The sequence below is a fragment of the Plantactinospora veratri genome (genome assembly GCF_036421995.1).
Taxonomy (GTDB): Bacteria; Actinomycetota; Actinomycetes; order Mycobacteriales; family Micromonosporaceae; genus Plantactinospora; species Plantactinospora veratri.
On sequence record NZ_JAZGQL010000042.1, the window covers coordinates 1 to 100,252 of the forward strand.

Annotated in this window: 73 protein-coding genes, 3 tRNA genes and 3 pseudogenes; 36 read left to right on the forward strand and 43 right to left on the reverse strand. The window is 70.8% G+C overall.

From position 1 onward, the window contains the following. Window positions 1–122: 122 nt before the first annotated feature. Window positions 123–1,700: an aldehyde dehydrogenase family protein gene (locus V1634_RS34995; RefSeq protein ID WP_331211909.1), complete on the reverse strand. Its 1,578-nt coding sequence runs from the start codon at window positions 1,698–1,700 to the stop codon at window positions 123–125. 771 nt (window positions 1,701–2,471) lie between these two features. Between V1634_RS34995 and V1634_RS35000 the strand changes: the two genes are divergently transcribed. Further along, on the forward strand, window positions 2,472–5,324 hold the full coding sequence (locus V1634_RS35000; protein ID WP_407951912.1) for a glycoside hydrolase family 9 protein: 2,853 nt from the start codon (window positions 2,472–2,474) through the stop codon (window positions 5,322–5,324). Window positions 5,325–5,403: 79 nt separating this feature from the next. On the opposite strand, the gene V1634_RS35005 is transcribed toward V1634_RS35000, so the two are convergent. The 3 genes from V1634_RS35005 to V1634_RS35015 all read right to left on the reverse strand — a co-directional run bounded on the left by V1634_RS35005 (window position 5,404) and on the right by V1634_RS35015 (window position 8,665). Next, a complete protein-coding gene (locus V1634_RS35005; protein ID WP_331211910.1) occupies window positions 5,404–6,081 on the reverse strand; it encodes an SMI1/KNR4 family protein in 678 nt (225 codons plus the stop codon). A 106-nt stretch (window positions 6,082–6,187) separates the two neighbouring features. After that, window positions 6,188–6,493 carry a ribosomal protein L7/L12 gene (locus V1634_RS35010; RefSeq protein WP_331211911.1) on the reverse strand — a complete coding sequence of 102 codons (306 nt, stop codon included), beginning with the start codon at window positions 6,491–6,493 and terminating at the stop codon, window positions 6,188–6,190. Between the two features lie 174 nt (window positions 6,494–6,667). Then, window positions 6,668–8,665 carry a glycoside hydrolase family 3 protein gene (locus V1634_RS35015; RefSeq protein WP_407951914.1) on the reverse strand — a complete coding sequence of 666 codons (1,998 nt, stop codon included), beginning with the start codon at window positions 8,663–8,665 and terminating at the stop codon, window positions 6,668–6,670. A 366-nt stretch (window positions 8,666–9,031) separates the two neighbouring features. Here V1634_RS35015 and V1634_RS35020 point away from each other — a divergent pair, with 366 nt between their 5' ends. The 5 genes from V1634_RS35020 to V1634_RS35040 all read left to right on the forward strand — a co-directional run bounded on the left by V1634_RS35020 (window position 9,032) and on the right by V1634_RS35040 (window position 14,561). Beyond that, entirely contained in the window at window positions 9,032–9,643 is a 612-nt protein-coding gene (locus tag V1634_RS35020) for a hypothetical protein (protein ID WP_331211913.1), read from the forward strand. Window positions 9,644–10,057: 414 nt separating this feature from the next. Continuing rightward, window positions 10,058–12,514, forward strand: a complete 2,457-nt coding sequence (locus V1634_RS35025) for a M14 family zinc carboxypeptidase (RefSeq protein ID WP_331211914.1) — start codon at window positions 10,058–10,060, stop codon at window positions 12,512–12,514. 257 nt (window positions 12,515–12,771) lie between these two features. Beyond that, the gene (locus V1634_RS35030) at window positions 12,772–12,915 is read left to right on the forward strand and encodes a hypothetical protein (RefSeq protein WP_331211915.1); all 144 of its coding nucleotides are present in this window, start codon (window positions 12,772–12,774) and stop codon (window positions 12,913–12,915) included. Window positions 12,916–13,095: 180 nt separating this feature from the next. Next, the gene (locus tag V1634_RS35035; RefSeq protein ID WP_331211916.1) at window positions 13,096–14,160 is read left to right on the forward strand and encodes a cobalamin-independent methionine synthase II family protein; all 1,065 of its coding nucleotides are present in this window, start codon (window positions 13,096–13,098) and stop codon (window positions 14,158–14,160) included. Between the two features lie 239 nt (window positions 14,161–14,399). Continuing rightward, window positions 14,400–14,561 (forward strand): hypothetical protein, encoded by a 162-nt coding sequence (locus tag V1634_RS35040; RefSeq protein ID WP_331211917.1) that lies wholly within the window; start codon window positions 14,400–14,402, stop codon window positions 14,559–14,561. A 74-nt stretch (window positions 14,562–14,635) separates the two neighbouring features. Here the strand turns inward: V1634_RS35040 and V1634_RS35045 are convergent, their stop codons facing one another. The 4 genes from V1634_RS35045 to V1634_RS35060 form a co-directional block, all read right to left on the reverse strand. Next, window positions 14,636–16,123: a TIR domain-containing protein gene (locus tag V1634_RS35045; protein ID WP_331211918.1), complete on the reverse strand. Its 1,488-nt coding sequence runs from the start codon at window positions 16,121–16,123 to the stop codon at window positions 14,636–14,638. A 120-nt stretch (window positions 16,124–16,243) separates the two neighbouring features. Then, window positions 16,244–17,029 (reverse strand): methyltransferase domain-containing protein, encoded by a 786-nt coding sequence (locus V1634_RS35050; RefSeq protein ID WP_331211919.1) that lies wholly within the window; start codon window positions 17,027–17,029, stop codon window positions 16,244–16,246. Next, the gene (locus V1634_RS35055; RefSeq protein WP_331211920.1) at window positions 17,026–17,700 is read right to left on the reverse strand and encodes a hypothetical protein; all 675 of its coding nucleotides are present in this window, start codon (window positions 17,698–17,700) and stop codon (window positions 17,026–17,028) included. The genes V1634_RS35050 and V1634_RS35055 overlap by 4 nt, the downstream gene beginning before the upstream one ends. Window positions 17,701–17,784: 84 nt before the next feature. Further along, on the reverse strand, window positions 17,785–23,346 hold the full coding sequence (locus tag V1634_RS35060) for a pentapeptide repeat-containing protein (RefSeq protein ID WP_331211921.1): 5,562 nt from the start codon (window positions 23,344–23,346) through the stop codon (window positions 17,785–17,787). Window positions 23,347–23,586: 240 nt separating this feature from the next. Here V1634_RS35060 and V1634_RS35065 point away from each other — a divergent pair, with 240 nt between their 5' ends. Beyond that, entirely contained in the window at window positions 23,587–23,979 is a 393-nt protein-coding gene (locus tag V1634_RS35065) for a hypothetical protein (RefSeq protein WP_331211922.1), read from the forward strand. Window positions 23,980–24,109: 130 nt separating this feature from the next. Here V1634_RS35065 and V1634_RS35070 read toward each other — a convergent pair whose 3' ends face one another. From V1634_RS35070 to bioB, 3 genes are all read right to left on the reverse strand, one after another. Then, on the reverse strand, window positions 24,110–24,343 hold the full coding sequence (locus tag V1634_RS35070) for a hypothetical protein (protein ID WP_331211923.1): 234 nt from the start codon (window positions 24,341–24,343) through the stop codon (window positions 24,110–24,112). A 137-nt stretch (window positions 24,344–24,480) separates the two neighbouring features. Then, window positions 24,481–24,681 carry a biotin synthase auxiliary protein BsaP gene (gene bsaP / locus V1634_RS35075; protein ID WP_331211924.1) on the reverse strand — a complete coding sequence of 67 codons (201 nt, stop codon included), beginning with the start codon at window positions 24,679–24,681 and terminating at the stop codon, window positions 24,481–24,483. 2 nt (window positions 24,682–24,683) lie between these two features. Then, window positions 24,684–25,679: a biotin synthase BioB gene (gene bioB / locus V1634_RS35080; RefSeq protein WP_331211925.1), complete on the reverse strand. Its 996-nt coding sequence runs from the start codon at window positions 25,677–25,679 to the stop codon at window positions 24,684–24,686. A gap of 288 nt (window positions 25,680–25,967) precedes the next feature. Here bioB and V1634_RS35085 point away from each other — a divergent pair, with 288 nt between their 5' ends. The 4 genes from V1634_RS35085 to V1634_RS35100 all read left to right on the forward strand — a co-directional run bounded on the left by V1634_RS35085 (window position 25,968) and on the right by V1634_RS35100 (window position 30,392). Continuing rightward, window positions 25,968–27,104, forward strand: coding sequence for an 8-amino-7-oxononanoate synthase (locus tag V1634_RS35085; RefSeq protein WP_331211926.1), 1,137 nt, complete (start codon window positions 25,968–25,970; stop codon window positions 27,102–27,104). Window positions 27,105–27,150: 46 nt separating this feature from the next. Then, complete coding sequence (bioD, locus tag V1634_RS35090; protein ID WP_331211979.1) at window positions 27,151–27,855, forward strand: dethiobiotin synthase; 705 nt, start codon at window positions 27,151–27,153, stop codon at window positions 27,853–27,855. Between the two features lie 97 nt (window positions 27,856–27,952). Then, entirely contained in the window at window positions 27,953–29,674 is a 1,722-nt protein-coding gene (locus V1634_RS35095; RefSeq protein ID WP_331211980.1) for a sensor histidine kinase, read from the forward strand. A 103-nt stretch (window positions 29,675–29,777) separates the two neighbouring features. Further along, a complete protein-coding gene (locus V1634_RS35100) occupies window positions 29,778–30,392 on the forward strand; it encodes a response regulator (RefSeq protein ID WP_407951915.1) in 615 nt (204 codons plus the stop codon). A 46-nt stretch (window positions 30,393–30,438) separates the two neighbouring features. On the opposite strand, the gene V1634_RS35105 is transcribed toward V1634_RS35100, so the two are convergent. Continuing rightward, window positions 30,439–31,278 carry an ABC transporter permease gene (locus V1634_RS35105; protein WP_331211928.1) on the reverse strand — a complete coding sequence of 280 codons (840 nt, stop codon included), beginning with the start codon at window positions 31,276–31,278 and terminating at the stop codon, window positions 30,439–30,441. Beyond that, window positions 31,275–32,294, reverse strand: a complete 1,020-nt coding sequence (locus V1634_RS35110; protein ID WP_331211929.1) for an ABC transporter ATP-binding protein — start codon at window positions 32,292–32,294, stop codon at window positions 31,275–31,277. The genes V1634_RS35105 and V1634_RS35110 overlap by 4 nt, the downstream gene beginning before the upstream one ends. 221 nt (window positions 32,295–32,515) lie before the next feature. Between V1634_RS35110 and V1634_RS35115 the strand changes: the two genes are divergently transcribed. Beyond that, window positions 32,516–33,028: a signal peptidase II gene (locus V1634_RS35115; protein WP_331211930.1), complete on the forward strand. Its 513-nt coding sequence runs from the start codon at window positions 32,516–32,518 to the stop codon at window positions 33,026–33,028. On the opposite strand, the gene V1634_RS35120 is transcribed toward V1634_RS35115, so the two are convergent. The 4 genes from V1634_RS35120 to V1634_RS35135 form a co-directional block, all read right to left on the reverse strand. Continuing rightward, window positions 32,981–34,273 carry an MFS transporter gene (locus V1634_RS35120; RefSeq protein ID WP_331211931.1) on the reverse strand — a complete coding sequence of 431 codons (1,293 nt, stop codon included), beginning with the start codon at window positions 34,271–34,273 and terminating at the stop codon, window positions 32,981–32,983. The two genes, V1634_RS35115 and V1634_RS35120, sit on opposite strands and share 48 nt — an antisense overlap. Beyond that, complete coding sequence (locus V1634_RS35125) at window positions 34,270–35,031, reverse strand: DeoR/GlpR family DNA-binding transcription regulator (protein ID WP_331211932.1); 762 nt, start codon at window positions 35,029–35,031, stop codon at window positions 34,270–34,272. Before V1634_RS35125 ends, V1634_RS35120 begins: the two co-directional genes overlap by 4 nt. Before the next feature lie 70 nt (window positions 35,032–35,101). Next, a complete protein-coding gene (locus V1634_RS35130) occupies window positions 35,102–36,262 on the reverse strand; it encodes a cytochrome P450 (RefSeq protein WP_331211933.1) in 1,161 nt (386 codons plus the stop codon). A gap of 9 nt (window positions 36,263–36,271) precedes the next feature. Beyond that, entirely contained in the window at window positions 36,272–36,964 is a 693-nt protein-coding gene (locus V1634_RS35135) for a class I SAM-dependent methyltransferase (protein WP_331211934.1), read from the reverse strand. A 208-nt stretch (window positions 36,965–37,172) separates the two neighbouring features. Between V1634_RS35135 and V1634_RS35140 the strand changes: the two genes are divergently transcribed. Continuing rightward, the gene (locus V1634_RS35140) at window positions 37,173–38,123 is read left to right on the forward strand and encodes a hypothetical protein (protein ID WP_331211935.1); all 951 of its coding nucleotides are present in this window, start codon (window positions 37,173–37,175) and stop codon (window positions 38,121–38,123) included. A gap of 102 nt (window positions 38,124–38,225) precedes the next feature. Here V1634_RS35140 and V1634_RS35145 read toward each other — a convergent pair whose 3' ends face one another. Further along, a complete protein-coding gene (locus tag V1634_RS35145) occupies window positions 38,226–41,189 on the reverse strand; it encodes a M36 family metallopeptidase (protein WP_331211936.1) in 2,964 nt (987 codons plus the stop codon). Between the two features lie 458 nt (window positions 41,190–41,647). Here V1634_RS35145 and V1634_RS35150 point away from each other — a divergent pair, with 458 nt between their 5' ends. Then, window positions 41,648–42,946, forward strand: a complete 1,299-nt coding sequence (locus V1634_RS35150; RefSeq protein WP_331211937.1) for an ABC transporter substrate-binding protein — start codon at window positions 41,648–41,650, stop codon at window positions 42,944–42,946. 162 nt (window positions 42,947–43,108) lie between these two features. On the opposite strand, the gene V1634_RS35155 is transcribed toward V1634_RS35150, so the two are convergent. The 4 genes from V1634_RS35155 to V1634_RS35170 form a co-directional block, all read right to left on the reverse strand. Next, window positions 43,109–44,464 (reverse strand): alpha-L-fucosidase, encoded by a 1,356-nt coding sequence (locus V1634_RS35155; protein ID WP_331211938.1) that lies wholly within the window; start codon window positions 44,462–44,464, stop codon window positions 43,109–43,111. A 1-nt stretch (window position 44,465) separates the two neighbouring features. Next, window positions 44,466–46,379 (reverse strand): polysaccharide lyase family protein, encoded by a 1,914-nt coding sequence (locus V1634_RS35160; RefSeq protein WP_331211939.1) that lies wholly within the window; start codon window positions 46,377–46,379, stop codon window positions 44,466–44,468. 287 nt (window positions 46,380–46,666) lie between these two features. Continuing rightward, window positions 46,667–47,632, reverse strand: coding sequence for an IniB N-terminal domain-containing protein (locus tag V1634_RS35165; RefSeq protein WP_331211940.1), 966 nt, complete (start codon window positions 47,630–47,632; stop codon window positions 46,667–46,669). A 490-nt stretch (window positions 47,633–48,122) separates the two neighbouring features. After that, on the reverse strand, window positions 48,123–49,094 hold the full coding sequence (locus tag V1634_RS35170) for a helix-turn-helix transcriptional regulator (RefSeq protein WP_331211941.1): 972 nt from the start codon (window positions 49,092–49,094) through the stop codon (window positions 48,123–48,125). 62 nt (window positions 49,095–49,156) lie between these two features. Between V1634_RS35170 and V1634_RS35175 the strand changes: the two genes are divergently transcribed. Both V1634_RS35175 and V1634_RS35180 read left to right on the forward strand, forming a co-directional pair. Then, complete coding sequence (locus tag V1634_RS35175) at window positions 49,157–49,726, forward strand: DinB family protein (RefSeq protein ID WP_331211942.1); 570 nt, start codon at window positions 49,157–49,159, stop codon at window positions 49,724–49,726. Between the two features lie 5 nt (window positions 49,727–49,731). Further along, window positions 49,732–50,166 carry a VOC family protein gene (locus V1634_RS35180; RefSeq protein WP_331211943.1) on the forward strand — a complete coding sequence of 145 codons (435 nt, stop codon included), beginning with the start codon at window positions 49,732–49,734 and terminating at the stop codon, window positions 50,164–50,166. A gap of 59 nt (window positions 50,167–50,225) precedes the next feature. Here V1634_RS35180 and V1634_RS35185 read toward each other — a convergent pair whose 3' ends face one another. The 6 genes from V1634_RS35185 to V1634_RS35210 all read right to left on the reverse strand — a co-directional run bounded on the left by V1634_RS35185 (window position 50,226) and on the right by V1634_RS35210 (window position 58,894). Next, window positions 50,226–52,424 carry an acyltransferase family protein gene (locus V1634_RS35185; RefSeq protein ID WP_331211944.1) on the reverse strand — a complete coding sequence of 733 codons (2,199 nt, stop codon included), beginning with the start codon at window positions 52,422–52,424 and terminating at the stop codon, window positions 50,226–50,228. A 143-nt stretch (window positions 52,425–52,567) separates the two neighbouring features. Further along, on the reverse strand, window positions 52,568–54,049 hold the full coding sequence (locus tag V1634_RS35190) for a rhamnulokinase (protein WP_331211945.1): 1,482 nt from the start codon (window positions 54,047–54,049) through the stop codon (window positions 52,568–52,570). A 36-nt stretch (window positions 54,050–54,085) separates the two neighbouring features. Then, window positions 54,086–56,149, reverse strand: coding sequence for a bifunctional aldolase/short-chain dehydrogenase (locus V1634_RS35195; RefSeq protein WP_331211946.1), 2,064 nt, complete (start codon window positions 56,147–56,149; stop codon window positions 54,086–54,088). A 2-nt stretch (window positions 56,150–56,151) separates the two neighbouring features. Next, on the reverse strand, window positions 56,152–57,315 hold the full coding sequence (gene rhaI, locus V1634_RS35200) for an L-rhamnose isomerase (protein ID WP_331211947.1): 1,164 nt from the start codon (window positions 57,313–57,315) through the stop codon (window positions 56,152–56,154). Window position 57,316: 1 nt separating this feature from the next. Beyond that, entirely contained in the window at window positions 57,317–57,760 is a 444-nt protein-coding gene (locus V1634_RS35205; RefSeq protein ID WP_331211948.1) for an L-rhamnose mutarotase, read from the reverse strand. A 96-nt stretch (window positions 57,761–57,856) separates the two neighbouring features. Then, the gene (locus V1634_RS35210; RefSeq protein WP_331211949.1) at window positions 57,857–58,894 is read right to left on the reverse strand and encodes a LacI family DNA-binding transcriptional regulator; all 1,038 of its coding nucleotides are present in this window, start codon (window positions 58,892–58,894) and stop codon (window positions 57,857–57,859) included. Between the two features lie 291 nt (window positions 58,895–59,185). Between V1634_RS35210 and V1634_RS35215 the strand changes: the two genes are divergently transcribed. After that, window positions 59,186–60,130, forward strand: coding sequence for a DUF6807 domain-containing protein (locus tag V1634_RS35215; RefSeq protein ID WP_331211950.1), 945 nt, complete (start codon window positions 59,186–59,188; stop codon window positions 60,128–60,130). A gap of 36 nt (window positions 60,131–60,166) precedes the next feature. Here V1634_RS35215 and V1634_RS35220 read toward each other — a convergent pair whose 3' ends face one another. The 4 genes from V1634_RS35220 to V1634_RS35235 all read right to left on the reverse strand — a co-directional run bounded on the left by V1634_RS35220 (window position 60,167) and on the right by V1634_RS35235 (window position 63,591). After that, entirely contained in the window at window positions 60,167–61,063 is an 897-nt protein-coding gene (locus tag V1634_RS35220) for a carbohydrate ABC transporter permease (RefSeq protein WP_331211951.1), read from the reverse strand. Further along, on the reverse strand, window positions 61,060–62,025 hold the full coding sequence (locus V1634_RS35225; RefSeq protein WP_331211952.1) for a carbohydrate ABC transporter permease: 966 nt from the start codon (window positions 62,023–62,025) through the stop codon (window positions 61,060–61,062). Before V1634_RS35225 ends, V1634_RS35220 begins: the two co-directional genes overlap by 4 nt. A gap of 256 nt (window positions 62,026–62,281) precedes the next feature. After that, on the reverse strand, window positions 62,282–62,863 hold the full coding sequence (locus V1634_RS35230; RefSeq protein ID WP_331211953.1) for a TIGR03086 family metal-binding protein: 582 nt from the start codon (window positions 62,861–62,863) through the stop codon (window positions 62,282–62,284). Between the two features lie 125 nt (window positions 62,864–62,988). Then, window positions 62,989–63,591: a TetR/AcrR family transcriptional regulator gene (locus V1634_RS35235; RefSeq protein WP_331211954.1), complete on the reverse strand. Its 603-nt coding sequence runs from the start codon at window positions 63,589–63,591 to the stop codon at window positions 62,989–62,991. Between the two features lie 282 nt (window positions 63,592–63,873). Between V1634_RS35235 and V1634_RS35240 the strand changes: the two genes are divergently transcribed. The 5 genes from V1634_RS35240 to V1634_RS35260 all read left to right on the forward strand — a co-directional run bounded on the left by V1634_RS35240 (window position 63,874) and on the right by V1634_RS35260 (window position 67,913). Then, on the forward strand, window positions 63,874–66,393 hold the full coding sequence (locus tag V1634_RS35240; protein WP_407951913.1) for a TRAP transporter permease: 2,520 nt from the start codon (window positions 63,874–63,876) through the stop codon (window positions 66,391–66,393). Beyond that, window positions 66,390–67,409, forward strand: coding sequence for a TAXI family TRAP transporter solute-binding subunit (locus V1634_RS35245; protein ID WP_331211955.1), 1,020 nt, complete (start codon window positions 66,390–66,392; stop codon window positions 67,407–67,409). Before V1634_RS35240 ends, V1634_RS35245 begins: the two co-directional genes overlap by 4 nt. A gap of 240 nt (window positions 67,410–67,649) precedes the next feature. Then, a tRNA-Gly gene (locus tag V1634_RS35250) sits at window positions 67,650–67,722 on the forward strand. A 32-nt stretch (window positions 67,723–67,754) separates the two neighbouring features. Beyond that, window positions 67,755–67,825 (forward strand) — tRNA-Cys (locus tag V1634_RS35255). Window positions 67,826–67,838: 13 nt separating this feature from the next. Next, window positions 67,839–67,913 (forward strand) — tRNA-Val (locus tag V1634_RS35260). 364 nt (window positions 67,914–68,277) lie between these two features. On the opposite strand, the gene V1634_RS35265 is transcribed toward V1634_RS35260, so the two are convergent. Next, window positions 68,278–72,195 (reverse strand): hypothetical protein, encoded by a 3,918-nt coding sequence (locus V1634_RS35265; RefSeq protein ID WP_331211956.1) that lies wholly within the window; start codon window positions 72,193–72,195, stop codon window positions 68,278–68,280. Window positions 72,196–72,438: 243 nt separating this feature from the next. Further along, window positions 72,439–73,074 (reverse strand): transposase, encoded by a 636-nt coding sequence (locus V1634_RS35270; protein ID WP_331211957.1) that lies wholly within the window; start codon window positions 73,072–73,074, stop codon window positions 72,439–72,441. A gap of 302 nt (window positions 73,075–73,376) precedes the next feature. On the opposite strand from V1634_RS35270, the gene V1634_RS35275 reads away from it, so the two are divergent. After that, the gene (locus tag V1634_RS35275) at window positions 73,377–74,225 is read left to right on the forward strand and encodes an AfsR/SARP family transcriptional regulator (protein ID WP_331211958.1); all 849 of its coding nucleotides are present in this window, start codon (window positions 73,377–73,379) and stop codon (window positions 74,223–74,225) included. Further along, window positions 74,222–75,202 (forward strand): DUF2637 domain-containing protein, encoded by a 981-nt coding sequence (locus V1634_RS35280; RefSeq protein ID WP_331211959.1) that lies wholly within the window; start codon window positions 74,222–74,224, stop codon window positions 75,200–75,202. The genes V1634_RS35275 and V1634_RS35280 overlap by 4 nt, the downstream gene beginning before the upstream one ends. A gap of 807 nt (window positions 75,203–76,009) precedes the next feature. Here V1634_RS35280 and V1634_RS35285 read toward each other — a convergent pair. From V1634_RS35285 to V1634_RS35295, 4 genes and pseudogenes are all read right to left on the reverse strand, one after another. Further along, a complete protein-coding gene (locus V1634_RS35285) occupies window positions 76,010–76,165 on the reverse strand; it encodes a hypothetical protein (protein WP_331211960.1) in 156 nt (51 codons plus the stop codon). Next, window positions 76,150–76,743, reverse strand: a complete 594-nt coding sequence (locus V1634_RS35290) for a zinc-ribbon domain-containing protein (RefSeq protein ID WP_331211961.1) — start codon at window positions 76,741–76,743, stop codon at window positions 76,150–76,152. Before V1634_RS35290 ends, V1634_RS35285 begins: the two co-directional genes overlap by 16 nt. Before the next feature lie 63 nt (window positions 76,744–76,806). Then, window positions 76,807–77,424: pseudogene (locus V1634_RS35595) on the reverse strand (zinc-ribbon domain-containing protein); the annotation flags it as partial. A gap of 270 nt (window positions 77,425–77,694) precedes the next feature. Further along, window positions 77,695–79,935 (reverse strand): excinuclease ABC subunit UvrA, encoded by a 2,241-nt coding sequence (locus V1634_RS35295; protein ID WP_331211962.1) that lies wholly within the window; start codon window positions 79,933–79,935, stop codon window positions 77,695–77,697. Window positions 79,936–79,997: 62 nt separating this feature from the next. On the opposite strand from V1634_RS35295, the gene V1634_RS35300 reads away from it, so the two are divergent. Together V1634_RS35300 and V1634_RS35305 are read left to right on the forward strand one after the other, a co-directional pair. Next, window positions 79,998–80,948, forward strand: a complete 951-nt coding sequence (locus V1634_RS35300) for a helix-turn-helix transcriptional regulator (protein WP_331211963.1) — start codon at window positions 79,998–80,000, stop codon at window positions 80,946–80,948. Between the two features lie 274 nt (window positions 80,949–81,222). Beyond that, window positions 81,223–82,428 (forward strand): tetratricopeptide repeat protein, encoded by a 1,206-nt coding sequence (locus V1634_RS35305; RefSeq protein ID WP_331211964.1) that lies wholly within the window; start codon window positions 81,223–81,225, stop codon window positions 82,426–82,428. A 167-nt stretch (window positions 82,429–82,595) separates the two neighbouring features. Here V1634_RS35305 and V1634_RS35310 read toward each other — a convergent pair whose 3' ends face one another. Further along, the gene (locus V1634_RS35310; RefSeq protein ID WP_331211965.1) at window positions 82,596–82,928 is read right to left on the reverse strand and encodes a hypothetical protein; all 333 of its coding nucleotides are present in this window, start codon (window positions 82,926–82,928) and stop codon (window positions 82,596–82,598) included. 138 nt (window positions 82,929–83,066) lie between these two features. On the opposite strand from V1634_RS35310, the gene V1634_RS35315 reads away from it, so the two are divergent. The 4 genes from V1634_RS35315 (at window position 83,067) to V1634_RS35330 (ending at window position 86,078) form a co-directional block, all read left to right on the forward strand. Beyond that, a complete protein-coding gene (locus V1634_RS35315) occupies window positions 83,067–83,984 on the forward strand; it encodes a tyrosine-type recombinase/integrase (RefSeq protein WP_331211966.1) in 918 nt (305 codons plus the stop codon). Between the two features lie 66 nt (window positions 83,985–84,050). Continuing rightward, window positions 84,051–84,911 carry an alpha/beta fold hydrolase gene (locus V1634_RS35320; RefSeq protein WP_331211967.1) on the forward strand — a complete coding sequence of 287 codons (861 nt, stop codon included), beginning with the start codon at window positions 84,051–84,053 and terminating at the stop codon, window positions 84,909–84,911. A 199-nt stretch (window positions 84,912–85,110) separates the two neighbouring features. Then, the gene (locus V1634_RS35325; protein WP_331211968.1) at window positions 85,111–85,437 is read left to right on the forward strand and encodes a PadR family transcriptional regulator; all 327 of its coding nucleotides are present in this window, start codon (window positions 85,111–85,113) and stop codon (window positions 85,435–85,437) included. Then, the gene (locus tag V1634_RS35330; RefSeq protein WP_331211969.1) at window positions 85,434–86,078 is read left to right on the forward strand and encodes a permease prefix domain 1-containing protein; all 645 of its coding nucleotides are present in this window, start codon (window positions 85,434–85,436) and stop codon (window positions 86,076–86,078) included. The genes V1634_RS35325 and V1634_RS35330 overlap by 4 nt, the downstream gene beginning before the upstream one ends. On the opposite strand, the pseudogene V1634_RS35335 reads toward V1634_RS35330, so the two are convergent. Continuing rightward, window positions 86,069–87,305, reverse strand: a pseudogene (locus tag V1634_RS35335) (IS701 family transposase). The gene V1634_RS35330 and the pseudogene V1634_RS35335 sit on opposite strands and share 10 nt — an antisense overlap. A 1,127-nt stretch (window positions 87,306–88,432) precedes the next feature. Between V1634_RS35335 and V1634_RS35340 the strand changes: the two are divergent. The 5 genes from V1634_RS35340 (at window position 88,433) to V1634_RS35360 (ending at window position 96,160) form a co-directional block, all read left to right on the forward strand. After that, window positions 88,433–89,818 (forward strand): IS1380 family transposase, encoded by a 1,386-nt coding sequence (locus V1634_RS35340; RefSeq protein WP_331211970.1) that lies wholly within the window; start codon window positions 88,433–88,435, stop codon window positions 89,816–89,818. 1,060 nt (window positions 89,819–90,878) lie between these two features. After that, window positions 90,879–92,039, forward strand: coding sequence for a radical SAM protein (locus V1634_RS35345; RefSeq protein ID WP_331211971.1), 1,161 nt, complete (start codon window positions 90,879–90,881; stop codon window positions 92,037–92,039). Between the two features lie 24 nt (window positions 92,040–92,063). Beyond that, window positions 92,064–93,374, forward strand: coding sequence for an MFS transporter (locus V1634_RS35350; RefSeq protein ID WP_331211972.1), 1,311 nt, complete (start codon window positions 92,064–92,066; stop codon window positions 93,372–93,374). Next, window positions 93,374–94,630: a cupin domain-containing protein gene (locus V1634_RS35355; RefSeq protein WP_331211973.1), complete on the forward strand. Its 1,257-nt coding sequence runs from the start codon at window positions 93,374–93,376 to the stop codon at window positions 94,628–94,630. Before V1634_RS35350 ends, V1634_RS35355 begins: the two co-directional genes overlap by 1 nt. 1,041 nt (window positions 94,631–95,671) lie before the next feature. After that, window positions 95,672–96,160, forward strand: coding sequence for an integrase core domain-containing protein (locus V1634_RS35360; protein ID WP_331211974.1), 489 nt, complete (start codon window positions 95,672–95,674; stop codon window positions 96,158–96,160). A gap of 248 nt (window positions 96,161–96,408) precedes the next feature. Here the strand turns inward: V1634_RS35360 and V1634_RS35365 are convergent, their stop codons facing one another. From V1634_RS35365 to V1634_RS35610, 3 genes and pseudogenes are all read right to left on the reverse strand, one after another. Next, window positions 96,409–97,818, reverse strand: a complete 1,410-nt coding sequence (locus tag V1634_RS35365) for a caspase family protein (protein ID WP_331211975.1) — start codon at window positions 97,816–97,818, stop codon at window positions 96,409–96,411. Next, the gene (locus tag V1634_RS35370) at window positions 97,815–98,150 is read right to left on the reverse strand and encodes a hypothetical protein (protein WP_331211976.1); all 336 of its coding nucleotides are present in this window, start codon (window positions 98,148–98,150) and stop codon (window positions 97,815–97,817) included. The genes V1634_RS35365 and V1634_RS35370 overlap by 4 nt, the downstream gene beginning before the upstream one ends. 115 nt (window positions 98,151–98,265) lie before the next feature. Continuing rightward, window positions 98,266–98,424: pseudogene (locus tag V1634_RS35610) on the reverse strand (DUF2637 domain-containing protein); the annotation flags it as partial. Between the two features lie 575 nt (window positions 98,425–98,999). Here V1634_RS35610 and V1634_RS35380 point away from each other — a divergent pair. After that, window positions 99,000–100,019 carry an integrase core domain-containing protein gene (locus V1634_RS35380; RefSeq protein WP_331211977.1) on the forward strand — a complete coding sequence of 340 codons (1,020 nt, stop codon included), beginning with the start codon at window positions 99,000–99,002 and terminating at the stop codon, window positions 100,017–100,019. The last annotated feature ends 233 nt before the right edge of the window (window positions 100,020–100,252 follow it).

The following is a 100,252-nucleotide window of genomic DNA, read 5'->3' on the forward strand; positions in this document are numbered from 1 at the left end:
CGGTCCTGGTGCAGGACCGGACCGGCGGAACCGCCTTACTGGGGCGAGAGGGAAGGGGCCCCTCCGGTAGGACGGCCGGAGGGGCCCCTATTCCGGACCGGTCGGCCGGCCGACCCGGGTGCTCAGCTGGCCGGATAGCTGGTGTAGTCCGGGAAGTTGCCGTACAGCCGCTGCGCGGAGGAGTTGACGGTGACGGCCTGCACCAGCAGGTCGCCGCCGACGAAGGCGCCCTTCCAGGAGGCGCCCCGGCCGCCGAACGGCTCGTCCCGGTCACCCCGGGACCGGGGCCGGTTGATGCCGACCTTGAACGCCTGGAGGTCGACGGCGAGCTTCGCCGCCGTCTCCTCGTCGTCGCAGGCGAGACTGGCCACCAGGGCGCCGTTGCTGGCGTTCATCGCGGCCAGCAGTTCGTCGGGGGTGTCCACCACCACGATGGTGTCGACCGGGCCGAACGGCTCGGTGTGCATCAGCCGGGACCGGCCGGGCGGAGCCAGCAGCACCGACGGGGCCACGTACGCCGAGGTGTCCTGGCCGGCCAGGAACGGCGCCCCGGCCAGCCGCCCCCGGTACAGCGGCACGGCTCCGCCCCGTACCGCCTCGTCGACCTTGCGGCGCAACTCGTCGGCCTTGGCGGCGCTGATCAGCGGGCCGAAGTCGAGGTCGGGCAGCGGGTCGCCCTCGGCCCAGTCCTCGTCGACCGCCAGCGGGTGACCGAACCGGACGGAGCGGACCACCGGCAGGTACATGTCGAGGAACTGGTCGACGAGTTCCCGCTGCACCACGAAGCGCGGGTACGCGGTGCAGCGCTGCTTGCCGTACTCGAAGCCCTTCTTCAGGTGCTTGGCGAGATTGTCCCAGTCGGAGAACTCCCAGATGCCCCAGGCGTTCAGCCCCTCCTGCTCGATCATGTGCCGCTTGTCGGTGTCGAGCAGCGCGGCGGCGACCTTGCCACCGTTGGAGCGGCCGCCGACGAAGGCCACCGCGCCGATCTCGGGTGCCCGGACCAGCACCTCGGAGAGTTCCTCGCCGCCGCCGCTGAGCAGGGTGGCGGGCAGCCCGGCCCGGCGCATCAGCGCGTGCGCCACGGTGAGGCAGACGGCACCGCCCTGGGACGGCGTCTTGGCGATCACCGCGTTGCCGGCGAGCAACTGCACCAGTTCGGCGTGCACCAGCACGCTCATCGGGTAGTTCCAGCTCGCGATGTTGCTGACCGGACCGGCCAGCGGTTCCCGGCCGTCGGCCAGCATCCGGTCGATCTCCTCGACGTACCACCGCACGCCGTCCAGGGCCCGGTCCACGTCGGCGCAGGCCAGTCGCCACGGCTTGCCGATCTCCCAGACCAGCAGCAGGGCCAGCAGGTCCCGGTGCCCGGTCAGCGCGTCGAGGGCCTCGACGACCCGGGCCTTGCGGTCGGGCAGCGGGGTGGCGGCCCAGTCGCGGTGCTCGTCGGCGGCGAACGCGACGGCGGCCCGGGCCGACTCCGCGTCCAGCCGGGCGAGGTCGACCAGCACGGTGTTGTCCACCGGGGTACGCACCGGGCTCGGCGTACCGAGGGACTGCCAGGCACCTTCGACCAGGTTGCGCAGGGTGACGGTGCCGCCGGACCGGTCGGTGTCGTGGGTGAACGCTTCGGGGGTCGCGTGGACCGCCCGGGCCAGGGTCTCCGGCCAGGTGGTGCGGTCGGCAAGGCGCAGTGCCATCGCTGTCTCCTCGGAGTTGTCGGCCGGCTGACCCGTCGATGTGCAGGCTTGCCAGCGGCCGGAACGATCAGCGCGCGGCGGCGTCGATGGCACCGCTGATCTGGGGTTTTGTCTCCCTGATCTGGCCGTACCTTCTCCCGGGCCGCGCGGCGGCGGCAACCGTACGCTCGTATCCCAGGACGCGGGTTCCGCCAGTTGGCCCCGATCTCCGCCGGGCTGAGTCGTTACTCAGCACCCTGAGCTGGGAGAACGTCGCACTCCCATCGAGAGAGCTGGATGGTGTGAGTATCGTCAACGGGTAGGAAAGGGCTTTCCTATAGACTTCCCGGCGACCGGGTGCTCGGTGTGCCGTCGCCGGTGTCGCCGGTTTGGGTCCTTCACAAACCGGCAATGGCGCGGTTACATTGTTGGCTATCCATGGGAGCGCTCCCGGGGTTCCGATGGACCGAGATCCACCCCCTCGCACCGGCACCACCGCAGCACGGTTTTCCCAGGCCCAGCACCCGCGTCGTGCACCGCGCAGGGAGAGGGGCGGATGCGCCCACATCCGCCCCTCGTGTCCTCCGCTACGCGTCGCCGCGCGCGGCTCCACGGACAGGAGCAATTCTAGTGCGCGACCGCATCGCCCCGGCCCGGCCGAACGGGCAACGTCCCCGGCCTGGTCCCCGGCCCAAACCAGGCGCCCGGCAACGCCTCGACGGTCGGCAGCGACCAGACGGCCGGCAGCGGCCCGACCGCGGCCAGCGGCCGGGCCGCTGGTACCTCCGGGCGGTGACCGCCGGCGCCACGGCGCTGGCGGCCGCCGCCGCGCTGGTCCTGACCGGGGCCGCCCCGGCCGCCGCCATCCTGCCCGCCGGCACGACGACCGGGGCCGGACCGGCGCCGGCCGCCGCCCCAGCCGTCAACTACGCCGAGGCGCTCCAGAAGTCGCTCTACTTCTACGAGGCCCAGCAGTCCGGCGCGCTGCCCGACTGGAACCGGGTCTCCTGGCGCGGCGACTCGGCGCTGACCGACGGCTCCGACGTCCGGCTCGACCTCACCGGCGGCTGGTACGACGCCGGCGACCACGTCAAGTTCGGCTTCCCGATGGCCTTCAGCGCCACCATGCTGGCCTGGGGCGCCGTCGAGTACCGCAGCGGATACCAGGCCTCCGGGCAGCTCCCGCACCTGCTCAACAACCTGCGCTTCGTCAACGACTACTTCATCAAGGCGCACCCCTCGGCGAACGTCCTCTACGGACAGGTCGGCAAGGGCGACGACGACCACAAGTGGTGGGGACCGGCCGAGGTGCTGCCGATGGCGCGGCCGGCGTACAAAATCGACGCGAGCTGTGGCGGCTCGGACCTGGCCGGCGAGACGGCGGCGGCGATGGCCGCCTCCTCGATGGTCTTCCGGCCCACCGACCCGGCCTACGCGGACCGGCTGGTCACGCACGCCCGCCAGCTCTACAGCTTCGCCGACACCGTGCGCCGGGCCTACCACGAGTGCATCACCGACGTGACGAACTTCTACCGGTCCTGGAGCGGCTACCAGGACGAACTGGTCTGGGGGGCGATCTGGCTCTACCGGGCCACCGGGGACGCCAGCTACCTGACCAAGGCCGAGAGCGAGTACGACCGGCTCGGCACCGAGCCGCAGCAGAGCAACCGGCTCTACAAGTGGACGGTGGCCTGGGACAACAAGCAGTTCGGCGCGTACGTGCTGCTGGCCAACCTGACCGGGAAGCAGAAGTACGTCGACGACGCCAACCGCTGGCTCGACTACTGGACCGTCGGGGTGAACGGGGAGAAGGTGCGTACCTCGCCGGGCGGGATGGCGGTGCTGGACACCTGGGGCGCGCTGCGGTACGCCGCCAACACCGCGTTCGCGGCGCTCGTCTACAGCGACAAGACCACCGACGCGACCCGGAAGACCCGCTACCACGACTTCGCGGTCCGGCAGATCAACTACGCCCTCGGCGACAACCCGCGCAACTCCAGTTACATGATCGGCTTTGGTGCCAACCCGCCGAAGAACCCGCACCACCGCACCGCGCACGGCTCCTGGTGGGACAGCATGCAGGTGCCGGAGGCGACCCGGCACACCCTCTACGGGGCCCTGGTCGGCGGCCCCTCCGCGCCGAACGACGCGTACACCGACAGTCGCAGCGACTACGTGATGAACGAGGTCGCCACCGACTACAACGCCGGGCTCACCTCCGCGCTGGCCCGGCTCGTCTCCGAGTACGGCGGCTCGCCGCTGGCCGGCTTCCCGCCGACCGAGCGGCCGGACATCGACGAGATCACCGTGGAGACCACGGTGATGCAGGCCGAGCCGAGGGCCACCGGGATCAAGGCGATCGTCTACAACAAGTCCGCCTTCCCGGCCCGGGCGCTGACCGACTCCGCTTTCCGGTACTACTTCCGGCCCGAGGGGAGCAGCGCGATCCAGGTGACCAGCGGCTACACCCAGGGCTGCCCGGCGCCGACGGCCGCCCGGCAGCTCTCCGGCGACATCTGGTACGTCGAGGTCGACTGTTCCGGCTACACCATCGCCCCGGCCGGCCAGTCGGCGCACCGGATGGAGGTGCAGTTCAAGATCGGCGTACCCGAGGGCGGCACCTGGGATCCGACAAACGACCCGTCGTACCAGGCCGCCGCCGGGCCGAACCCGAAGGTGGCGCTCTACGAGGGCGGCTCGCTGATCTGGGGCGCCGAACCGGCACCGGCCGCACCGGACAGCACCGCGCCGAGCGCGCCCGGCACCCCCACCGCTGCCACGGTGACCGCCACCGGTGCCACCCTGAACTGGACCGCCGCCACGGACGACGTCGGGATCGCCGGCTACGACGTCTACCGGGAGAACGGCGCCAGCGACCTCCTGCTCGGCTCGGCGGCCACGCCGACCTTCGCGGTGACCGGGTTGGTCGCCGAGACGACGTACCAGTTCTACGTGGTGGCCAGGGACGCCGCCGGCAACCGCTCCACGGCGTCCTCGCCGGTCTCGGTGACCACCAGTCCGGCCGGGACCGGCGACACCACCCCACCGGGTACGCCCGGCACCCCGACCGCCTCGGCGGTGACGGCGGCCGGAGCCACGTTGAGCTGGACCGCCCCGACCGACAACGTTGGCGTCACCGGCTACCGGGTCTACCGGGAGGGCGGCGCCACCGATGCCCTGCTCGGCTCGCCGAGCACGCCCACGTTCCCGGTCAGCGGGCTGACGGCCGGCAGCACGTACCAGTTCTACGTGGTCGCGGTGGACGCGGCCGGCAACGTCTCGGCGGCGTCGGCACCGGTCTCGGTCACCACCCCGAGCGCACCGGCCGGCGGCTGCCGGATCGGCTGGACCGGCAACGACTGGAGTACCGGGTTCAGCGGCACCATCACGATCACCAACACCGGGACGAGCGCGGTGAACGGCTGGACGCTCGCCTTCGCCTTCGCCGCCGGCCAACGGATCAGCCAGGCCTGGTCGGCGACCGTGACCCAGTCCGGTACGGCGGTCACCGCCACCAACGTCGACTACAACGGCACGCTCGCCCCGGGCGCCTCGACCAGTTTCGGATTCAACGGCACACACACCGGCAGCAACCCCCGGCCAACGTCGTTCACCCTCAACGGCGTGGCCTGCGCGACCGGCTGATCCGTCCCTTGGCCGGTCCCCGCCGGGGCCGTCGGGCGGTACCAGCAGGCTGCCCGACGGCCCCGGTCCGGTGCACGGGCTATCCGTGCAGCGGTTCCCGGGCCTTCGCGGTCGCCTCGTCGAGCCAGTCGAGATACCACCGGGCAAAGCCGACCCGCTCGCCGTGCGGGCCGGCCAGCGGGCTGAAGCCGCCGTCGTCGGCGCTGTCGTCGGCCCACATCGTGCCGCGCTCCGGGCCGCTGACCACCAGCATCTGCCGGTACGCACAGCCGAGGTGGCACAGGTAGACGCTGCCCACGGTGTGCTTCGGGTCGTACGCCACCCGGTCGTGCAGTTCCCAGTAGGCGTCCTCGGCCGCGTTGAACTCCTCGACGCTGCCGAAGTCCTCCTCGTCCGGCGGCTCCGGCAGGTCGGCCGCCGGGTTGAACGGGCCGGTGTGCGGAAACGGCTCGGCGAGGGTGCCGGTCTCGGTGAGGTCCGCGCCGTCACCCTCCCAGCGCCAGCGGCCGTCCACCCGCCGCAGCGGAAACAGCCCGTAGTACGGGCCGGCGCCGCCCCGGCCCACCGCCAGCAGGAAGTCGCGGTAGTCGTCCGGCAGCCGTACGCCGAGCTGCTCCTCCAACTCCGCCAGCTCGGCCGGCTGGAGGGGCGGTTCGAGTAGCCACCGGTGGCCGTTGGCGCCGAAGACCTCGGCCTCGGGCGTAGCGGAGAGCGCGGCCACCCGGCCGCGCACCCCGGACCAGTCGATGTTCGTCACGGGCCGGACCCTATCGGGGCGGTCCGACGGATTTCCGGCCACTCTGTGGTGGCACCCGGGCCCTGCCCGTCGGTGGTCCGGCCGGTCCATCATGGCTCGGGGCCGGTCAGAGTCCGCGCTCGGCGGCGAGTCGGTCCACCGCCTCCTTCGCCTCCCGCAACCCCTCGCCGGTGGCCTCCCGGTACGCCTTGACGGCCGCGATCTTCTGCCCCCGCTCGAGCTGCGCCAGCACCTCCGGCAGCGCCGGCTCGGGCAGGGCGAGGCCGAGATGCCCCATGACCACGTCGAGTTTGGCCTCGACCCGGCGGAGCCGGGCGGCGGTCTCCCGCTGGCGCCGGCCGGCCGACGACAACTCCGTCATCACCAGCACGAGGAGTGGGACGGCGACGACGAGAATCAACCAGGAATCCATGGCACGGTATTCAAGCAGGTGACGTGGGAGTTTCCCCGACAGGTCAGCGCGGGGCCGTGTCGCCGGTGACCGCGCGTGTCGCCCGTCCGGCCGGCGAGGACCGTCCGGGGTGGACGTCCCCGCCGCCGGTACCCGAGGCAGGGTGCCGGCGGCGGGGCCTCGTCGATCCGGTCGTCAGCGGGTGCGCAGGCCGTACCCGTACGGGAAGAGCGGGCGGTAGTTCCGGTCGCCGACGTTGATCGGCACCTGCGCCTCGCTGCGCGGCCAGCTCACCGAGAGCCTGCCGGTGAACGGGCGCCGCCCGAAGAGCACGTCGGCCACGCCGGCACCCTCGCTGCCGGGCAGCCAGGAGGCGACCAGCGCGTCCATCTGACCGAGCTGGTCGGTGACCACCTGCGGCCGGCCGGAGACGACGAGCACCACGCAGGTGTCGATCGCCCCGCAGACCTTGTCGACGACCGCCTTGTCACCGGGCTGGAGGGAGAGCGACTTCTCCTCCTGCTGCGGCGTCGTGCACCAGGTGCACTCCGGGCCGCCGACGTCACCGAAGCCCTCGGTGTACGGCGTCTCGCCGACCACGACGACGGCGACGTCCGAGCCGGCGGTCGGAGCGGAGCCGTCCGCACTGTAGGTGACCTTGGCACGCGGCGCCACCTCACGGATCCCCTCCAGGATGGTGGTACCCGGGATGATGTCGCCGGAGGCACCCTGCCAGGTGATCGTCCAGCCACCGGCCTGGTTGCCGATGTCGTCGGCGTTGCGGCCGGCGACGTAGATCTTCGCGTCCTTGCGCAGCGGCAGCGCCCGGTCGCTGTTCTTCAGCAGCACCTGCGACTCGGCCACCGCCCGCCGGGCCAGTGCCCGGTGCTCGCGGCTGCCGACCTCGTCGAGGTCGTCGGCGGAGGCGTACGGGCGCTCGAAGAGACCGATCTCGAACTTGGCCCGCAGGATGCGGCGTACCGCGTCGTCGATCCGGGCCTGGCTGACCCGGCCGGCCCGTACCTCGGCGAGGAGCAGGTCGATGAACTGCTTGGCGTTGTTCGGCACCATGAACATGTCGATGCCGGCGTTGACCGAGGTCCGCACCTTGTGGGCGGTCAGCCCGGCCACGGTCGGCTCGTCCGGGTCGGGGATCTGGTGGATGCCCTCCCAGTCCGAGATGACGAAGCCCTTGAACCGCTGCGCCCCCTTGAGCACGTCGGTGAGCAGTTCCTTGTGCGCGTGCATCTTGACCGGGTTGCCGACGCCGTCCTCGATCCAGTCCACGCTGGAGAAGGAGGGCATCACACTGTCGACGTCGTGCCGACGCAGTGCGGTCCAGAACGGCGCGAGGTTGGTCCGGGCGAAGTCGGCCCGGGTGGTGACGGTGACGCCCTGGTCGATGACGTACCGCTGGGAGCCGGGCGGGAGGCTCTCGTTGGCGTCGGCGGCGGCCTGGTCGTACTCGGTGTCGCCGTCCCCGGCGTAGTGCTTGACGGTGGCGAGCACACCGGCGTCGCGCAGCCCGTCGACGTAGCTGCTCATCTCGCCGACCAGCTTCGGTTCCTCGCTGAACGCCTCGTAGGCCCGTCCCCAGCGCTCGTCCCGGGAGACGCAGAGGCAGGGGGCGAAGTTCCACGGGATGCCGGTGGCCTTCACCTCCTCGCCGGTGGCCTTGCCGATCTGCCGGACGAGTTCCGGGTTGCGGGTCGCGCCGAGACCGATGTTGTGCGGGAAGACGGTCGCGCCGTAGACGTTGGAGTGCCCGTGCACCGCGTCGACGCCGTAGATGATCGGGATGCCCAGCCGGGTGCTCATCGCCTGCCGCTGGAAGTTGTTGATCATCGACAGCCAGGCTTCCGGGGTGTTCGGGGTGGGGACGGAACCACCGCCGGAGAGCAGCGAGCCGAGGCCCCACTGGGCGACCAGCGTCGGGTCGGCGTCGACCGCGAGCCGCTCGGCCTGGGCCATCTGGCCGACCTTCTCCTCCAGGGTCATCCGGCGGAGCAGGTCGTCGACCCGCCGGTCGATCGGCAGCCTCGGGTTGCGGTAGTCGGGCTTCCCGCCGTGCCCGGCCACGGAGGCGGCGTCAGCGGGGGCCGCGGCGGCCGTGCCGGGGGGCAGCAGCGAGAGGACCAGCAGGCCGGTGAGCATCGTTATCATTGGGGTTCGGATTCGCCAGTGTGGACGCATGAAATGCCCTCCCAGGACCGATCGGGGTACGCGCCAGGCCCGATCCTCCCGGTGTCGATAAGGCAACGTCAATATCGAACGGTAAAGCTTGCTGCGAGAGAGCGCTCTATCCGGGTGTTTATGCTCGATTTTGTCCATTATTGCCGGGCACCTTGGTGATTGCTCACCCCCCAGTTCACGGTTGACCCGGAGGTGCTGCACCAGTTCGCCACCGGTGCGACGGACGGGGCGACCGACCTCGGTGACGTACCCCCGGTGCTACCCCGACCGGGGGGTGGCGCTGGCTCCCGGGAGGGAGGTGCCGGACCGCCGGCCCGGGCACCGTGGACCTCGAACGCCCGGACGGGCGGGAACGAGGAGGAGACAATGAGGACGACAGGAAGGCGCATCGCCGTGGCGGCGGCAGCGGCCGCGATCGTGGCGACCGGGACGGGAGCGTCCGCCGCGCCCGCGTCCCCGCCGGGACCGGTGGCCCGGGTGACGGGCTCGGCGGAGATCCGGCTGCCGTACTGGCCGGACAGCGACGTCCGGTCGTTCACCTTCGACGCCGTCGGTACGCCGTACAGTCGGCCGATGCCGGGAGCGCCGGAGGGCCTGCCCACCGACGCGACCGGGACGGTACGCATCTCGCACCGGGTGGCCGAGGCGGGCGTCACGATCAGGATTGCGGCCCGGGTCGACTGCCTGGCGACCGGGCCCGGCGTCGCCACCCTGACGGCGGTGGTCACCGAGGCGGACGAGCCGGTGCGGGACTGGGTCGGCAAGCGCCTCGGCTTCAGCGTCTACGACGCGGGCCGGCACGGCACCGACCGGATGGGCTTCTCCTGGTCGGTGGTGAACGGCGAGCAGGACGAGAACGGGGAGTGGGTCGAGGCGGGGGTGGGCACCTGCATGGGACCCGGTCCGTTCGCCCCGGTCACCCGAGGCGACTACACCGTCCGGCACCAGGACCTGCTGCCCGTACCGACCGGGGGCTGACCGGCCGACGCGCCGTACCTCCGGTCCGCCGGCTCCGGCCACCGGCCCGAGTCCATCGCCCGGGTGTCGCCGGTCCGGGTCGGGCGGACCGGGGGTGGGCAGGTGCGGACCGGGGGTGGGCGCGGCGGCCCGGTGTGGCGTACGGAGACGTCCGTCGCACGGTGTGGATCGACGGTTGACACCGCGTCGATGCTCGATCAAGATCTACTTTGTGCGAAGCGCCCTCCTGACCAGGCGGGGTCACATCGACCTGCTGCGCGTCGCCAGCGCCGCCTGTCGACCGTCCCTCTGACGCCGGGCTCCATCTCCGTTCCGCCGCACCGGCGGCGTGCCCCGAACCGTGGGTCTCCGGCCCCGCGGTGGCGTCCGTCCGCGCGGTGAATTCCCCCTCTCCCGACAGGAGTACTCTCCTTCATGCTCAGACGTCCCCGTCATCGGCTCGCCGCCGCGGCGGTCGCCGCCGCGCTGCTCGGCACGGCGGTCTGGACCGGCCCGGCGGCCGCCTCCGCGCTGCCGGCCGTGCCGCCGCGCCCCGTCGACCTGCACGAGATCAAGGGCTACCCCCGGCAGAACGTGCTGCCGGTCTGGCCGGACAACCCGAACGACGCGTCGATCCCGATCGGCGTCACGCCGTACGACGAGATCGCGCCGAAGCTGAACGCGCTGCAGAAGGCCAGCGACCGGGTCTCCGCCCGGGTGGCCGGAAAGTCCTCCGGCGGCCACGACCTCTACGCGGTCACCGTCACCGCGCCGGAGAGCCGCGCCGAGGCGCGCCAGCAGGAGGAGTGGAAGCGCCTCATCGAGGAGGAGCCGGTCAGGGCCCGCAACGACCGCCGGCTGCTCCGCGACTACAAGACCCCGCTCTTCGTCAACGCCAACATCCACGGCAACGAGTGGGAGGGCACCGACGCCGCGCTGCGGGTCATCGAGGAGTACGCCACCAGCACCGACCCGGCGGTCGGCACGCTGCTGAAGCGGAACCGGCTGGTCTTCAACATCACCTCGAACCCCGACGGCCGGATCGCCGGCACCCGGCAGAACGCGGCCGGCTACGACCTCAACCGCGACCTGACCATCGTCGCGCAACCGGAGACCAACCTGATCCGCGAGCTGATCGTCGACACCAAGCCGATCATCACGCTCGACCTGCACGGGTACGTCAACCCGACGCTGCTGCACCCGAGCACCCCGCCGCACAACGTCAACAACGAGTACGACCTCTACATCAAGCACGGCCTGCCGAACGCGCTGGCGATCGAGGAGGGGCTGCGCGACCTCGGCTACCCGGAGACCCAGCGCGCCCGGATCCCGTTCCGGGACGACGAGCCGGGCGTCTGGGACGACTTCCCGCCGATCTACGTACCGTCGTTCGCGATGTTGCAGAGCAGCATCCCGTACACCATCGAGGCGCCGCTGAACCCGCGCGGCAACCTCACCCCGGAGGAGAAGGTACGCCGCTCCGGCATCAACACCGACGTCCACGAGGTGGCGATCAAGACCTCGCTGCGGTACATCCAGGAACACCGCGACCAGGTGATCCACGACCAGGCCGAGGTCTACCGGCGCGGCTGGGCCGGTGAGCCGCTGCGCGACATCCCGGACGGGTACGTGCCGGGCTGGGGACCGGAGGACGACTACCGCACCACCTTCCCCCGGGGGTACGTGATCCCGACCGGCCCCGGCCAGCACTCCGAGCCCGCCGCGGCCCGCCTGGTCGACCTGCTGGTCGGCAGCGGCGGTCGGGTCTGGCAGGCGAAGCAGGACTTCCGGGCCAACGGCAGGTCCTACCTGGCCGGGTCGTACGTCATCGACATGCACCAGCCCAAGCGCGGCCTGGTCAACTCCCTGCTCGAACCCGGCATCGACCTCACCGGGCGGGTGGACGACCTCTACGCCGGCCCGGCCGCCTGGAGCCAGGGGCTGACCTGGGGCGCCACCGTCGACACCCTGTGGAACCGCCTCCCCGACGTACGCCTCGGGCGGACCTACGACGGCACCGCCGACGGTGAGCTGCCCAGCGGCCACGTCGACCTGCGACTGGACATCCAGGACGGTGCCGACCTGCTCGCGGTCAACTCCCTACTGGACAGGGGCGTCAAGGTCCACCGGCTGGCCGACGGCTCGGTCGTGGTACCCGGTACCCCGACCAACCACCGGCTGGCGCGGGCCGAGGCCCGCGAACACGCGGTCACCTTCACCCGCGCTCCGGCCCACTGGCGGGGCACCCCGCTCGACGAGGTGGTGGTCGGCTACCTCGGCACCGTCGAGGAGCGGGACACCCTGCTCGACACCGGGTTCTCAGCCCGCGCGCTCACCGCGACGACCCTGGCCACGGCGTTGACCGGCGACGTCGACGTCCTGCTGGTGGCGAGCAACGTCAACCTGACGAGCCTGACCCCGGAGAACCGCGCCGCGCTGGACGCGTTCCTGGCCCGGGGCGGCGGGGTCGTCGGGCTCGGCACCGCCGGGGCGGGCTTCGGCAACGCCACCGGACTGCTGCGCGTCACCGCCACCGCCGGGGCCAGCCTGGCCAGCGGGGTGGCGAACATCGTCAACCGGGGCGGGCCGGTGACCGCGGGTGCGATCCCGCACGCGTTCATCAACGAACCGGTCTGGTTCACCGACCTCGGTGCCGGGGTCACGGTGGAGCAGTCGTACGCCGCCGACCCGCTGCTCGCCGGCTGGTGGGCGGCGAACGAGGCCGGCACCACCGGCCAGGCCGCGGCGGCCGGGCAGGCCAGCATCGTCCGTACGGTCAGCCCGGGCGGCAACGGCGTGGTGCTCTTCGGTACGGACCCGACGTTCCGGCTGCACCCCAAGGGGCTGCACTCGCAGTTGGGCCGGGCCCTGCTCTGGGCCGCCCGACGCTGACCCGATCCCGCGCAGCGGCTGGGTACGGGGCCCGGGTGCCGATCGGCGCCCGGGCCTGCCCTGTCCCGGGCCTGCCCCTGTCCCGGGCCCTGTCCCGTCCCGGACCGGAGCCGGTCGGCACCGGCGGGTCTGCCCCGCAGCTTCGCAGACCCGCCGGCCCCGACCGGCTCCGGTGCGCACCTGCCCGGAGCCGTGGACGTCGTACTCTCGGCAAGTGAAGCGGACCGGAGTACCGCCGGGGCGGTAGCCGCGCCGCGATGGCACGAAATCAGGAAAAGGGCGGAGGCCTACTGGCCGGTGCCGGTGCCGGTGCCGGTGCCGGCGACGCCGAGGCGATGCCGCTGCCCGGATTCGTCGTCACCGACCTGCTGCTGCTCGCCGAGCGGGGCTCCGCCGACTGAGCCTGGAGCCGGCGGGACGGAACCGCCCGGCGGGGGGTGCCCGGGTTGACCGTCGGCGGATCGGAGGCGAAGCCCGCAAGGACGGAGAAGCAAAGGCGAAGCCAGCAACGACGGAGAAGCAAAGAGGAAGTCAGCAAGGACGAAGAACCAGAGAGGTCGATATAGGCTAATATTCGAAGCATGGCTCTCCCGACGGAACCGATCGGAAGCATGCCCCGACCACCGGCCCTGCTCGCCGGCCTCACCGACCACGCCGCCGGCCGGATCGGACGCGACACCCTCGACACCCTCTACGACGAGGCCGTCCGGGACACGATCGCCCGGTTCGAGGCGCTCGGCTCGCCGGTCGTCACCGACGGCGAACAACGCAAGCCGAGCTTTGCCACGTACCCCCTCGACGGGTTCGACGACCTGGCCCCGGACGGTGTCGTCATCCCGTTCGCGGACGGGCACACCCGGCAGCTGCCGAGACTCACCGGCGGACCGTTCCGCTACGCGACCCGGTCCGAGAGCTACCTGCGGGCCGCGCAGCGGCACGCGACCGTACCGGTCAAGCAGGCGGTGATCGCACCGTCGGCGCTGAGCCTGCTCTACCCGCCGGAGGGCATCGACGGGTACGACCGGGCGGCGTTCCTGGACGACCTGGCCGACGAGGCCGAGGCGGACATCCGCGGTGCCCTGGCGGCCGGGGCGCACCGGGTGCAGCTCGACTTCACCGAGGGGCGGCTCGCCGTCAAGCTCGACCCGTCAAAGGGCGTGCTGGACTCGTTCGTGGCGCTCAACAACCGGGTCCTCGACCGGTTCAGCCCGGAGGAGCGGACCCGGATCGGCGTACACACCTGCCCGGGCGGCGACCGCGACTCGACGCACAGCGCCGACGTCGACTACGCCGACCTGCTGCCGAGCCTCTTCACGCTGCGGGCCGGCGTCTTCTACGTACAGTTGGCCAGCGAGCCCGAGCCCGACAAGGTACTGGCCACGATCGCCGCCCACGTACGCCCGGAGCAGCGGGTCTTCGTCGGCGTCGTCGACCCGATCGATCCGGTGGTGGAAACCCCGGAACAGGTCCGCGACCGGGTGCTGCGGGCCGCCGAACACCTGCCGCCGGAGCGGCTCGGCACCTGCGACGACTGCGGGTTCGCACCGTTCGGCGACGACGTGTCGACCTCGCGGGAGACGGCGTGGGCCAAGGTGCGGGCCCGGATCGAGGGCACCGCGCTGGCCGCCGAGCGGTTGGGGGTGTGACCGAGGAGCCGGGTCGCCCCGAGGCTGAGCCCGAGACCTGGTAACGCCGGGACCGGGTACCGCCCGGATCTGCGGTGCGGGGATCAGCGGGCCGAGGCGGTCTCGCCGCACCGGTCGCACCAGTTGACCGTCTCCGTCGACATCGTCACAGTGTCGCCGAAAGCGCCTTGACCGGCATCTTCAGCTCGTCGAGCAGCGCCAGGTCGTCGCCGGCCGGCCGGCCGAGCGTGGTCAGGTAGTTGCCGAATCGACCACGCCTCGCACACGGCTGGCGGCCGGACGAGATCGGCGGCACCTTCGTACTGACCGGCACCGGGCACGCCGAGGCGCTGCCGCTGCCGGGGTTCGTCGTCACCGACCTGCTGCTGCTCGCCGAGCGGGGCTCCGCGTCCGGCGGCTGACGGTGCGGGCGGCTGACAGCGTGGCGGCTGACGGCCCGGGGGAGGGAGGACGCCTACCGTGCGCCCTCGGCCACTCACCGGATCGGCAGCGGCATCGTTTCGACCACGGCCGGTCGGGCGTTGTCGATCAGCCCGGATTCGGCGGTCGTGGCGGCAGCCAACCGGATGAGGGTGGTGCCGGCGCCGACCCGGCCGGCGTCCCGGTCGTGCGGAGCCGGCGGCGACACGAGCAGGTGCAGCCGGGGCGCCAGCAGTGCCGTGACGGACCCGGCGTCCCGGACGGCCCCGGGGGCGGCCTCCGCGACGGGATGGCCGATCAGCCCGGCGGTCAGCCAGCCGCCCGAACGGTACCGGTCGAGCCGCCGGGTGAGCCAGTGCGTCTGGGCGTCCCCGACCATCCCGTGGTGGTCGGCCGGCCGATGACTGAGCGCCATTGTCGAATTGATTCCGGCGATCACCAGATTGAGGTCGGGCATCTCGAACACGCTCCACGGCTGATGCCGATCGAATGCTGGCCCGGCCACCCCGTCGTACAGTTCGGCGAAGAACCGAAAATAGTGTCGCCACTTGTCCCAGTACGGCGGCTGCGGTGTCACCTCGTCCGCCTCGCAACTGGCGAAGTAGGCCCGGCAGGCCGCGAGGTTGACGTCCCTGGGGCCGGGCACCACCGCGACGCGGTGCGGGTCCAGGTCGAGGATGCCGCGCAGCCGGGTCAGGAAGGTCAGTACCTCGTCGAACTCGCGGATGCCGCCGGCCGCGGTCAGGTTGCCGCTGATCAGCAGCGCGTCCGGTCGGGTGCCGCCGGCGGCGACCAGCCGGTCGAAGCCGACGCTGAGCGCTTCGAGCAACTCCTTGGCCTGCTGGTGCGGGACGGGTTCCCCGGCGGGCTGGCGGGCGAAGCGGGGGCCGGGCAGGTGCAGCAGCGTCACCTCGGCGTTCGTGGTCCGGGTCGCCGGCCGGTCCGGTGGATAGTGCGGCGGATGGCGTACCCGCAGCCGGGGATGGTGCGCCGCGACCTGCGGTGGTGGCCGCCCGGCCGACAGGTCGTGCGTACCGGTCGCAGCCGCGTGCTCCGGCCGCCGGCCGGGAGTTGCCGGAAACCCGGGCCCCACCGAGGGTTTCGCCCGCCCGCGCACCGCCTCGCCGACCCGGCGCAGCAGCCGGTGCCGGGCGTCCCGTTCGTCGGCGGCGCCGACCAGGTCGACGTAGGTGATGGTGGCCAGCAGCCCGTCCGGGTCGAAGTCCTCGATCCGGACGGTGATCAGCCGCCGCTGCGGGTCGTCCGGCGAACTCCGGAACGCCGCCTGCCATTCCAGCCGGCCGTAGCGGGAGTTGAGATAGTTGTTCGACAGCACCGCGATGACGGCGGCCGACTCCCGGATCGCCCGGTCCATGAAGTCGATGAAGTTCGTTCCGGGTACGAAATCCCACGCCTGCAGGATCGTCCGGTAGCCCGCGAGTTCCAACTCCCACGCGATCCAGGTCGCCCACCGCTCGTCCGCCGGTGAATAACTGATCAGAAAGTGAGCCGCACCGGCGGGGCGTCCGAACTGGGCGGTCATACGGCCAAGTCTGCCCGGCCGCCGGCCGTCAGGTGAACGTCATTCCGTATTGACGTCGATGTCTGCTGAGCGGATGGTGAACGGCACCCCGTCGCCGGCGCCGGTTCCTGCCGGGGCCGGTCAGCCTTCGTCCGCCGCCGGACGCCGGGCGGTGGCGACCAGCGAGCCGCCGAGGCCCGGGAAGAGCCGGGCCAGCAGCCGCGACTGGAGCCAGCGGTCCCGCCCGACGCGGACGCCGACGTAGTTCGACCTGATCGCCACGTCGACGAAGCCGGCGGCCCGCAGCATCCGGCCCAGCAACTGCGCGGTGAACGGGCGGATGTGCAGGTGCAGGTAGCGATGCATCGGATCGATCTGGCGGGGGGAGCGGCCGAAGAGGAACCGGATCCGATCCTGCAGGGTGGCCAGGTTCGGCGTACTCAGGACCAGCGCGCCGCCGGGCCGGAGCACCCGGGCGATCTCGGCCAGCAGGTGCCCGGGGTGGTACAGGTGCTCGATCAGTTCGGCGGCGACGACCCCGGCCGCCGAGCGGTCGGCCAGCGGCAGCGGCCGGGTGACGTCCAACTGGATCGGGTGGTGCCGGCCGTCCTTCAGCTCCGCCAGGGCCGACCAGGACAGGTCGGCCACCACGGTCGGCCGGCGCAGTTCGGGCAGCCCGTCGAAGACGCTCTGCGCGCCGGATCCCAGTTCCAGCAGGATTCCGGCCCCGGGGGCCCCGGCCGGGCCGCCGTGGGCGTCGGCGGCCCCGGCGGCGTCGAGTCGGTGGACGGCGTCGATCAGCGCCTCGCCGATGAGCTGGCGGCGTACCGCGTGGTACGGGTCGTCGAGGTAGGCCCGGGTCGACCTGCCGTCGCCGTAGCAGCGGCGGTTCGCCTCCCGCGCGGCGGCGGGGCCGCCGCCGGTCACGGTCGGCCGGAGGGCACCAGCCGGTCCGCCGTGCCCACCGCCAACCGGTCGAGCGCGGTCCGGGCCAGCGAGATCGTCTCGGTACGGCTGTGCAGCCGCCGGGTCAGTCGGTGCGCGGGCGTGTCCAGGGCGCCGAGGGTCAGGTCCGGCCGGTCCGGGTGGTGCCTGCCGAGCACGACGGTGGCGGCGGGAGCCCCGCCGGCGATTGTCGACGCGTGGAACAGGCCGGCGGTCAACTCGTACGCGCTGCCGGCCGTCCAGTAGTCCGGTGCACCGGCCATGGCGTCCACGGTACGCGCGGTCGGGACCAGCCGGTCACCGGTCGCCGTGGTGCGGGTGTCGAAGACCCGGTACGTGCTGCCGGGCACCACCGTCACGTGCTGGTTGCCGACCACGCCGTAGAGGACGTGACTGAGCAGGTCCCAACTGTGGCAGTGGAACGGCGAGACGGAGAGCCGTACGGGTGTGCGGCGCTCGCCGAACAGGTGCACACAGATCCCGTACGCGCCGTCGCGCAGCACCGGCAGGCAGGCGAAGCCCAGCGGGTGGCGTACCGCGGACAGCATCGACTCGCCGTTGGCGATCGGATCCAGCCAGGTGGTCCGGACCAGTTCGGCGACCCGGTCGGGTGGCCCGGTCCGGATCGCCCGCTCCAGCGTCGCGTAGTTCATCGCAGTCACTTCCTCAGGAACGCAAATATTGTTCATGTTCAATCAGGGCACGACATCCGGGATGGCGGTTCCGTCAGGCCGGGCTCAGTCGTGCAGCGGCGCCCCGGTGGGCACCCGGCCCACATCGGCCAGGTACGGGTCGAGTTCACCGATGTCGAACCGGCACACGCCCGCCACATGCCAGAAGTCGGCCGAGACCTCACCCTCCGACTTGTGCCGCCCGTTCGGGGTGAACGCCGCCCAGGTCCGGTCGGAGAGGCCCAGCAGGGTGGACCGGTGCCTGGCCGTACCGTCCGGCGCCAGCTGCCACAGCCGGACCGTCCCGTCGGTGCTGCCGCTGGCCAGCAGGTCGCCGCGCGGGCTGAACGCCACCGACCAGATCCGGCGGCTGTGCCCGGTCAGCTCCTGCACCCGCTGGCCGGTCTGCACGTCCCAGATGTCGACCACCTCCTTGTCACCGGCGGTGGCGAGGAACCGCCCGCCGGGATGGAAGGCCGTCGTCCACAGCTTGCCCCGTCCCGGCTGGAGTACCCGCAGCCTGGTCTGCGCCTGCGGGTCCCACAGCACCACCGTCCCGTCGACACTCGCCGAGGCGAGCATCCGCCCGTCGGGGCGGTAGGCCAGGGAGAAGATCCGCCCTCGGTGCGCCTGCGGCAGCACCCGCACCCGGTCGGCCGCCAGATCGTGCAGGCGAACCAGCTCGTCGTCCGAGCCGCTGGCCAGCGTCGTGCCGTCCGGGGAGTACGCCAGGGCCCGGACCCGGCCCCGGAAGTCGCGCAGCCAACCGACGGTGCGCCCGGTGGTGCGGATCAGCAGTTGCACCGAATCGTCGTCGTTGGCCGTCGCGATGTGGTCCCCGTCCGGGCTGAACACCATGGCCCAGACCGCGTCGCTGGCCATCTCCAGCTGCCGCCCCTCCACCCCGGTCACCGCGTCCCAGAGGTACACCCGCCCGTCGTTGCTCGCGGTGGCCAGCAGGTTCGGCTCGGCGCCGAAGACGACGGAGACCAGCTTGTCCATCCGGTTGGAGGCCAGCACCCGCCGGCACTCTCCGGCGTACGGGTCCCACAGCCGGACCAAACCGTCGTTGCTGCTGGTGGCGAGGAGCGACCCGTCCCGGTTGAAGGCGACCGCCCGCATCTGCCGGCCGTGGCCGCGCAGCACGGTGGCGGACTCGCCGGTACGGGTGCTCCACACCTTGGTGGTGAAGTCGTTGCTGCTGCTGACCAGCCGTTCACCGTCCGGGCGGAACGTGATCGGCCACACCGACGCGTAGTGCCGGTCCAACTCGTGGCGGACCTCGCAGGTCTCGTCGTCCCAGAGCTTCACCCAACCGTCGCTGTCGCCGGTGGCGAACATGGTGCCGCGCGGGCTGAACGAGACCCGGTAGACGGCCCCGGTGTGCCGGCCCAACTCCCGGCCGACCGGCGGGCCGCCGTCCTGCGGCAGGTCCCAGCGGCGGACGGAGCCGGTGACGTCGGCGCTGACGATGCGCCGACCCGACGGGTGGAAGTCGAAGGTGTAGATCGCACCCTCGTGCCCGGTCAGCCGGTGCAGCAACCGGCCCGTCCTCGGGTCCCAGAGCCGTAGCACCCCGTCCTCGGCGCCGCCGGCCAGGCAGGTACCGGCCGGGTCGTGCCGCATCCAGTACGTCAGCTTCTCCTCCGACTCGACGCGCTGGTGCAGTTGGCCGGTCCGCAGGTCCCACAGCCGCACGACGGCACCGTCGTCACCGGTGGCCAGCATCGAGCCGTCGGGGTTGAACGTCCCGGTCCAGACCGGTGCCCGGTGGCCGGGCAGTTCCCAGCGCAGCTGTCCGGTCCGGACGTCCCAGACCCGGACCACGCCGTCGGAGTCGCCGGTCGCCAGCAGGGTCCCGGTGCTGTTGAACAGCAACGGCCACACCCACTCGCGGTGCGGGGAGAGCACGTGCAGGCATTCGCCGGTGGTCGCGTCCCAGAGGCGCACCACGCCGTCCTGGGCGCCGGTGGCCAGCAGCGGCTCGGTGGGGCTGAAGTTGACCCCGTACGTGCGCCGGTCGTGCCCGGTCAGCGTGCGCAACGGCCGGTTGTCCCGGGCGTCGCAGATCAGCACCGAGCCGTCCTCGCAGCCGATCGCCAGCAGCGCGCCCTCGGCGTCGTATCCGACCGGACGCGGCAGCCGGCCCTCCTCGAAGCCGAACAGGACGCCCAGCGCGGCCGGCCGGACCGCGGTGGTCAACGGGCTGCCGGGCAGCACCACCGCGCCCGCCCGGCGCAGCCGGTCGAGCGCGGCCGGTTCGGCCTTCGCGGACACCACCGCCGCGCGGCGCCACCGGATGTCGGCCAGCGCCGTGCCGGTCAGGTCGGTGGTGAGGATCCGGGCGTCGGTCAGGTCGGCCCCGGTCAGGTCGGCGCCCGCGAGGTTGCTGCCCACGATCTGGGCACCGGTCAGGTTCGCGCCGGTCAGGTCGGCCCCGGACAGGTCGCTCTCCTCGATCGCCACCCCGGACAGCCGGGCCCCGCGCAGGGTGGCACCGGCGAGGACCATGTCCGTCAGCCGGGCGCCGGTCAGGTCGGCGTCGGTCAGGTCCGCCTCCGGCCACGCCCGCTCGGTCAGGTGCAGCCCGCTGAGCAGCGCGGAGCGGAGGTTGAGCCCGGGAGACGCGCTGAACCGGGCGATGATCCGGCCGGCGTTGGTCCTGGCGGCCGGGGTGGCGTCGCTGTCGTTCAGCACCCTGTCCGCCCAGTCCCGGCAGAGCGACGGCTCGGCCAGGTCGCACAGGAAGTCGATGGTGAGCTGGGACAGCGGATGGGCGTGCAGCCGGTCGCCGTGTGCGTGACCGGCGGCCAGGTCGTCGGCGAGATGCCGGGCGACCAGCCATTCGGTGACCGAGTCGTGGATGAAGCTGAAGACCCCGTCGTCGGTGCGGATGAGCAGGCTGCCGGCGCCGATGGCGTGGGTGATCTGTTCTGCCGACAGGTGCCGGCCGGCGAGATCGGTGAGCGTGCCGGCCAGATCCTCGATCTCCTCGATCCGGATCAGCGCCTCGCCGCGCTCCCACAGCCGCAGCGCCAGCGCGGTGACCGCCTCGAAGAGGTCCGTGGCGGCCAGGCCGACCGGTACCCCCCGGATGTCCTGGGTCCGGTCGCCCTCGTAACCGAGCCAGGCGCCGATGATCTCCTCGTAGAGCCGGGCCGGGCTGATCGTGCCGCTCGCCGCCGAGACCGCGCGCAGCCGGTCGGTGGGCAGGTCGGCGATGAAGCCGAGCATCCGCGGGTTGGTGGCCAGCGGCATCAGCCCGGGGATGCCGGCCAGCAGTTCCAGCCGCCGCTCGACCTCCTCGACCTGCCCGCCGAACCGCTGGATCAGCAGGGTGCGGATCTGCTCGGCGGAGAGGTGCGACAGGCTCAGGACGCGTCGCTGCGGGAGGCTGCCGATCTGCGCCTCCATCGCGGTGGCGACCTGGGAGTGGGCGGCGAAATGCTGCGTCCGGCTGGCCACGATGATCTTCGCCTGGCCGCGGGCGGCGGTCAGCAGCGTACCCAGGTGGTCCGCGGCCCGGGCGTAGGTGGCCCGGGCCACCAGCTCGTCGAAGCCGTCGAAGATCAGGACGATCCGGCCGTGGTCCAGCATGTACCGGAAGGCCGGCAGGTCGATCTTGTCGTGCCCGTGGTTCGCCAGGTGCGCGGCGACGTGCCCCTCCAGCGTGTTCGCCTTGTCCGACGCCCGCAGGTCGATGAGGATCGGCAGCACGTGCGGCAGCTCGGTGCTGATCCGCCGGCTCAGCTCGCGCAACGCGAAGGTCTTGCCCCGCCCGAAGTCGCCGAGCAGCAGGATGAAGCGGCCCTCGTCGCCGCCGACCAGCTCCAGCAGCTCCCCGACGACGTCGTCACGGGTCTCCTCCCTGGCGTCACGGCGGCGTCCGTCGGCGTGGGTCTTGTCCACGAACCGCTGCGGGACGTACCCGTCGGGGGGATAGCGGGGGTCGGCCAGCAGCGTCTCGGCCTGGGCCCGCAGGTAACCGGTGAGGTCGAGCAACCCCTGGAACTGAAGGAAGCTGCGCAGCCGCACCTTGCGGCGCCGGGCGTAGTCGCGCAGCGCCTTCGCCGGCTCCGTTCCCTGGTAGACGAGTTCCGACTCGACGTCGGGGTCGGCGCCGTGCACCTGCTCCAGGAAGGTGTCCACGTCGTGCTCGGTGACGGTACGCACGCAGGCACCGATCCGCAGTTGCCGGGCCCGTCCGCCGTCCGCGTAGGTGACCCGCAGGTACGGGAAGGGCCCCTTGATCCGGTGCACCACCGCACCCGGATGCCGGGCGACGCAGACGTCGGCGATCTGGTCCAGCAGCAGGCGCCGGGAGTCGAGTTCTTCCCAGTCCGAGTCGGCCCGTGCCCAGCCGTCCCCGAAGCGGGCCATGACCCGATGGGCCGACGAGACCGGGAAGGTGTTCTCGGCGGCGTGCCACGCCACCGCCACCGGCTCCGACCACCGGGGCGGCTCGACGGCGTCACCCTGGTCGGCCAGCCAGCAGCCCTGTTCCCGGTCGAAGCGGCGGCCGAGCCGGACCAGGCCGTCCTCGGTCAGCCGGAGCAGCTGGTAGCGGCCGGCCGCCTCCGGCCCGGGCGCCGCGCCCAGCCCGAAGGTACGCAGTCCGGAGCGCAGTCGTCCGCCGGCCGGCGCCTTCTCGTCGCCGTTACCGTGCAGCAGGAGGTTCAGCCGCTGACCGAGCTGCCGGTCGAGCAGGTCGGCGTCGGCGAGCCGGTCGTACGCCAGCGCGGCGCGGCCGTGCGGGTCGTGGTGCACCACGCCGATCCGCAGCCAGCCCCGCTCCTCGTAGGTGGCCAGCGACTCCGCCAGCTGCTGGGCCTGCTCCGGACCGATGCGCCCGGGCCCGCCGCCGGAGTCGGCCGGCTCGGCGTCGATCGTGGAGTTGAGGCCGGCGACCGCCACCCGGAGGTCGGGCAGCTCGAAGAGGCTCCACGGATGTTCCTTCTGCATCCGGACGACCTGGTGCCGGTCTTCCGGCCAGGCGTCGAACAGGGTGGCGAAGTGCCGCCAGTTGTGCCAGTACGGCTTCACCGGCGGGACGTCGTCGGCCTCGCACTGCGCCAGGTACGCCCGGGCCGCCGCCTCGTTGACGTCGTGCTCGCCGGGCACGATCGCGATCCGGCCGAACCCGATGCCCAGGTGGTCGACGAGTCCTTCCAGGAAGGTCTTGACCATGTCGAACTCTCGGGGCCGGCCGGTGACGGCGAGGTCACCGCTGACCACGACCAGATCCGGCCGCGCTCCCGACAGTTCCCGGGTCATCAGGTCGAGATCCGTACACAGTGCCTGGAGGATCTGCTCGTGGAAGCCGGGCCGGACCGGGGAACCGAACGCCTGTCCCGGGGCGATCCGCAGCTGGGAAAGGTGTAGCACGGTGATCGAGGTGTCGGCGGTGAGCTGGTCGAAGGTGACCCCGAGCGCCATGGCCAGCACGTGGAGTTCCTCGACGTCGATGCCCCGCAGCCCAGCCTCGATCTTGGCGATCGTGCTCCGGGACAGCGACGGCATGCCGAACTCTCCACACTGCTCGGCGAGCCGTCGGGCGGACCAGCCACGTTCGTCGCGTAGCCGACGGATCCGGGCGGCGATGATCTTGGTCAGCTCCGGCCTTTCCATACGCCGACACCTCCTCCGGACGAGTTCCTCCACTGTAACGGCGTCTTGCTCCATCAGAGAGCAACCATCTGGGTGGTTTTTGCTGGCTCTCCCCGGATGGGTGACCGTAGTCTGGGGTAATCAGGCGAGAGGACACGCGAAGTGACCTTCGCGGTTACGTTGTGCAACACCTCTGCTCGTCGTAGCCTTAACGTGTTGCTCCCCTACAGAACAACCTCCGATCCCCCGGGAGGAGGCACAGTGAGCGCTCCGGCGACCAACAGCAACGATCGGGAACGGCGCGGCCGGAGCGCCGTCGGGCGCGGGCGGTCGAACTCGCACGACGACAGGCCGCCGAGGAACGAACTCGAACTTCGGCACCACCACCTGCGCCGGGCGACCGAGGACGAGACGACGAACCGGCTCTACACCCGGCTGCGCTGGCACCAGGCCGCGATAGCCGTCGTCTACACCGCCGCGGCCCTGCTGCCGGTCGTCGTGGTCATGGGAATGTCCAAATGGGCCGGCCTCTCCGCCGACCAGATCATGCAGCTCGCCCTGTTCGCCAGCGGCGGAGCCGGAGCCGGGGCGACGCTGGGCTGGCTGATCCGGCGGCGTGGCGGCGGGACGCCCACCGACGGCCGGGCACCCTGACCGAGCAGGTCGAGCGGCAGTGGACGCAGCACCGGAGCTGACCCGTGGGTCGACGGCGGCCGGCGTCCGGAAGGAGCGAGCGACCCCCGGTCGGCACCGACCGGTGTAACGGCCCGTCCGGAATCCGGGGTCAGTCCGTCGGCGAATGGCTGCCGGCCCGAGGGGCGAGCCGGTTCAGTAGAGGCACGACGACGAAGCCGCCGACGGCGGCCACGAGCAGCGTGCCGACGCACATGGCGGCGAAGGAGCCCTCGGCCCAGATGCGGCTGCCCAGGACCCCGACCGCCATCGCGATCGAGCCGACCACGGCGACTCCGGCCAGTACGACGACCGGCCGGGAGCGGCTCGGGCTTCTTTGCGGCACACGACGACGATACGCCCGCCGATGCCCGCCGAAACAGGGCCTTTATGCCCCTCCTTGCCGACGGATACGGCAGGACAGCACGACGACGTACCCGGCCGGCGTCAGGTTGGCATGTTCCGCCGCGGGTCGGTGCGAGGTCAGCGGGCCGAGGCGGTCGCGCCGTGCTCGACGCAGACCGCCGCCCAGCCGGAGGGGAGCACCTGCACCTTCATCCTGCGCCGGCAGGCGGCACAGTAGCGCGGCGGCTCCAGCTCGCGGGCGGCCCGGCAGGCGTCATGGCTGCCGGTGCCGGCGGCCTCGCCGCACCGGTCGCACCAGTTGACCGTCTCCGTCGACATCGTCACAGTGTCGCCGAAAGCGCCTTGACCGGCATCTTCAGCTCGTCGAGCAGCGCCAGGTCGTCGCCGGCCGGCCGGCCGAGCGTGGTCAGGTAGTTGCCGACGATCACCGCGTTGATCCCGCCGAGCAGGCCGTCCCGGGTGCCGAGGTCGCCGAGGGTGATCTCGCGGCCGCCGGCGTACCGGAGGATGGTGCGCGGCATCGCCAGCCGGAACGCGGCGATGGCCCGCAGCGCGTCGCGCGGCGCGACCACCGGCTGGTCGCCCAGCGGGGTGCCCGGTCGGGGGTTGAGGAAGTTCAGCGGCACCTCGTGCGGGTCCAGCTCGGCGAGCTGCGCCGCGAACTCGGCACGCTGCTGCACGGTCTCACCCAACCCCAGGATGCCGCCGCAGCAGACCTCCATGCCGGAGGCGCGGACCATCCGCAGCGTCTCCCAGCGCTCCTCCCAGGAGTGCGTGCTCACCACGTTCGGGAAGAAGGAGCGGCAGGTCTCCAGGTTGTGGTTGTAGCGGTGCACGCCCATCTCGACCAGCTCGTCGACCTGGGCCTGGGTCAGCATCCCGAGCGAGGCGGCGACCTGGATGTCCACCTCGGCCCGGATCGCGGCGACGCCCTCGCGCATCTGCTTCATCAGCCGCTCGTCCGGGCCCCGGACGGCGGCGACGATGCAGAACTCGGTCGCCCCGGTGGCGGCGGTCTGCCTCGCCGCCTCGACCAGCGACGGGATGTCCAGCCAGACCGACCGGACCGGCGAGGCGAAGAGCCCGGACTGCGAGCAGAAGTGGCAGTCCTCCGGGCAGCCGCCGGTCTTCAGCGAGACGATCCCCTCGACCTCGACCTCCGGGCCGCACCAGCGCATCCGTACCTCGTGCGCGAGCTGGAGCGCCGCCGACAGGTGCTCGTCGGGCAGCCGCAGCACGGCGAGCACGCCGGCCTCGTCGAGACCGACACCACCGTCGAGCACCTGGCTACGGGCCCGGTCGAGGATTTCTGACATGGGTCGTACCCTACAAGCGGACCGTCCGTCGATGTGGGCCCACCCGGCGGGGCCAGCCCGGACGCCCGGTCGCCGCACCGCTGCCGGCCCGGCCGGCCCGGCGGGCGGCCGCAGACCGCGACGGGTGGTATTTTCGCCGGTCGGGGGCTGCCACGTGGGCGGCGCCGCGGACCCCGGTTGACCGGAGCCCGTGCGAGCCGACGCCGGGCGGGCCGGAGCCGCGGAACGTGCGGTGATCGGGTTTCCGACAGCGCCCGGGGGCGGACGCGGACCAGTGTGGGGGTGGCGGTGCCGAGCTGGCTGGAGGTGCTGGACCGGCGGGCGCGGCTGCGCGGCAAGGCCGGGCTCACCCGGCGGCTGCGGCCGAGGAGCGCCGCCGAGGACGTGGTCGACCTCGCCGGCAACGACTACCTCGGGTTGTCCGGGCACCCGGCGGTGGTCGCCGCCGCGACCGAGGCGCTGGCCGGGTACGGCCTCGGCGCCACCGGCTCCCGGCTGGTACGCGGCTCCACCGAGGCACACCACGCGCTGGAGTCCACCCTCGCCGACTGGCTCGGCACCGGGCGGGCACTGGTCTACTCCTCCGGCTACCTCGCCAACCTCGGCGCGGTCCGCGCCCTGGTCCAGCCCCGCACCCTGCTGCTCTCCGACGCACACAACCACGCCTCGCTGATCGACGGCTGCAAGCTCTCCGGTGCGGAGACCCGGGTCACCCCGCATCTGGACGTCGACGCCGTCGAGGCGGCCCTGGCCGGGGCACCGGGGCGGCCGGCGGTGCTGGTCACCGAGTCGGTCTTCTCGGTCGACGGCGACCTCGCCCCGCTCGCCGAGCTGCACGCGGTGGCCCGCCGGTACGGCGCACTGCTGCTGGTCGACGACGCGCACGCGCTCGGCGTACTCGGTCCGGCCGGGGCGGGCGCGGTGGCCGGCGCCGGACTGGCCGGCGAGCCGGACGTGGTGGTGACCGCGACCCTCTCCAAGTCGCTCGGCGGAGCCGGCGGGGTGGTCGCCGGCCCGGCCGAGCTGGTCCGGCACCTGATCGACACCGGTCGCACCTTCATCTACGACACCGCGCCGCCGCCGGCCGTGGTCGCCGGGGTGCTCGCCGCCGCCGGGCTGGCCCGGTCCGGCGACGCGCTCCGGGCCGAGCTGGCCGACCGGGCCGCCACGGTGGCCCGCCGGCTCGGTGCGGCCGGGCTGGAGGTCTCCGCCCCGGCCGCCGGGGTGGTCTCGGTGACCGCACCCGGCCCGGAGACGGCGGTGGCCTGGGCGGCCGACTGCCGGGACCGGGGCGTCGCGGTCGGCTGTTTCCGGCCGCCGTCGACCCCGGACAACCGCTCCCGGCTGCGGCTCACCATCAACGTCGGGATCGACCGGGCCGACTTCGACCGGGCCCTCGAAGTGATCGTGGAGTGTGCCCCGTGACCGGGATCGGGGGTGTGTGGTGAGCGACGTGGCGTGGCGGGGGCCGATCCTGGTGACCGGCACCGACACCGACGTGGGCAAGACGGTGGTCACCGCGGCGATCACCGCCGCGGCCCAGGCCGCCGGCCTGCGGGTCGCGGTCATCAAGCCCGGCCAGACCGGTACGGCGACCGGGGCGGAACCGGACGTCGACACGGTGAACCGGCTGGCGGCGCCGATGACCGCGCGCACCCTGGTCAGCTATCCCGATCCGCTGGCGCCGCTCGCGGCGGCCCGGGTCGCCCAGGCCGAGCCGCTGGAGCTGTACGCGGTCGCCGACGAGATCAGGGCCGACGCGGACAAGCACGACCTCGTCCTGGTCGAGGGGGCGGGCGGGCTGCTGGTCCCGATGGGGTTGCGCCCGTCCGGCGAGGCGTGGACGCTAGCCGACCTGGCGGTGTCGATCGGCGCCCCGGCGGTGGTGGTCACCCGGGCCGGGCTCGGCACGCTGAACCACACCGCGCTCACCCTGGAGGCGCTGGACCGGCGAGCGGTGCCCTGCGGTGTGGTGCTCGGGGCCTGGCCGGCCGAACCGGAGCTGGTGCACTGGGCCAACCTGCGCGACCTGGTCCCCAACATGGTGGGGGCGCTGCCGGACGGGGCCGGCACGCTCGAACCAGGCGTGTTCCGCCGCTCCGCACCGGGCTGGCTCACCCCGGCCCTGTACGGCGTACTCGACGACTGGCGGGCCTGGGCCGAAGAGGTCAGCTGACGGACCGCCGCCGACGCCGGGGGCCGCACAGGGCCCGGCCGGTTCCTGACTTTCGGCAGTAACCGGCCGGTGGCGCGGCTTGTAACCTGGCCGGGTGATGGCCCGGCTCCGCGACGTACGGTGGTGGCGCGGCCTGCTGCCGCCCGCCGGCTGGCGGGCAGCGCCGGTCGGCGCGCCGCGAGCCGCTGGTGCGGTGGCGCCGGGCCGCCGCGACCGTCTCCTCGACCTGGTGCTCTGGGTCGTGATCTCGGCACCGATCGCGATCGCGCTGCTCACCCCGCCGAACTCCTCCTGGTTTCTCGGCCGGCTGGCCGGTTCGCTGCTGCTGACCGGGCTCGCCGTGCTGGCCAGCCGGTGGGCGCCGCTGCTCGGCCTGCTGCTGGTGGTGTTGCCGACCGCCGGGGACGGCAATTTCATGTTCGGGATTCCGGTGCTGAGCTATCTGGTCGGGCTGCGCGAGCGCAGCTCCGGCCCGGCCGCGCTCGTCTTCGCCGGGCTCGGGCTCGGCGGCACGATCCTCAACCTCGGACTGCTCGGTACCGATGCCGAGGTCTGGTTCCTGCTCGCCAGCACGCTGCTGTTCGGCGGGGTCTTCCCGTGGCTGGTGGGCCGCTACCACCGGCAGCACCGGGCGCTGGTGCTGGCCGGCTGGGAGCAGGCCGACCTGTTGGAGCGGGAGCAGCGCGGTGCCGCCGAACGGGTCCGGATGCGGGAGCGGGCCCGGATCGCCCAGGACATGCACGACTCGCTCGGCCACGACCTGAGCCTGATCGCGCTGCGGGCGGGCGCCCTGGAGGTGGCGGCGGACCTGGACGAACGGCACCGGCGGGCCGCCGGTGAGCTGCGGGCCAGCGTGGCGCTCGCCACCGACCGGCTCCGCCAGGTCATCGGCGTGCTCCGGGACGACGCCGAGCCGGCGCCGACCCGGCCGCCGGGGGAGCAGGTCGACGACATCGTGGCCCGGGCCCGGGCCGCCGGGATGGCGGTACGCCTGGTGGTCGAGGGGGAGCCTCCGGCGGCCGCGCCGGGTGCCGCCGGGCCGCCGATGGTGGAGCGGGCGGTCTGTTCGGTGGTGCAGGAGGCGCTGACCAACGCGACCCGGCACGCGCCCGGGGCCGCCGTCACGGTGGCGGTGTGCCGGGGCGTCGACCGGACCACGGTGCGGGTCGGCAACGACCGGCCACCGGCGGGACCGCTGCCCGGGATCCGGGGTGTCGGGTCCGGCCTGGTGGGGCTCCGCGAGCGGGTACGCCTGGCCGGCGGCACCCTGCGCGCCGGCCCGGCCGGCGGCGGCTTCGAGGTGTACGCCGAGCTGCCGGCCGTACCCCCGGCGGAGGCCGGAGACGGCGGACCGGCCGAGGCCGGGCATCCGGCGGGACCGTCCGAGCCGGGGTACCAGGGTCGGTTGCCGGTGGAGGACGTCGGGGTACCGCTCGGCGGGCCGGCCGTGGTGGCCACCGCGCACCGGCTGCGGTCGGCCCGGCGGCGGGTCCGGCGCAGTCTGCTGGCCGCGGTGACCGTACCGGTCGCGATCGGCGCCCTGCTGGTGCTCGCCTACTACCCGATCGCCACCTTCGGCGCGGTGCTGGACTCGGACCGCTACGAGCAGCTCCGGATGGGTCAGGACCGGGCCGAGCTGCGCGACCTGCTGCCGGACCGGCAGGTCGTCGCGCCGGCCGGTGCCGCCGAACGGCCGCTGCCGAGCGGCGCCACCTGCGAGTTCTACTCCGACGGCGCCTTCCCGTTCGGCAGCCAGGCGGTCTACCAGGTCTGCTTCCTGCACGGGCGCCTGGTGGTCAAGGACCGCCTCGGCGGTTGACCCCGCCCGCCCGTCCCGCCGGCACCGCGCCAACCGCCCGTGCCGGCCCGTCACGAGTTGAGGAGCACGAGTGATCCCCGTCCTGCTGGCCGACGACGAGGCGATGATCAGAGCCGGCGTCCGGGCGATCCTCGCCGCCGACCCGGAGATCGAGGTGGTCGCCGAGGCCGTCGACGGACGCGACGCGGTGGAGCTGGTCCGGGCCCACCGGCCCCGGGTGGCGCTGCTGGACATCCGGATGCCCCGGCTCGACGGGCTCGCCGCCGGAGCGGAGATCCGCCGGCTGGTACCGGAGACCGCGGTGGTGATGCTGACCACGTTCGGCGAGGACGACTACATCGCCCGGGCGCTCGGCGAGGGGATGAGCGGCTTCCTGCTCAAGTCCGGCGATCCTCGGGAACTGATCGCCGGGGTGCGCGCGGTGGCGGACGGTGCGGCGTACCTGTCGCCGGAGGTGGCGCGGCGGGTGATCGAACTCGGCGGCGGGCTGCTGGCCCGGGCACCGGCGGCCCGGGAACGGATCGAGGGGCTGACCGAGCGGGAACGCGAGGTGCTGGCGCTGGTCGGTGCCGGGCTCTCCAACGCCGAGATCGGCCGGCGGCTCTTCCTGGTCGAGGGGACGGTGAAGAGCTATCTGAGCAGCATCTTCACCCGGCTCGGGGTACGCAACCGGGTGCAGGCGGCGATCATCGCGTACGAGGCGGGGCTGACGGACTGAGCCGTACGGTGGGACCCTCCCCGGACAGCGGAGGGTCCCACCGGGTTCAGGCGTCCCGGCGACGCAGTACGGCGAGCCCGGCCAGCAGGGCCGCGACCGCCCAGCCGATGAGGATCAGCAGGCCGGCCACCGCCGGGTAACTCTCCGACTCGCCGCGCAGGAAGTGCAGTCCGGCGCTGCCGGGCAGCGCGTCGGCGATCGCGTTGAGCGGCCCGAGGTCGGGCAGTCGCAGCGTGGCCGGCACGACAGCGAGCAGCAGGAAGACCGTGACCAGGGTGCCGACTGCACTGCGCAGCGCGGCGCCGAGGCCGAGGGTGAAGACGGCGATCAGCGCCAGGTACCCGGCCAGCCCGAGTACGTCCCCGACGCTCTCGGCCGGCTCGAACCGGCCCCACTCGCCGAGTACCGGGGCGGCGACGGCGGCACCGAGCACGCCGAGCAGGACGCCGGTGCCGAGGGTGACCCCGGCGACCACGGTGGTCTTGGCCAGCAGCAGCCGGGACCGGGACGGAATCCACTGGAGCGTGGTCCGGATCGTGCCGTTGGCGTACTCGCTGGTGATGACGAGCAGGGCGAGTGCGATCACCGCGAACTGGGTCAGCTCGACGGCGTCGACCGCGATCCGCCCGACCGCCAGTACGCCCCGGTCGTTGACCGGGTCGTCGTCGGTGTTGCCGTTGGCGACGTAGATGGCGAGTTGCCCGGCGGTGGCGGCCATCAGCAACGCGCTGGAGAGCAGGCACCACCAGACCGACCGCACCGACCAGAGTTTCGTCCACTCGCTGGCGACCGCGCCCGGGAGTCCACCGCCGGACGGCGCTCGCCCGGAATCGCGGCGGTCGGTGCGGGGGAGCGGGCGGTCCATGCGGGGGAGGGAGCTGCTCATCGTGCCTCTTTCCGATCGGCGGCCCCGGACCGGAGGTCCGGGGCGGGTGAGCCGCCGGCCCGGTCGCCGGGGGCGGCGGTCCGGGCAGCGGTGGCGGTGGCCGGCGGCGGGGCGGCGAACTCCAGGGCACCGCCGGTGAGTTCGAGGTAGGCCTGTTCGAGGGAGGCCTCCCGGGTGTTCAGCCCGTGCAGGCGTACCCCGAGGTCGTGTGCCAGGTCACCGACCTGGGCGACGCTGCTGCCGGTGACCAGGAGTTCGTCGTCGCCGACCCGTTCGACGGTGGCCTGCCGGTCGAGCAGCCCGGCCCGGAGCCGGGCCAGCGCGGCCGGTTCGGGGCTGACCACCCGGACGGCGGTCCGCGAACTGCCCGCGATCACCTCGGTGATGGGCGCGTCGGCGAGCAGTCGGCCCCGGCCGATCACCACGAGCTGGTCGGCGGTGAGCTGGACCTCGCTCATCAGGTGGCTGGAGACGAAGACCGTACGCCCCTGTGCGGCCAGGGACCGCATGAGTTCGCGGATCCAGCGCACCCCGTCCGGGTCCAGCCCGTTCACCGGCTCGTCGAAGATCAACACGCCTGGATCGCCGAGCAGTGCACCGGCGATGCCCAGCCGCTGGCCCATGCCGAGCGACAGGGTGCCGGCCCGCTTACCGGCCACCTCGGTCAGCCCCACGGTGCCGAGGACCTCGTCGACCCGGCGTACCGGAATGCCGTTGCTGCGGGCCATCGCGGTCAGGTGGGATCGCGCGGTCCGGCCGGGATGCACCGCCCGGGCGTCGAGCAGTGCGCCGACCTCCCGCAACGGGTGCCGGAAGCTGCGGTACGGCCGGCCGCCGACCAGCGCGGTGCCGGCGTCCGGCCGGTCCAGGCCGAGGATCATCCGGATCGTGGTGGACTTGCCGGCGCCGTTCGGCCCGAGGAATCCGGTGACCCGGCCCGGCGTGATCGACAGGGAGAGCCGGTCGACCGCCGTGGTCGCGCCGAAGCGCTTGGTCAGTTCGGTTAACGTGATCATGGGTCCTTCCGGTGTTCGCAGCGGTTCGGCAGCGACGGTAGGAATCCGGACGGCGGTCACACAGCGGACGATCGACGGTCGGTGGGGCTGACTTTCGTCAGGAGGTGCCGGCTGGTGCTCGGCGCCGGCACCCCGGCCGGGCGACGTAGGCTGGGTGCCGTCCGGGCAGCCGTCGGTGCTGGAGGTCCTTCGTCATGCAGCAGGTCGAGGCGGATTCCTCGATGTCCGAAGCGGGCCGGGTGACCGGTTCCGTCCGCTGGTACCCCTGGGTGCTCACCCTGGCGGTCGTGATCGTGCTGGTGGACCAGATCACGAAGTACCTGGCCGTGGCCGCGCTCTCCGACGGCGGCGTCGTACCGGTCCTCGGCGACCTGCTCAGCCTGCGACTGCTCTACAACCCGGGCGCGGCGTTCTCGATCGGCACCGGCGTCACCTGGATCTTCACCATCGTCGCGGCCGTCGCGGTGGCGGCGATCACCCGGGCTGCCTGGAAGGTCCGCAGCCGGGCCTGGGCGCTCGCCCTCGGCCTGGTGCTGGGTGGTGCCACCACCCACCTGCTGGACCGGCTCTTCCGGGAGCCCGGGTTCGCCCGGGGGCACGTCGTCGACTTCATCGACTACGCCGGCTTCTTCGTCGGCAACGTCGCCGACATCTGCCTGGTGGTCGGCGGCGCGCTGATCGTCCTGCTATACCTGCGCGGCGTCGACATCGACGGCCGCCGCGACCGGGCCTGACCCGGCCGGGCGGAGCCGGGCCAGCCCGAGCACGGTGCCGAGCCCGGCGACGGCCATCAGCACCATCGCCCAGGCGATCGCCGTCGGACCGGCCACCCCGACCGCCAGCCCGATCGCCGGCGGCAGGGCGATGCCACCGGCCATCGACACCGCGACGACGGTCGGGGTCAGCCCGGGACGGTACTCGGCGAGCCAGGCCAGCCCGGTGGGGAAGAGTGGTCCGACCGCGGCCCCGAGCAGCGCGTACCCGACCGGTGCGACCGGGTCGACCAGGGTGGCCGCCGCGGCCAGCACGGTCAGCCCGGTGCAGCCGAAGACGATGACCCGGGCCGGGTAGCGGCGGCAGAGCGGAACCACCGCGAAACGCGCGGCGGTGAAGGCCAGCCAGAACCCGGAGGTGGCGGTCGCGGCCGCCGCCGCCGACCAGCCGGTCGCGATCAGGTGGGTGGTCTCCCAGCCGGCGGCGCCGGTCTCCAGCCCGACGTGCAGCACGAAGAAGAGCAGGAATCCCAGCGACAGCGCGGTGCCGACCGGGAACGCCGGCCGCCGTGCGCCGCTGCGGGCGACGGGGTTGGTGGCGTCCGCCGTACCGGCCGGGCGGCGGGTCGTGGTGCGGCCCCCGTCGGCGGATCGGGCCGGGTCGGCGGGCTGGCCCCGGTGGGCAGGGCGGACCGGGCCGGCGAGGGTACGCAGGGCCGGCAGGGCGAGGAGGGCGAGCAGGGCGCAGCCGGCGAACGCCCAGCCGTAGCCGGGCAACAGCCCGACGGCGATCGGTCCGGCGACCGCGCCGGCACCGAAACAGCCGTGCAGCAGGTTGAGCATGCCGTGGCCGCCCTCGGCGTACACCTCGGTGAAGACCTGGTTGACGCCGCCGTCCAGGCCGCCGAATCCGACGCCCGCGACGAAGGCGGCGAGCAGGGCGTACGGCCAGTCCGGGGCGAGCGGGAAGGCCAGGGCGCCCACCGCGACCCCGACCAGCGACCAGGCCAGGAAGCGCCCGTCCGGCACCCCGAACCGGCGGGCCACCGGCATCGCCAGTACCCCGATGATCGCGCCCGCGAAGTGCACGCTGAGCGCGGTCGCCGCCCCGGCGGCGGTGATCCCGTGTGCCTGGCGCAGCTGCGGGATGGCCGGGCCGTAGAGCGCCTGCTGGAGGCCGATCATCGCGAAGGCGGCGACCGCGCCGAGCACCGCCAGCCGGCGCAGCCGGGGTGGCGTGGCGGGCCGGGTCAGACTGCTGCTCATGCCAGCACCACCGTCAGGCCCGCGTCGCGTAGCGCCGCCACCTGTTCCGGGTCGGCCCGGTCGTCGGTGACGAGGACGTCGGCGAGCTGCACCGGCCCGATCCGGGCGAAGGTGGCCCGGCCGAGCTTGGTCGAGTCGGCCACCACCACCCGGCGGCGGGAGGCGCCGATGGCGGCCCGTTTGACGCGTACGTCGTCGAGGTTGAAGTCGGTCAGTCCGGTCCCCGGGTCGGCGCCGCCGACGGAGAGTACGAAGGTGTCGAACCGCAGCTCTTCGAAGATCCGCTCGGCGAGCGGGCCGACGAAGCAGTGCTCGCCGGCCCGGATGTCGCCACCGGCGGCGATGAGCCGGATCCCGGGTTCGTCGGCGAGTGCGGTGCTGGCCGGGACGCTCAGCGCGCAGACGGTGAGCTGCCGGCGCCCGCGCAGCGCCCGGGCGGTGGCCAGTGCGGTCGTACCGGCGTCGACCACCACGGTCTCGTTGGCGCCGATCAGCTCGGCGGCGGCGGCGCCGATCCGGGCCTTGGCGTCGGCGTGCTGCCGGACCCGGACCGCGAACGGCGGCTCGTAGCTGCCCGAGACGGTGCTGACCGCGCCGCCGTGCACCCGCTGGAGCAGACCCTCGCGTTCGAGCAGCTCCAGGTCGCGGCGGATGGTCATCTCGGAGACGCCGGCCCGGCTGGTCAACTCGGCGACCGTCACCCGGCCGGAGGTCAGCAACATCTCGACGATCGCCTGGTGCCGTTCCTGCGCAGACATGTGTTTGAGTAAAACACTTGGATTGTTCGAATACCAAGATTTTCTGTTCGAGTGGGGCACCTCCGGTTCGTCAGCCGCGCGCGACGACCAGCGCGTCCGGCATCCGGAACGAGAGGTTGTCCGGACACCAGGGCGCCCGGAGCACGGTCACGTCGGCGAGCAGCGGCGCCGTCTCGGCCACCACCACCGCCGCCTCCATCCGGGAGAGCTGGGCGCCGACGCAGCGGTGCGCCCCGGCCCCGAACGCCAGGTGCCGGCGCGAGCCGCGCTGCCCGGGTACGAACGCCTCCGGCGCGGCGACCACCGCCGGGTCGCGGCCGGCGCGGGCCAGCCAGAGCACCAGGCTGGCCCCCTCCGGTACCCGGGTACCCGCCAACTCGGTGTCCCGGGCGGCGACCCGGCGCCAGGTGACGATCGGCGGCTCCAGCCGCAGCCCCTCCTCGACCACGTCCTCGACCCGCACCGTGCCGGCACGCACTCCGGCGACCACCCCTGGGGTGCCGGTGAGCCGGTGCAGCAGCAGGGTGAGGAACTGCGAGGTCGTCTCCTGGCCGGCGACCAGCAGGAAGAAGAGCGCCCCGATGACGACGTCCGGCGGATGCCCGGCGGCGCGCAGCACACCGGCCAGCCCGGCTCCGGTGCTGGCGAACTCCCGCAGTACGGCGTGGAACCGGCCCACCACCTCGGCCAGTACCCGCTGTCGCGCCGGATCGACCGGTGCCCAGAACAGTTCCAGGGCGGCCCGGGTGAACTCCTTGACCACCCCGGCCGGCGCCTGTGGCAGCTCGACCAGCCGGGCCAGTACCAGCAGGGGCAGGTCGGCCGCGAGGTCCGCGTACAGGTCGACGGGCTCACCGGCGTGCAGCGCGGCGCCGAGCCGGCCGACCCGCTCCCGCACGACGGCGGTCAGCCACGGCCGCTGGGCGGCGACCCGGTCCGGATGCAGCGCCTCCGCCACGATGCCCCGGATCTCCGGATGACTCGGACCGCCGTTGTTGGCCAGCGTGGCGGGCAACCGGAAGCCGTGCCGGGCCATAATCCGGAGCGCACCGACCGGGATCGGGGTCATCGCGTCCAGCGCGTTGTCCGGGCGGAACGTCTCGGGGTCGGCGAGCACCTGGCGGACCAGGGCGTGCCGGGTCACCACCAGGTGCTCGACCCCGACATGGTCCGGCACGACGACCACGTCCGGCCACGACCGCTCGACCGGTTGCCAACTACGGAACAGCACCCGACCACGCTAGCCAGTACGGCCGGCGCGGCCGGTGTCGCCGGTCGCCGGGGTGACCTTCGTCAGTTCCCAGACCCGGCTGTGCTTGACCCGGACGCTCTCCAGGGCAACCGTGACCGGGATGTCGTAGCCGGCCAGCGGCGCGAACCGCCCCCGGGGCAGGTACGCCCGTTCCGGGTCGCCGACCAGCACCCGGGCGCCGGCCCGGGCCGCCCGGATCAGGAACCGGAGCACCCGGTTCGCCATAGCCTGGCTGTAGAAGACGTCACCGGCCAGCACCACCTGGGCGTCGCCGGCGTCGCCGTCCAGGACGTCGCCGAGTTCGCCGGCCACCACCACCCCGTTGGCCTCGGCGTTCACCTGCACGGCGGCCAGCGCCATCGGGTCGATGTCGACGGCCCGGACCTGCGTGGCGCCGGCCCGGGCGGCGGCGATCGCCACCAGCCCGGAGCCGGAGGCCAGGTCCAGCACCCGCCGGCCGGCGACCGTCTCCGGATGGTCGAGCAGATAGCGGGCCAGCGCCTGGCCGCCGGCCCAGGCGAAGGCCCAGAACGGTGGCGGCTGCTCGCTGCGGAACTCGCCCTCGGTCAGCTCCCAGAGGCCGATCGGCTCGGCCGCCTGGTGCAGCCGGATCTCCGGCACCGCCGACACCGGGCTCAGTTGGGCGTAGGTTCGGACGAACTCCGCCGGGCTCTCGGACACAACCGCCGATTCTGCCGGTCAGCCCGCCGGGCGTCCCGGCCGGCCCCGGTACCCCGCACCCGGGCGTGTCGCGACGAGGTGGTAACCGGTTCAGTACTGCGCGTCAAAATCGCCCTCTTCATTACTGGATGGTGCTGATACGCCACTCTTCCGCCCATCCACCGGTACCCATAGCGTCGATCCGTACGTAATCGGCGCGGAATGGGTGGTGGTTACGGTGTGGCGGCTCGCGACCCGGTTCGGGTCCACGCTGGTCTGCGCGACGGCGGGCTGGGCGATGCTGCCGGCCGCTCCGGCCGGCGCGGCGCCCGGCTTCGACACCGCGCTGACCCGGCTGCCCGGCCAGTTCGTCGCCGGCGCCGGAGCCGAGACCGTCACCGCGGTGGTCTCCACCACCCTCGACGGCGACTGCCGCAAGGTCCGCTGGTCGCTGGTGCTGCGGGCGGACGGCTTGCGGCTCGACCAGATCGGGATCGACCGGATCGAGGAGCCCGGGGTGGTCCCGACCGACGTCCGGGGCGAGGGCGGCGCGGCCCGGATCACCGACCGGGACCTGGACCCGGGCACGCTGTGCCGGAACCGGACGGTCACCGCCCAGTACCGGCTCGCCGTCGACGAGGCAGTCACGGACGGGCGGATCGAACTCACGGTCGAGGCGTTCGACGCCCAGTCCCGGCTGCTCGACCGGACCAGCGCCACCCGCGAGGTGGTCAGCGAGCGGGGTGGACCACCGCGCCGGCGTTCGCCGGCACCCGCCACACCGGAGCGGAACCGGCCCACCCCGACCGAGGCGGCGCCGAGCCCGACCGAGCCGGTCGAGCCGGAGCCGACCGAGTCGGTGGAGGGCGACTCCCCGGTACTCGCGGAGGGGCCGGACGGGGCCGCCGGGTCCGACGGGGGCGGCTCGGGCGGCGGCGAGGCCAGTGCCACCGCCGGCCGGGGCGGGACCGGGCTGACCGAGATCGGGTTCGGGGTCGGCGCCCTGCTGCTCTTCCTCGGTGCCGGCCTGCTGCTCCGGCTGCGCTCCCGAGACCGGCTCGCGGAGGCGGCGCCGCTGCCCGCACCGGCCCGCCGGGGTCGCCCGGCCGCCGCCCGACGCGGCCACCGGGAGGCGGCACGCCGACGCACCGGAGCCGCCCACCACTACCCCGACTGGTGACCCGACGGGACACCCGGATCCGGCCGCTGAGGCGACCGAGCACGTGAAACGGCCCCGCCCGATCCTGACCGCGATCGGACGGGGCCGTGCCGTTCTCCCCGACTACCTGCCGAACGCCTGGAACTCGGCGATCCGGACCTGGCTGCGGGCCGGGCTGGCGGTGGTGCAGTCGGTGCTGGTCGCCGGGTCGTTGTCCTGCTCACCGGCGTACTCCGGGCCGCCGGTGCACTGGCTGTGCAGGACCTGGATCCGCAGGTGCGTGGCGACCGTGCGCGGGATGTCGAACGAGCGCAGGTTGAGGTCCCGCGAGTACGCCCGGTACTTCCCGCCCGGGAAGGCGTCCGGCCGGCTGGTGTACACCTTCCGGTAGTTGGCGTCCACGGTGCAGTCGACCCGGCTGGCGTCGCAGGCCAGTACGGCGAAGGAGCGCAGCGCCGACAGCGCGTTCTGGCTGCTCGGGTCGGCCGGGTCGGCGGCGTTCGTCGGCCGGAGGTAGGCGCTGACGTTCACCCGGCGTACGGTCTGCGGCCGGTCACCGGCGAGGTCGACGGTGACCTGCCGGTCGGCCACCCCGTCCAGGGAGGCCCAGTTGGTCGCCTCGGCGTCGTCGACCAGCTTGTCGGCGTTGACCCCGTCCCCGGCCACGGTCGCGCCGGAGGCGGCCGAGGCGAGGTTGCGGGCCAGTTCCAGTTCCAGTTCGACCGGCCGGTCGCCGTGCCGGCCCCACCCGGACCTGAACTCCCGGCTGAACCGGCTGTGCCCGAAGCCCGGGGCGACCGCCAGGAACGAGAACTTCGTACCGGCGATCACCTCGAAGGTGTCCGGCAGCGGGGTGGCCGGGTCGGTGTCCGCGACCGGGACGGCCCGGGCCTCGTACGCGCCGACGTAGAGCCGGATCGGCGCGCCCCTGCTCTCGCCGTCGGCCGCCAGCCGCACGGTGACGTTGCGGGCGTGCGGCGAGGCGAAGCTCGGGGTCGGGTCGGTGTCGGCGGCGCCGTTGGTGGCGGCGTCCCGGCCCATCCCGGAGACGGCGAAGGCGTCCCAGATGATGTCCTGGTTGGCCCCGCCGAACCGGAGCCGGTCCGCGGCGAGCAGGTTGTCCCGCATGTCCAGCATGCTGACCGAACTGGCCGCCTGGAGCAGGTACGAGTCGAAGACGAGCTGCGTCCAGCGCCGGTTGCCGGGGCACTTCTCCACCGCCACCCGGCCGATCGCGCAGTCGAGCTGCCTCGCCGGCGTGCCCTGGCCGTACCGCTTGAGCAGGGCGGAGCGGACCCGGAAGTTGGTCGCGCTCCAGATCTCGCCGTCGGCGTGCACTGCCGGGCCGGCGGTGTTGTAGCCGATGTCGGAGTAGTTCAGCGGGCTGCGGCTGAAGTCGTGGTTCCGGATGCCGCTGACGGTGTTGCCGGTGACGTAGCCGCCGGTGATGAACGGCGTCTCGCCCGGTGCCCGCAGGTTGTGCTGGAAGAGGTATTCCGCGCCCATCAGGTCACCCCAGGACTCGCCCATCGCGCCGCCCTGGTGGCCGCTGATGCCGCTGTTCGGGCCGGCGATCATCCGGTTGGTGACCGCGTGCATGTACTCGTGCCCGATCACGGTCATGTCGTAGTCGCCGTCCACGCAGGGCGGGTACGGACCACCGGCGGCGGGCTGCCAGAGGTACATGTTGGTGGTCGGCGGGAGGCCGTCGCGCGGGCTGTTCTGGTTGGCGTTGTTCCGGTTGCCGCTGCGGGCACCCTGCTGGGCGCGGCCCTGCTCGGCGTCGCCGCCGAGGCCGTCGGCGGTGAGGTTGACCGCCTGGAGGTTCCAGGCCGCCTCGTCGAAGCCGAGCCGGTAGGTCCAGTCGTGCATCCGGTTGTGCATCGCGAAGAGGTTCGCGATCGCCGCGTCCGCGTCGTTGCGGTGCTGGGCCGCGAAGACCGCCGGATCGCACTTCGAGGTCTTCCACGGGTCGGTGAAGGGATAGACGTAGTCCCGGGTCGGGCTCTCGGTCAGCGGTACGGCGGGGGTGTCGCCGCCCCAGGAGACCACGGTGTTGGCCGAGTTGCCCCGGGCGGTGAAGGTCGGCTCTCCGGTGGTCAGGTCGACGTCCCAGGCCTGCCCGCTGTTCGGGTCCCGAACCGGGCGCTCGCAGCCGCGCTCCACCGTCAGGCACCAGAGCACCCGGGAGTCCCGGCCGGGCCCGGTCCGGCTGGGTGGAGTGGCCGGGAAGACGGCCCACTTCGGGTTGTCGGAGTCGAAGTCGACCAGGTCCTCCCGGACCAGCACGCTGCTGCGCTCGGCGTCGACGAAGGTGGTGAATGCGGTCGGGTGGTCGGTGCGGTCGGAGATCAGGGTGACCTCCCAGGCGGCCCGGGGCGCGGCGTCCGGCATCGGTACGGCGACCTGTCGGACGTCCCGGCTGGCCACCTGGTCGGCGGTCAGGCCGGCGTCGGCGAGCGCGACCGCGTACGCCTGGTCGGCGGTGACGGTGACCGGCTGGGGGGTTCCGGTGTGTCGGGAGAGCGAGGAGCTGACGTTGATCACGTTGCCGCCGGTGACGGCGATGCTGACCAGCCCGTCGTACCCGGCGGGCAGGTCGCCGAAGCGCTGCCGCAGGGTCACCACGGCGCCGGTGCCGATCCGCCGGACCAGCAGCTTCTCCAGGCTGGCCACGGTCGCGGCGTCCAGGCCGAACAGTTCGCTGTTGCGGGTCAGGTACTGCCGTGCGGCCGTCTCCGGGTCGGCGTCCAGCCCGGTGGCGAGCGGACCGTCGGTGGCGGTCAGCGCGTGCGGGGTGCCCAGCGCGTTCCACCGGACCGCACCGGCGACCTGGTTGGCCAGGCCGCGCTGCCGGGCGTTCGGGGCGGCCGAGCCGGCCCGGTTGTCCAGGTCCCGGTGGGCGTGGCTGCCGCCGTACGACTCCGGGTGCTCTGCCGGCTGGGGCTGACCGACGGGGTCGTCGGCGGGTGCCGCGTTGGCGGTGGTGGCGCCGGGCAGCAGGGCGGCGGCCAGCACGGCCGCCATCAGCGCGGGCAGCCCGCGCCGACCGGTCCAGAGTGTCGATCTCCACCGGGCATGTGGCAAGGGGTCCTCCTTGACGAGGTACGGCGAAGTCGACCGGTCAGGTCGGCTCGCGGGTACGGGAGTTGGATCATGGGCAGGTGTAGATACGTGGATATCAGTGCCTGCGGGGGGAAGCAAGGATCGGTCGGGTACCGGGCAGGGGCTAGGTCCCGTTCGTATAACGGTTCGGCGCGGCCGGTCCGTTTTCCGGCGTTCTCGCAGGTCCGGCCGGTCTTCGTTGCGGCGGTGTCTCTTGACAAGCGGCCCGCGTCACACCTAGCGTCCGGATCTGTTGGATCGTTTCATTGCCGTACCGCACGACCTGCCACCGCAACTACCGCCCCCGCGACCCGGCCCATGTCGAGAGGGAGGATCTACCGCTGCCCGCCCAGGCATCCCTGCGCCCGCTCAGGCAAGCGGTTTCCTGCCCCGACGTACCGCACCACCGCCGCCGGTCGCCCTTGGGAAGGAGAATGTCCATGGTGCACACCCGACGGGTCCGCCGAGCCGCGAGGGCCGCAGCCCTCGCCGCGGCGGCCCTGCTCGTCCTGCCGCTGGCCGCCTGTGGTGGTGGTGACGACGCCTCGGACGGCCCGGTCACCCTCGACTTCACCTGGTGGGGCAACGAAGACCGGGCCAAGGTGACCGAGCAGGCCATCGACCTGTTCGAGAAGAAGTACCCGAACATCAAGGTGAACACCTCGTTCGGCGCCTTCGACGCGTACTTCCAGAAGCTCTCCACCCAGATCGCCGGTGGCGACGCGCCGGACGTGGTGCAGATGGACCGCGCCTACCTGCGGGAGTACGCCGACCGCAACGCGCTGCGCGACCTCACCGAGTACATCGAGGACGACACCCTGAAGGTCGGGGACATCACCAAGACGCTGCTGCCGGCCGGCAAGGTCGGCGACGCGACGTACGCGGTGCCGATCGCCCAGAACACCCAGGGTGTGGTCTACGACCCGGCCCTCTGGCAGAAGGCCGGCGTGGCCGCGCCGACCCCCGAGTGGACCTGGGCCGACATGCAGGCCGCCGGGCAGAAGCTGAGCCAGTCCAGCGGCGGCAAGGTGGCCGGCTTCGGCGACTTCGGCTTCGCCATCGACTGGTTCGACATCTGGCTGCGCCAGCGGGACAAGGCCATCTACACCGACGACGGCAAGCTCGGCTTCACCGAGGCGGAGCTGGCCCAGTTCTGGACGATGACCGGCCAGATGCGCTCGGTCGGCGCGCTGGCGCCCCCGGCGCTGACCACCCAGCTCGACGGCTCGATCACGAACTCCTCGCTGATCAAGAAGGGCGTCACCGCCGAGGTCAACTACGACTCCGGCTTCACCGGCATGGTCAGCGCGTACGGCGCGCCGCTGGCCATCGCGCCGATGCCGAGCGACACCCCGAAGCGGGGGATGATCGCGGCGATGTCCATGGCCTACAGCGTCGCCCAGCGCAGCGAGCACCCGAAGGAGGCGGCGATGCTGGTCGACTTCCTGGTCAACGACGTCGAGGCCGGCAAGGTGCTGGCGGTCTCCCGGGGCATGCCGGCCAACGCCAAGGTGCGGGACGCGATCGCGCCGAGCCTGGCCCCGAACGACAAGCTGGTCTACGAGTTCGAGCAGTCGGTCGTCGACAAGCTGCTGCCGACCCCGCCGCCGCAGCCCAAGGGCGGCGGTGCGGTGAAGGCCGAGTTCCAGCGGATCTACGACGAGGTCATCTTCGGCCGGATCCCGGTCGCCGAGGGTGCCAAGCGGGTCATCGACGAGGCCAAGAGCCAACTCGGCTGATACCCGCGACAGTCACCCGGGTGCCCCCGTCCCGACCGGGACGGGGGCACCTTCCGCATTTCCGGCCCGCCGCAGCGCCGGAGACCCGGGCCGCCGACCCGGCCATCCGGCCGGCCACCCGGGCGTCTGCGGAACCACGGCCCGCCCGACCGCGCCCCTGGGTCAGGGACCGGGCTGCACCGCGAACGCGTGCGCCGGGGCCGGCGGCAGCGGCCCGACCGACAGCACCGGGCCGTCCGGGCCGGTGCCGACCCGGGGCTCCGCCGCCGCCCGGCCGACCACCCGGAGCCGGGCCCCGGGCGGCAACGACAGTCCGGGTACGCCGAACTCGGGCCCCGGATCGCCGAGCACGATGAGATAGCCGACGTCGCCGCGCCGGGTGAACCGGACCGGTACGCCGCTGCTGGTGACCGCCGCCGGCACGGGCCAGGGTCGGGTGCCGTGGATCGCCTCGCCGTGGTCGGCCAGCCACCGCCCCAGCTCGTGCAGCACCGCGCGCTGCGCGGCCGGCACGACGCCCCGGTCGTCCGGGGTGATCCCGAGCAGCAGGTTGCCGTTCCGGCTCACCACGTCGGCGAGCAGGTGCACCAGCTCGGTGCCGGAGAGCAGGTGCTCCGCCGTCTCCTGCCGGTTCCAGCCGAAGGAGAGGCCGAGCGCCCGGACCGTCTCCCATGGTGCCGGATCGATCTCCGACCGGATGCCGTACTCCGGGGTGCGCACGTCGGCGGCGTCCCGGGAGAAGCGGTCGTTGACCACCCCGTCCGGTACCGCCGCGTAGTACTCCGCGACCAGCCCCTCCGCGTCGCCGGCCGACGGATAACCGATGTCGTTCCAGAGCACGCTCGGCCGGTACCGGTCGATCAGCTCGCGCCAGTGCGCGTCCACGTACCGGGCGTACCCGGGGGAGTCGGGGACGCTCGCCGCCACGTCGACCATCCGGCGGATCGGCAGGTTGCCGAAGGTCCAGTCCAGGCCGCCGGAGTAGTAGAGGCCGTAGCGCAGGCCCCGGTCGCGCACCGCCGCGCCGAGTTCGCCGATCACGTCCCGTCCGGTCTGCCAGTCCGGCAGGTGCGGGTTGGGGTGTGCGGAGGGCCAGAGCAGGTAACCGTCGTGGTGCTTGCCGGTCGGTACCACGTACCGGGCGCCGGCCGCCGCGCAGAGCTCGGCCCAGGGCGCCGGGTCCCAGTCCCGGACCGCCGCGACGAACTCGGTGCGGAAGTCGGCGTAGGGCCGGTCGCCGTACACCCGCCGGTGGTACGCCCGGGTCGGGCCGTCCAGCAGGTAGGTGTTCTGGTACCACTCGGCGTAGGAGTGCCGGGCCAGCGGATCCGAGCGCCGTACCGCCTCGGCGGAGTCGTCCGGGGTGGAGTCGTCCGGGCCGGTGCGGCCGGCGCCGAGCAGGCGTACCACCTCGTCGTCCAGCGGCGCCCAGCCGGGGACGGAGTAGAGACCCCAGTGGATCATGATGCCGAACTTGGCGTCCCGGTACCAGGCCGGGGTCTCCCGCTCCGGGCGCACGTCAGTCGATCTCCAGCCGGATCGCGTCGTACGCCGCCTCGTTGCCCAGCTCCGGCGGGGTGTCCTCGTTGATCGCCAGAGTGATCTCGTTGCCGGTCCGGCGCAGCGCGCCCGCGTCGAACCGGAACTCCCGCCGGTAGTGCCGGCCGCCGCAGGCGCTGCGGTAGGTGGCGCCCCGGGCGTCGTCCGGCGCGAAGGTCCAGACCAGCCGCAGGTCGTTGACGTGGATCGTCAGGTTGCTCGGCACCGGCGGTACGTCCCGGGCGGTGTCCATCGCCCAGGCGGCGAGCGCGACGGTCAGCGTGGCGGTCGCGCCGGGCCGCACCGCGCGGTCGAGGTCGAACCGGATCCGCCAGGGCGGCACCGGCTCCCCGTCGACCCGCTGGAACTGGAGGTAGTTCCAGTCGTCGTCGCCGCTGCGCCCGACGGTGTAGACCACCCCGTCCGGGAAGTCGGCCTTGAAGAACCGTGCCGTGCCCCACTGCCGGAACTCGTCGCCACGGCGGAACTCCGCCGAGGTGCGGTCGGGGTTGCCGAGCTGGAAGACCGTCCGGCCGTTGCGGGGCGGCTCCCAGCGCAGCTCGCCGAGGTCGATCCGGCCGCCCGCCGGCACCGTCACGTCGTCCCGGACGAACTCGCCCCAGGTGCCGGGCCGGTAGACGGTGAGCCGGTACGTCCCCGGCCGCACCTCGGGCAGCCGGAACACGCCGCCCGGGTTCACCTCCGTCCAGTACGCGTAGCCGAGCGCGGTGCGCTGGAAGTCCAGCCGGTTGTCCGAGAGCACCGCCACCGCGCCACGGGGGTGCGGCTGGCCGTCGAGCCGGATCCGGCCGTGCACGGTGCACCGCTGGGCGCTCGGCGTCCAGCCCGGCAGCGCCACCCGGTCGTAGAAGTCCCGGTGCGCGTCGAAGCGGGCGTAGCGCAGCGCCTCGGCACGCATCCGGACCGGGTCGTCGCCCTGGCTCAGGTAGACGAAGTACGGCCCGTACGTCTTCTCCCACGCCTGGCCGGCGGCCACCCGTACCGGTGGCGAACCGTAGTGCGTCGCCTGCGGCTCGACCAGCAGCACCGGCCGACTGGTGGTCTGGTGCAGGGTCAGGTCCTGCCGGACCGGTCCGCCGCAGAACGCCTCCCGGTTCGGCTGGACCGCCCAGATGCCGTACCCGTTGCCGTAGAGGCCGTGCACCACGTGGTCCTTGAGGTAGGTGGCCCAGTCGTACTTGGTGTAGTAGCGCCGGGGGTAGGCCGAGCCGAGGCCGGCGAGATCGTGGGTGGCGTCCATCACCACCGGGGCGGCGGCCAGTTCGGCCGGGGTGGGCATCCGGGCCGCCCCCGCCCGCCAGGGTTGCCCGATCGGGTCGTCCTCGACCGAGACGTGCGTGAACAGCTCCGGGTCCAGGTAGCAGACGTACCGGTGCTGGTCGGAGCGGAAGCCGTGCAGCTCGGGCGGGTGCTGGAAGACGGTGGCCAGGTGGATGCCAGGCTCGCCGGCCCGGACGATGTGGTGCCGCTCCAGCCAGAACGGACCGCCGTTGGTCGGGCTGTACCGGAAGGCGATGTCGACGAAGTCGTCCCCGCGCCGGATCTCGTACGTGTTCTGCGCCGGCGGCAGCGGCAGCGGTTCGCCCTCCATCGCGTTGTTCATGTCGTAGTTGCCGCGTCCGCCCGTGCCGAGCAACTCCTGGCCGTGCAGGCGCAGCGAGGTCAGCCGGCTGGCGCTGGTCTTGCTGACGGCGATCCGGACCGGGCCGTTGTCGACGACGATCTCGGTGTCGGTCTCGACGACCTCGCAGGTCGGCGACGCCTCGCCGGGGGGCGCGCCGAGGGCCGTGGCCGTGCCGCCGGTTCCGGCGCCGATCCCGGCACCGAGGGCGGTCGCGGCGCTGATCCGATGGAAGTCCCTGCGTGCGAGCACGTCGTCTCCTCCCCGATCAGGAGCATCGGATGTCTGTCCACGATGTCCGAGCGCCGAAACTCGGCCGGTACGGCGGTTCGTCCCGACGCCAACCCGTGGTTGAAACGAATCAATCGAGGTACGACGCTATTGCGCTACCGCGACGCCTGTCAAGGCAGCTCGCGCAGACATCCGATGTCACGGGTGTCGTGTGTCGCCCGTGGACCGGTGGGAGTAGAAAAGCCGAAGGCGGTGCCCGGACCAGCCGCTTTCTGGTCCGGGCACCGCCTTCTTCGTGCGGGTACGACTCAGAGGACGCCGTCGGTGAGCAGGTCGGTGGTGCCACCGAGGTCCGCGGCGCCGCCGACCAGCCCGGTCACGCTGCCCAGGGTGCCGTCGACCGCCCCGGTGACCCCGACGCTCCCGGTCAGGTCGGTCACCCCACCGACGGTGTCGGTGACGCCGTCGAGGCCGACGCTGCCGAGCGTCCCGTCGACGGTGCCGGTGACCCCACCGACCGTGCCGGTGACGCTGTCCACGGTGCCGTCCAGGTCCGCCACGCCGCCCAGGTCGGTCACGCTGCCCAGGTCGGTCACGCTGCCCAGGTCGGCGACGCTGCCCAGGTCGGTGATGGTGCCCAGGTCGGCGACGTTGGTCAGGTCGGTGATGCTGGTCAGGTCCGTCACGCCGCCCAGGTCGCCGGAGCCGACCAGGCCGGTGGTGCCGGCGACGGTGGAGGTCACGGTGGTCGCGGCGAAGTCGGCGGTGCCGAGCACCCCGTCGACGGTGTCCACCCCGCCCGCGGCGCCCAGCACCGACGAGTCGAGGGTGTCGGCCAGGTCGTGCACGCCGGACAGGTCCACGTTCAGGCCGCTGTCCAGGCCCAGCACCGGCAGGGCGGAGCCGACGCCGACCTCCAGGCCGTTCGGGTCCACGCTCACGGAGCCCAGGCCGGCCACGTCGACGTCGGCAGCGGTGGTGTAGACCCCGGCGGTGAACTGGTTGGCGACGGTCTGCACCTGGCCGACGACGCTGGTCGGGCTGAGGCTGAGCGAGCCGAGGCCCAGGCTCTCCACCGCGCCGAGGTCGGTCAGGCCCTGCAGCGGTACGGTGTCGACGACCAGCGGGAGGACGTCCGCGACATCACCGGGAACCACGTCGCAGAGCCCGACGCTCTCCAGCGTGCCGGTCGGGTCGAGCTCGTACGCCGCACGCAGGTCCACGTCGGTGAGCAGGTTGACCACGAACTCGTGCAGGGTCTGGGTGGTTTCCACGGCGGGAGTCGCCTCGGGGGCGGGGGCCGGGGCCGGGGCGGGGGCCGGAGCCGGAGCGGGGGTCTCCACGGTCGGTGCCGATTCCACGGTGACGATCTCCTCGAATGTTTGGGCGGGATGATCTGGGCATGTCGTTCCAGACCTGGCGCCGACCGTACGGCGTTGCCGACGTACCGGACATCGGGGACGATCCCCGGTTCTCGCCCCCACCGGTTAGGTCCGAGACCCCACCTCCGGTTAGGGGCATAGGGGCTGGCGCGGCCGACCACCCCGACCGCAGGCCCGGTCACCGATTCGGGAAGATCGTCGGGCCGACGGATCCGCCCAGTTCACCCCGGTCGCCCCGGGCGGAATCGGGCACCGGCCCGGGCGCCCCGGGTCGACCGGCGGCGCGGCGCGCGCCTGTGGACCGTGTGGTGCGGGCCGGCGACGGAACTGGCGGAAATTGGTTCCCCATCACCGGGCGGATATCTCGGAGTGCCGGGCGGCGCTACTCCGGTCGGCCCGATCGGGACCGGTCCCGCGCCCGAGCCAACCGCCCGGCCAGGCGGCCGAGTTCGTCGGTCAGTTCGGCGGGTTCGAGCACGGTGAACTCGGGGCCGAGCAGGGCGAGGTGCAGCGCCAGGAAGCCGAGCGAGTCCGCTCCGGTGCGCAGCAGGCAACTCTGCCGGTCCACCGCCTCCACCAGCCCGGCCGTCGGCGGGACCCGCTCGGCGACCTCGGTGGCCGGCGCGTGCACCAGCACCCGGGCGCGGTACCGGTACGGTGCCGCGCCGACCGAGTCCGCGACGAAGGTGGCCGGGTCGGGCGGGTCGTGCGGGGTGAACCGCACACCGGTCGAACGGGGTTCGCCGATCCGGTCGGCCCGGAACGTGCGCCAGGCGTCCCGGTCGGTGTCCCGGGCCACCAGATACCACCGCCGGCCGGTGTGCACCAGCCGGTGCGGCTCCACCCGGCGCACGCTGGTCGTCCCGTCGCGGCTGCGGTAGTCGAAGCTGAGCCGGTGCAGGTTCTGGCACGCCTCGGCGATCACGGTCAGCAGGTCCGGATCGACGGTGGGCGCCCCGCCGGCCAGCGGCACGGTGGTCAGCCGCAGCGCGGCGGTCCGCTGGCGGAGCCGGGCCGGCAGGATCCGCTCCAGCTTGGTCAGCGCGCGCAGCGAGGTCTCGGCGATGCCGGTCACGCTCTGGCTGGCCGCGGTGCGCAGGCTCAGCCCGACCGCCACCGCCTCGTCGTCGTCGAGCAGCAGCGGCGGCAGCGTCGACCCCGCGCCGAGCCGGTAGCCACCGGCGACCCCGGGGGTGGCTCGGACCGGATAGCCGAGGTCGCGCAGCCGGGAGATGTCCCGGCGCAGGGTACGCACCGTCACGCCCAGCCGCTCCGCCAGTTCCGGACCGGTCCACTCGGTCCGGGTCTGCAGGATGGCGAGCAGGCGCAGCAGCCGTGCCGAGGTGTCGAGCATTTCCGAAGTCTGCCAGCAAACCAGGAACGATCCTGTCCGCAATTGCGGCTAGCGTCCGAGGCATGGAGACGGAGACGAAGATCGACTGGACCGGACAACTGCTCGACCAGTTGGACTGGCACTGGCAACACCAGCTGCGGCCCCGGCTCGACGGGCTCACCGACGACGAGTACCACTGGGAGCCGGTCGACGGCACCTGGGGCGTACGCCCCCGCGACGAGGTCGACGCCGGCACGGCGCACGGCTCCGGCAGCTACGTCATCGAGTACGCGCTGCCGGAGCCGACGCCGCCGCCGGTCACCACGATCGCGTGGCGGCTGGCGCACATCGTCGTCGGAGTCCTCGGGCAGCGCAGCGCGGCACATTTCGACGGGCCGCCGGTCGACTACGACAGTTTCGACTACCCCGGCACCGCCGCCGGGGCGCTGTGCCAGCTCGACACGGCGTACGCCACCTGGCGGGACGGGGTACGCGGACTCGACGCGGCGGGGCTGGCCCGGCCGTGCGGCCCGGCCGAGGGGCCGTACGCCGAGTTCCCGCTCGCCGCACTCGTGCTGCACGTCAACCGCGAGACCATCCACCACGGTGCCGAGATCAGCCTGCTCCGTGACCTCTACCGGGCCCGGAGGTGACCGCAATGGCGTACGAGTTCCAGGTGACCCAGGACAGCGCCGACCCGCACGTGCTCGCCGACTGGTGGGCCGAGACGCTCGGCTGGCAGGTGGAGCCCTCCGACGAGGCGTTCATCCGCCGGATGGTCGAGCAGGGGCACGCCACCGAGGACGACACCCGGATCCACCGCGGGGTACTGGTCTGGAAGGCCGGGGCGGCGATCCGGCACCCCGAGGGAGTCGAGCGGGCGCCACGGGTGCTGTTCCAGCTCGTCCCGGAGCCGAAGACGGTGAAGAACCGGATGCACCTCGACGTCCGTACCGGTGTCGACGACCTCGCACCGGTGGTCGAGGCGCTGGTGGCGCGCGGCGCGAAGTTCCTGCACGACGGGCGGCAGGGCCCCTTCCGCTGGGTCACCCTGGCCGACCCGGAGGGCAACGAGTTCTGCGTCTCCCGCTAGGCGTCCGGAGTCTCCCGCACCGGCGCCGGGCCGGTCGGCAAGGCCGCGCCCCTGGCCGGTCAGGAGGCGGGCGGCGCGAGGATCCGGTCGAGCGCGCTGCGCAGCCGAGGTGCGAGCGTAGCGGCATAGCTGGCGGTGAGGTGCTGGTTGTCCCGGTAGACCAGCACTCCGCCGATGACCGGGGCGCAGCGCCGGCCGGGGCAGATCGCTGGGGTCAGGTCGATCAGGCCGACCCGGGGGAGGTCGTCCAGCGCCGCGAGCTGCGCGGCTCCGGCGCCGGTCGCCAACGCGACCTCCCGGTCCGCCGCGCACCGCTTCAGCCGGCGGGGGTTCGCCGAGACGCACTTCGCGCTGTCGGCGGGGAGGATCGGGGTGCCCCGGAGCACCACCGTGGGCACCCGGGCCGAGACCAGGTCCGACCAGGTCCGCCGCATGCCGGCCACCAGTGCGTCGTGCGCCGGCCTGCCGTTCAGCCCCCGGCCGCCGGCCATCGGCTGGTACCGGGAACTCGTGGTCAGCAGCAGGTCTGGCCGCTCCGGGCCGGTGAGTGCGGTCCGGACGTTGCGGTACCACTCGGCGCAGGCCTCCCGCTGCGGCCGCTCGCCGGTCATCAGCTCCAGCCGGAGGAACGGGCAGCTCGGCTTGAGGTACGTGACCAGCCGCCAGCCCTTCGCCGCCGCGATCACCTGGAGCGCCGGTACCCAGCTCGCGGCGTGGCTGTCGCCGGCCAGCGCGACGGTGAACCCGGCGTTGCGGTCGCCGTACACGCAGGACCGGGCGAGGCTGCTGGAGACCGGCGGGAAGCAGTTGTGCCGGTAGACGTCGGGCAGGTCGTCGCGGGCGTCGGCCGGATCCGGGGTGATCGACCGGACCCGGTCGACCGGGACGCCGGCCCGGCTGGTCCGGGGTGACCGGCCCAGCGCGGCGGCACCCGGCGCCGTCGGTGCAGCCGCGCTGGGCAGCGCCGAGACCGGTGTGCCGGCCCGTGGCGGGGCCGGCTGCTCGGGCGGCCAGGCGGTGAGCTGGAAGAGCAGCCCGGCGAGTACTCCGGCGGCCGGGAGCAGCGTGCCGACCCGGAGTACCTGCCCCGGCGTCCAGCCGTCCAGGGCGCCGGCCCGGGCCGGGATCTCGACGTACCGGTGGGTGAGGACGGCGAGCAGGACTGCCCCGCCGAGTACGCCGAGGCCGACCGCCGGCCGGAGGTCGCCGAACCGGGCGTGCAGGCCGACCAGCAGCGGCCAGTGCCAGAGGTAGAGCGGATAGCTGACCGCACCCAGCGCCCGCAACGGCCGGGCACCGAGCGCCCGGTACACCCCGCCGGGCCGGGCCGCCACCGCGGCGGTACCGGCGGCGTCGCCGGTACCCGGGGCACCGGCCGGCCGGCCGATCGTGCCGCCGGCGATGATCGCGGCCGTGCCCAGCGCGGGCAGCAGGGCGGGCAGCCCGGGAAAGTCCGGACCCGGCCGCAGGGTGAGCACGGCGACCACGACGGCGGCCACTCCGGCCCAGCCGAGCAGGGTGCCGAGGCGCCGGGGCAGCCCGGCCAACCGGGTCCCGAGCAGGGCGAGGAGGGCACCGAGCGCCAGCTCCCAACTCCGGGTCGTGGTGACCAGGAAGGCCGGCCCCGGTTCGGCGGCGGTGTACCAGACCGACCAGGCGAACGAACCGAGCCCGAGCAGGCCGGCGGCGATCAGCAGCGGGCGGACGCCGGGCCGCCGGTCCCGGTGCGCGGTCCAGGCCGCGACGCCGGCCACCAGCAGCGACCAGAGCAGCACGAACTGCGCGACGACCGCGACCACCCAGAGGTGGGCGAGCAGGCTGGCACCGGCGTCCGGGACGACCGCCTGGGCGTGCTGTGCGGCGAGCCGCCAGTTCAGCAGTTGCCCGGCACCGGCGAGCACGTCCCAGCCCGCCGCCGACCAGCGGTCCCGGGGCAGCAGGGCCAGGGCCAGCGGCAGCGACGCGGCGAGCACCAGCGTGCCGGCCGGCAGTGCCCGCCGGACCCGCCGGGCGAAGAATCCGGCCAGGTCGATCCGGCCGGTACGCCGCCACGCGTCGAGCAGGGCAGCGGTGACCAGGAAGCCGGCGACCACCAGCAGGACGTCGGCGCCGACGAAACCGCCCGGCGCGGCGCCGATGCCGGCGGCACCGAGCAGCAGCGACCCGACCGCCAGGGCGCGCAGGCCGGTGAGGTCCGCCCGGTGCCCGGGTCGGCCGGCGACGTCCGTCCCGGACCGTGGCCGCGCCTGCGTCACCATCTGCCAACCTCCGGTCCGATCGTCTGTCCAGTTAGTCCCCTTCTTAACAGATAAATACCGTGATAGGCGTGTTTTGCCGCTTGCGAGCGGCGCTCGCGATCGGTCCGGAACCCCGACGACCGCCGACCGGAAGAGGATCGCGGCTACCCGTCGGCCAGGCCGGCCCGCTCCGCCGCCGCCCGCCAGGCTGCCTCGCCGCCGGCCCGCGGCCGGTAGGTCCGGGTCGATCCGGTACGCCGCAGCAGCGCCCGCAGCTCCGCCAGCCCGCCGTCGAGTACGCCCAGCGCCCGGGCCTGCACCAGCGCGTTGCCCAGCGCGGTCGCCTCCACCGGCCCGGCCACCACCGGCAGCCCACAGGCGTCGGCGGTGAGCTGGCAGAGCAACTCGTTGCGGGCGCCGCCACCGACCACGTGCACCACGTCCACGTCCCGACCGGAGAGCTGCCGCGCCTGACGCAGCGCGACCCGGTGGGCCAGGGCGAGACTGTCCAGGATGCACCGGGTCAGCGCCGCCGGCCCCTGCGGTACCGGCTCGCCACGCCCCTCGCACGCCTGGGCGATCCGGGCCGGCATGTCGCCCGGGGGCAGGAAGACCGGGTCGTCCGGGTCGACCACGGCGGCCAGCGAGGGCGCCCGGGCGGCGGCGGCGAGCAGGTCGGTCAGGTCGTCGGCCAGCCCCTGCGACCGCCACACCCGCAGCGACTCCTGGAGCAGCCAGAGTCCCATCACGTTGCGCAGGTAGCGGACCGTCCCGTCCACCCCGGCCTCGTTGGTGAAGTTGGCCGCCCGGCTCGCCTCGGTCAGCACCGGCGCGGGCAGCTCGACGCCGACCAGCGACCAGGTGCCGCAGGAGATGTAGCCGAACCGGTCGTGCTCGGCGGGTACCGCCGCGACCGCCGACGCGGTGTCGTGCGAGCCGACCGCGGTCACCGGTACCGGCCGGTCCGTGCCGACCGCATCCCGGACCTCCGGGCGCAGCTCGCCGACCCGGTCACCGGGCTGGCGCAGCGGCCCGAACAGCCGGGCCGGCAGCCCGGCCCGGGCGATCAGGTCGGCCGACCACTGCCGGGTACGCACGTCCAGCAGTTGTGTCGTCGAGGCGTTGGTCACCTCGCTCCCGGCGACCCCGGTCAGCCAGTAGCCGAGCAGGTCCGGGATGAGCAGCAACGTCTCCGCCCGGTCCAGGGCCGGGGTGCCGAGTTCGGCGCTGAGCTGGAACAGCGTGTTGAACGGCAGCAGTTGCAGCCCGGTCGTCCGGTAGAGATAGTCGGCGCCGAGCGCCGCGACCACCTTCTCCGGCACCCCGTCGGTACGCCGGTCCCGGTAGTGCACCGGGTTGCCGACCAGCGCGCCGGTGGCGTCCAGCAGCCCGTAGTCCACCGCCCACGAGTCGATGCCGACGCTGGCCAGGTCGGGCCGGCGGTGCAGCGCCGCCCGCAGCCCGGTCAGCATCTCGGCGTAGAGCCGGGGGACGTCCCAGTGCAGGGTGTCGAGGAGCCGCACCGGCCCGTTGTCGAACCGGTGCACCTCGGTCAGCCTCACCCCGTCCGGGGCGACCTCGGCGAGCATCACCCGGCCGCTGGCCGCGCCGAGGTCGACGGCCGCGACGGCGGTCGAGCCGGTCATCGAAGGAACGCCGTACTCATCGAAGGAACGCCGGGCTCATCGAAGGAACGCGGCGGCCACGCCGGAGTCGACCGGTACGTGCAGTCCGGTGGTCTGCGACAGCTCGCCGCCGGTCAGCGCGAAGACCGCGTTCGCGACGTGCTCCGGCAGCACCTCCCGCTTCAGCAGGGTACGCCGGGCGTAGTACGCGCCCAGTTCCTCCTCCGGCACCCCGTACACGGCGGCGCGCTGGGCGCCCCAGCCGCTGGCGAAGATCCCGGAGCCGCGTACCACGCCGTCCGGGTTGACGCCGTTGACCCGGATGCCGTGCTCGCCGAGCTCGGCGGCGAGCAGCCGTACCTGGTGCGCCTGGTCGGCCTTTGCCGCGCTGTACGCGATGTTGTTCGGCCCGGCGAAGACCGAGTTCTTGCTGGAGACGTAGACGATGTCCCCGCCCAGCCCCTGGTCGAGCATGAGCCGGGCGGCGGCCCGGGAGACCAGGAAGGAACCCTTCGCCATCACGTCGTGCTGGACGTCCCAGTCCGCCTCGGTCGTCTCCAGCAGCGGCTTGGAGATGGAGAGCCCGGCGTTGTTGACCACCAGGTCGACCCCGCCGAAGGCGAGCGCGGCCTCGGCGAAGGCCGCCTCGATCCCGGCCGCCTCGGTGACGTCCACCGCGACCGCGACCGCCCGGTCGGCGCCGCCGATCTCCGCCGCCACCGACGCCGCGCCCTCCAGGTTGCGGTCGGCCACCACCACGCAGGCACCCTCGGCGGCGAGCCGCCGGGCGATCGCCGCGCCGATCCCGGAGCCGCCGCCGGTGACCAGTGCGATCCGGCCGGCCAGCGCCTTCGGCTTCGGCATCCGGCGCAGCTTCGCCTCTTCGAGCTGCCAGTACTCGATCCGGAACTTCTCCGCCTCGTCGATCGGGGCGTACCGGGAGACCGCCTCGGCGCCGCGCATCACGTTGATCGCGTTGAGGTAGTACTCGGCGGCCACCCGGGCGGTCTGCTTGTCCCGGCCGAAACTGAACATCCCGACCCCGGGCACCAGCACGATCGCCGGGTCGGCGCCGCGGATCGGCGGCGAGTCCGGCTCGGCGTAGCGCTCGTAGTAGGCCCGGTAGTCCTTCCGGTACTCCTCGTGCAGCTCCCGCAGCCGGGCCAGTACGTCCGGCAGCGGCGTGTCCGGCGGCAGGTCCAGCACCAGCGGTCGGACCTTGGTCCGCAGGAAGTGGTCCGGGCAGGAGGTGCCGAGCGCGGCCAGCCTCGGGTGCTCGGCGCGGGACAGGAAGTCCAGCACCGCCTCGTCGTCGGTGAAGTGTCCGACCTGGAACTGCCCCTGCTGCCGGCTGTCGGTGCTGGCCAGCCCGCGCAGCGTCGGTGCCAGCGCGGCGGCCCGCTCCCGGCGACGCTCGGCCGGCAGTGCCTCGTACCCGGGCAGCACCGCGCCGAACGGCTCCGCCCGGCCGTGTTCGGCCAGGAACCGGGTGGCGGTTTCGATGATCTCCAGCGACCGGGCCTCGCACTCGTCGCTGGTGGCGCCCCAGGCGGTGATGCCGTGCCCGCCGAGGACCACGCCGATCGCCTGCGGGTTGTCCCGGGCGATCGCGGCGATGTCCAGGCCGAGCTGGAAGCCGGGCCGGCGCCACGGCACCCAGAGCACCCGGTCGCCGAAGCAGCGGCGGGTCAGCTCGGGGCCGTCGGCGGCGGTGGCCAGCGCGATCCCGGCGTCCGGGTGCAGGTGGTCGACGTGCGCGGCGTCGACCAGGCCGTGCATCGCGGTGTCGATCGACGGCGCCGCACCGCCCCGGCCGTGCAGGCAGTAGTCGAAGGCGGCGACCATCTCGTCCTCGCGGTCCACCCCCGGGTAGACGTCGACCAGGGAGCGCAGCCGGTCCAGCCGGAGCACCGCCAGCCCCGCCTCGGTCAGGGTGCCGATGTCCCCGCCGGAGCCCTTGACCCAGAGCAGTTCGACGGGACCGCCGGTGACCGGGTCCGCGCCGGTCGCCTTGGCCGAGGTGTTGCCGCCGCCGTAGTTGGTGTTGCGCCGGTCGGCGCCGAGCCGGTGACCCCGGCCGAGCAGCGCGGCGACCTCCGGATTGGTCGGTCCGGTGCTCATGCTCATGCCCCCCAGCCAGCCTGCTGCCCGCCGACCCGCTCGGCGGCGATCCGCTGCGCGTAGCCGGAGCGGGCGTACGCGGCCATCGGGTCCGGGTCGAGGCCCATCTCCTGGCGGACCTCCGCCAGCAGCGGCCGTACGTCGGTGTTGTAGGCGTCCATCAGCACCCCGTTGGCGCCGAGCACGTCACCGGCGGCCTGCGCGGCGGCCAGCGCCTCGGCGTCGACCAGCAGCGCCTTGGCGGTCGCCTCCTGGACGTTCATCACCGAGCGGATCTGCGCCGGGATCTTCGGCTCGATGTTGTGGCACTGGTCGAGCATGAAGTTGACGCCGGAGTCGGCCCGCAGCGCGTCGGCCCGGACGATCTCGTGCATGATCCGGAAGAGCTGGAACGGGTCGGCCGCACCGACCATCAGGTCGTCGTCGGCGTAGAAGCGCGAGTTGAAGTCGAAGGCGCCGAGCTTTCCCTCCCGGAGCAGGAAGGCGACGATGAACTCGATGTTGGTGCCCGGGGCGTGGTGCCCGGTGTCGATCACCACCTGGGCCCGCTCGCCGAGCTTGATGCAGTGCGCGTACGCGGTGCCCCAGTCCGGTACGTCGGTCAGATAGAAGGCCGGTTCGAAGAACTTGTACTCCAGCAGCATCCGCTGCTCCGGCCCGAGCCGTTCGTAGGTGGCGTGCAGCGCCTCGGCCAGCCGGTCCTGCCGGGCCCGGATGTCGTCCTGACCGGGGTAGTTGGTCCCGTCGGAGAACCACAGCTTCAGGTCCCGCGAGCCGGTGAGGTCCATGATGTCGACGCACTCGAGCAGGTGGCCGAGGGCCTTGCGCCGGATCCGCGGGTCGGGGTTGGTGACGCTGCCCAGCCGGTAGTCGTCGTCCTGGAAGACGTTGGTGTTGATGGTGCCGATCCGCACCCCGCGTTCCGCCGCGTAGGACGAGAGCTTGCCGAAGTCGTCGACCCGGTCCCAGGGGATGTGCAGCGAGACGACCGGGGCGACTCCGGTGAACGCGTGCACCTGTGCCGCGTCGGCGATCTTCTCCTCCGGGTTGCGCGGCACCCCGGGCTGGCTGAACACCTTGAACCGGGTGCCCGAGTTGCCGTACGCCCAGGAGGGCACCTCGATCCGTTGCGCGCGCAGCGCCGCCCGGACGTCGGTCTCGGTCATGTCAGGCCTCCGTGGTGTCGAGCGTGGTGTTGTCCGGCGCGCCGTTGTCGAGTGCGGTGCGGTCCGGCGTGGTGTCGTCCCGCGTGGTGTCGTCCCGCGAGGTGTCGTCCAGCGCGGCGAGTTGCGCGTCCAGGTTGAAGATCTCGTCGAGGACGACGAACCCCTCGTCGGGGCGGCGGCCGTCCAGGCCGACGAAGAAGGGGGCCATCTCGGCCTGCCACCGGGCGTTGACGTCGGTGGCCTCCATCGCGGCGAGGGACGCGGCCAGGTCCTCGGTGCGGAAGTGCCCGACCAGCAGCCCGTCGTCGTGCAGGAAGAGGGAGTAGTCGTGCCAGCCGGCCGCGTGCAGCGCCCGGAGCATCTCGGGCCAGACGGCCGCGTGGCGTTGCCGGTATTCGGCCAGCCGGTCGGGCCGGACCCGCAGGACGAAGCACACTCGCCGCATTGGCGGGCCTCCCAACAAATGAACCGTTTCAACGAGCCGCACTCAACATACGAGCGTCGTCATCGAACTGTCAAGAAACCGGGGCGATCCGCAGGGTCAGCCGGGGGTACGCGCGTACTGGCTGGACTCCCGGACCACCAGCTCCGGTTCGAAGATCACCTGCTTGTGCTGGTGGTTCTCCGGGTCGTTCGCCTCGTCCAGCATCAACTGTGCCGCCGTCTGGCCGAGTCGCTGCCGTGGCTGGCGTACCGAGGAGAGCGGCACCGCCGCCGCGGCGGCGAAGTCGATGTCGTCGTAGCCGACCAGTGCGATGTCCTCCGGCACCCGCACCTGCTGCCGGGTCAACTCCTGGAGTACGCCGAGCGCGAGCAGGTCGTTGGCGCAGAAGACCGCGGTGGCCCGGGCCGACCGGGGCAGCCCGAGGATCCGGGAGGCGGCGTCCCGGCCGGCGGCCACGGTCGGGCTCGGCGTCTCGAACCGGCGCAGGGTCTCCTCCTCGGCGAGCCCGGCCTCGTCCAGCGCGTGCACGGCGCCGTGGTAGCGGTCCCGCACCTGCTCCAGCCGCCACGGGCCCCCGACGAAGGCGATCCGCCGGTGACCGGCCTCCACCAGGTGCCGCATCGCCAGCTCGCCGCCGAGCCGGTCGTCGACCGCGACCGAGCAGACGTCGGGTCGGGTGGAGCGCCGGTCCAGCAGGACCACGAGCACGCCCCGCTCCCGGAGCCGGACCAGCCGCTCGTTGGCGTCGTCGACCGGGGTGATCAGCACCCCCTGGACCCGCTGCTCCTCCAGCAGGTCCAGATATCTGCTCTCCTTGGCCGGGTCGCCGTCGCTGTTACAGAAGATCACCGCCATCCCGGCGGCGCCGGTGGCGTCCTCGACGCCCTTGGCGACGTCGGTGAAGAACGGGTTGGCCACGTCCAGCACCACCAGGCCGAGGGTGCGACCCCGGCCCCGGCGCAACTGCCGGGCGGCGTCGTTGGGGACGAAGCCCAACTCGTTGATCGCGGCGAGCACCCGGTTACGGGTCGACGCCGCGACGATGTCGGGCCGGTTGAGCACGTTGGAGACCGTGCCCACCGACACGCCCGCCTGGCTGGCCACGTCGCGGATGCTCACCGCTGGTCCCGGCACCACCGTCTCCTCCCGCAGCCCGGACCGCCGGGCTGAAACGTGTCAAGGTTATCCGGCGGCCGCGCACCACCGTGCGCCCGCCCGCACCACCCGCAGCGGCCCGTCTACCGCGTGCGATCGACAGTAACCCTCCCGTACACCGCACCGGGTGCACCTCGCCGTCCCGTGACGCCCTCCGCCGTGCGGTTTTCCGGCGCAGCGACCGTCGCTACCCTGTCCGATTGTGGGAAGCGCTTTCCCATCCGGTGTCGCCGGCCGGCACCCCGGAGCGACGCAGAGAGGGCGGCGAGCATGGGCGAGGACCTGACCGGCGTACGGCTGCGGGTGCGCGGCGAGACCGTGGCGCGGTACGTCCTGGACGACCCGCACGTCGACCTCCGCTGGGGGCGCCGGCCGTACCTGCATCCGGTGCGTACCCTCGGCGGGGTCGTGGTGACCGACACGCTGCCCGAGGACCACCGCTGGCACCTCGGGGTCTCGGTCGCCATGCAGGACGTCTCGGGTACCAACCTCTGGGGCGGCAGGACCTACGTCCGGGATGCCGGCTACACCTGGCTCGACGACCACGGCCGGATCGTGCACGACGGCTGGCTGCCCGACCTGCCGACCCCGGACGCCGATCCCGAGGGCGGCGGCGCGGCCGGCGGGAACGGGTTGGATGGCGGCCCCGGTGAGGGCGGTCCCGGTGACGGCGGGTTCGCCGAGCGGCTGCGCTGGCTCGACCCGGCCGGGGCGACCCTGCTCACCGAGGAGCGGCGGGTCGGCGCCACCGGCCTCGCCGACCGGACCGACGCCTGGCTGCTCGACTTCGGCTACACCCTGACCGCGCCGGCCGACCGGGAGATCGTGCTCGGCAGCCCGGCCACCAACGGCCGGCCGGACGGCGCCGGCTACGGCGGCTTCTTCTGGCGGGTCGCTCCGGGCCCCAACCGGGCCTTCACGGCGAGCGCCGAGGGGGAGGAGCGGGTCAACGGCAGTACCGAGCCGTGGCTGGCGATGGTCGGCGCGGCCGACGGCGGGCGGCCGTACACGCTGGTCTTCGCCGGTCTGGCCGACGGCGACCACTGGTTCGTGCGGACCGGGATCTATCCCGGGGTCTGCGTCGCGCTCGCCTTCGAGCGGACCCTGCCGGTCCCGGCTGGCGCCTCGGTGCGGCGCCGGCACCGGATCGTGGTGGCGGACGGCGAACTGACCCGCGACGAGGTCGAGGCGCTGGGGCCGGTCCTGACGTCCTGACCGGCCCCGTTCGGCGAACAATCCGAACCGACCCGGTCAGCCCTTCAGGCCGGAGGTGGCGATCCCCTCCACCAGGTAGCGCTGGAAGGCCAGGAAGAAGAGCATCACCGGGACGATGCTCAGCACCGACATCGCGAACATCGGCCCGTACGCCGACTCGCTGGTCTGGTCGATGAAGAGCCGCAGCGCCAGCGGCAACGTGTACGTCTCCGGGTCGTTGAGGTAGACGAGCTGGCTGAAGAAGTCGTTCCAGGTCCAGATGAAGGTGAAGATGGCGGTGGTGACCAGGGCCGGCTTGAGCAGCGGCAGGATCACGTACCGGAAGGTCAGCACCGGGCCACAGCCGTCGATCTCGGCGGCGTCGTCCAGCTCCCGGGGCAGACCCCGGATGAACTGCACCATCAGGAAGACGAAGAACGCGTCCGTGGCGAGCAGCTTCGGCAGGATCAGCGGTACGAAGGTGCCGACCAGGTCCAGCTTCTGGAAGATCGTGTACTGCGGGATCAGCACCACGTGGTACGGCAGCATGATGGTCAACAGGGTGAACGCGAAGAGCGGCCCGCGCAGCCTGAACCGCAGCCGCGCGAAGGCGTACGCGGCCAGCGCGCAGGAGACCAGGTTGCCGATCACCGAGCCGACCGCCACGATCACCGAGTTGGTGAAGAACTGCCAGATGCCGATCCCGGCGATCCCGTCCAGCGCGGCGGAGTAGTTCTCCGGCGCCAGCCGGCTCGGCAGCAGGCTCAGGCTGGAGAGGATCTCGTCGGTCGGCTTGATCGAGGTGGCCAGCAACCACACCACCGGGTACAGCAGCAGGGCCAGTACGGCGATGATCAGCGTGTGCCAGCCGGCCGTACGCAGCCGGGCTCCGGTCGCGCCCGGCCGGCGGGCAGCCGGGGTGCGGGTCGACAGGCCGTCGGAGAGCGCGCTCACCGGTCCTCCCCCGAGTAGAACACCCAGCGGCGCGAGGTACCGAAGAACAGCGCCGTGATGATCGCGATGACGAGCAGCAGCAGCCAGGCCATTGCCGAGGCGTAGCCCATCCGGAACTGCGAGAACCCTCGTTCGTAGAGGTAGAGCGTGTAGAACAGGGTCGAGTTGCTCGGCCCGCCCCGGCCGCCGCTGACGATGAACGCCGGGGTGAACGCCTGGAAGGCGTGGATCGTCTCCAGCACCAGGTTGAACAGGATGATCGGGGAGAGCATCGGCAGCGTCACCGACCGGAACGTGCGCCAGGTGCCGGAGCCGTCGACCGCGGCGGCGTCGTAGAGCTCGGTCGGGATCTGCTTCAAGCCGGCCAGGAAGATCACCATCGGCGCGCCGAACTGCCAGACGGCCAGGATGATCAGCACGTAGATCGCGTAGTCCGGCTCGTTGATCCAGCCGCCGGTGTCCCAGCCGAAGTTGCCGGTGACCGAGTCGACCACACCGGCGTCGGTGAACATCGCCCGCCAGACCAGCGCGATCGCCACGCCGGTGCCGAGCAGCGAGGGCGCGTAGAAGGCCGACCGGTAGAAGCCCTGCCCGCGCCGGTTGCGGTTGAGCAGCAGGGCCACCGCGAGCGCGGCGGCCAGCTTCAGGGGTACGGAGATCAGCACGTACATCGCGGTGACCTTGGCCGAGGCGAGGAACCGCGCGTCGTCGGAGAAGAGCCGCTGGTAGTTCTCCAGGCCGACCCACTCCGGTGAGGTGAAGAGGTCGTAGTCGGTGAACGACAGGTAGAGCGAGGCGAGCATCGGACCGACGGTCAGCAGCAGCGCCCCGACGACCCAGGGGGAGAGGAAGAGGTACGCGATCCCGGGCCGGTTGCGTCGGTATCGGGGCCGGGCTCCGGCGGCGGCGCCGCCCGGTGCGGCGGGCCGGGGCGGCGGCCTGCGCAGGGTCCCAGTTGTCATGGTCGACTTTCCCATCGGCTCCTGGCGGCCACACCCTCGCCGGGTGTGTGCACGCGCCCCGGTGGCGGGCGGTGATGAAACCATTCAACAAACCGCACGAAGGTACCGCCGCCGGGCGGGGCCTGTCAATGGAGGCTTCGCCGACCGGGCCGGAGCCGCCCTGGGCGGACGGATAATCGGCGATGGATGAATCGATTCAGAGGTCTCGGCGGGTCGCCCAGGAGTTGCGGCGCGGTCGTTCCTGCGGCGGGACCGGTCAGGAGTCGGGACGCCAGCCCGGATCCCGGCCGAACGCGGCAACCAGCCGGTCCTGCTCGCTCGCCTCCGGCGGCACCGGTACGCCCGGCGCGGCCAGCCCGCTGTCCCGGTACATCGAGGTACGTTCGGTGAACCACCGGGCACACTCCCGGACGCCGGCCGGATCGAGCCGAGGCTCCACGCCGATCGCGACCGCCAGGTCCCAGCCGTGCACCAGGTGCTCGGCCAGCAGTTGGTGCAGATACTCCCGACCTGGCGTCGGCCCGGCCGACAACTGCACGACGCGGTCCAGTACCGCCGGGTCGGCGACGGCCTGGCAGGCCTGCTCGGCCGCGTCCCGGGCCGAGGCGGCGGGATCGGCGCCCAGCAGGTCACCGGCTAACCGGTCGCCGACCTCGGTCAGCGACGCTCCGGCGAAGAGCGGCACCGACCAGCGTTCCTCCCAGACCACATGGTGCGCCAGGGTCCGGACATCCCAGTCCGTGCACGGCGTCGGTCCCGCCCAGCGGTCGGCACCGACCCGACCGACCAGGTCGGCAAAGTCGGCCACCGCGCGCCGGTACGTCATCAGCAGATCCACGATCCGATTCTGCCCCGGTACGCCACCGGCCGCCGGGGAAGTCACCCGAGCCGGGCAGGCGGGTCACAGGCGGACGGGTCACAGTCGGTCGAGCGGGCCGCCAGCAGAGCGGCGGGTCGTGCCGGTCAGTCCAGTTGGTCGGGGAGCAGGCCCAGCTCGCGGGCGACCGAGAGTCGCACCCACTCGGTGAGCTGGCGGCGTGGGATCACCCGGTCGTGCACCGCCAGCTGCACGGCGAGCCCGTCGATCAGGCCGTTGATCCGCCAGGCGGCCCCGGCCGGATCGTCGCAGCTGAACACCCCGTCCTCGACCCCGGCCGAGATCACCTCGCCGAGCCCCTCCCGCCGACGCAGGTCCAGCCGTCGCGACACCTTCTCCAGTTCCGGTGTGCGCAGCGACTCCGACCAGCCGTCGATCCACATCGCCCACGAGCGTGACCGGCCCGGAGGTGCGTAGAGGCGGAGCAGTTTCTTCAACTTGACCAGCGGGGTCGCGGGGGACCGGAGCACGGTGTCGAGCCGGGCGAGATCCTGCTCGGCGGCGTACGCGAACGCCTGGGCGACCAGTCGTTCCTTGGTGGCGAAGTGATAGAAGACCAGCGCCTGGCTCACCCCGGCGGCCTGGGCCACGTCGGCGGTACGCGTGTTGGCCAGGCCCCGCGTCGCGATCACGTCGCAGGCGGTGCGTAGTAGCGCATCCAGGCGCACCTCTGCCGCACGTCTCGTCACGCGGTTACGGTAGCCCATTCCGGCGGAGACAATAAGCTATCAACACGTCGGATAAGTTACTAGCGGGTCAGACTGTCCACTAGCGGATCAGAAGCCGCACGTCCCGGTAGCTCTCGTCGAGCCGACGTCAGTCCCGCCGAGCAGGGACGCGGCGGCGCCCGGCCGGCGTGTCGACCGGCCGCCGCAACCGCTCAACCGCCCGGCCCGGCGGACCGACCACCGGACCGACCACCGGACCGGGAAAGATCCGCAACCATCGGTGCCCCGTAGTAGTGTCCGCACATGCCAGACGGTGTGGCCAAAATCCCTCCGGCGGCGGACGCCGAACCCGAGCCGGCACCCGACGGGTCCACCCTGGAACGGTCGAGCGCCGGAACTCCGGCAGGCCCGGCCGATCCCGGCCCGGTGCATCCGGCGGAGCCGTCCGCCCGTGATCCAGGAAGGTCCGTGGAGTCGTCCGCCCGGATCGGCCGGGACGAGATTCCCGCCCTGGCCACCCCGGACGTCGCCACCGCCGTGACCTACGACGACGAGGAGCGGCCGGCCCGGCGACTCACCGGCCCGGTCGAGGTCGGGGTGGCGGTGGTCGCGTTCGCCGTCGCGCTGCTGGTGCTCTGGCAGGTGTTCCGGCCACTGGCCCAGGGCAGCCAGTTCTACCTGATCGTCTTCCTGACCGGCGTGCTGCCGCTGGTCTTCCTCGGGTACCGGTCGGGCCTGCGGCTGCCGGACCGGCTGGCGAGTCGGCTGCCGGCGGGCGGGCGGCGTCGCGTACCCGATCAGGATGCTCCGGGCGGGTCGCGCCGGGACCTGCCGACGGTGCCGGACTGGCTGCTGGCCGGGCTGGCCCTGGTCGTCTGTCTCTATCCGGTGCTGCCGCTGGCGGTCGGTGACGCCGGTGGCGGCTACGACGCCTTCCTCGACCGGCAGGGGCTGCTCGCCCCGGTCGACGTGCTGATGGGCGCGCTGCTGCTGGTGCTCCTGGTCGAGGCGTGCCGGCGCACCACCGGCTGGATCCTGCCGGTGGTCTGCCTGCTCTTCCTCGGCTACGGCTACTACGGCGGGCTGCTGCCGCAGAGCTGGGCGATCGCGCACGCCGGGCTCGACTTCGGACAGATCGTCGACGCGCTCTACAACTCCGGCAGCGGCTTCTACGGCACCCCGCTGGACGTCGCCGCCACCTACATCGTGCTGTTCACGATCTACGGCGCGGTACTCGACCTCTCCGGCGCCGGACGGTTCTTCGTCGACCTGTCGGTGGCCGCGTTCCGGCGCTCCCGCAGCGCCGCCGGCCGCACCGCCGTCGCCTCCGGCTTCCTGCTCGGCACCGTCTCCGGCTCCGGTACCGCCACCGCCGTCAGCGTCGGCGCCGTCACCTGGCCGATCCTGCGCCGCGCCGGCTACCCGGCCGAGCACGCCGGCGGCATGCTGGCGGCGGCCGGAGTCGGAGCGATCCTCTCGCCGCCGACCCTCGGCGCGGCGGCCTTCATCGTCGCCGAGTACCTCGAGGTCTCCTACCTGACCGTGCTCGGCTGGGCGGTGATCCCGACCCTGCTCTACTACCTCGGCATCCTGCTCGCCGTCGAGATCGACGCCCGCCGGTTCAAGGTACGCCCGGTCGAGGTCGCCGCCGGCTCCGTGTGGCGGCTGCTGGGCCGGTTCGGCTACCACTTCTCCTCACTGATCGTCATCGTCGTCCTGCTCGCGCTCGGAATGAGCGCCACCCGGGCGGTCGTCTACGCCACCGGGCTGGCGGTGCTGCTCAGCTTCCTCGACCGGCGGAGCTGGCTGACCCCACGACGGCTCTTCACCGCCCTCTCCGCCGGGGTCCGCGGGGTGCTCCCGGTCGCCGCGGTCTGCGGCGCGGCCGGCATCATCACCGCCACCACCACCAAGACCGGACTCGGCGCGCAGTTCGCCTCGCTGCTGGTCCGGGGCGCGCAGGCGCTGACCGACAACCCGACCGTGGTGCTGGCGCTGACCGTGGTCTTCGCGGCGGTGGCACTCTCGCTGCTCGGGCTGGCCGTGCCGGTCACCGCGTCGTTCATCATCGGCTGGGTGATCATCGGGCCGGCGCTGCTCGCACTCGGCGTACCGGCTCCGGCCGCCGCGATGTTCGTCTTCTACTACTCGGTGCTCTCCGAGGTCACCCCGCCGACCGCGTTGGCGGCGGTGGGTGCGGCGGCGATCACCGGTGGTCGGACGGTGCCGACCATGTGGCAGGCCCTCAAGTACGCCCTGCCGGCGTTCCTCGCCCCGATCGCCTTCGTCCTCACCGGGCCGGGGGAGTACCTGCTCGGCCGCGGCTCCCCGGTCGAGGTGCTCTGGGCCGGGCTGGTCGGTTGTCTCGGCGTGGCGGCGCTTGCGGTGGCGACCGGTGGCTGGCTGCTCGGTGTCGGTCCGGCCGGCCCGGTGGAGCGGACTCTGAGCGCCGTCGCCGGCCTGCTGCTGCTCTACCTGCACCCGATGTCGATCGCGATCGGCGGCGGGCTGCTGGTCGTCGCCGTGCTGACGGCGCTGGCCCGGCGTCGCCGTACGCCCGGGGCGGGTGTGCTGGTCGAGGGGTCCGATCCGGCCCTGTCGAGCCTGCGGGATCCGGCCCTGCCGAGCCCCCGGGGCGGCAGGGCCGGAGCGGCCGAGGTCGTGCCGGACGGTGGCTTGCTGCCGGAGGATGACTCGCTGGCGGGCGGTGACTCGCTGGCGGGCGGTGCCTCAGGGACGGGCGGCGTTTCCCGGGCGGCGGAGGGCGACACCGGCCCGAGGGGCCAGGGAATGGGTTCGAGCGTGGGAGAGGATGCGAAATGAGACGTAGCACGAGGATCCTGGCGGCGGTGACCGCCGCCGGTCTGGGCCTGACCAGTCTGGCCGGCTGTGGTGGCCGGCAGGACACCGCCAGCACCGACGCGGGTGGTGAGATCACCTGCGAGGTGGGCACGGAAACCCGGATCGGGATCGCCACCGGCAACGCGACCGGGGTCTACTTCGCGCTCGGCAACGCGTACGCCGAGCAGGTCTCCAACGCTCCGGGCAGCAAGGTCAAGGCCACCGCGGCCGAGACCGGGGCCTCGGTGCAGAACATCCAGCAGCTCGTCGCCGGCACGTACGCGGTGGCGTTCTCGCTGGCCGACACCGCCGCCGACGCGGTGCAGGGCACCGGCAGCTTCGAGGGGCAGCGGCAGCCGGTGCAGGCGCTGGCCCGGATCCACACGAACTACACCCAGGTGATCGTCCGCAACGGCGCCGGGATCAGCTCGGTGGCTGACATGCGGGGCAAGCGGGTCTCCACCGGCTCGCCGAAGTCGGGCACCGAGGTCATCGCGAACCGGCTGCTCCAGGCCGCCGGGCTGGACCCGGCCAAGGACGTCCAGGCGCAGCGGCTGGACCTGGCCAAGACCGTCGACGGAATGAAGGAGGGCTCGATCGACGCGCTGTTCTGGTCGGGCGGCCTGCCGACGCCGGGCATCACCGACCTGCTCACCACGGCCAGGGGACAGGTCAGCTTCCTGGACATCACCCCGCTGCTGGCCGAGATGAAGAAAATCAACCCGGTGTACGAGGAGAGCAGCATCCCGGCCGCCACCTACGGCACCCCGGCCGACGTCAAGACCATCGTGGTACCAAACCTCCTGCTGGTAAAGGATGACCTCGACGGGAACCTGGTCTGCGTACTGACCAAGGCGCTCTTCGATCGGAAGCCGCAGCTCGAACAGGCCAACGCGGCGGCGAAGGAGATCAGTCTGGACACCGCCCGCAAGACCGACCCGGTCCCCCTGCACCGTGGCGCCAGCCAGGCCCTCGACGACCTCAACGCGGCGAAGTAACCCGTCCGTCCCCCGCGTCACTTCTCCTAACTCCCAGGTTCCTAGGATGGTTAGGGGTGGTGGCGTGGGGGGACGGTGGTCGCGGCCCACCTGAGGTGCCCGCCGGGACGGGACCGCGAGCGTTGCGGACGGGTGTGCAGGGCCGGGGACTGCTGACCCGCCGACCGGACCCCCGAGTTGGCATCTGTTCGCGGCCTCGGCTAAAGTTCTCATCCGTCACCAGGAAACACCGGATGACAAGCGGACGTAGCGCAGTTGGTAGCGCATCACCTTGCCAAGGTGAGGGTCGCGGGTTCGAGTCCCGTCGTCCGCTCGGAGATGCCGCCACATGTCGGGGGCTACCTCGGTGGAGTGGCCGAGAGGCGAGGCAACGGCCTGCAAAGCCGTGTACACGGGTTCAAATCCCGTCTCCACCTCGGCTACAAGCGAGGGCGATTGGCGCAGTGGGAGCGCGCTTCCTTGACACGGAAGAGGTCACTGGTTCAAACCCAGTATCGCCCACCAGCTATATAAGCAGGTCAAACGGCTCGTTATCGGATCTTCGGTAACGAGCCATTTTGTAGTTGCTCCTTACGGTGGGAGCAAACTGGGAGCACATGATCATATAGGTGGTCTCGCAACGGTCCTGTGGGTCCGAGCGATGGATGATGCCGACGGAGAGTGTTGCCCCCAGCCTGTGGTACAGGCGTCGGACGAGGCGCAGCGCGAAGACGCCGACCTCGAGCGCCGCTTGCGCTGCTCCAGTTCCTGGTTCGCCCCGCAGTACGCCGGTACCCGAATGCTGCTGAATCCGACTGGGAGCTCCTTGAGGCTCGGACGCCGGCTGGGCGGGGACCGGACGGGATTGCGTGAGTCGGTCGACCATCTGTCAGCGATCGCCCTGGCTCTCAGCCGAGCGGTCCTCCCGGCGGGCGTCTTCCCGGTAGGACCGGCTCAGCCCGTCGAGCAGCGCTCCCGAACGAGGCCACCGACCGCGTACGCGGTCCGCCGCCGTGCTGTACTGCTCGGCGAGCGCGCGCTCCTGCGCCCCGCCGTCGTAGATGCCGCGAGTTGTGACGCCGCGCTGGTTCATCCTCGCGACGGCGAGATGCTCGTCGAGGTCTCTGTCTCTGAGGATCTCGAGGACATCCCGGACTGGCTCGCTGGGCCACGTGCCGTCCTCGTCTGCGACAGCGCCGGACAGCGCGTCGCCCAGAACGACGGGCAGCACCCGGGCGCGGCCGGATGCGGTGAGCATCTCGCGTACCGATTCCACCCATCGCAGCATGTCCTCGGTGGTCGGCAATTGCCCGTCGACGGAGCCTGGGAGCGGCGTGCGCCATTCCCGCAGGATGACCCAGGCCGCATCGAATGCCTGTGACGATGCCGTGTTGTTCCTCGCCTGTCCGTCGGCTGAGCTCGCGCCGGTGTCCGGGTCCGGCCGGTACAGCAAGGACACAAGGCCGGCGAAGCGGGCGGGATTGCGGGCGAGTTCTCGGTGCAGGGCTGTTGGCGTGCGGTTGTGTTCGAGAAGCGGCTGGTAGAACCACTCGAGGTCTGCGAGCAGCGTGTCGTCCGCGCCTGCTTCCTCGACACGGTCGAGCAGGCGTCCGACCGTGTACTCCGGCGACCGTGCGCGCGAGATGTCTTCGGTCGTTGCGAGGGCCGGCGCCTTGAGCGCCTGGATAGCCAGGTCGAGGTCGGCGCCGAAGCCGGCGTGGCTGAGCAATTCGATCGCGGCCCAGGCCCGGCCGCGCTCGAGCATGCGCCGCGCGACGATCGATGTCAGGTCGTCTGGCACTCGCAGCGGTTGCATGTCGCGCCAGAACTCGTCTTGCGTGTCCGGCTCCAGGCCGTCCACGAGCGTCAGCAGAACCTCATCGATCGCCGCGGTCTGGCACAGCGCTGCGGCCTGCGCGGGTCTGGCCTCTGCCGTGGCAGCGAGCCAGCCTGGGTCCTTCCGCTGCCGGTGCGCCGCCAGTCCAGCGGCCATCGCGTGCAGGGGCTGCGACGAGCCCGCGAGGTGCTCGAGAACTGCTGAGTCGTGGCCGGTCGTAACTGACGCCAGGGCGTCGCCGACGGCTGCCGGGTTCTCGGACGCCTCAGCCAGGCGAAGGACCGCTGGGAGTCCGTCACTGAGGCAATGTCGAACCGCTTCGGCTCTCGCGGAGGCGAGCGCCTCCGGATCGGGGTCCTCGCGGTCGAGATTGAGCTCGCGTCGAAAAGGCAGCCACGAGAACAGCTCGGCATCATCGGGCTGGCTCCCCGGGAGGGCGTAGGCGTCCAGGAACGCCTCGAATGGCTCGAGAGCTTGGTCGGGCAGCGCCCAGCCCGCGTCCGGGTGCCGGCGGTGCATCGCCACCCTCTCAGCGAGGCTGGCGAGGACGGTGCGACGGCCCTCCTCCTGCAGATCGGGCCATGCGGTCTCGGCTGCGTTGAGAAGCGCGAGTCTGCCGGGCTCTCGGAACCGGTCGACGAGGTCGACGGCGGCGGTGAGCCGGTCCGGGTCGGCGCCGGCACCGTCGGCGATGCGTGGGGCCAGGGCGTCCAGTGCGTCCAGGATGTCGTTGACGGTGGCGTGCGGCGGCCGCGGCCAGTCACGGAACTTTGGGCCGCTGACCAGGATCATCCCTCGGTCGGCTTGGCGGACGAGGTCGAGCGCGAGTCGCCACGCCGCCATCGGCGCGACGGTCCGGACGGCGTCGAGTGCGGCGATACGCGTTGCCGCATCGCCCGCGCCTTGCGGGATGCGCAGGTGCAGGGCGGCAGCGAGGGAGGCGCTGGGCCGGTTGGCGAGCCGTCCGCCGGGGTCCCGGTCGGCGAGGCGGCCGAGCACGACAGCTACCCGAGACAACAGTGCCGGGGACCAGGCGAGGCTCTCCAGCGCCCACAGCAGCGAGGGGTGGGCGCTTCGGCCGCCCAGCCCGAAGTCGTTGGGCGTCTCGGCGAACAGCGACATCACCGGCGGGTCGGTTCCGTCGAGGGAATGCTCGACGGCCGCGAGGAAGCCTTCAGGCGACGCCTCAGCCAGCAGCGGCAGCAGGTCAGCGACTGCGTGCCAGCGGGCGGCGTCGCCGTCATGGAGCAACTCGCGGACGACCCGGGACGCGTGCTGCTGACCGGTGAGGCCGCCGGGGAGTTCACGGTCGCCGACGACCGCGCCGAGGATCGCCGCGGTCGTGGCCATTCCGCGGCGCAGCGTGTTGGAGTGTCGTCGGCGCGGCGCGCCGGTCTCGCTGAACGAAGCAGCGATGCGCTCTCGTGCGGTTAGTCCTGAAGCGGGGTCGCTTTCGCCCAGCACGCCCGGCGCCAGCGACTGGAACGCATCGAGATCCTCGGCCGTCAGGGCGTGGTGCAGGGCGTCCCATGCATCCACCGGATCGGCGAACTCCCACCGGCGGTCTCTCAGGAGCAGCGGGGCGTCCTCGCCTGACGTCAGCGTGCTTAGGTCCCGGGCGGTCGCCCGCCAGCCGCGGTCGGTCAAGCTCCGCAGCGCTTCTAGGTCGCCCTCAACGTCGTCAGCCCAGGCACCGGCGAGCAGCAGCGGAGCAAGCAGGTTCGCCGTGGTGTCCGAGGCCCACGGCGGCTGGCGAAGCCAGCCGGGCGGGCCGATGCGCCGACGCAGCGACGCCAGGCTCCGTCTCGCTGCCCGTCCGTATTCGTCGGCGCGGTCGTGGTCGAGCCCGGCGGCAATCCATGCCTCCCGTGCGAGGTGCCGGGGCAGCCGTGGGAGCCGGTCATCGGCGGGCCGGCCGGCGCGGGGCAACACGACGTGGTGGCCGGCGCGGAGGGCGTCGCCGATTTCCGGCTCGGCGAACACCGGCACGAGTACCATCGGGCTCTCATGAGCGGCCACTCGCCGCCATGCCCGTACATCCTCGACGAGGAGGGCCCGTTCGACCAGCGCTTCGATCTCGGCCGGCGCGCCCGTGGCGCGCGCGAACCCCATTGCGAGAGCGCCCTCCTCCGCGGTAGACGATATGACGGGCTCGCCCGACTCGGCGTCCGCAACACCCTCGACAGGTTCCTCCGATCCGCCAGGCGTCTCCATCGGCGGGTCTTCGGACGTCTGGCGCGGCGTCGTGGTTGGGTCCTGCGGCGGCTCGGCCATCAGACTGGCCGCAACGAACGCCACGGACTCGTCCCGGCTCGCCGAAGCGATCACCTGCTCGCCCGGCTCGGCGCGGAGCAGGTCCCGAAGGCGGCGAACTCGGTCGTCGCGGCCCGCGAGTAGCAGCGCTGCCGGGATGGCCGGCTGGGTGCGCTCGGCCCAGTTCCGATACCAGTCGCGAAGACCGATCACGCCGTGCGGGTCCCGCCCGAGCTGCTCGGACGCCAACCACCGGTGCACTCCAGGGCACAGCGCTAGCCACGCAGCAAGGTCCTCCGCGTCGAGCACCCGGATACCCGCCCAGCCATCGTCGTCCTCCGTGCGGCGATCGACCCATTCCTGCGAACCGGGCCAGCGCCGGCTCGTCACGAACACGAAGACGACGCCTGCGCGCTCGTTCCGACTCGACCCGTCGACCCGCTTCCGGTAGTCACGCTGTGCCTTGTTCTGGGGTTCACGGCCCGTGCCCAACTCCCAGACGGAGCGGCCCGCCGGCAGGAACGGCGGCACGCCAGAGGGGCTCGTGACCTCGCCATCGAGGCCGGGCAGCCCGACGGCTTCGGCGGCGGGCATGCGGAGCGTCTCCGGAGCGGCCACCGCGAGGATGAGGCGCCGCACCAGAGTCGGCAGGTGCTCACGCGAGTCGTTGCGCTCCGACCACTGTTCCAGATCGGTCGCGGTCAGCAACTCGGTCATCGCACCTCCCTTGCCGTCTCAAGATAGGGCATCCAAATGACACGTTGTCGCCGCCGCGGCGCTGCAACCACGTCACGCTCGCGGTCCCGACCCGTAGCGCCGCTCAAGGCGACGGTGACCACGACGTATCCGCTCATGGCTCCCCTCTGTGTCAAGACACCGCCGGGAGGAGAGTTCTATCCTGGGTGGTGGCGGGTCCGGGAAGTGACTTCTCCGAAGAGCCGGCATGGGGATGTAAGCCGGTCACGCTGGAGCCAGTTGCCGTTCCTGCTGTCCTCCCGGACCCGCCGCCGTGGCCACCGAGTCGTTGATCATGCAGCGGTAGACGATGTCGGACAGGCGTCGTTTCAGCGCGCGCATCGCTTCCATCGACGTCTTCCCGGCGGCCTTCTTCCGGTCGAAGTACGCACGCCCTTCGGTGGGGTTGCGTAGCTGGACGGTGGCCATGATGTGCAGGACCCGGTTGATCTGCCGGTTCCCGGCCCGGGAGAGCCGGTGGCGTACCTGCTCGCCGGAGGAGGCGTCGATGGGGGCGGTGCCGTTCCAGGAGGCGAAGTGGGCCCGGTCCGGGAACCGGGTGACGTCGCCGACCTCGACCAGCAGCCGGGCTGCGCCGGATGGTCCGATGCCGTGCAGGTCCATCAACCCGGTCCCGGTAGAGGCCACGAGCTCTTTCAGTTCCTTGTCGGCTTCCTTGGAACGTCGGTAGACGCGTTCGAGGTCGCTGATCAGCTCCGCGGCGACCCGTCGTCGGGCCTTGCCGACCGTGTCTCGGGGCCGGACCGTAGCCAGCAGTGCCTTGACCTGGGCGGCGGACAGGCTCTTCTTCGCCCCACCTGGGATGAGTTCGAGGAGCAGTTGGTGCAGTTGGGAGACCATCCGGGTGTGGTCCTCGCCCAAAGAGCGGCGCCGGTCGACCAGGATCCGCGCTGCTGCCCACCCTTGCCGAGTCCCACACCGGCCTGCCCCAGCCGCCAACGCCCCCCGAGCCGCAGCCCCACACCCCAACCGCCACAGTCACGGACGCGGAAGGCCATCACGACCAGCCGACATCCGACGACCCCGCCGCCCGTGCCGAAGAAATCACCAGCTCCACCGTCGTCAACGAGCCAGCCGACGACGACCCGGCCGCGGACGCGACCGAGCCCCAACACCCAGCCGGGGCGAAGGTTGACACAGCGGTGACGCAGGCAGGGGCGGAACGAACCGCCGAGGACGGTCCGGACCTGGACGGCGCCGGCGCGGGTGCCGAGGACGGGGCGGACGAAGGCCCCGGCGTCGTCGCCGTCCAGGTACTCGGCCGGCCCGCCATCGTCGACGCCGACCCGGAAAAGCCACTGCGTGCCAAGGCCATGGAGCTACTGGTGTACCTCATCGCCCGCGGCGGCAGCGCCAGCGTCGACGCGATGAAAGAGGACCTGGTACCCGACGCGACAGTGTCCAAGGCGCCGAACCGTATCCACACCTACGTCTACGCGCTGCGCCAGGCGCTGCGGCGCACCGGTGGGCGAGCTACCTACCTCAGCCACCCACGACACCGGTACGTGCTCAACCGCGACGCTCTGGACGTGGACCTGTGGCGAATGCGCGACGCACTCACCGCAGCCGAGACCACCAGCGGCGAGCAGCGGGTAACCGCGCTGCGCCAGGCGGTCGCCGCCTATCGGGGCCCGTTCGCCGAGGACGCCCGCTACGAGTGGGCCGAACCCCATCGGGAGGCGATCCGCAGACAGGCCCTCGACGCCCACCTCGCCCTCGCCGAGGCGCTGCGCGACCAACCCGAGGAGGCACTCGCCGTACTGAATACGGCCATCGAGCACGACCCGTACGCGGAACAGCTGTACCAGGCGGCAATGCGCCGACACGCGGACCTCGACGACACGGACGCAATCGCCACCCGGCTCGCCAAACTGACCCGCAGGCTGGAAGAGCTCGACACCGAACCCACCGACGAGACCCGCGAACTCGCTGCCGCGCTCACCGACGACCTGCGCCGCCGCGCCCGCCGCAAGCCAGGCGCCGCCGCATGAACGCCGCACCCATGCCCGCCACAGCGGCCTGGCACGCCGGACGGCGGCCTGCCCCGCAAGCAACCATCAGCAGCCTCAAACGCATCCGATGGTCGGTGCGAGCCACACTGCTCCTCGGCGTGGCCGCCTCCGTGGCCGCGAACATTTTGCACGCTCAGCCGCACCTGATCAGCCAAGCCATCGCCGCGTGGCCGCCGATCGCGCTCCTGCTCACCGTCGAGCTGATCTCACGCGTTCCTGTCCACCGCCAACTCCTCGCCGCCGTCCGGTTGACCGCCACCACCACGATCGCCGGAATCGCGGCCTGGGTGTCGTACTGGCACATGGTCGGCGTCGCAGCCCACTACGGCGAAACCGGAGTGTCCGCCTACCTGCTGCCGCTATCGGTCGACGGGCTCGTTGTCGTGGCCAGCATCAGCCTGGTCGAACTGTCCGGCCGGCTGCACGCCGCCCAATCCCTGTCACGACCGACGCAACCCGCCTCCGCGCCGGCACCGGCGAGCCAGCCCGCCGCCGGACACCAGGCAGCAGCACCGCCTGCCGACCCACCCGCCGCACCCGCGATCACCGCGCCGCCCGACGAACGCCCCGCCGTACCAGCCAAAGCGACCGATCGCGCGCAGACCAACCAGCGTGACCCGGCAGCTAGCGACGACCCATCGCCGCAGGATGAATCCACCGCTGACCCGACGTCGTCGCACCGCAGCAGCCCAAAGTCCCGTGACGACGGACGGCAGCACGGAGACGACGACACCGACGCCGCACCACAGCGGCCGCCCCGCGGTGCGGCGACCAGAAAAGCGGTCATCGACACCTACCTGCGAGACCCGACCATGCATCCAACCGCGATCGCGGAAGAGATCGGGACCTCGGAACGCACGGTGCGCCGCTACCTCGACGAGTTCCGCACCAACACCGGCACGGACTCTGCCAACGGCAACAGGGCCGAGCGCGGCTACAGCGGCAGTCCTCGGTAGCCCACGGGCACCCAGGACACGCCCTGCATGCCGTGGCCAGAGCCTTCCCCAGCGCCTTCGGCTTGGTCTACTGCGCGGACCGGGCAGTTGTTCCTGCCGAGAACGCAGAAAGGGCCAGGCTTCTTCCTCTAGCCAGACACGCCACCGTGCCTGAGATCACCGCTCCGTCAAAGCGGGGGGAACTCAACTCGTCGAACGGCCGCCCGGCAGCCACTGCCGTCACCAACGCGTCCGCCATCCCCAACCGGTCAGTCAATGGGCGGCGCCGTCGCATTGGGCACCGATGTCGGCGTACTCGCAACAGCGCAGAGCCATGTACGTCAGCACGCACATGGCAACCATCGACGTCGGCAAGTGCACGTGAGTGGTCGGCAGTGGCGGTGATGGCCGTACTCGAAGCTCACCAACTACGCGACGTGACGGCGGAGGGCAACCAAGCGGCGTGCGGATCTGTCGAGTTGAGTGCGTCGGGGCAGCCAGTGTGGAACGCAGTTCGACGTATGCGTGCTTGGGTGAGTGACGAAACCGCCTGGCGCTTACGCTCGGATGGCACCCAGCCAGGCAACATATGATCCCATCCGCTCAGGGCTCCATCGGTCTCGACCGGAGGATCCGCACCCCCGGGCTTCTGTGCACGAACTGCCACCGCAAGACCAAGCTGGGTCGATAGGGGGTGAGTCGGAAACCCCATTGCGGTGCGAGTGACTCTGGTTTGCTGATCATGCGATTGATCTCGGTCGGGATGAGCTTGAGCTCATTTGTAACGTCCGGCACGGGCCGTCAAGGTACGCCACACCGATATCCGGGCTACGACTGGTCCAGTGCCGCCCAACGCTCGGCAATGAGCCGGCGGATCTCGATGAGGCTGACCAGGTCGCAATTGACCGTCTCCGAATACCCGACCGGCATTCTGGCCTTCGGCAGGCAGGGGCAGGCGCCCCGGCGTTTCAGCTCGACCCGCACCGCGCGGTTTCCAGGCTTCTGATGCGGCGGCCGTCCGTGTTGTAGATCTCCAGCACGTGTTCAAGTTTCACGAGTCCGCGATTGCTGTAGCGTAAGGTCTGCGCCCGCTTAACAAAATCGTTAGTAATGCCGAACTTCCAGGCCAGCAGGTCGCCAGTGACGGCATCCCGTACGGCCTTGAGGTAGAAGTATCCGGCTCGGCTTTGGTCGTAGCCAGTTCGCGCACATGCCGGGCAGCCTCGGTCACGCACCGCTCGATTCACAATCGTTGCATGCCATCGATGCCCTTTTGAGCACAGCCAGGGAACCTTGGCATTCCAGCCGAACCCGACAACCGTCGGGTCCCAGCCGTCTGCCTGCCTGGCCAGCTCAGGGTGAGTGGAAGCGAGATCGTTGAACCCAGCCTCGATACGGTGGCCGCAGCAGAACGGGCAGCCGGTGCGCGCATTCGTGCGGTTATTGGGTGTAGCCCTCCACCTGTGCCCCCTCGCGCACCGCCAAGGCATCTGGGCCTCGGATCCGTAGGAGTATTGGGCGGGGTCCCAGCCATCAGCCTCGGGAACGAGGTCGGGAAACATGTCGGCCAAACTCCGGCCGGGCCGTGGAGTGCGGCGATACGCGGCGGTCCTCTTGTTCCCACACTTAGGACAACCGGCGCCGCCGACCCGGTTGCTCAGCGATGTTGACCATCGGTGATGGCAAACGCCGCACCGCCATGGCATCTTCCGGTTGGACCTCGGCTTGAACGCTGACGGATCCCAGCCGTCGGCATCCGCCGCGATCGTCGGGTGCCTGTCGAGCAGGCTTTCTCCCACGCCCGGAACTGTCAGGCTCTCCCCGCGACGGCGTGCGGCGCACCGAGGGCAACCAGCGCCGTTCACGCGGTGCGCGATCCGCGTCTCCCACAAGTGCGAGCAATCAGGGCACCGCCACGGCATGCGCCTGCCCGATCCCGGGCGGAACTGAGAAGCGTTCCACCCCTCCGCCTCGCGTGCCAAGTCGGGCCTCAGCTCCGCCAGACTGGTGCCCTCAGGCAGCACCAGCCGCTGGACTGCAACGCGCCGTCGCGCGCACGGTGGGCATCCGGCACCGAGCCGAGCGCGGTTGCGCACACTCGCCGACCAACGGTGCCCGCACTCTCGACAATGCCATGGCAGCTTGTCGGAGACGCCGGCAGTGATGATGGCAGGGTCCCAGCCATCGGCTTCCTTCGCCAAGTCAGGGTGCAGGTCGGCCAACGAACCTCGCTCTTGCGTCACGGCTCGGAAGCGTAGACATGGGGTCCGACAACTTTCGATTCTGAGGCGGCGTCGTCCTCCGTCGTGTTAATGACCACGTGGATATTCGGGTGACCTCACCTAAGCGTTCCCGACCGGATCGGTACGCCTGGCGCGTCATGGCATGTAAGACACAGGGTCGACCCAAACAACAAGAAAGATCACCTGCCCTGATTCGCCGCGGAGCGGGCGCTACGCAGTAGCACAGTCGTCTGCGCGACCGGTACCCGGACGTGCCGAGATGAGTGCGGCTCATGCTGGGGTGGCGACGTTGAGTGCTTGTGCGGTGACGGTGTTGGTGATGTTTGCGACATGGCCTTGATAGAGGATCTGGCCGCCGTGCTTGCCGGGTCCTGGTCCGAGGTCGATGAGCCAGTCGGCTTGTCGGATGACGTGGAGATTGTGCTCGATGACGACGACGGTGTGGCCGTGGTCCACGAGATTGTTGAGAACACGCAGCAGGGTATCGATGTCGCGGAGGTGGAGCCCGGTGGTGGGTTCGTCGAGGACGTAGAGCGTCGGGCTGGTGGTATCGCGGAGCGCCTTGGCGATCTTGACACGTTGGCATTCTCCGCCGGAGAGGGTTGTCAGAGGCTGGCCGAGTCTCAGGTAACCGAGGCCGACGTCCTCGAGGTGGCGCAGGGCCTTCGTGATTGCTGGATCGGGGAGTCGGTGGATGGCATCAGTGATGGTGAGTTCGTCGACGTCGGCGATGGACAGTCCGTCGACCGTGTATCGCAGGGCCTTGGGAGTGAATCGTCGTCCCTGGCAGGTTTCGCAGACCGTTTCCTGGCCCTCCATGAAGGCGAGGTCGGTGTAGATGACGCCGAGACCATCACAGTCGGGGCAGGCGCCCTGAGAGTTGGCGCTGAACATGCTGGCCGGAACGTTGTTGTGGCGTGCGAACAGCTTCCGGATGGGTGTGGCAATGCCCGTGTACGTGATGGGGGTTGAGCGACGGTTCGTGGTGACCGGCTTCTGGTCGATCACGATGGCGTCGTGCTGAGCGACGAGTTCGGTGGCGAGGCTGGATTTCCCCGAGCCGGCGACGCCGGCGAGCACGATCATGACCTCGGTGGGGATGTCCACGGTCACGTTCTTGAGGTTGTTGCGGGTGGCGTTGGTGACGGTGATGCTCCCGCGTGGGGTTCGTGGCCGATCCTTGATGGGCCGATGCCGTGACAGTTCGGCCGCGGTCGGGGTGTCGGCCTGGCGCAGCCGCGCGAAGGTGCCCTGGAAGACGAGGGTGCCGCCCCGGTCGCCCGCCCCTGGCCCGATCTCGATGACCTGGTCGGCAACGGCCATGACCGCGGGGTCGTGCTCGACGACAAGGACACTGTTGCCCTTGTCCCGCAGCTGCTCAAGCAGCCTGGTCATGGACGCGACATCGTGCGGGTGGAGGCCGACGGTGGGTTCGTCGAAGATGTAGAGCATCTCGACCAGGCTGCTGCCCAGGTGCTTAACGGTCTTGATGCGCTGTGACTCGCCGCCGGACAGGGTCGTGGTGGCGCGGCCGAGGTGGAGGTACCCCAGCCCGATGGTGACGAGGGCGTCCAGCCTTGCCTTCAGCGCGGCCACGACCGGCGCCACGTTCGCCTCGGTCACCGTCGTCACCAGTTCGGCGAGTTCCTTGATCTCCATGAGCGCCATCTCGGCGATGGTGAAGCCGAGCACGGTGGCAGTGCGGCTGGCCTCGTTGAGCCGATCACCGTTGCAGGCCGGGCACACGGCGGAGCGGGTGAACCGGGCGAGGGTTTCCTGCTTGCGGTCGGACAGGTTGTCAGCGGTCTGCAGGTAGATCCGTTCGAACCGTTCGACGACACCTTCGTAGCCCTTTGGGGGTTTGGTGCCGAGGCGTGCGGCGTGTTCGGCGCCGAACAGCAGTGCGTCGCGTTCGGCTTGGGTCCAGTCGCCCACGGGTGTGTCAGCGTCGAAGGTGCCGATGTCGGCGTACTGGGAGTACCAGTAGCCGCCGTTGCCGAACCCGGGCAGCAGGATGGCGCCGTCTTTCAGCGACTTGTGCAGGTCGAGGAAGCGATCAACGGCACTGACGACGACTTCACCGAGGCCAGAGCACGTGGTGCACATGCCGGCGGGATCATTGAAGGAGAAGTGGTTGGACTCACCGACGTGCGGCGTGCTCACGCGGGAGAACAGGAGCCTGAGGTAGGTCCACGCCTCGGTGATCGTACCGACCGTGGATCGTGCGTTTCCGCCGATGCGTCGCTGGTCGATCACCACCACCGGCGAGAGACCGCCGATCTGCTCGACCTCGGGCCGCGCCCACTTCGGCAGCCGGTTGCGGACAAATGGTGGAAAGGTCTCGTTGAGCTGGTAGCCGGCCTCAGCGGCGATCGTGTCGAACACCAACGACGACTTGCCTGACCCGGACACCCCCACGAACACGACCACCTGCCCGCGTGGCACTTCGGCGTCGAGGGACTGCAGATTGTGGGTCCGGGCGCCCCGGATCTCGATCATGCGCTGCGACATGCGGACGACAGTACGAGCAGATGTGGCCAGAAGATGTCCGCGATTCCTCCGACAATCGGCTCATGGCCGACCTCACACAACGAGTCCTCGCCCTGCTGGCGGCGCTGCAGACAGGTCGGGCGTTCACCGGCGAGGAACTCGCCGCCCGCCTCAACGTCAGCCGACGCACGCTACGACGTGACGTCGATCGTCTCCGCGGCTACGGCTACCCCGTCGACGCCCAGCCGGGACCAGGCGGCTACTACCGGCTCTCCGCCGGCAGCGCCATGCCCCCACTTCTCCTCGAGGACGATGAAGCCATCGCGACCCTCCTGGGACTGGCCACCCTCGCCTCGACCGGCAGCGCCAGTCAGGGAAGCCTCGACGATGCGGCGACCCGCGCCTACGGCAAGGTCGACCAGTACCTACCCAAGCGTCTCCGCGGCCGATCAGCCGCCCTACGCACCAGCCTCGAAACCGGACAGACCCTGGCCCCGAGCACCAGCGCAGAAACGTTGAGCGTCCTCGCCGACGCCATCCACCACCAACACCTCGTCACTTTCGACTACGTCGGCGCGACCGGACCTACCACGGCACGCCGAGTCGAACCCCACCGCCAGATCCACCAGCACCTGCGCTGGTATCTGCTGGCCTGGGACACCCGCAAGCACGACTGGCGCGTCTTCCGTACCGACCGCATCACCAACCTGCGGAACACCGGCCGAGCCTTCAGACCCCGCCCACTGCCCGCCGACAGCGGCATCGACTACCTCCGCGACGGCCTCAACAAGCACCAACACCGCATCATCCTGACTGTTGACGCCCCGATGACCGCAGTAGCAGACGCGCTGAAGTACCAGGACGTCAAACTTGAACCCATCACACCGCAGACAACACGCGCCGTCCTCAGATCCGACTCATGGCAGTGGCTCCTGCTGAACCTGGCCTTCCTCGACGCGGACTTCACCATCCACGAACCCGCCGCCTTCCGGACGGCGTGCCGACGATTCGGTGTCCGACTCCAACAGATCTGACCGAACTCCCGCTCAAACTGCTCGGCCGCCAACGAGGCCACCCGCACGGATCTGCCGCCGACCGTGCGACGGCACACGACCGGGAGCCGTCACGCCTCGTGACCAGCCTTCCGTGTCGGATGGCATCAGCGAGTGCCGCCGCGGGTAGGTGTCGGTCGAGCAGGCCGGCTCGGGCCGCTGGGGCTGACCTTGGCAGGTGGTTTACAGGTTCGGCTGAGGGTGGACGTGATCGCTAGGTCGGTTGCCGGTCTGTGGCCTCTCTACACTGCTCGGCGTGGCATTGCAGGCATACGACCGTGGGCTCCTCGCCGTGCAGCGCGGCGCGTTCGAGGAGGCCCGTGAGCAGTTGGAACTGGCCGGGCCGGATGGGCGAGCGTTGCTGCTGTTGGGGCAGTTGGCCAGCGGCGGTCACGGGGAGGCGGCAGATCCTGTACGGGCCTGTGGGTGGTACGAGCGTGCGGCCGAGTTGGGCAATGCCGAGGCGGCTCACAACCTCGCGGTTCTGTATGCCACTGGCCGGGGTGTCGGCCAGGACCAGGCGGCGGCGTTGCGGTGGTATGCGCGTTCGGCCGAGTGGGGTCACGCGCCCGCTCGTCGAATGGTCGGTCTGATGTACGCCACCGGTCAGGGCGTACCGGCGGACCAGGACGAGGCGGAGCGTCACTGGCGGATGGCGGCAAGCGCCGGGGAGGTGCAGGCGTTGCACGATCTGGGCACACTCTTCGCCTACCACAGGGTGGACCTGACGGAGGCCGCGTCCTGGTACCTGGAAGCCGCCAAGGCGGGCACCTTGGCGGCGAGGAAGGAACTGGCCCTGCTCGCGCCGAAACTGCGGATGCCGGCGTCGGTGAACCGCCGGGCCCGGACGATGCTCGGAGTGATCCGCGCCTTCCATCTCGCGGATCCGGTCGGAGGTGTGAAGCTCCTGACCGTGTCGGCGGACGACGGTGATGCGGTCGCTGCGCGCACGCTTGCCTACCTGCTTCAGCACGGTATCGGCACGCCCCGGGACGACACCCGGGCAGCCGCGCTCTATCGGGTCGCTGCGCAGGCGGGAGACGCGCTTGCCGCGTTCAACCTCGGTGTGCTGACGGGCGGATCTGACGATGCGGTGCGCTGGCTACGCCAGGCCGCCGAAGCCGGGGTCACCGAGGCGTACGCACGGCTTGGGGACCGACTCAGCGAGCGTGATCTCGACGAGGAAGCACTGCGGTGGTACGTGCGGGGCGCCGAGTCCGGTGACAAGGCCAGCATGTTCGCGGCGGCCTGCTGGTACCGCGACGGATTCGGCGGACCGGTCGACCTTGTGCAGGCACTTCGCTGGTATCTGGCCATGCTCAACGTCGGCAGCGGCGACGGCATCCATGAAGCGCACGAGATCGTGCCACGAATGACTCCCGATGAAATCCACGACGCCGGCCGGCTCTCAGGCCGGCTGCTGGAGGCAGACCTCTTCGCAGAGCGTCAGACCTCCTCATAGCGCGGTGTCCATCGACCGATCACCGCGGCAGGGCCGGCATGACCCGGACTGCTGGGTCCGTGCCCCCACGCGTATCCGGATCTGCCGCTGAGAAGGCCACGGCGCTCCGAGGAGGGTCCGACCCGCCTGCTCTGGTCCTGCCGGCTGGGCCTGCCAGACTTACGATTTTAGGAGACCGCTTCGTAACAGCGCTCGCGTTCCTGCTCCCACAACTCGTCGTCGCTCAGCGAGGCATACTCGGGCTGCATCTTTCGGGCCAAGCCGTAGAAGCCCGAACTCGGTCGGTCGGTGCTACGGGAGACGACCAGCGCGCTCCACAGCGGCTCACCCTTGTCGAACGCTCGACGGGAGACCTTGTCGAGCGGCTGGCTCAGGAAGTCCGGCCTGGTGTCCACCCGCTTCGCGAGGGGGCCATAGCCGATCAATCCCTTCGCTGTAGCGACGCCGAAAAGGATGTCCGCGATACGGTCGACCCGGTCGACCTCGAACGTCTCAGGCATCCGGTCACGGTAGAGCAGGTCTGCCCGTGACGGTTCAGCTGATCCGCCACACTTGTCACCATCCAGGTCCTTCGAAGCGTCCTCATCTGCCGCTCCCGGCGTGCTGGCGTTCATCACCGAGTTGACGCACCGTGATGTATGGCTGTCTATCCTGCTCCCGCTTCCGGTGTCGTGCCGGCCGATCAACTTGTTCTACGCGCTGCGGTTTCCGCATTCTTGGGCCGCTACCGTGGTCAGACTCGCGTCCATACCGAGTCCGACCTGCGCGTCTTTCTCCGCTGGTGCAGCGACCACGGCCCTGACCCGCTGGCGGCGGTGCGGGTGGACATCGAGCGGTACGTTCGCTGGCTGCAGGACGTACGCCGGTACCAACCCTCGACCGTCTCCCGCCGACTCTCGGTCGTGGTCGGCTTCTACCGCGTCTGCGTCATCGACGCCATCCTGGAACACTCACCGGCCGACTACGTCCGCCGACCCACCGTGCCGGCCGAGTCACCGACCCTCGGCCTGGGACACCTACAGTTCGAAGCCCTAATCACCACCGCCCGAAAGTCCTCGAACCCGAACGACTTCGCCCTGGTCGCCCTTCTGGGCCTGCTCGGCCTGCGAATCTTCGAAGCCTGCGGCTCGAACATCGCCGACCTTGGCGAGGAGCACGGCCACCGGGTCCTGCGCGTGCGCGGCAAGGGCGGCAAGGTCGTGCTCGTCCCGCTGCCACCGGCAGTGGCCCGAGCTATCGACCGGGCCGCCGACGGGCGCACCAACGGGCCGATCCTGCGCAACAACCACGGCGCGCGGATGGACCGGCACGCCGCCACCCGCCGGCTCAAGCACCTGGCCGACACGGCGGGGATCCGGATGCCGAGGATGCATCCCCACATGCTGCGCCACACGTTCGTGACGACCATGCTCGACGCCGGCGTCAGCCTGCGCGACGTGCAGATCGCCGCTCGCCACGCCGACCCGCGAACCACGATGCGCTATGACCGGGCTCGCAAGAACCTCGACCGGCACCCCAACTACATCCTCGCCGCGTACATGGCCTCCGGGACGTAGCAAGCGCTCACGGCTTTGCTGATAAGCGGATGTTGCAGGCAGGAGCGGCTTGGGTACCTTTCGCGCGTGTTCGAAGGTTTCACAGACGAGCGGATCGACGTCGGAGACGTGGAGCTGCGTGTCCGGTACGCCGGGCAGGGTCCCCCGGTCCTGCTCGTCCACGGGCATCCGCGCACCGGATCGACGTGGCACCGGGTCGCGCCGAGACTCGTGGATCACAACTTCACGGTGGTCTGCCCGGACATGCGTGGCTACGGACAGTCCGGGAAGGCACAGATCCGCCCCGACCACGCCCAACAGTCCAAGCGCGCGGTGGCAGGGGACATGCTCCGGCTGATGAACGCGCTCGGCCATCCGACGTTCGCCGCGGTCGGGCACGACCGCGGCTGCAATGTGGCGTTACGACTCGCGCTCGATCATCCTGACGCGGTCAGCCGGCTGGTGGTCATGGACGGTGTACCCATCAGCGAGGCCCTCGCCCGATGCGACGCGAAGTTCGCTCGGGACTGGTACCACTGGTTCTTCTTCGCCCAACCGGAGAAGCCGGAGCGTGCCATCATGGCCGATCCCGACGCCTGGTACGACAGTGCGGACCCCGAACGCATGGGGGTCGAGAACTATCGGGAGCTGCGGGAGGCTATCCACGATCAAGCGACCGTGCGGGCGATGTTGGAGGACTACCGCGCCGGACTTGGCGTGGACCGGGAGCATGAAGAGGCGGACCGGCGTGCCGGCCGCACCGTCCGTTGTCCGACACTGTTCCTGTGGTCGACCCGTGACGACATGGAAGATCTCTATGGTGACCCGCTCGCCGTCTGGCGGCCTTGGGCCGCGGACTTACGCGGCGAACCGATCCTGTCCGGTCACCATGTCGCCGAGGAAAACCCTGACGACCTGACAGACGTACTGCACCGCTTCCTCGCATAACCGGTGCCGTCGTCTTGCATCCGCCGCTGCCGCCGACCGTGCGCGGCACTCCGCAGCCAGAGCAGCCACGCTTCGTAACCGAGCTCCGACGTCGGTACCGGTGGAGTCCGGAACTGTCGATGCCAGCGCCTGTGGCAATGCGGGGGTGCACTGGCGTTGACACCTAGGACGACTATGCCTAGGTTATCTAGGTGTGGAGGTGCGTGGGCATCTGGACCTGCTACTACTCGGCGCCTTGCGTCGGGCCGGACCAGCACATGGCTATGCGCTGATCGCTGCACTGCGGGACCGGTCCGAGGGCACTTTTGATCTTCCGGAGGGCACGGTCTATCCAGCGTTGCACCGCCTAGAACGCGACGGCCTGGTGAGTAGCGAGTGGGACGCAGGTGCTTCTCGGCGTCGTCGGGTCTACCGCCTGACCCCCTCTGGGGTGACGGCGCTGACAACGAAGCGGCGCGAGTGGCGCACGTTCGCACAGGCCGTACAGGCCATCGTGGGGCACGACGTTAAGGAGGTGCCGGCGTGACCGCCAAGGGAGAGCGAGTGGAACCTTCCGGCCAGGACCCAACGGCGGCTGTGGGCGTGGTCGACCGTCACCTCGACGAGATGTTCGACCAACTGGCCGGGACCGGAGCAGCTGGCCGGCGAGTGCTTGCGGAGGTGGCGGACCACCTGCGAGACGCCGTCGCCGACGAGATGGCGCGGGGCGTTCCGGCGGAGCAAGCCGAACGCAACGCGGTCACCCGGTTCGGATCGCCGGACCACATCGCCGGCCCCCTGCGCCGCGCTCGGCGCGGCCTCGCGGTCGCCTCGGTGGTCTCCGACGCCTGGCTTCTCGCCGGGCTCGCCGCCCTGTTGTTCGCCGCTACGTACCTGTTCAAGGCACTGGACGTGGCGATGCTGCGGCTCACACACCCCGAGCAACTGCCATCATGCGTCGAGAGACCAATGGCGCCGGCCGACATCTCCGACGCCATCGCCCCATGCGGTGCGGGCGCCTCTGCCGCGCATGCCTATGCCCGGATAGGTCTAATCGCGTTGTTGGCGGCCATAGCGGCGCTGACGGCTCGCTGGCTGACCATCCGTAACACCGCCCTGGCGCCAGCCTCCCAACGCTTCCCGCTCCTCGCCGCCGCGTTAATACTGCAACGGCATTGTCAGGGGTAGCCGTGTCGTCGGTAGTGGCAGAGCCTGGCCTGGTACTGGCGTCGTCGGCGCCATCGGGACCAGGCCCACACCTGTTGCGGTGGCCGGCTATGTCGCACGGTCAGTGCGGTGAGCAGGCGTCGGATCTCCGGTACGGTGTAGCCGATCATCATGCCGTTGCTGGAGGCGGTTCCCCTTTTACGGCAAGGGTTCGGGCCACGACCAGCCAGGCGTAGGCGGCCATGGCGAGGGTGATGTGGGCGTACCAGGCTCGACCGCCCACCGGGCGCCAGCCACTTGGGCGAGATCAACGAGCCGGGTGCGGCGGGGTCCGTAGCAGACGTAGTAGGCGATCTGTCCGGTGGTGATGCTGCGTCGGGCGAGGAGCCAGTGACCCCGGCCGGGTTTCCACCAGGCAGGCACGCGTACCGGCACCCGCGCCCACCAGTACTCACGCGGCCCGTGCGCACCCGCGCCGGCCGACAGGCGACACCACGCCTGACCGGGCAGGGCGGCGATGAGCTCGTCGGCGCGGGCTCGTCCCATGTCGGTGGTGACCACGTCGTCGTTGCGGCGGGTCGCGACCACATGCGGTACGTCCCGCTCTTCCAGCCACACCCGCAACGACTTCGACTGGCCGTACGCCTCGTCCATCGTCACCCAACCCGCCGGCACCCCAGCATCGAGGGCACGGGCGAGCATGCTGCGGGCCATCTCCACCTTCGTAGCGAACTCCACCTCGTCCGGAATCCCGGCCGCCCGGCACCGCTCCCGGTCATCGGTCCACGACGCCGGCAGATACAGCTGCCGGTCGATCAGAGCGTGCCCCCTCGCGGATCGGTAAGCCAGGAACACCCCCACCTGGCAGTTCTCGACCCGGCCGGCGGTGCCGGAGTACTGCCGGGCCACCCCAGCCGAGCGGATGCCCTTCTTCAGGAACCCGGTGTCATCGACAATCAACACGCCTTGTGGGTCGCCGAGGTGCTCGACCACGTAGTCACGCACGTCGTCACGAACGGCGTCGACGTCCCAGTCCGCCCACCGCAACAGACGCTGCATCCCGTCCGGTGACACGTCCCCGGCCTGCTCCGCGAGGGTCCAGCCGTTCTTCCGGTCCAGGCCCGAGACCAGGCCGCACAGGTACTGCCGCGCCCGCCGACGCGGCTGCACCCGACGGAACCGCACCCCGATCCGACCATGCAACCGGTCCAGCTCGGCAGACCACCGCTCAACATCGACGCTTGTCACGCGGAGTTCAACGAACGTGAGCACCACTCGACACGCTCAATGCCGTTGCAGTACTAGTGGCGCGGCCGGTTGGCGTTTGCCGAGGATCACGACTGCTGGCTCCACGAAGATCGAACGTGCGGCAGGGAGTCCTTGAGCTTATGTGATGCTGTCCAAGGAGGACAGCGTGCACCGCGCCACCTCGGCCACTGGACCGTGTTCGTAGACTGGGAGAGGCCGGAGGAAGGTCGACATGGCGCGTAGGGGTCGTCGCTGGTTGTGGGTCGGACGGCTCGTGTGCCTTCTGCTGGTAGGCGGGCTGGTCACGTACCTGATGTCGGTGGGCCTAGACAAGGCCGACAAGGTCGCGAGTGGCATTGGCGCGGTCGCGGCACTGTTAGCGCTGTTCGCGCCGTATCTCATACCTTCGAGCCAAGATGACGAGGCCACCGATGCGCACGCTAGCGGGGCTGGTGCGGTTGCGATCGGCGGGACGAACACCGGCGAGGTAATCGCCGAGGCCACGGGCACCGTCCCATCGGCGGAGCCTGCTCCGGACGGCGGGGTGAGCGCGACCGGGCCGGCCTCCGTGGCTGTCGGCGGAGAAAACACGGCGCTGATCCGTACGAGGTTCACCGGCCGGAGGCAAGCTGGGTAAGCCTCTCAGAGGTCGTGATGGACCCGTCCACCGCGACACGACAAATTTGCTGCGCGTGTCGCCGGCGGCGTGCCCGTTGCATGCCCGATGTGGCGGTCGGCGGCGGGCAACCACGGCCAGCGATGAGAGCGACGATCAGGCCGTGACCAGTAAGGAGAGCAGGTAAGTGGAGCGCCGCCGACCTCTGATCCACAATTCCTAAACCGCGTCAGATGCTGTAGACCTGAGTGGTGGAAATCGACCCCACCCTGCTGCAGAGCATTGATCTCGCCGGTTCTCTAGACCGGGAGATCGACAAGCCCCCGCGCATGCTGCCACAGAACGGGGCTTGCAAGCGCTGTCCCAACGCCGCCCTAACCTCAAGCTTTCACGGCGGTTGTGATCTTGAGGGTTGAGAAGGTCCGGTAGAGACGGCGAAGTGCCTGCCACGTAAGGAAGCCTGTCCGGTGTCGAGTCGTACAGAGTTCCACGCGCGGAAGGCACTTCGTAGATGCAGACTACCGATTGGTCCAAGGGCTTGACCGTGCAGGTCGGCGGTCATGGTGTGGTGTCGCATGCCGGGGCGGTGCTGTTGCGGGTGTTGGCCGACCGGACCGGTCTGACCGGGGCGTTGAGGCGGGCGGTAGCGCGTCGCGGGTTCGTCGCGGGTCGGGACCGGGGCAGGGTGTTGACCGACCTCGCGGTGATGATCGCCGACGGCGGTGAGGCGATCGCGGATATCGACGTGCTGCGCGATCAGGACGAGGTGTTCGGGCGGGTCGCTTCCCCGGCCACCTGCTGGCGGGCCCTGGATGAGATCGACGACGTGCGGCTACGGCGTCTGGCGCACGCGCGGGCGAAGGTCCGGGCCCGGGTCTGGTCGCTGTTCGACCGGGTGCCGCCGGCTCGGGCCGCGGGCCGGGATATCGGCGCTGGTGTGGTGGTCCTGGACGTCGACGCGACCCTGCTGCTGGCGCACAGCGAGAAGGAAGGCGCGGACAAGACCTACAAACGCACCTTCGGGTTCCATCCCCTCCTCGTGACCTGCGACAACACCGGCGAGACGCTGACGATCCGGCTCAGGCCGGGTAACGCGGGGGCGAACACCGCCGCCGACCACCTGGACGTACTGGCCGACGCGTTCACGCAGGTCCCCGCCGCCCACCGTAGGCATCTGCTGGTCCGGGCCGACTCGGCCGGGGCCACCCACACCGTTCTCGACTGGCTCGCCACGCAGGACGCGACGCGGGGCCGCACGGTGGAGTACTCGATCGGCTGGTCGATCGGTGAGGCGGAACGCGCCGCGATCGCCGGCGTGCCGACCTCGGGCTGGTCACCGGCGTTGGATGCCGACGGCGGGGTCCGTGACGGCGCGCAGGTCGCCGACCTGACCCGGCTGGTGACCCTGGCCGACGGCTGGCCGGACGGGATGCGGGTGATCGTGCGCCGGGAACGTCCGCACCCGGGCGCCCAGTTGACCCTGTTCGAGGAGCACGACGGCTGGCGCTCCACCGCGTTCGTCACGAACACCCAGGTCGGCGCCCTGCAATGGCTGGAAGCCCGCCACCGCGCCCACGCCCGCGTCGAAGACCGTATCCGAGTCGCGAAGAACACCGGCCTGGGACGACTACCCTCCCGCCAGTTCGCCATCAACCACGCGTGGTGCACCCTCGCCGCCATCGCCGCCGATCTCATCGCCTGGCTACAGATCCTCGCCCTGGACGGCGACCTCGCAACAGCGGAACCGAAACGGCTGCGCTACCGAATCCTGCACACCGCCGCCCGCCTCGTCCACGGCCAACGCCGCCGATACCTACGTATCCCCTCGACATGGCCATGGGCCACCCAGATCACCACCGCGTTCAACCGGATCACAGCTATCCCCGCACCCGGCTGACCAGCCGCCAGCCCCATCCCGACGACCGGAGGACCACCAGGAGACCACACCAGCCGACCCGACAGTCGGCCCACCATCACGCCCACCCCACCACAACCATCCAACAGCAACGATGGACTGGGACGAGTCAACCCACCACGTCGAACCCGTGAACGATCGAGGCTAGGCGCGGACAACGCGAACTGGCCGGTCGTGGAGGTCTTGGAACAGAAAAGCGCCCCTTTGACGTCGGCGTCATCAACGTCCACTCCGTCAACCAGGCCGTCGCCGCAAGATCCAGGTGCTACGGCACTGGGGGTATCGCGTCCGCGTCGCGCAGCGCGCCTCGGCCGACTGCCGTCCTATCGGACGCCCGTCCTATCTGGAGCGGCAGCACACCGCCGCGTACCTACCCAGGCGCCCTTGCTCACGATGCAGATGGGATCAATCCACCACGTGCATCACCCGTCGATCAACTCGTCGCGAACCCGAAGCCGGCGTTGCGTTCCATCGGTCAGGAGCGCCGTCCCATAGTCTGGTCGGTTAACACAGGGTTTCGCCTGCCGCCACGAAGTGTTACGACGGGGCCCACTTACCGCCACCCGTTGAAATGACGGCTGCTCCTCCATCGGAAAATCGCTGGTAGACCCGCGTCCATGGCACATTCCAGAGCGGCCGAAGAAATGTTTCGCAGGTAAGTAGATCTCCGCCTGCCCCATTTTTTGATCGATAAACCACCTGGCAGAGTTTCGATTTCGGGGTTGTGTCGAAACGGCGGGGGCACCTAGGTTCATTGGCGTGGCCATCGTAGCCACTCACAAATTGCGGCGGGGGAGGTGAACGCTATGATCATCACCGTTATCAAGACCGACGAGGTCCGGGGTAACTGCGGGGCCAAGGGCTGAGCTAGCGAGCTTGGCGTTGCCCACGAAAAGCGGGGGAGCGAAGATCCAAGTGTTCGCATTGGCTGAGGCTGAAGGCACGCTCGGCGGCTCCCGGATCAAGTCGTAAACCCGTTCCCCTTGGGTGCCGGGGCCGACTGTGGTCCCGGCACCCAAGGTGTATCTGAGGAGGAATACAAGTGCGTTTGCTACGGGGTGGGCACGGATACTGGTGCCTAGCTAATTCAAAGGCGGCGCTTGTCTCGCCGGACGCAGTCAAAGATGGCGAACTCCGGCCGGAGATCAGAAGCCAGCTGAGGGACCAAGGGTTCTTCACAAACGACTTCGACGACACGTACTATTTGACCGTTCTCACAAGTACGGCGTGCAACCTCGGATGCGCCTACTGCTTCCAGAACACCGGAATAGACAGTACTGGTGGATTCAGTCCGCCGAGGATTCCGCGTACTGTCCTCACGGACCGGATGATCGAACGAGTTCTCGCCTTCGCGGATGCTCAACGTGGCATGAAGTCTCTGGACATCCTGCTATTCGGTGGAGAGCCATTGCTGAACGCGAGGGGATGTCTCGAGCTTCTACGACGTGCCCAATCGCATGGCCTGACCAACGCGGGAATGATTAGTAATGGCGTACTCTTGACCGCCGAGCTCGCCAGTCAGTTGGAGATGGCTGGGCTCCGTAAGGTCCAGGTTACGTTTGACGGCTTTCGGGAGCATCACGACGCTGTCCGCGTAACCCACGGCGGCCACTCCACCTTCGACCAGATCGTGAACAATATCGCGCAAGCCTCGGAGGTCACCCACCTGCGGTGGAATTTCCGGGTCAACGCCACTCGGGAGAACATGGGGGCCGTGCCGAATCTCATCTCAGTGCTCAGCGAACGCGTGGACACCTCGCGCGCGACTATCAATTTCGCTCCCGTCGAGGATGTGGGGATCGGATACGAGACGAGCTTGACCTATGACCAGAGCTTAGTCGAGACGTTTGTGTCGTGGAACGCGCTAGCGATGTCCAAGGGTTTCTCGGTGCCCTTCTATAGACCACTGCGAGCGTGCACATACTGCTCCGAAATCAGTGGTACCACCGGAGCCGTAATTAACGCAGACGGTACGCTGTACAGCTGCTGGGAGTCTGTCGGGAAGCCTGGGTACGAAGTGGGCAATGTCGCGACGGGATACCTACCGCGACAGATCATCGAGCCCCGTTGGGTAGCATGCAGTTATGACGTCCTCGACAAGGGCTCCACGATGGATGTCAGTGCGTTTGCAGATGAGATCGACACCGCTCGGCTCGATTGGCTCTACGAGCACGGCTCCTCACGCCCGCTCGCCGATAAGTGACGTGACGGATGCCTTGGTGTGCCCATGACCTCTCCAGCGGCAAACCCAGCCGGAACCGACCAGAGAGTCCAAGCTGGCTACGGCCAGCATCGGACGGTCCAACAACCGAAGGTCCGACGAAACCTGGTCTTCTGGTTCTGTGGGCATAGCTTCTCGCTGCTTGCCGATCAGGTCTACTTCGTGGTGCTTGCATGGGCAGCGGTGAGGTCGGTGGACGCTGGGTTCGTTGGGGTCGTCCTAGCCGCAGGTGCCATACCGCGGGCCGTGCTCATGCTCGTCGGCGGCGTCCTAGTGGACCGATTCGCACCCCGACTGATCATGATCTCAAGCAACGTACTACGGATCGTGACGTTGCTTGTCGCTGTAGCGTATGTGGCCATCGCCGGGGTTGACCTCTGGATGCTGCTGGCGGTTGCGGTTGTTTTCGGAGTCGTCGATGCCCTCTTCTGGCCCGCAGCGGACTCCTTCCCCGCTTTCGTCGTACCACCCGATCAGCTCACCCGGACGCATGGCATGCGTTCACTTGCCTACCGGGTGTCTGCCATCGCCGGCGCGCCATTCGGCGGCCTAATGGTCGCAATATCTGGTATCGAGGCAACATTCGGCATCGTCGCAGCCATGCTTGCGATGTCGACCCTCGCATTGGTCTTTGTCCAGATTCGGCAAGCTGCGGTCAGCGACACAACCAAAGGTAACAGGAACTTGTTGACCGAGATGGGCCAGGGCCTTCGGTATCTGCTCAATGAACGGCTCCTACGGACGCTGTTCTTGCTGATCGCGCTCATGGAACTCGCGTTCGCCAGCGCGTTCAACCTAGGTGTACCTCTCCTTGTCAACGCTCGCGGCTGGGGAGCGGATGGCCTCGGCTTGCTCGTTGGCTGCTTTGGTGTTGGTGCAACTTTGGGCGCGCTATTCCTGATCCTGGGCCTACGTTTGAGACGGGCCGGGCTAACGATCATAGCCGCAGTGTGCGTACAGGCAGTTGCCATCGCGGGATTGGGTATCGCGCCAGACCTTTGGCAAGTAGCGGCAGCCACAGCGGTCATAGGCCTCTGTGCCAGTTCGGTCGGCGCGATCACTGCAAGCCTTGTCCAGTCTCACGCCCCAATGCATTACATTGGGCGAGCCATGAGCGTCATGAACCTAGCCAGCTTTGGGTTGGTTCCTGTCGCCTATGCCGCGACGGGCTTCCTCGCCGAAGGGCTCCCATTGGAGTGGCTATTTTTCGGCGCTACAGCGGTGACGGCCACAGCCGCTTTCGCCGCTGCGGCCCAAGGTGTTGTGCGGCGCAGCGAACTGCCGTCTCGTGTACCAGTGCAGTCAAAGGAGGAATAATGACTTCAAGCTCAGGAATTATCGACGACAAACATGCCGTCGTCCCTACGCGCGAGACGAAGCTCGCCGCATTGCCAGGCGGCCGTCATGCTCTGGCAAGTCTCGTCACGCCATTGACGGTGGAGGAATTCATCGCCGAGGTCTACGGCAACGTCTTCCGTCACTTCTCGGGGGAACCGTCCCGATTTGCCGAACTCCTTTCCTGGGAGCATGTCAACGAACTAGTCCGCCGCCAGCAGATCCCGAGCGATCGCTTTGATCTCAGCAAGGACGGGAGAGTGCTGTCCTATTACGGATACAGCCGGCAGGTCAGCCACCCTCGCGGAAGTGTTCGCCGGCTTGATGCGGCCGCACTAACCAGCCTGCTACGCGATGGCGCCACACTCGTCCTCAACGCTGTAGACCAAGAGGTTCCGACGGTGCGGCAACTCCGGCTCGCTATCGAACGCGATCTTGGTGAATACTCCGCCGTCAACGCTTACGCTAGTTGGGGAACCACGCACGGCTTCGACGTTCACTGGGATGACCACGACACGTTCATCCTACAGGTGGATGGTCGCAAAAGGTGGCGGATCTTCGGTCCGACGAGGCGGTGGCCACTTCCAGACGATATCGTTGAAAGCCCGCCGCCGACTGTTGAACCGCTGGCTGACCTCCTGCTCAACGCCGGCGAGGCGTTGTACGTTCCGCGGGGGTGGTGGCACGACGTGAATTCGATTGGGGAACCGTCCCTTCATCTGACCGTAGCGTTGATTCGGCCTTCGGGGGCCGACATGCTTCGCTGGGCGGTAGATCAGGCGCGATCGTCGGAGGCAGTACGGCGCGACGTCCCGAGGATCGCATCCACTGAGGACAGGGCTAAATATCTAGCGGATCTTAGGCAGTCTCTTATTGCTGCCATCAGTGACGACCTGATCTGCCGTTACCTGCAGTACCGCGACGACGAGATGCCTCCAGATCCGCTTCCCAGTCTGCCGACCGTAGATTTCTCGGTCCATCGCTCTCGGTCAGACAACGCGCTCGTCCAGTGCTTGGCTGCCAGAGCCACCATGACCAAGACTCGAGATGGCACTACAATTCATGCCTATGGCCGAGATTGGCAAGTCGGGGACGAGTACACGGAAGCGTTGAATGAACTAATCATCGGCAATTCCGTTTCTTATCGACGTCTGGTCGATAAAGACGGCCACACTCCGCAAGCTGTCACGGAGCTCTTCGCCGCTGGGGTGCTCGGCTTTGCCGAGCAAGCCCAATAGTCGGCGTTTCCCAAGGGCGCCACGCCGTCATAGTGGAACCGTTGTATTTCATGACCCGACTTGGGTCGCGGTTGGCAGATTCGAGATTTGGAGAGCTCTGCCTGGACTGTTGGTTGGGAGGCAGGCAGTAAAATTCCGGTGTCGGCGTGGCTTACGTGTGGACGGTAAGGACGGCGTTCTAGGCACGAGCGGTGCAGATCGTGCACCTGCAGCGGCGGGGCCGGTGACGTAGTGCGCATCCGGTCTGTGCACACTTACGGCGCCCAGAGGCGATTGAAAGTCGGTGGTGGCAGCGGCTTGCCGCAGGGCACAGCGAGTTGGGTCTGCGTCGGCCGGGCAACCCCGCCAAGGGGGCCAAATGGGATTCCTGCGGTTGCTCGCCGAGGCCGGCATGGACCCTGTACCGATCGGAAACTCGGCCACGGGCGCTGACGTGCGCCTTTGTCCGGCGTGGGTTCGGCGAATGGTGTCATGCTGCTGGTCGTGATCCTGTCGTTCGGCTACCTGATTCTTCGGTAGGCACTGCGGTTGGTCATCCTGTTGGCTCGCGGTGGGCGCGCCAACGCGGTCGAGGCGCTCGTGTTGCGGCATCAGGTCACGATGCTGCGTCGGCGGGTGTGCCTGCTGGATCTGGAACCGGCCGACCGGGTGGTGCTGGCCGGCTGTCGAGGTTGTTGCCGCGGACGTGGTGGTCGGCGTTCTTCGTCAACCCGGCCACCTGGCTGCGCCGGCATCGCCACCTAATCGCGCGGCGGTGGACCTACCCGGGGCGGCGGCGGGGTCGCCGACCGGTCACGGCCGAGGTGCGCTGGTTGGTGCTGCGGCTGGCCCGGGGACAATCCGATCTGGGGATGTTGGCGCGTTCAGGGCGAGTTGGCTGGCCTGGGCTACGGAGTCGCGGGCAGCACGGTCTGGGCGATCCTGACCAGGGCCGGTGCCGGCCCGGCGCCGCGACGGGCGGGACCGACCTGGACCGAGTTCCTCACCGCGCAGGCCAAAGGCATCCTGTCCTACGCTTTTCTGTATGTAGACATCATCGGCATGACCGGCATCTATGTACTGTTCCTGATGGAGGTCGCCACCCGGCGAGTTCATCTGCTGGACGCCACTGCGAATCGGACCGGTGAGTGGGTGGCGCAGCAGGCCCGCAACCTGATGCTGGACCTGGGGGAGCGGGCCAACCGGTTCCGGTTCCTGATCCGGGATCGGGACGCCAAGTACACCGCGATGTTCGACACCGCGCTCCGGGCCGGGGGTATCGAGGTGCTCCGGACGCCACCGCAGGCGCTTCGGGCGAACGCGTTCGCGGAGCGCTGGGTGCGTACGGTCGGGCGGGAACGCGTGGAGCGGCTCCTGATCGACAACACGCGACAGCTACTCGCCGTGCTGCACGAGTATCTGGCGCACTATAACGGGCATCGGCCGCACCAGGCCCGCAGGCGACGCCCACCTGAACGGGACAGGCTTCCGGCGAAGGCCGCTGATCTGGGTGCGGTGCGGGTACGGCGCAGGAAGGTGGCCACGGGTTGATGAACGAGTACGAGCAGGCCGCGTAGCCGAAACCGCGTTCTCGAACGGTACACGGTCGATGCCGGCGGTGAGGAATGCCGGGAGTCGCATGTCGGATGGCGGCCCTGGTTTGGGTGGGCCGAGCCATCGGTCGCCGCTGACTTCGTGTAGGGCGCCGGTGTTGGCGGCGACGTGGATCATGGCTCGGCCGAGGCAGGTGTGCAATGGTCGAGCCGAAGATCAGTTGACTTCGGTCGACAGGCGGGCCGTCAACGGACAGCCAGTTTGAGTGATTCGAGCAAGGTCCGCCAGGTGTCGATGGTCGTTAGATTGATCGGTAGCGGGTATGTGGTGTCGTCGCCGGCCAGCGTCGCGGCCGCTGGTTCGCGTTTGCCGGTCAGGCGCGTGGTCAAGGTGTCGCGGTGTTCCACGCATAAGGTGAGCCGGGCGAGGTCTTCGTAGCGGATCGCGTACACGTTCTTCCACCGCGGGCTGGTGATGCGACCGGAGGCGACCCGCATTCCCCAGGTCGTAAAGACGATCTCGGGGTGGTCGAAGGTGTAGGCGTTGAGCAAATACCACCCGATGGTGGCGGCTTGGGCGGCGAGGTTCAGGATTGGGTTCGATGTTGGTGTCTCCGGTTCCCGTGGAGGCTCCTGGGATTGCTGGACCACCGCGAGCACCAGTTCCCCCGGCAGCATCTGGTGCCGTTGCCGTATCCGCCGGAGTTCCTTCTCGGCACAGGCGTTGACCAGACGTGCTGAGATTCCGCCGGCGGCGAGCCGGAGGGCTGTGTGGACCTGGGACAGCTCGACCCGGATGTCGTGATCTTCGCTGGTGACCGGTGGCATCTCGGTCGGCGTGGGACGTGCGGGGTTGTGGAAGATGCCAATGTCGGCAAGGTCGCGGCCTGCTTGGCGTGGTGAGTGGACCTCGGGGTAGATCTGTCGCGCCGGATCGCTGGAACGGGCGGCCCGACGCCGGATCGCCGCACATACGTCGTTGACGCTCAGGGGACCGCGGACGGTTGGCTCACCGTGTCGTAGGACGCGGATGAGATGCCAACCAAACACCGTGGTGGAGGTCCGCGAGTCCATGACCGTGTGTCGTCGGGCGCTGGAGGCGCAGAGCAGAGTCACTCGTCGGCTGTCGGCCACCTCGTCGGCGTGTCGGCCGACGACCTCGTCTAGTGGGCTCTGGAACAGCGACGTCGCCTCGGCGGCGAAGCAGCAGTCGAGGATCAGTAGGTACGAACTCCGGGGTGCTGATGAGGTCAACACTGATGCGAGCGTCGCCACCCGGATGCTGGTCTCGGCTTCCAGAGGAGCCCGGGTGTCGGTCGTCACGAGACAGTAGTCGCCGCGGTTGCCGAAGAACCCGCCATGGCCGACGTAAACGAATAGGACCAGAATCCCTTGGCCGTCCTCAGCCTGATGGACGGTTAGTCGCTCCGATAGGAACGTCTGGATCTGCTTGTACTGCCCCACCGCGTCCGGCTGGTCGAACAGTATCAGCGTGTCGTCGGCGTGGATAGCGAGAAAGCCGGGGTCGGTCAGGTATTCACCGATCGCGGTCGAGCAATGGGCGAAGGCTGGCGCATCCTCGAAGGTTGGAGACTGGAAGTGACTTGCGCCAGCGAGGATCGCCAGAATTCGACCTGGAGGGTATGCCAGGGTCATTGGTCGAAGAACCGTTCGAGCATCTGTCTGGTGTGTGTCGTCGGCCGACCCTCGATCTCGATCTCCACCTCGTCGCCCGCGCTGGTGCATCGTCTCAGGCGGATTCTCACCCGCTCGCGTTCGGTGCGTCGCAGCAACCAGCTCGTCAAGGTCCGGATCATCTCGGCGGCCGCGGCGGAGCCGAGGACGATCCCGACGATCGAGCCGAAGTCCTGCCGAAGAGAATCCCGGCGACGACGGATGAGCGTCGCCGTCGGGATCTCGCTGGCGAGGAAGGCGTGCAGGTCTGCTGCCAGACGCTCTCGCTCGACGTCCCCACCGCTGTCGATCATGATTTCGAAGTCAGTCACTTGCCACCTCACTTCCGATTATGCCAGCTGAGAAATGGTGGCTGTCGATGTAGCGGGCAACTTGAAGGATGTCCTCGACGAGGAGGACGACCTACCGCGACGACGTGGCTGCGATAGCCAAGGCGGCGACGACTCGGATGATGCCGAGTGAGCGCCGGTGAACGGGTACGCGGGTGACCAGCTCGACGGTGATGAGCAGGGCCAATGGTGGTCATGCCGCGATGGCCTGGGAGATCGGGCTCGCTCGCGCGTGCAGACGCATGATGCGGTACTGGTTCAGGTCGAGTCCTGTGCGCCGGCCCTGGCCGCAGTCACATCGAGGGCGCGGACCATCTCGGTGAGAGCGATGCCGGCGTCGAGGACCAGTCCGGCCACGGCGAGCAGGGCGTCCAGAAGAGCCGCAGCGGGTGGCGGATCTACGTTGCAGCGACTTGGTTACGCCTGGCGTGTCGGACGATTGCGGGGGAGCGCGGGACGATTATTACCGCCGAACTGGCCGATGCCGGTCCCGGGCGCTCCCCAGACGGTGTCGGCGTAGGCCCAATGGATGGGTGCGTTCAACGGACGCCAAGGGTGCCGAATGGCCACCAACGGACGCGAGGTACCAAGCGCTGACCTGCCGAAACGGTACTCCGGCAGGTCAGCGCGTTGTCCCGGGCAAAGTTGACACGGAAGAGGTCACTGGTTCAAACCCAGTATCGCCCACCAGCTATATAAGCAGGTCAAACGGCTCGTTATCGGATCTTCGGCAACGGGCCGTTTCTGTACCGTTCGAAAACTCGGTCGCGGGGTCTTGACGTGCGGGTTTGTGCGACGCCGGGTGTGGGGTTGATGGCCAGGCTGGCGACCGTGATCCTCTCGTGTGGGTATCTGTTCCTGTGCCAGATCATGCGGTTGATCGTGCTCGGTCTGCGTGGCGAGGGGTCGAAAGAAGTCGAGATCCTCGTGCTGCGTCACCAGGTCGCGGTCCTGCGCAGGCAGGTCAGCCGTCCGGATCTTGAACCGGGGGACCGGGCGGTGTTGTCGGCGTTGTCGCGGCTGCTGCCCCGCCCGCGGTGGGCGAGTTTCTTCGTCACGCCGGCTACGCTGCTGCGGTGGCACCGCAACCTGGTCGCCCGTCAATGGACGTACCCGAGACAGCCGGGGCGCCCATCAACTCGAGCAGAGTTGCGAACACTTGTGCTGCGGCTGGTGCAGGAGAACCCGGCCTGGGGCTGCCGGCGGATCCAGGGCGAGCTGATCGGCCTCGGCTACCGAATCGCGGCCAGCACCGTATGGAAGATCCTCACTCAGGCCGGGCTGGATCCGGCACCGCGCCGCAGCGGGCCGACCTGGACTCAGTTCCTCACCGCCCAGGCCAAAGGGATCCTGGCCTGCGACTTCCTGCACGTCGACACGATCGGCCTGACCCGCGTCTACGTGCTGTTCCTGATCGAGATCGCCACCCGGCGGGTCCGCATCCTCGGCGCGACCACGAACCCGACCGGGGCGTGGGTGGCCCAGCAGGCCCGCAACCTCATGATGGATCTCGGGGAGCGGGTGGGCCGGTTCAGGTTCCTGATCCGGGACCGCGACAGCAAGTACACCGCCGCGTTCGACCATGTGTTCACTACTGAAGGGATCGAAGTCCTGCGTAGCCCGCCCGACGCGCCCAACGCCAACGCCCACGCCGAACGGTGGGTACGCACGGTACGCCGGGAGTGCCTGGACCGGATGCTTATCTACAACCCGCGGCACCTGCATGTCGTGTTGGAGGAGTACGTCAGGCACTACACGAACATCGGCCCCATCAAGGCCGGTCGCAACGCCCTCCGAACCGCGACGCACCCCCTCCACCGGTGGCCGACCTGACCACGATCCGGGTACGCCGACGGAAGATCATCCACGGTATGATCAGCGAATACTCGCAAGCAGCGTAGCCAGAACCGGGTTTTCGAACGGCACAGGCGTAGCTCTGACCGACTTTCCGAGCGGTACAGGGTCGTACAGGGGTGCCTGCCGGGTCCTACCGGCAGGCACGCCAACTGTCGGACGACGATGATTACGGTCAACTGCGGGGTGGGGTTAGCTGTGTTTGCTGGTGG

Coding starts and splice junctions, on each gene's coding strand:
- V1634_RS35035 (WP_331211916.1), top strand. CDS start 13,096: ATGGCTCTCCCGACGGAACCGATCGGAAGCATGCCCCGACCACCGGCC.
- V1634_RS35060 (WP_331211921.1), bottom strand. CDS start 23,346: ATGGAAAGGCCGGAGCTGACCAAGATCATCGCCGCCCGGATCCGTCGG.
- V1634_RS35110 (WP_331211929.1), bottom strand. CDS start 32,294: ATGATCACGTTAACCGAACTGACCAAGCGCTTCGGCGCGACCACGGCG.
- V1634_RS35360 (WP_331211974.1), top strand. CDS start 95,672: ATGACCGGCATCTATGTACTGTTCCTGATGGAGGTCGCCACCCGGCGA.
- V1634_RS35245 (WP_331211955.1), top strand. CDS start 66,390: ATGAGACGTAGCACGAGGATCCTGGCGGCGGTGACCGCCGCCGGTCTG.
- V1634_RS35190 (WP_331211945.1), bottom strand. CDS start 54,049: ATGACCGGCTCGACCGCCGTCGCGGCCGTCGACCTCGGCGCGGCCAGC.
- V1634_RS35315 (WP_331211966.1), top strand. CDS start 83,067: ATGGCTGTCTATCCTGCTCCCGCTTCCGGTGTCGTGCCGGCCGATCAA.
- V1634_RS35150 (WP_331211937.1), top strand. CDS start 41,648: ATGGTGCACACCCGACGGGTCCGCCGAGCCGCGAGGGCCGCAGCCCTC.
- V1634_RS35215 (WP_331211950.1), top strand. CDS start 59,186: ATGGGCGAGGACCTGACCGGCGTACGGCTGCGGGTGCGCGGCGAGACC.
- V1634_RS35380 (WP_331211977.1), top strand. CDS start 99,000: ATGGCCAGGCTGGCGACCGTGATCCTCTCGTGTGGGTATCTGTTCCTG.
- V1634_RS35310 (WP_331211965.1), bottom strand. CDS start 82,928: ATGCCTGAGACGTTCGAGGTCGACCGGGTCGACCGTATCGCGGACATC.
- V1634_RS35340 (WP_331211970.1), top strand. CDS start 88,433: ATGCAGACTACCGATTGGTCCAAGGGCTTGACCGTGCAGGTCGGCGGT.
- V1634_RS35115 (WP_331211930.1), top strand. CDS start 32,516: ATGTCCGAAGCGGGCCGGGTGACCGGTTCCGTCCGCTGGTACCCCTGG.
- V1634_RS35280 (WP_331211959.1), top strand. CDS start 74,222: ATGAACGCCGCACCCATGCCCGCCACAGCGGCCTGGCACGCCGGACGG.
- bsaP (WP_331211924.1), bottom strand. CDS start 24,681: ATGTCGACGGAGACGGTCAACTGGTGCGACCGGTGCGGCGAGGCCGCC.
- V1634_RS35240 (WP_407951913.1), top strand. CDS start 63,874: ATGCCAGACGGTGTGGCCAAAATCCCTCCGGCGGCGGACGCCGAACCC.
- rhaI (WP_331211947.1), bottom strand. CDS start 57,315: ATGACCGAGACCGACGTCCGGGCGGCGCTGCGCGCGCAACGGATCGAG.
- V1634_RS35010 (WP_331211911.1), bottom strand. CDS start 6,493: ATGGATTCCTGGTTGATTCTCGTCGTCGCCGTCCCACTCCTCGTGCTG.
- V1634_RS35300 (WP_331211963.1), top strand. CDS start 79,998: ATGGCCGACCTCACACAACGAGTCCTCGCCCTGCTGGCGGCGCTGCAG.
- V1634_RS35030 (WP_331211915.1), top strand. CDS start 12,772: ATGGCACGAAATCAGGAAAAGGGCGGAGGCCTACTGGCCGGTGCCGGT.
- V1634_RS35265 (WP_331211956.1), bottom strand. CDS start 72,195: ATGACCGAGTTGCTGACCGCGACCGATCTGGAACAGTGGTCGGAGCGC.
- V1634_RS35025 (WP_331211914.1), top strand. CDS start 10,058: ATGCTCAGACGTCCCCGTCATCGGCTCGCCGCCGCGGCGGTCGCCGCC.
- V1634_RS35170 (WP_331211941.1), bottom strand. CDS start 49,094: ATGCTCGACACCTCGGCACGGCTGCTGCGCCTGCTCGCCATCCTGCAG.
- V1634_RS35105 (WP_331211928.1), bottom strand. CDS start 31,278: ATGAGCAGCTCCCTCCCCCGCATGGACCGCCCGCTCCCCCGCACCGAC.
- V1634_RS35270 (WP_331211957.1), bottom strand. CDS start 73,074: ATGGTCTCCCAACTGCACCAACTGCTCCTCGAACTCATCCCAGGTGGG.
- V1634_RS35185 (WP_331211944.1), bottom strand. CDS start 52,424: ATGGTGACGCAGGCGCGGCCACGGTCCGGGACGGACGTCGCCGGCCGA.
- V1634_RS35095 (WP_331211980.1), top strand. CDS start 27,953: ATGGCCCGGCTCCGCGACGTACGGTGGTGGCGCGGCCTGCTGCCGCCC.
- V1634_RS35355 (WP_331211973.1), top strand. CDS start 93,374: ATGACTTCAAGCTCAGGAATTATCGACGACAAACATGCCGTCGTCCCT.
- V1634_RS35195 (WP_331211946.1), bottom strand. CDS start 56,149: ATGAGCACCGGACCGACCAATCCGGAGGTCGCCGCGCTGCTCGGCCGG.
- V1634_RS35055 (WP_331211920.1), bottom strand. CDS start 17,700: ATGAACTACGCGACGCTGGAGCGGGCGATCCGGACCGGGCCACCCGAC.
- V1634_RS34995 (WP_331211909.1), bottom strand. CDS start 1,700: ATGGCACTGCGCCTTGCCGACCGCACCACCTGGCCGGAGACCCTGGCC.
- V1634_RS35290 (WP_331211961.1), bottom strand. CDS start 76,743: ATGTTTCCCGACCTCGTTCCCGAGGCTGATGGCTGGGACCCCGCCCAA.
- V1634_RS35175 (WP_331211942.1), top strand. CDS start 49,157: ATGGAGACGGAGACGAAGATCGACTGGACCGGACAACTGCTCGACCAG.
- V1634_RS35350 (WP_331211972.1), top strand. CDS start 92,064: ATGACCTCTCCAGCGGCAAACCCAGCCGGAACCGACCAGAGAGTCCAA.
- V1634_RS35015 (WP_407951914.1), bottom strand. CDS start 8,665: ATGCGTCCACACTGGCGAATCCGAACCCCAATGATAACGATGCTCACC.
- V1634_RS35180 (WP_331211943.1), top strand. CDS start 49,732: ATGGCGTACGAGTTCCAGGTGACCCAGGACAGCGCCGACCCGCACGTG.
- V1634_RS35225 (WP_331211952.1), bottom strand. CDS start 62,025: ATGACAACTGGGACCCTGCGCAGGCCGCCGCCCCGGCCCGCCGCACCG.
- V1634_RS35365 (WP_331211975.1), bottom strand. CDS start 97,818: ATGACCCTGGCATACCCTCCAGGTCGAATTCTGGCGATCCTCGCTGGC.
- V1634_RS35045 (WP_331211918.1), bottom strand. CDS start 16,123: ATGACCGCCCAGTTCGGACGCCCCGCCGGTGCGGCTCACTTTCTGATC.
- V1634_RS35020 (WP_331211913.1), top strand. CDS start 9,032: ATGAGGACGACAGGAAGGCGCATCGCCGTGGCGGCGGCAGCGGCCGCG.
- V1634_RS35295 (WP_331211962.1), bottom strand. CDS start 79,935: ATGTCGCAGCGCATGATCGAGATCCGGGGCGCCCGGACCCACAATCTG.
- V1634_RS35100 (WP_407951915.1), top strand. CDS start 29,778: ATGATCAGAGCCGGCGTCCGGGCGATCCTCGCCGCCGACCCGGAGATC.
- V1634_RS35370 (WP_331211976.1), bottom strand. CDS start 98,150: ATGATCGACAGCGGTGGGGACGTCGAGCGAGAGCGTCTGGCAGCAGAC.
- V1634_RS35205 (WP_331211948.1), bottom strand. CDS start 57,760: ATGCGGCGAGTGTGCTTCGTCCTGCGGGTCCGGCCCGACCGGCTGGCC.
- V1634_RS35125 (WP_331211932.1), bottom strand. CDS start 35,031: ATGTCTGCGCAGGAACGGCACCAGGCGATCGTCGAGATGTTGCTGACC.
- V1634_RS35120 (WP_331211931.1), bottom strand. CDS start 34,273: ATGAGCAGCAGTCTGACCCGGCCCGCCACGCCACCCCGGCTGCGCCGG.
- bioB (WP_331211925.1), bottom strand. CDS start 25,679: ATGTCAGAAATCCTCGACCGGGCCCGTAGCCAGGTGCTCGACGGTGGT.